Source organism: Leifsonia sp. 10N434, assembly GCF_056394405.1.
Genome location: NZ_JBFTHV010000003.1, coordinates 171,474 through 282,974, shown reverse-complemented (window position 1 = coordinate 282,974; position 111,501 = coordinate 171,474). Strand labels below are relative to the sequence as shown.

Genomic DNA, 111,501 nt, shown 5'->3' with positions numbered 1-111,501 from the left:
CTGAACGTCTCCGGACTCCCGGCGATCGTGCTGCCCGTCTCGCAGACCGCGGACGGTCTGCCGATGGGCGTGCAGCTCATCGGGCGTCCTGGCGGTGAGCGCACGTTGCTGTCGCTGGCGGCCCAGCTCGAGCGCCGCGTCCGCTGGCAGCTGCGCTACCCGCCCACCTGGTGACGGAGGGATGCGGGGGCACGCGTGAGCCACGCATCCGTCACGAGTTCGCGCATCAGCTCGGGGTCGATGGTGCCGAAGTCGACGAGCGCGGAGCTGAGCCGGCCGGCGAACCAGCGCTCCGAGCAGTGCTCGGGCCACGCGGCGACGGCCTCTCGGATGCCGAGTTCGCCGAGCATCAGGTGCACGGTCGATCCCTGCAGCATCGTGGCGAAGCGCTTGCCGCGCACGCGGAACGCGGGCAGCCCGCCGTGCTCGTACTCCTCCGTCTCGGGGAGGGCGAGGGCCAGGGCACGCACGGCGTCGGCGTCCATGCGCCCAGGGTAGTCCGCGCCGGGTCGGTGCGGCGACGTCGGCCGATGCGTTGACCGACGGATGCGTTGACCGACGGATGCGTTGACCGACGAATGCGTTGACCGGTGGATGGCGCGGGAGGAGAATCCACCGGGTGAGCGGTGATCAGCACGATCCTCGCGCCGACACCTTCGAGGAGGTGCTCGGGGAGGCGTCAGCGCTCGCCGGCCGCTGGCTCGACGGCGTGCGTGAGGGCAGCATCCCGCCCCGCGCCGGTATCGACGAGGTGAAGGATGCGCTCGGCAGATCCCTTCCGGCGCGCGGCGACGATGCGATCGCTGTTCTCCGACGGCTCGCGGATGCGGTCGAACCCGGACTCATGCGGATGGACTCGCCGCGATTCTACGGCTGGGTGATCGGCGGCACGCAGCCGGTGTCGCTCGGCGCGGACTGGCTCGTCTCGTCCTGGGATCAGAACGCCGCCATGCGCGCCGTCACGCCGGGGGTGGTCGCCGCCGAGGAGCTCGCGGGCGGCTGGCTCGTCGACCTGCTCGGCCTGCCGCCGTCGGCGGAGGTCGGATTCGTCACCGGCGCGACCACGGCGAACGCGGTCGGGATGATTGCCGGGCGCGACGAGGTGCTGCGGCGCGCGGGCTGGGATGCGCGTACCGATGGTCTGGCGGGCGGGCCCCGGGTGCGGTTCATCGCGGGGCAGGAACGGCACATCTCGGTGGACGACGCCGGACGCTACGCGGGGCTCGGCGTGCCGGCCGTTGTGGCCTCGGACGCTCAGGGGCGCATCCGGGTGGATGCGTTGAGGGACGCGCTGGCGGAAGGCAGCGGACCGGCGCTCGTGTGCCTACAGGCGGGGAACGTGCACTCTGGTGCGTTCGACGACTTCGCCGCGGCGATCGCGGTGGCGCACGATGCCGGTGCGTGGGTGCACGTCGACGGGGCGTTCGGGCTCTGGGCCGCGGTGACGCCCGGGCTCTCGCACCTCACGGCGGGGATGGAGCGCGCGGACTCCTGGGCGACGGACGCGCACAAGACGCTGAACGTCCCCTACGACTCGGGGATCGCGATCGTCGCCGACCCGACAGCGCTCTACTCGGCCTTCACTCAGCAGGCCGCCTATCTGGCGGCGAGTGCCGACGTCGGCGACCCCAGCCAGCGGGTGCTCGAGCTCTCGCGGCGGGCGCGCGGCGTACCGGTCTGGGCGGCGCTCGCGCGGCTCGGGCGTGATGGCGTCGCCGACCTCGTGCAGACGCTCGCCGACGGGGCTGCCGCGCTCGCCGCTGGACTGCGGACGGTGCCCGGTGTGAGCATCCTGAACGACGTGGTCTACACGCAGGTGTGCGTCGCGTTCGGCGACGACGAGACGACGCGGGCGGTCGCTGCCGCTGTCGACGCGTCGGGAACGGCGTACGGCTCGCCCTCCCAGTGGCAGGGGCGTGCGGTGCTGCGCTTCTCGGTGAGCAACTGGCTCACGTCGCCCGACGACGTCGAGCGCACGGTCGAGGTCGTGCGGGAGGCGGTCGGCCGCCGGTCGTAGGCGACGGTTCAGCGCCCGGCCGCGTATCCCTGCGCGCTCCGGGGGTTCGCCGCCGCAGTCAGCACGCCGCGCTCGCGATCGCGCCCGACTGACGAGAGCCGCCCGAGCGACCAGTCTCCCGCGCGGGTGATCACGTGTCCGCGCGCCTGCAGGCCGTCGATCACCGCGTCACCGAGCCGGTCTTCGACGACGGCGCCGGCCGGCTCCCAGGTGCGGGGCCAGAACGATCCCGCGAGCGAGGTCGTGTGCAGCGCCGGGGCGTCGATCGCCGCCTGCGGCGAGTATCCGCCGACGATCGTGCGGAGCAGGTAGAGCAGCTGCCACTGGTCCTGCTGGTCGCCGCCCGGCGATCCCAGTGCCGTCACCGGAAGTCCGTCACGGAGCACGAGCGTCGGCGTCAGCGTCGTGCGCGGTCGCCGCCCGGGAACCAGCGTGGAGGTCGAGCCCTCCTCGAGCCAGGTCATCTGCAAGCGGGTGCCGAGGCAGAAGCCGAGCGACGGGATCGTCGGCGAGGACTGCAGCCATCCGCCCGAGGGCGTGGCCGAGACGATGTTGCCCCAGCGGTCGACGACGTCGATGTGGCAGGTGTCGCCGCGCGTCTCTCCCGTCACGGCGACGGTCGGTTCGCCCACGCCGGCGATGGCCGAGCGGGCGCTGCCGTCGGTGGGGGTGCCGTACTCGGTGCGCAGCGGGGGTACGAACGGCTCGACGCCCGCGACGGATCCGGGACGGAACTCAGCAGACGCCGTGTCGCCGATGAGCGCTCGGCGCTCGGCCGCGTACGTGGGGGAGAGCAGCGCGTCGAGCGGCACGTCGCCGTCGCCGTAGTACGCCTCGCGATCCGCGTAGGCGAGCTTCTGCGCCTCGAGGATCGTGTGCGCGCCGAGCTCGCTCGACGGATCGAGGCGCTCGTCGTCGTCGAACCCGTCGAGGATGGCCAAGGTCTGCAGCAGCGCCGGCCCCTGGCCCCACGCGCCGGTCTTCGCGATCGTGTGCCCGCGGAACTCGAGCGTGACGGGCTCCTCGTAGGACGCGTCGTAGGCGGCGAAGTCGTCGACGGTGATCACCCCGGCGTGGTCGGTGCCGGAGGAGTGGCGGTGCGGCTGTGCGAGGAAGGCCGCCGCCTCGCGGGCGACGTGGCCGGTCTTCCACTCCGTGCGTGCGGCGTCGATGCGCCCGACGCGATCGGCCGCGGCGGCGCCGGCGTCGATCAGGCGGTCGAGCACGTCGGCGTAGGCCGGATTGACGATGATCTCACCGGGCTGCGGCGGGCGGCCGTCCGGCATCCAGTGTGCGGCGGAGGTGGTCCAGTGCTCGGCGAACAGGCGCTGCACGGTGGCGATCGTCCGCGCCACCCGCTCGAGCACCGGATGGCCGTCCCTGGCGTACCCGATGGCGAACGCGAGCACGTCCGCGAGCTCCCAGGTGCCGTGATCGCGCAGCAGGAGCAGCCAGGCGTCGACCGCGCCCGGCACGGCGGCCGCGAGGGCACCGGATCCGGGAACGAGGTCGAGGCCCTCGGCGAGGTAGTGCTCGCGGGTGGCGCCGGCTGGAGCGGGCCCCTGCCCAGAGAGCACGGTGGGCGGGGCGTCGTCACCGGCCTGGAAGATCGCGACGAGATCGCCGCCGGGCCCGTTGAGGTGCGGCTCGACGACGTGGAGCACGAAGGCGCCGGCGACTGCGGCGTCGAAGGCGTTGCCGCCGCGCTCCAGCACGGCCTGCGCGCTGGCCGTTGCGAGCCAGTGCGTCGAGGCGGACATCCCGAAGGTGCCCTCGAGTGTCGGGCGGGTGGTGAACGACGGCGGCGGCGTGAATCCCATCACGCCAGGCTATACATTCATTCGCCGCGGGCCGGCGCCGCGGACGCTCGGCTAGCTGACCGGTCCGGTGTACTTCTCGCCCGGGCCCTTGCCGATCGGGTCGGGGATGGGCGACGCCTCGCGGAACGCGAGCTGCAGCGACCGCAGGCCGTCGCGCAGGCTGCGCGCGTGCTGGTCGCCCAGGTGCGCCGCGCTGGCCGTGACGAGCCCGGCGAGGGCGTCGATGAGCTTGCGCGCCTCGTCGAGGTCGGTCTGAGCATCCGGATCGTCGGCGAGCCCGCACTTGACCGCTGCCGCGCTCATGAGGTGGACTGCCGTGGTGGTGATGACCTCGACCGCCGGCACCTCGGCGATGTCGCGCAGAGCCTCGTCGTAGGTCTCCTCGTACGTGTCGCCGATGACGTCGACGGGCTCGCTGCCGGCGGGCTCGACGGGGGGTGTGTCGCTCACTGCGTTCCTCTGCTAGAATTGCTCGGGCTTCGAGACATCTGTCTCGGACGAAAGTGGAGATTCCTCCCACCCGCGCTTGACCGCTTACAAGGTTACCGGGTTGTTGCACTCCGCCAACGCGCGCAAGCGCGGGGGTAGTCAGGGTGTGGTACCAAGCCTGCGAGAGATTCGCAGGAGTGTGTTGGTGCGTGGAAAATCCTCTTTCGCCGCTTTCGTCATCCGACGGGAGCGTGGCAGCAAGCATCGCTTGATCAGAGGAGAAAAGCATCAGCGATCCCCGTACCAATGACCGTATCCGCGTCCCCGAAGTTCGACTCGTCGGCCCCAGCGGTGAGCAGGTCGGCGTCGTCAAAATCGAGGTCGCCCTCCGACTCGCGCAGGAAGCAGACCTGGATCTGGTTGAGGTTGCTCCCAACTCCAAGCCGCCTGTCGCGAAGATCATGGACTACGGCAAGTTCAAGTACGAGGCTGCGCAGAAGGCCAAGGAGGCCCGGCGCAACCAGGCGAACACCATCCTCAAAGAGGTCCGGTTCCGCCTCAAGATCGACAAGCACGACTACGAGACGAAGCGCAAGCGCGCCGAAGGCTTCCTGAAGGCCGGCGACAAGGTGAAGGCGATGATCCTGTTCCGCGGTCGCGAGCAGTCGCGCCCCGACCAGGGTGTGCGCCTCCTCCAGCGCTTCGCAGAAGATGTCGCCGAGTTCGGCTCGGTGGAATCGACCCCGACCATCGACGGTCGAAACATGGTCATGGTCATCGGCCCTCTGAAGAACAAGTCAGAGGCCAAGGCCGAGGCCAACGCACAACGTGCCGCCTCCAAGGCTCGGGCTCACGCCCCTGCTGAGGAGCCGGTTGCTGCCGCAGACGACTCTGCGCAGTCCGACGAGAGTTCGCCGACCCAGGCGACGAACGAGGAGAAGTAATGCCCAAGCAGAAGACTCATTCCGGGGCCAAGAAGCGCTTCAAGATCACCGGCAGCGGCAAGGTCATGAAGCAGCAGGCCGGCATGCGCCACCACCTGGAGGTCAAGTCCAGCGACCGCAAGCGCCGGCTCAACCAGGATCAGGTCGTGCCCGAGGTGGATGCCAAGGTCATCCGCCGGATGCTCGGCAAGTAGAACCCCCGACGTAAGAGGAAGTAAAGACAAATGGCAAGAGTAAAGAGGGCGGTCAACGCCCACAAGAAGCGTCGGGTCATCCTTGAGCGTGCAGAGGGCTACCGCGGTCAGCGGTCGCGCCTGTACCGCAAGGCCAAGGAGCAGGTCACTCACTCCCTGGTCTACAGCTACCGTGACCGCCGTGCCCGGAAGGGCGACTTCCGTCGCCTGTGGATCCAGCGCATCAACGCTGCGAGCCGCGCGAACGGCCTCACCTACAACCGTCTGATCCAGGGTCTGGGTCTGGCCGGTGTCGAGGTCGACCGTCGCATCCTCGCCGACCTGGCCGTCAACGAGCCCGCCACGTTCGCGGCCCTCGTCAAGACCGCCAAGAACGCCCTTCCCGCCGACACGTCGGCACCGAAGGCCGGCGCCGCGGCATAGTCGCACCCTTTCACGATCGAGCCCGACGTCGTTCGGCCGGAACCCTTGTGTTTCGCCCGCAACGAGGTCGGGCTCGATTGCTTTTGCGCCCACTAGGCTGGTGCCATGCTTGACAACCCGCGCTCACCGCGCGTTCGGGCCGTGGCCAAACTGGCGAAGCGAGGAGCGCGGTCGGAGACCGGGCTCTTCTTGCTGGAGGGGCCGCAGGCGGTCGCCGAGGCGCTGACGTTCCGACCCGAGCTGGTCGTCGAGCTCTACGCGACGCCGACAGCGCTGGAGCGCTACAGCGACATCGCGCAGACGGCCGTCGAGGCCGGCGTCGATGTCGAGTTCGTGACGGAGCACGTGCTCGAGGCGATGGCCGACACGGTCACGCCGCAGGGTTTCGTCGCGGTCTGCCGGCAGTTCCCCACGTCGATCCGCGACATCTTCTCGGGCGAGCCCCGCCTCGTGGCGGTGCTCGAGGAGGTGCGCGATCCCGGCAACGCGGGAACGATCATCCGGGCCGCCGACTCGGCCGGTGCCGACGCGGTCGTGCTCACGGGCCGCACGGTCGACCTCTACAACCCCAAGGTCGTCCGCTCGACGACCGGATCGCTCTTCCACGTGCCGGTCGCCGTCGGCGCGAGCCTCGACGACGTGATCGAGCGCGCGCACGCCGCCGGTCTGCAGGTGCTCGCGGCGGACGTGAAGGGGGAGGACCTCCTCGCGGCCCGCACCGACGGTCAGCTCGCCCGCCCGACGACCTGGGTCTTCGGCAACGAGGCCCGCGGGCTCCCCGACGAGCTGCTCACGCTTGTCGACCGGGTCGTGACCGTGCCGATCTACGGCCGCGCCGAGTCGATGAACCTCGCGACGGCGGCCAGTGTCTGCCTCTACGAGTCGGCGTTCGCGCAGCGCTCCTCCGAGCTCTTCGACTGACGCCCCACTTCGTTTCGTTGAGGGGCGGCAAACGCAGGTTCCCTCGGCGTGTTTAGATGCTTTTGCCGCCCCTCAACGACGAGGGAGACGGGCAGAGGGGCAGAGGGGCAGTTGGGGTCCGCAGGGATCGGCGGTCAGCATCCGGATCGAGCCCCGTGGTGCGTCGACGATGCTGGTGCTCGATCAGGACGGCGTCCCGGATGTCTTCGGCGGCGGCAGGATGCGTTCGGCGCCCGACTTCGCGGCGGGCCGGCATTCGCTGGTCGACGGTCTCTCGCTGCTCCTCGCCGGAACGAGCGTCGCCCGACCGGAGGGTCTCTGGGACGCCGCATACGAGGTGTACTCGGAGGCCGACGCGCGCTGAGCGCCACTAAACTTGGGTACCGTGTCTGAACCCACCGAAATCACCGAAGCAGCGGTCGAAGCAGCCGTCGCCGCTGCACTCGCCGCGATCGACGCCGCGGCCGACTCCGCCGCGCTCAAGGTCGTTCGCAGCGAGCACACCGCAGAGGGGTCGCCGCTCGCCCGCCTGAACGCGAGCCTGCGCAACGTCCCGAACGATCAGAAGGCCGCAGCGGGCAAGCTCGTCGGCCAGGCCAGGGGCCGTGTCAACCAGGCGTTCGCCGCCAAGGAGGAGCAGATCCAAGCGGCCGAGGACGCCGCCAGGCTCGCCGCCGAGGCCGTGGATGTCACCGCTCTCCCCACGCGCTGGACGCCCGGTGCGCGTCACCCGCTGTCGCTGCTGCAGGAGCGCATCGCCGACGTGTTCGTCGGCATGGGCTGGGAGCTCGCAGAGGGTCCCGAGTTGGAGAGCGAGTGGTACAACTTCGACGCGCTCAACTTCGATGAGGACCACCCGGCGCGCGCCATGCAGGACACGTTCTTCGTCGAGCCGACCAACGCCCACATGGTGATGCGCACGCACACCTCGCCGGTACAGCTGCGCGCTCTGCTCGGTAACGAGCTGCCGGTCTACCGCATCGCGCCCGGGCGGGTGTTCCGCACCGACGAGTTCGACGCCACCCACCTTCCGGTCTTCCACCAGACCGAGGGCATCGCCGTCGACAAGGGCCTCACGATGGCCCACCTGCGCGGGACGCTCGACCACTTCGTCAAGACGCTGTTCGGCGACGACGCGAAGGTGCGACTGCGCCCCAACTACTTCCCCTTCACCGAGCCGAGCGCCGAACTCGACCTGTGGCACCCGACCTTCAAGGGCGGCGCGCGCTGGATCGAGTGGGGCGGCTGCGGCATGGTGAACCCGAACGTGCTGCGGTCGGCGGGCATCGATCCGGATGTCTACTCCGGCTTCGCGTTCGGTATGGGCGTCGAGCGGGCGCTGATGTTCCGCAACGACGTCAAAGACATGCGCGACATGGCCGAAGGCGATGTCCGCTTCTCCCAGCAGTTCGGAATGGTGGTCTGATGCGCGTCCCCCTGAGTTGGCTCGGCGAATACGTCGACCTCGAGCCCGGCACGACGGCCGAAGACGTCCACGCGGCGCTGGTGTCGGTGGGCCTCGAAGAAGAAGACGTCCACACGTTCGAGATCACGGGCCCCGTCGTCGTCGGTGAGGTGCTCGACTTCGTCGAGGAGCCGCAGACGAACGGAAAGACCATCCGGTGGTGCCAGGTGCGGGTCGCCCCGGACGGCGAGACGGCGGCCGACGGCGGCGACGCCGTGCACGGCATCGTCTGCGGTGCGGGCAACTTCTTCCCCGGCGACAAGGTCGTCGTGACCCTTCCGGGCTCGGTGCTGCCCGGACCGTTCCCGATCGCCGCGCGCAAGACGTACGGGCATGTCTCCGACGGCATGATCGCGTCTGCGCGCGAGCTGGGGCTCGGCGACGAGCACGACGGCATCCTGCGCCTGGCGACCCTGGGGCTCGACCCCGAGGTCGGCAGCGACGCCATCTCCCTGCTGGGGCTCGACGACACCGCCGTCGAGGTCAACGTGACCCCGGACCGCGGCTACGCCTTCTCGATCCGCGGCATCGCCCGCGAGTACTCCCACGCGACCGGCGCGGCCTTCCGCGACCCCGCGTCCGCGCCGGGGCTCGCCATCAGCGGCGACCATGCGGCCGGCTTCAGCGTGACCATCGACGACCGCTCCGGCATCCGGGGCCGTTCGGGCGCGAGCGTGTTCGTCACGCGCGTGGTGCGCGACGTCGACGGCAGCCGACCGACACCGGCCTGGATGATCGCCCGGCTCAAGCTCGCCGGCATCCGGTCGATCTCGCTGATCGTCGACATCACCAACTACGTGATGCTCGAACTCGGTCAGCCGATCCACGGGTACGACCTCGACAAACTGCACGGCGGCATCGTCGTTCGCCGGGCGCACCCGGGGGAGACCCTGGTCACACTCGACGGACAGACGCGCACGCTGAACGAGGAAGACCTGCTCATCACCGACGACTCCGGCCCCATCGGGCTGGCTGGCGTGATGGGCGGCGCCTCCACCGAGATCGGCGCCGGCACCACCAGCGTGCTCGTCGAGGCGGCGAACTTCGACCCGGTGTCGATCGCGCGCACGGCACGCCGCCACAAGCTCCCCAGCGAGGCGTCCAAGCGTTTCGAGCGCGGGGTCGACCCACGCGTCGCCGTCGCGGCGGCCGCGCGCGTCGTGCAGCTGCTCGAGCAGCTCGCCGGCGGGCATCCGGATGCGCTGGGCTCGCTCTTCGACGCGGCCGACGCCCCGTCCGCCATCCGCCTGCCGAAGGACTACATCGGCTCGCTCGTCGGCGCCGACTTCACCGACGACGAGGTCCGCGGCGCGCTCGCCGAGATCGGCGGAGCCGTCTCCGACCGCGGCGACGTGCTCGAGGTCGTTCCGCCGTCGTGGCGCCCGGATCTTCGCGACAAGTCGGATCTCGCCGAAGAGGTGGCCCGCATCGTGGGCTACGACCGCATCCCATCGGTGCTGCCGGTCGCGCCTCCCGGACGCGGGCTCAGCCGCGAGCAGAAGCTGCGCCGCGCCGTCGCCGAGGTGCTCGCCGCCAACGGCGCCACCGAGGTGCTCGCCTTCCCGTTCGTGAGCGAGCAGGCGAACGACACGTTCGGCTCGGCCGAGACGGGCGGCGTTCCCGCCGTCAAGATCGCCAACGCGCTCGATGCCACGGCGCCGTACCTGCGCACAGCGCTGCTGCCCGGACTGCTCGACGTCGCCAAGCGGAACCTCGCCCGCGGTCTGGTCGACCTGTCGATCTACGAGATCGGCACGGTCTTCCGCCCGATCGCCGGCGCCCGCTTCGGCAGCGAGACCCTGCCGGTCGGCGCGGCCCTGCCGAGCGACGAGGTGCTCGCCGGCCTGAACGCGGGCATTCCGCCGCAGCCGCGTCACCTCGCCGGACTCGTGGTGGGGCACACGATCGTCAAGCAGCCCGGTCAGGATGCGATCGCCGCCGGCGTCGCGGACGCGCTCACGATGGCCGCCCAGACCGGTGCCGCGCTCGGACTGACGATCGAGCCGGTGCAGAGTACGCACCAGGCGCTGCACCCCGGACGGACCGCTGAGCTCGTGGTGCGCGACCGCGACGGTTCAACGGTGTCGGTCGGCTACGCGGGCGAACTGCTGCCCGCGCTCGCCGAGGAGCTCGACCTGCCGCGCGTGGTCGCGGTGTTCGAGCTCGACCTGGACGCGCTCGTGAGCGTGGCGCCCGCGGACATCGTGGCCGGCACGATCGCCGGCTTCCCGGCCGCGACGCAGGATCTGTCGCTCGTCGTGGCGGTGAGCACGCCCGCCGCCGAGGTTGAGCGCGCAGTGCGCGAGGGCGCCGGGCCGCTGCTGGAGAACATCCGCCTGGTCGACGACTACCGCGGAACGGGGCTCCCCGACGGCACGAAGTCGCTGACCTTCGCGCTGCGCTTCCGTGCCGACGACCGCACGCTGACGGCCGCCGAGGCGTCGGAGGCGAAGCTCGCCGGTGCGGCGCGCGCGGAGGAGCGCTTCGGCGCGCACATCCGGGACTGACCCCGTTCACAACTCCGGAACTCGCGGCCCATCGGGCTCGGGGGTTCCGGAGTTGTTCCGTTCTGCGCGGGGTGTCGGGTCGGAGTTCCGGAGTTGCGGGGGCGCGCGTCGGCCGGAGACGCGCAGCGACCCGGATTCGCGCCCGGCCGGGGAGGCGCGCTAGGGTGGCGACATGCTTTTCGCTCGGTGCTTCATGGACACGCGCTCGGCTGATGCCGCCCGCGCCCTGCGCCGACGCCTGCGCGACCGCCGAATCTAGGCGGCGCTGGCGCGACCCTTGACGAGGGCCGACGTGGGTGCCGCCGTCTCGAGGCCCCCTGTCGTCCACTCAATAAGGTAGAAGCATGACTTTCTCGGTAGCCGTCGCCGGTGCATCCGGCTACGCGGGCGGAGAACTCCTCAGGATCCTGGCAAGCCACCCCGACTTCGAGGTGCGCACGGTCACGGCGCATCAGAACGCCGGCCAGCCCCTGATCGCCCACCAGCCGCACCTGCGTTCGCTCGCCCACCTCACCCTCGTCGAAACCAGCGCGTCGAATCTCGCGGGCCACGACGTCGTCTTCCTCGCCCTGCCGCACGGCAAGTCCGGTGAGATCGCCGCCCAGCTGCCCGATGAGACGCTCGTCGTCGACTGCGGCGCAGACCACCGCCTCGAGAGCGAGGAGTCGTGGGCGGCGTTCTACGGCGGCGACTACTTCGGCGCCTGGGCGTACGGCGTCCCCGAGCTGCCCGTCGTCAGCGCGAACAGCACAGCGACCGGCACCGCGAACAGCACCGGCGGAAAGCAGCGCGACGCCCTCGTCGGAGCGACCCGCATCGCCGCCCCCGGCTGCAACGCCAGCGCCGTCTCCCTCGCGCTCGCGCCGGGTATCGCGGCCGGCCTGATCGACGATGAGGACATCGTCGCCGTGCTCGCCGTCGGCCCGTCCGGTGCGGGCAAGAGCCTCAAGACCATGTACCTCGCGAGTGAGATCCTCGGATCCGCCAATCCGTACGCGGTCGGCGGCACGCACCGGCACATCCCGGAGATCCAGCAGAACCTGCGCAAGGCGGGCGCCGCCCATCCGACCGTGTCGTTCACGCCGGTGCTGGTGCCGATGTCGCGGGGGATCCTCGCCACCTCGACCGCACGCCTCAAGCCGGGCGTCACGCCCGAGCAGGTGCGGCAGACGTGGGAGCGGGCGTACGCCGACGAGCCCTTCGTGCACGTGCTCCCGCACGGGAGCGTTCCCCGCACCGCCGACGTGCTCGGCGCGAACACCGCTCTGATCGGGGTGGCCGTCGACCAGGCGGCCGGACGCGTCGTCACGGTGCTCGCGCTCGACAATCTGTACAAAGGGACGGCGGGCGCCGCCATCCAGTCCGCCAACATCGCCCTCGGCCTCGATGAGACCGCCGGCCTGAACGTGAACGGAGTGGCGCCATGAGCGTGACCGCAGCATCCGGATTCGCCGCGGCGGGGGTCGCTGCCGGCCTCAAGTCGAGCGGCAAGCGCGACCTGGCGATCGTGCAGAACCTCGGTCCGCTCGACGCGGCTGCTGCGGTGTTCACCACGAACCGCTGCAAGGCCAACCCCGTGCTGTGGAGCGAGCAGGTCATCTCCGACGGCGTCGTGAAGGCCATCGTGCTCAACTCCGGCGGCGCCAACTGCTACACCGGCGCGCGCGGCTTCCAGACGACCCACGCCACCGCGGAGGCTGTCGCCGACCGCCTTGAGATCTCGGCCGGCGACGTGCTGGTCTGCTCGACCGGTCTCATCGGCGAGCAGCTCGACCTCGATCAGCTGCAGGCCGGCGTGTGGGATGCGACCCTCGCGTTGGCCGGCGACGACGCGGAATCCGCCGCTGCCGCGCTCGCCGCCGCTGAAGCGATCATGACGACGGACACCAAGCCCAAGGAGGCCGTGCACGTGTCGGCCGAGGGCTGGACCATCGGCGGCATGGCCAAGGGTGCCGGGATGCTCGCGCCGGGACTCGCCACCATGCTCGTCGTCATCACGACGGATGCCGTGCTCGACTCCGGCCAGCTCGACACGGCCCTGCGGCTCGCGACGAAGGTGACGTTCGACCGCCTCGATTCGGACGGCTGCATGTCCACGAACGACACCGTCGCGCTGCTGGCGTCGGGAGCCTGCGGCATCGAGCCCGGCATCGCCGAGTTCGCCGCCGCGCTCACGGAGGTCTGCCAGAGTCTCGCGGAGCAGCTGCAGGCCGACGCCGAGGGCGCCTCGCACGACATCGCCATCGAGGTCGTCAACGCGGCCACGGAGGACGACGCCGTGACGGTCGGCCGCGCCGTGTCGCGCAGCAACCTGTTCAAGGCCGCGATCTTCGGCAACGATCCCAACTGGGGCCGGGTGCTGGCGGCGGTCGGAACCACGGACGCCGCCTTCGACCCGTATGGCATCGATGTCGCGATCAACGGCGTGCAGGTCTGCACCGCCGGTGAGCCCGATCAGCCGCGCGATCTCGTCGACCTCACGCCGCGCTCCGTGCACGTGCACATCGACCTGAACGCGGGCGAGGCGGCCGCGACCATCCTCACCAACGACCTCACCCACGACTACGTCCATGAGAACAGCGCTTACGCGAGCTGAGATGACTTCGACGACAGACACTGAACCCGGCACCGACTCCGATCCCGCCGAGGCGGCCGAGCAGGCGAGCGCGGCCGCCAAGGCCGCCACCCTGATCGAGTCGCTTCCCTGGCTCAAGCGCTTCCACGAGCAGATCATCGTGGTGAAGTTCGGCGGCAACGCCATGGTCAGCGAGGAGCTGCAGCGCGCCTTCGCCGAAGACATGGTCTACCTGCGCTACGCCGGCATCCACCCCGTCGTCGTGCACGGCGGCGGCCCCCAGATCTCGGCCATGCTCGACCGGCTCGGCATCGCGTCGGAGTTCCGCGGCGGCTACCGCGTCACCACGCCCGAGGCGATGGACGTGGTGCGCATGGTGCTCACCGGCCAGATCAACCGCGACCTGGTGAGCAACATCAACCGGCACGGGCCCCTCTCGGCCGGCCTCTCCGGTGAGGACGCCGGACTGTTCCAGGGCCGCAAGCGCGGCGTCGTCATCGACGGCGACGAGGTCGACCTCGGCCTGGTCGGTGATGTGATCGGCGTCGACCCGGCGGCGGTGCACGCGCAGATCGCCGCCGACCGCATCCCGGTCGTCTCCTCGATCGCGCCCGACATCGACGATCCCGGTCAGTCCCTCAACGTCAACGCGGATGCGGCGGCCGCCGCCCTCGCCGTGGCACTCGGCGCCGCCAAGCTCGTCATCCTCACCGACGTCGCCGGCCTCTACAGCGACTGGCCCAACCGCGACTCGCTGGTCTCCGAGATCACCGCCCGCGAGCTGCGCGAGCTGCTCCCGTCGCTCGAGTCCGGGATGATCCCCAAGATGTCCGCCTGTCTGGCGGCGGTCGACGGGGGAGTGGCGAAGGCAGCGATCATCGACGGCCGCGTCCCGCACTCGATTCTGCTCGAAGTGTTCACGCAATCCGGCATCGGAACGGAGGTGGTGCCCTCGTGAGCACCGACAGTACCGACGGCAGCACCGGCACCGACGACAACGTCAGCACTGACGGCAACGTCAGCACCGACGGCAATGTCAGCACCGACATCACGGCCGACTGGAATGCGCGCTTCGGCCACACGATGATGCGCACCCTTGCGACGCCGAAGGTCATGCTCGCCCGCGGCGAGGGCTGCCGCGTCTGGGACGTCGACGGCAAGGAGTATCTCGACTTCCTCGGCGGCATCGCGGTGAACTCGCTTGGCCACGCGCATCCGGTGCTGGTGGATGCGGTGAGCCGGCAGATCGCGACGCTGGCGCACGTCTCCAACTACTTCGCCACCCCGCCGCAGCTCGAGCTGGCCGAGCGACTCACCCGCGTCACGGGCGCGGGCGCGGAGGGCCGGGTCTACTTCGGCAATTCCGGCGCCGAGGCCAACGAGGCCGCCTTCAAGCTGGCCCGCCTGAACAAGGGGAACGGCCACCGTACCCGGGTGCTCGCACTGAACAACGCGTTCCACGGTCGCACGATGGGCTCGCTCGCCCTCACCGGCAAGCCGCCGATGCGCGCGCCCTTCGAGCCGCTGCCCGGCGGTGTCGAGCACATCGAATCGACGATCGCCGCGCTCGAAGCCGCCATCGACGACCATGTCGCCGCTCTGTTCATCGAACCGATCAAGGGCGAGGCCGGCGTGCTCGACCTGCCGGAAGGCTTCCTCCGCCGAGCGCGCGAGCTCACCGAGCAGCACGGCGCGCTGCTCATCATCGACGAGATCCAGACCGGCGTCGGGCGCACGGGCCGGTGGTTCGCGTACGAGCACGCGGGCATCACCCCCGACGCCGTCACGATCGCCAAGGGCATCGCCGGTGGCGTGCCGATCGGCGCGCTGGTGACGTTCGGATGGGCGTCCGAGCTGTTCTCGCGCGGGCAGCACGGCTCCACGTTCGGCGGCAACCCGCTGGCCACGGCCGCGGGCAACGCCGTGCTGAAGGAGATCGAGGACGCGGGGCTGGTCGAGAATGCCGCCCGCCGCGGCGAGGAGCTGCGGGCGATCATCCGGAGCTTCGATTCGCCGCTGATCGGAGAACTGCGGGGCCAGGGCCTCCTGGTGGGCATCGGGCTCACCGACGGCGAGGCGCACCGCCTCTCGGATGCGGCGCTCGCCAACGGCCTCATCATCAACGCCCCCAACGAGTCGAGCATCCGGCTCGCCCCGCCGCTCATCGTGGGAGACGACGAGCTCAGCGGATTCCGCGAACGATTCGGCCGCGCTCTCGCGTCCCTCTAGACCCCTCGAACGAAAGAAAGACATGACCAGGCATTTTCTGCGCGACGACGACATCAGCCCCGCCGAGCAGGCGGAGATCCTCGAGCTGGCCGAGCAGCTCAAGGCCGACCGCTTCGGCACCAAGCCGCTCGAAGGCCCCCAGACGGTCGCCGTGATCTTCGACAAGTCCTCCACCCGCACCCGCGTCTCGTTCGCGGTCGGGATCGCCGACCTCGGCGGAAGCCCGCTGATCATCTCGACCGCCAACAGCCAGCTGGGCGGCAAAGAAACCCCGTCGGACACGGCACGCGTCCTCGAGCGGATGGTGTCGGCGATCGTCTGGCGCACGTACGCGCAGTCGGGCCTGGAGGAGATGGCAGCCGGCACCACCGTGCCGGTCGTCAACGCGCTCTCGGACGATTTCCACCCGTGCCAGCTCCTGGCCGACCTGCTCACCATCAAGGAGAAGCGCGGCGAACTCGCCGGTCTCACCTTGACCTTCCTGGGCGACGGCGCGAGCAACATGGGCCAGTCCTACGTGCTCGCCGGTGTCACCGCCGGGATGCACGTGCGCATCGCGTCTCCCGCGGACTATGCGCCCTCCGCCGCGGTGATCGCCGACGCCGAACGCATCGCCGCGGAGACCGGGGGATCGGTCGCGCTGTTCACCGATCCGAACGCGGCGGCCGCGGGCTCCGACGTGATCGTCACCGACACCTGGGTGTCGATGGGCAAGGAGGACGAGAAGGCGCAGCGCATCGCCGTGTTCGGCGGCTACAAGGTCGACGCGGCCGTGATGGCGCTCGCGAAGCCGGATGCGCTGTTCATGCACTGCCTCCCGGCCGACCGCGGCTACGAGGTGACCGCCGAGGTCATCGACGGACCGCAGAGCGTCATCTGGGATGAGGCGGAGAACCGCCTGCACGCCCAGAAGGCACTGCTCGTCTGGCTCCTGCGCCAGGCCTGAACCCCCGGGTCCCGCCGGGGCCCGGAACCTACACTCGAAGAGAAACAAGAAGCTGAAGGAGAATCATGGCGGAACGTGTTGTTCTCGCGTACTCGGGCGGACTCGACACCTCGGTCGGGATCGGCTGGCTGAAGGACGCCACCGGTAAAGAGGTCGTGGCGCTGGCCGTCGACGTCGGCCAGGGCGGCGAGGACATGGAGGCGATCCGCCAGCGCGCGCTCGACTGCGGCGCGGTCGAGTCGGTCGTCGTCGACGCGAAGGACGAGTTCGCGAACGACTACATCATGCCGGCGCTCAAGGCCAACGCCCTGTACCAGAAGCGCTACCCGCTGGTCTCGGCGCTCAGCCGTCCGGTGATCGCCAAGCACCTCGCCGCGACCGCCAAGGAGCTCGGCGCCGACAGCGTCGCCCACGGCTGCACCGGCAAGGGCAACGACCAGGTGCGCTTCGAGGCCGCGGTCGCCGCGCTCGCGCCCGACCTCACCTCGCTCGCCCCGGTGCGCGACTTCGCCCTCACCCGCGACAAGGCCATCGTCTACGCGGCCGAGCACAACCTGCCGATCGAGCAGTCGAAGAAGTCGCCGTATTCGATCGACCAGAACGTCTGGGGTCGCGCCGTCGAGACCGGCTTCCTCGAGGACCCGTGGAACGCCCCGATCGAAGACCTCTACACCTACACCGAGGACCCGGCCGTCACCCGCGAGCCGGTCGAGGTCGTCATCGCGTTCAGCGAGGGCGTGCCGGTAGCCATCGACGGAAAGTCGATCACTCCGCTCGAGGCCGTTCAGATCATGAACCGGATCGCCGGCGGCCAGGGTGTCGGCCGCATCGACATCGTCGAGGACCGCCTCGTCGGCATCAAGAGCCGCGAGGTCTACGAGTCGCCTGCCGGCATCGCACTGATCGCCGCGCACGAAGAGCTCGAGAACATGACGGTCGAGCGCGACGTCGCACGCTACAAGCGCACGGTCGAGTCCAAGTGGGCGGAGCTCGTCTACGACGGCCTCTGGTTCTCCGGCCTCAAGCGCGCCCTCGACGTGTTCATCGACGAGACCCAGAAGCACGTGACCGGCGAGATCCGCCTCAAGCTGCACGCCGGCAGCGCGGTGGTCACCGGTCGTCGCAGCGCCGAGAGCCTGTACGACTTCAACCTCGCCACCTACGACACCGGCGACACGTTCGACCAGTCGCTGGCCAAGGGCTTCATCGAGCTCTGGTCGCTGCCGAGCAAGATCTCGGCACGCCGCGACCTGGCCGCCGAGTAGCGGGCGCTGCGGTGACCGACAACGATCAGACCGGCAACCGGGCCGGCGAGGCGGGTGCCCTGTGGGGCGGCCGTTTCGCCGGCGGTCCGTCGCCGGAGCTCGCCGCACTCAGCAAGTCGACGCAGTTCGACTGGCAGCTGGCGGCGTACGACATCGCCGGTTCGCGGGCGCACGCGAAGGCGCTCGCCGCCGCGGGCTATCTCGCGCCGGATGAGCTCGACGGGATGCTCGCCGCTCTCGACGCGCTCGACGCGGATGTCGCATCCGGGGCCTTCGAGGCCGCCGAGAGCGACGAGGACGTGCACTCCGCGCTGGAGCGGGGCCTGATCGAGCGCGCCGGCACCGAGCTCGGCGGCAAGCTGCGCGCCGGGCGCAGCCGCAACGACCAGATCGCAACACTGGTGCGCCTGTACCTGCGCGATCACGCCGGTGCGATCGCCGAACGCATCATCGCGCTCATCGACGCGATCGCGGCACAGGCGGATGCGCATCCCGCCGCCATCCTGCCGGGGCGCACGCACCTGCAGCACGCGCAGCCGGTGCTGCTCGCCCACCACCTGCTGGCGCACTGCTGGCCCCTGGTGCGCGACCTCGAGCGCCTGGCCGACTGGGATGCGCGGGCGAACGTCTCGCCGTACGGGTCCGGCGCCCTGGCCGGCTCGACGCTCGGCCTCGACCCGATGCTGGTCGCCCGGGAACTGGGTTTCGCGCGGAGCTCCGAGAACTCCATCGACGGAACCGCCGCCCGCGATGTCGTGGCGGAGTTCGCGTACGTCGCCGCGCAGGTCGGCGTCGATCTCTCCCGGTTCGCCGAGGAGATCATCCTCTGGAACACGCGCGAGTTCGGGTTCGTCACCCTCGACGACTCGTACTCCACCGGGTCCTCGATCATGCCGCAGAAGAAGAACCCCGACATCGCCGAGCTCACGCGCGGCAAGGCCGGGCGCCTGATCGGCAACCTCACCGGGCTCCTCAGCACGCTCAAGGGCCTGCCGCTGGCGTACAACCGCGACCTGCAGGAGGACAAGGAGCCGGTGTTCGACGCCGTCACCACCCTCGAGGTCGTGCTGCCCGCCTTCACCGGCATGGTCGCCACGATGCGCTTCCACACCGACCGGATGGCGGAGCTCGCCCCGCAGGGCTTCTCGCTCGCGACCGACGTGGCGGAGTGGCTCGTGAAGCAGCGGGTGCCCTTCCGCGACGCGCACGAGATCACGGGGAACCTGGTCAAGTACGCCGAGGAGCGGGGCATCGAGCTGAGCGAGGTGGACGACGCGGGGCTGGCCTCCGTCTCGCCCCACCTGACGCCGGAGGTGCGCTCCGTGTTGACCATCGAGGGCTCCGTCGCGAGCCGCGACAACGTCGGCGGCACGGCGCCTCAGCGCGTCGCGGAGCAGCTCGCCGCACTCACCGAGCGGGTGCGCGCTGTCGCTGCCTCCGTTCCGTCGGTCAGAAGGGACCTGGTCTGATGCCTGGACTGTCGAACCGCAAGCCGCCGCGCCAGAAGTGGATCATCCCGGCGATCGTGGTCGTCGCGGTGGTCGTGGTGGTCGGCGGGCTGATCGCCACGGTGGTCGCCGGCGGCCGGATCTTCTGACGCAGGCGAACGCATCCGGATGCTCGGGGAGTCTCTGACGTGACGACGGACGGCGGCGGGCTGTACCAGCCGGAACGGAGCTTCTTCGAGGCGTCGTCGCTGGAGATCGCCCCGCTGCTCCTCGGGGCGGTGCTCCGTCACGACACCCCGGAGGGCGAGGTCGGCCTGCGCATCACGGAGGTCGAGGCGTATGTGGGCGACGGCGTCGACCCGGGGTCGCACGCCTTCCGGGGGCGCACGAAGCGCAACGCCGTGATGTACGGGCCGCCGGGGTTCATGTACGCCTACTTCACGTACGGGATGCACGTCTGCGCCAACGTCGTCTGCTCTCCGGAGGGCGAGGCGACGGCGGTGCTGCTGCGGGCGGCGGAAGTGGTCGAGGGGCGCGAGCTGGCGCGGGCGCGGCGGTCGCGCGCGTCATCCTCCGGCGGGGCCGAGAACGGTCCGGCGCGCGTGGTCAGCGACCGCGATCTCGCCAGGGGGCCTGCCCGGCTCGTGGTGGCCGCCGGCATCCGGCTGGAGGAGAACGGCGCGGATCTGTACGCGCCGCCGTTCTCGCTCGAGCTGCCGCGGGTGGCACTGCCGTTCGTCTCGGGACCGCGCACCGGGGTCTCCGGCGCCGGCGGAGGCGACGCGTTCCCCTGGCGCTTCTGGCTCGACGGCGATCCGACGGTCTCGCCCTACAAGCGCCACCCCAAGTCCCACACCTGACCCGCACGCAATCGAGTCCGAACTTGTTGCACCCGAGAGCGGCGTGTCGAGCGCAACAAGTTCGGACTCGATTGCGGGTGCTCGCTCAGGCGAAGGTGAGGCGGAAGACGCCGGCGCAGACGCAGGCCCAGATGAGGCTCGTGAGTGTGCCGATGATGAACCGCTCGCGCGCCTCCGGAGCTTCGAGCTCGGTGAAACGGCCGACGCCCTTGATCGCGATCAGCACAGCCAGCGCTTCGGGGAAACCGGCCATGATCGCGCCCGTCGCAGCGAAGCGCTCGAGATACCCGATCGTCGTTCCGCCGCGCAGCACCTCCTGGGTGGGCTGCACGCCCGCGGCCTGCTGCTGGGGAGTGGCCGCCTCGGCGATCACGATGCCGCCGTGCACCCCGGGGACGGCGCCGCGCGAGGCCAGGGCCAGCACCAATTGCGATGCCGGGCCGCCGCCGGTCACGCTGAGGGCCAGCACAACCAGGCCGATCAGCACGCGGAACAGCACGGGGGCGTCCGGCGTCGGCAGCGCCACGATGATCAGCGCGAGCCCGAGCAGTCCGGTCGCCACATAGACGAGGGGACGCCGCGGGGAGCGCATCGTGAACAGGATGCAGCAGAGGGAGGCGATCACGAGGATCAGCACCGCGCACCAGGCCAGCACAGGGCCGACCGTGGCGAAGAGTGGTTGGAGATTCGGGATCATGCAGGGTCCGTTCGCAGCTGGGCGTCGTCGAGGCTCGTCAACAGCCTAGTCAGCGGTCCGATCGCCGCCAGCTCGACACGGAGGCCGGCCGCACGCGCTCGATCGCTCGCCGACTGCGGGGTGATGCCGAGCCGGGCGCCGGCCTCCGCCTGCGTGAGGCCGGCCGTCACGAGGTCGTAGAGCTCCCAGCCGGCCGGGGAGCGGCTCTCGCGCAGGCTGAGCAGGAGGTTGACGATCGCTTCGGCGTCTTCGGCGGCCTGCGGTTCGACGATCGCGTCCACGGCGAAACGGGTGGGCATCCGCTTGGCTCGCGTCACCGCCGACCGTGCGGCGATGAAGGCATCGCCCGTCGCCTCGCGGGTCTCGGCCGGCAGCGGTGTGCGGACGTCGCCGCTGCCGAGTCCGACGCTCCAGGCGCCGCGACGCGTCAGGGCGAGGATGAGATCGAGGGCCGTTGCGGCGTCGGCGGTGAGGGCCTGGATCTCGTCTCCGGCGTTGCGGTCGACGGGTAACGCGAGCCGGTCTCCGTAGCTCTCGTTGAGCTGGCCGAGGGTCTCTCCGACGATGTCGGGCTCCGACCTGCTGTCGACCTGGTCGGCGGTGATGACGAACACGATGATCTCCTCTCGTCGATCAGGCTTTCACACCTGATCCGGAGTCTATCAGGTCTCTGATCCTGATGCACCGATAATCAGGCCTGTAAACCTGATCACTGCGAGATCAGGCCTGCAGTCCTCCGCTGATAGCCTGATCCCGTGTCCGACTCAGAGATCCTCCACGCACAGACCAACGACCCGTCTTTCGACGACGTCTGGGATGAGCTGAAGTGGCGCGGGCTCATCCACGTCTCGACGGATGAAGCAGCGCTGAAACAGCTCCTCGCGGGCGAGTCGGTCACCTATTACTGCGGTTTCGACCCGACCGCACCCAGTCTGCACCTCGGCAACCTCGTGCAGCTGCTCACCATGCGCCGACTCCAGCTCGCCGGGCACAAGCCCCTCGGCCTGGTCGGCGGCTCCACCGGTCTCATCGGCGACCCGCGTCCCACCGCCGAGCGCACCCTGAACACGCGCGAGACGGTGGCCGAGTGGGTCGGCTACCTGCAGAACCAGGTGTCGCGGTTCCTCAGCTCCGAGGGCGACAACGCCGTCCGGCTGGTCAACAACCTCGACTGGACCCAGCCGCTGTCGGCCATCGACTTCCTCCGCGACATCGGCAAGCACTTCCGCGTGGGCACCATGCTCAAGAAGGATGCGGTGGCCGCGCGCCTCAACTCCGACGAGGGCATCAGCTACACCGAGTTCAGCTACCAGATCCTGCAGGGGATGGACTTCCTGGAGCTCTACCGCCAGTACGGCTGCGTGCTGCAGACCGGCGGCAGCGACCAGTGGGGCAACCTCACGAGCGGAACCGACCTCATCCGTCGCGTCGAGCACGTCGCCGCGCACGCGATCGGCACCCCGCTGATCACGAACAGCGACGGCACCAAGTTCGGCAAGAGCGAGGGCAACGCCATCTGGCTCGATCCCACGCTCACGAGCCCCTACGCGATCTACCAGTTCTGGCTGAACACCGACGACGCCGACGTGATCGCGCGCCTCAAGGTGTTCACGTTCCTCACGCGCGCCGAGATCGAGCGGTTGGAACAGGCCGTGGCCGACGAGCCGTACAAGCGCGAGGCGCAGCGACGGCTGGCCTACGAGGTCACGAGCCTGGTGCACGGTGTGGGGGCGACCGATGCCGCGATCGCCGCATCGCAGGCGCTGTTCGGTCAGGGGGAGCTCGAGGCCCTCGACGCCGATACCCTCGAGGCCGCGCTGCGCGAGCTGCCCAACACGACGACGGCTCCGACGGCGACCGTCGCCCAATCGCTCGTCGACACGGGACTCACGGCGAGCCTCAGCGAGGCGCGGCGGGCGATCGCCCAGGGCGGGGTCTACCTCAACAACGTGAAGATCGACGACGGCGAGGTCTCGCTGGCCGATTCGCTGCTGGCGGGCCGGATGGCGGTGCTGCGCCGCGGGAAGAAGACGTTGGCCGGCCTGTTCGTCGAGTAGCGGAGCCCGGAAACGCGTACCGTTGAGGGATGAACGGTGACGACAAGCAGGATGTGGACGACGCGCTGGTTCCGCGGCTGAAGCTGATCGAGGATCAGCCGCTCGCCACGCGCGCCGAGGCGTACGCCCAGATGCACGACGAGCTGCGCGACGTGCTCGAGGGCGGCGACGTCCATCGCAATGCCTGACGCGCCGATGTCTGACGAAACGGTTGGGCGCGGGGAGGTGCGGCTCGATGTCGCGCTCGCCGCACGCGGACTCGCCCGCTCCCGCTCGCACGCCGCCACGCTGATCGCCGAAGGGATCGTCAGCGTCGACGGAGCCGCCGTCGTGCGGGCGTCGGCCAAGGTGCGCGACGAGCAGACCATCGAGGTCGCCGGCGCCGACCGCTACGTCAGCCGCGGCGCCCACAAGCTGATCGGCGCGCTGGACGCGTTCGAGGTGCCCGTCGCCGAGCGCGTCGCGCTCGACGTCGGCGCCTCCACCGGCGGGTTCAGCCAGGTGCTGCTCGAGCGGGGTGTGACGGAGGTGATCGCGATCGACGTCGGGCACGGCCAGCTCGCGGCGGCCCTCGCGATCGAGCCGCGCCTCACCTCGTACGAAGGCGTCAACGCCAGGGCGCTCACCGCGGAGTCGTTCGCCGGACTCGTCGGCCGGCCGCTGCGCCCGCAGCTCGTCGTCGGCGACCTGTCGTTCATCTCGCTCGCACAGGTTCTGCCGGCGCTCGTCGCCACGGCGGCCGACGGCGCCGACTTCGTGCTGCTCGTCAAGCCGCAGTTCGAGGTGGGCCGCACCGGCATCAAAGAGGGGATCGTGCGCGATCCGGTGCTTCGGGCCGAGGCCGTGATGAACGTGCTCTGGGCGGCGTTCGATCTCGGCGTCGGGACGGCCGGGGTCATCCCGTCGCCGATCGCGGGGAGCCAGGGGAACCGGGAGTATCTGGTCTGGCTGAGTGCCGTCGTCGGCACGAACCCGACGGAATGGCTCCAGACGGTGACGCAGATCACCCTCTGAAGCGTCAGGTGACGGCGTCCGTCCGTCGCAAACCCGGCCGCAGAGCCACGTCCACAGGCATGAGTTGTGAACAGGCTCAGCTCCGGTTCACCAACGGGGCCCGATGATCCGACAGAATGGATGAACCGGATCTCATCACCGAAATGGAGCGTGACGCGTATGGATGCACCCGCACGGTACATCCTCGTCGTCGCGCACACCGGTCGCCAAGATTCACTCACTGCGGGAGTCGCCGTCTGCTCCCAGCTCATCGACGCGGGCGTCATCCCCGCGCTCAGCGAAGACGAGCGCCGCGATGTCCTCGCCGCTGAGCCGAGCTTCGATCAGGTCGCCGTGCTGGGCGTCGACGTGCAGCCGAGCGAGCTCGAGCTCGTCATCGTGCTGGGCGGCGACGGCACCATCCTGCGTGCGGCCGAGCTGGTACGCGGATGCTCGGCGCCCCTCCTCGGCGTCAACCTCGGTCACGTCGGCTTCCTGGCCGAGAGCGAGCGCGACGACCTCGAACTCGCGGTCGCGCGAGGGCTCGAGAAGGACTACGAGGTCGAAGAGCGCATGACCCTCTCCGCCAGGGTCAAGGTGGGCAAAGAGGTCGTCTACGAGAGCTGGGCGCTCAACGAGGCGACAGTCGAGAAGGCCAGCCGTGAGCGGATGCTCGAGGTGGTCATCGAGGTCGACGGCCGCCCCATGTCGAGCTTCGGCTGCGACGGAGTCGTGATGTCGACCCCGACCGGATCGACGGCGTACTCGTTCTCCGCGGGCGGCCCGGTCGTCTGGCCCGGCGTCGCCGCCCTGCTGCTGGTGCCGCTGAGCGCGCACGCCCTGTTCTCGCGACCGCTGGTCGTCAACGCCGACTCCTCACTGGCGGTCGAACTGCTCGAGCGCGCCGAGGGGGAGGGCATCCTCTGGTGCGACGGCCGTCGCGCATACGATCTTCCGCCGGGGGCCAGGGTCGTCGTGCGTCGCTCGCCGATCCCGGTGCGGCTCGCGCGGCTGCACCCCGGCCCGTTCACCGACCGGCTGGTGCACAAGTTCAACCTTCCGGTCACGGGGTGGAGGGGGCCGGCCGGGCGTGACTGAGCAGCGAGCAGGCATCGAAGAGATCTCGATCAAAGACTTGGGCGTCATCGCCGACGCGTCACTGCCACTCGGGCCGGGGTTCACGGCGCTGACGGGTGAGACCGGTGCGGGCAAGACGATGGTCGTGTCCGCGCTCGGGCTGCTGCTCGGCGAGCGGGCGGACACGGGCGCGGTGCGGCTCGGCAGCCCGCAGGCGTGGGTCGAAGGCCGCTGGCGGGTGGCCGACGCCGGCGAGGTCGTCGAGCGGGTGCGCGATGCCGGCGGCGACGTCGACCCCGTCGGGTCCGGCTCCGCCGAACTTGTGCTCTCCCGGTCCGTGTCGGCCGAGGGGCGGTCGCGCGCGGTCGTCGGCGGTCGGAGCGCACCGGTCAGCGTGCTCACCGAGCTCGGCGAGCAGCTCGTGGTCGTGCACGGGCAGTCGGACCAGATCCGGCTGCGCTCCGCCGTCGCCCAGCGCGAGGCGCTCGACCGCTACGCAGGAGCTCCGCTCGCCGACGCCATCGAGAACTACGTGCACGTCTTCCACCGGTGGCGCGACAACCGGGCCGAACTCGACGAACTCGTCGCCGATCAGGATCGACGTGCCCGCGAAGCCCAGGATCTTCGCCTGGCCATGGCCGAGATCGAGACCGTCGCGCCGCAGCCCGGCGAAGACGACGAACTCGCCGAACGCGCCGAGCGGCTCTCCAACCTCGAAGAACTGCGCCTCGGCGCCGCCAGCGCCCGCGAGCTGCTGTCGGCCGAAGAGTCCGAGGGAGCGGACGCCCTCTCGCTGCTCGACAACGCGCGGCGCAGCCTGGAGCGCGTCGCCCCGCACGACGCCGCGCTCGGCGACGTGGCGGAGGCGGTCGCGAACGCCAACTACCTGGTGTCCGACATCGCGGCCCAGCTGTCGACCTATCTCGCGGCGCTCGACACCGACGGGGCTCGTGAACTCGAGATCGTGCAGGAGCGTCGTGCGGAGCTCGCCACCCTGGTGCGCAAGTACGGTCCGACCCTCGACGACGTCATCCGGGCGCTCGAGACCGGCAGCTCGCGGCTGTTCGAGCTCGACGGCGACTCCGATCGCATCGACCAGCTGCGTGCCGATGTGGAGTCCGACGAGGTGCTGGTGGCAGAGCTGGCCGACGGACTCAGCGCGCTGCGTCGTGACGCCGCCGAGCGGCTGGGCGCGGCCGTCTCCGACGAGCTCACCGCCCTCGCCATGGCCGACGCGCGCATCGTCGTCGAGGTGACGGAGCGCGAAGAGTTCACGGCGAGCGGGCGCGACCAGGTCGCCATCCTGCTGCAGCCGCACTCGGGAGCAGAGCCGCGCGCCCTCGGCAAGGGGGCGTCGGGCGGTGAGCTCTCCCGTGTGATGCTGGCGATCGAGGTCGTCATCGCGGGCACCGATCCGGTGCCGACCTTCATCTTCGACGAGATCGACGCGGGCGTCGGCGGTGCCTCGGCCATCGAGATCGGCCGCCGCCTCGCGCGACTGGCCGAATCGTCGCAGGTGATCGTCGTCACGCACCTCGCGCAGGTCGCCGCGTTCGCGAACAATCACCTCACGGTGGTCAAAGGCAGCGATGGCTCCGTCACCGAGTCGAGCGTCCGCCAGCTCACCGGCGACGAGCGCATCGCCGAGATGGCGCGGCTGCTGTCGGGCCTGCCCGACTCCGAGAGCGGCCTGGCTCACGCCAGAGAGCTCGTCGAGATGGCCACCGCGGGCCGCTGAGCCCTGCCCGAGCATCCGCGCCCGGTCCGGCGCATCCACCCCGATACCGGTGATAGGATAAAAGCCCGTGGTGGATAAATCAGACGCGGGCATTTCAAACGGCATTACCAAGCACATCTTCGTGACGGGTGGTGTCGTTTCTTCGTTGGGCAAGGGCCTTACAGCGGCCAGCCTCGGCAACCTTCTCACAGCTCGCGGGCTGCGGGTCGTTATGCAGAAACTCGATCCGTACCTCAACGTGGATCCCGGAACGATGAACCCGTTCCAGCACGGCGAGGTGTTCGTGACCGATGACGGCGCGGAGACCGACCTCGACATCGGGCACTACGAGCGCTTCCTCGACATCAACCTCGGCCAGTCGGCCAACGTGACCACCGGGCAGATCTACTCGAACGTGATCGCCAAGGAGCGACGCGGCGAGTACCTCGGCGACACGGTGCAGGTCATCCCGCACATCACCGACGAGATCAAGCGCCGCATGCGCCTGCAGGCGCAGGCCGGCCCCGACGGCGAGCCCGCCCCCGACGTGATCATCACCGAGATCGGCGGAACCGTCGGCGACATCGAGTCGCAGCCGTTCATCGAGTCGGCCCGTCAGGTGCGCCACGAGCTCGGCCGCAAGAACTGCTTCTTCGTGCACGTCTCGCTCGTGCCGTACATGAACGCGTCCGGCGAGCAGAAGACCAAGCCCACCCAGCACTCCGTCGCGGCCCTGCGCTCGATCGGTATCCAACCGGATGCCCTGGTGCTGCGCAGCGACCGTCCCGTCTCCGAGTCCAACAAGCGCAAGATCGCGCTGATGTGCGACGTCGACGAGGGCGCCGTCGTCAACGCCGTCGACGTGCCGAGCATCTACGACATCCCCACGATGCTGCATGACCAGGGGCTCGACGCCTACATCATCGACCAGCTCGGCCTCGACGCCGGCGACGTCAACTGGGACGGCTGGAGCGACCTGCTCGAGGCGGTCCACGACCCGAAGCACGATGTCACCATCGGCCTCGTCGGCAAGTACATCGACCTGCCCGACGCCTACCTCTCGGTCACCGAGGCCCTGCGCGCCGGCGGATTCGCCCACAACGCCAAGGTGCGCCTCAAGTGGATCGCCTCTGACGAGTGCGGCACGCCGGAAGGCGCGGCCCACATGCTCTCCGACGTCGACGCGATCTGCGTGCCGGGCGGGTTCGGCGTGCGCGGCATCGAGGGGAAGCTCGGCGCCCTCCGCTTTGCGCGTGAGAACGGCATCCCCGCCCTCGGCCTCTGTCTCGGGCTGCAGTGCATGGTCATCGAGTACGCGCGTCACGAGGCCGGCCTCGCGGGAGCCTCGTCGTCGGAGTTCGACCCGGACACCGAGTTCCCCGTGATCGCCACCATGGCCGAGCAGGTCGAGATCATCGCCGGCGGCGACCTCGGCGGCACGATGCGTCTCGGCCTCTACCCGGCGGCGCTCGCCGAGGGGTCGATCGTCTCCGAGCTGTACGGAGCGCCGGAGGCATCCGAGCGTCACCGCCACCGCTACGAGGTGAACAACAACTACCGCGAGCAGATCGCGGACGCCGGCCTCTGGTTCTCGGGCACCTCGCCCGACGGCCACCTGGTCGAGTACGTCGAGCTGCCGCGCGACGTGCACCCGTTCTACGTGGGAACGCAGGCCCACCCCGAGCTCCGGTCGCGCCCGAACCGTGCGCACCCGCTGTTCCGCGGTCTCGTCGGCGCTGCACTCGACCGCCAGAAGGCGAGCCGTCTGTTCGAAGTCGCCGCGGAAGCCTGATGAGCGACGCTCCCGTCGTGGCCGAGGAGGCCCTGACCGACGACGCGTTCTTGCCGCAGATCACCTCGAGCGAGATCGCGTTCGAGGGCAAGATCTGGAACGTGCGGCGCGACACGTTCCGTTACAACGACGACGAGATCACGCGGGAGTACATCGACCACACGGGCGCCGTCGCCATCCTCGCGATGGACGACGACGGCCGGGTGCTGCTGATCAAGCAATACCGGCACCCGGTCCGGCACCGCGAGTGGGAGATCCCGGCCGGGCTGCTCGATGTGCGCGGCGAGGAGCCGCTCGCGGCCGCCAAGCGCGAGTTGTCGGAAGAGGCCGACCTGCAGGCCGACGAGTGGAACGTGCTCGGCGAGTTCTACACGAGCCCCGGAGGAAGCGACGAGGCGATCCGCATCTACCTCGCCCGCGGCGTCACGCCGACCGGAACGGTATTCACCCGTGCCGAGGAAGAGGCCGACATCGAGGTGCGCTGGGTGCCGCTCGACGACGTGGTGGATGCCGTGCTGAACCGCCGGGTGCAGAACCCGTCGCTCATCGTCGGCGCGCTGTCGGCACGGGTCGCCCGGGAGTCCGGATGGGCGCAGCTCGGGGCGGCCGACCTGCCCTGGCCGCGGCATCCCAAACTCGGCGGGGAATGAACATCGAGCGAGCGGTCGACACGTATCTTCGGCACGTCTCGATCGAGCGCGGGCTCTCGGCCAACACTGTCGCGGCGTACCGGCGCGACCTCGTGGTCTACGGGTCGTGGCTCGCCGAGCAGGGCATCGACGATCCCGCCGCGGTGACGACCACCGCCATCTCCGACTTCGCCCTGCACCTCGGATCCCGCGAGGAGTCACCGCTCACCGCGTCGTCACTGGCCCGGATGCTCTCCACGGTGCGCGGATTCCACCGCTTCCTGCTGGAGGAGGGAGTCGTCGACTCCGACGTGGCCCATGAGGTGCGGCCACCGAAGCTGCCGAGCCGTCTGCCGAAGGCGATCACGGTCGACCAGGTCGGCGCGCTGCTGGCGGCGACGGACGGCGACGACATCCAGTCGCTCCGGGACAAGGCGCTGCTCGAACTGCTGTACGCCACCGGCGCGCGGGTGAGCGAGGCCGTCTCGCTCAATGTCGACGACGTGATCGACGACGACATCGTGCGCCTGACCGGCAAGGGCAACAAGCAGCGGATCGTCCCCCTCGGCAGCTACGCGCGCACGGCGATCGACAACTACCTCGTGCGGGCGCGTCCGGCTCTCTCTCTGCGCGGCCGGGCGACGCCCGCGCTGTTCCTCGGGATGCGCGGGGCCCGGGTGTCGCGCCAGAACGCCTGGCTGATCATCCGGGCCGCGGCAGAGCGGGCGCACCTCGACGTGGAGATCTCGCCCCACACGCTGCGCCATTCGTTCGCGACGCATCTGCTGGCCGGGGGAGCCGACGTGCGTGTGGTGCAGGAGCTGCTCGGCCACTCCTCGGTGGCGACGACGCAGATCTACACCCTGGTCACGGCCGACACGCTCCGCGACGTCTACACCTCGGCGCACCCCCGCGCGCGCTGAGCGAACCGGGCGGCGGTGCGGCCCGCGAACCGGGGGTTGCGCCGTTAGACTTGGCCACTGAAGAGCCACGCGACAGAGGGACGAGGAACACGCAGGTGACGCGCAACGACGAGGTACGGACCGAGCTCCCGGGCATGGATGACACATCCCTCGCCGTCCGGCTCGGACCCACCGGTCGTCCCCTCCGCAGCTTCCCGGTGCCCGCCCCGCTGAAGGGCCACGGACCGGCGCGCATCATCGCGCTCTGCAACCAGAAGGGCGGCGTCGGCAAGACGACGACCAGCATCAGCCTGGGCGCCTCCCTCGCCGAGTACGGTCGCCGCGTGCTCGCCATCGACTTCGACCCGCAGGGCGCGCTCTCGGCGGGTCTCGGGGCGCAGACGCACGACGTCACGACGATCTACGACCTGCTGCTGTCGCGCACGAAGGAGCCGGCCGAGGCGATCCAGCACACCGGCACTCCCGGGCTCGACATCATCCCGGCCAACATCGACCTCTCGGCCGCCGAGGTGCACCTCGTGAACGAGGTCGCGCGCGAGCAGATCCTCGCGAGCGTGCTGCGCAAGGTGAGCGCCGACTACGACGTCATCCTGATCGACTGCCAGCCCTCGCTCGGCATCCTGACCGTCAACGCCCTGACGGCGGCTCACGGCGTGCTGATCCCGCTGGAGTGCGAGTACTTCGCGCTGCGCGGCGTCGCACTGCTCATCGAGACGATCGACAAGGTGCGCGAGCGCCTGAACCCGGCGATCAAGCTCGACGGCATCCTGGCCACCATGTACGACTCGCGCACGCTGCACTCCCGCGAGGTGCTGGAGCGGGTCGTCGACGCGTTCGGCGACAGCGTGCTCGAGACGGTGATCTCGCGCACGGTCAAGTTCCCCGATGCCTCCGTCGCCGGCACCCCGATCACGCAGTTCGCGCCCGAGCACGCCGCCGCCGAGGCGTACCGCCAGCTGGCGAGGGAACTGATCTCGCGTGGCGCCGTCGCCTAGCCCGGCCGACAGCGACCAGGTCGAACCGGCGCCGTCCGTTCCCGAGCCCACCAGCTTCCGGGTCGCCCTCGGCGACTTCGAGGGCCCGTTCGACCTGCTGCTCTCGCTGATCACCAAGCACGAGCTCGACATCACCGAGATCTCGCTGAGCCGGGTCACCGACGAGTTCATCAGCTACTTGCGCGCGCTCGACTCCGACGACAGCCTCGACGAGGCGAGCGAGTTCCTGCTCGTGGCCGCCACCCTGCTCGACCTCAAGGTCGCCGGGCTCCTCCCGCAGGGTGAGCTCGTGGACGCGGAAGACGTGGCGCTGCTCGAGGCGCGTGACCTGCTCTTCGCCCGCCTGCTGCAGTACCGCGCCTTCAAGGAGGCGTCGGCGTGGTTCCAGGCGGGTCTCGAGACCGAGTCGACGCGGCATGCCCGTTCGGTGCGCCTCGAGGACAAGTACCGGCAGCGCACGCCGGAGCTCGTGTGGACCTTGACCGCCGAGGACTTCGCCGCGCTCGCCACGCTGGCGCTCACGCCGCGCGAGATCCCGGTGGTCGGCCTCGACCACCTGCACGCGCCGCTGGTGAGCATCCGGGAGCAGGCGGCCCACGTGGTCGGAATGCTGCGCTCCGGCGAGACCCTCACCTTTCGGCAGCTGGTTGCCGGCGCCGACCAGAAGGGCGTCGTGATCGCGCGCTTCCTGGCGGTGCTCGAGCTGTACCGGCACGCCGCCATCGCCTTCGAGCAGCTGGAACCGCTCGGCGAGCTGACGCTGCGCTGGACGGCGGAGCACTGGTCGCAAGAGAATCTGTCCAATCTGGGAGCTGACTATGACGGTTGAGAACGCGGAGGCCGTGGAGGCCGGCGTCGCCGACGGCGCGGTGAACGCGCCTGCGGACGCGACGGACGCGGCGGACGCGCCTGCGGGCGCGGCGGAGGCGCCCGCGCTGCCGGAGGGCGTCGCCCTCGAGCGCGCACTGGAGGCCATCCTGATGGTCGCCGACGAGCCGATGAGCATCGTCACCCTCGCGACAGCGGTCGGCGCGCCGGTCTCGCGCGTGCGCGCCGCGGTGGACGCTCTGGTCGCGGACTTCGACGGAGTGGGGCCCGACGGCTCCGCGGGCACGGGCGTACGACGCGGCTTCGAGCTGCGCGAGGTCGGCGGCGGCTGGCGCATCTACGTGCGCGCGGAGTTCGACGCCGTCGTCGCGGGCTATGTGCTCGCCCAGAACCCCACCAGGCTGTCGCAGGCGGCGCTGGAGACCCTCGCGGTCATCGCCTACAAGCAGCCCATCAGCCGTGGTGCGATCGCCTCCATCCGGGCCGTGAACGTCGACTCGGTGGTGCGCACGCTGCTCGGCCGCGGTCTGATCACGGAGATGTTCACCGACAGCGAGACCGGCGCCATCAACTACGGCACGACCGACCTGCTGCTCACCCAGCTCGGCATCAACTCGATCGACGAGCTCCCGAAGATCTCGCCGCTGCTCGCGGACGGCGTGGACGGGTTCGACGGCGATGTCCGCTAAGCATCAGGGGCGCGAGCCGGAGCGCGGTCGCGAGCCGGAGCGCGGCGGCAGCGACTCCGGTTCCACCGACGCCCCGCACTGGTCGGACGCTCCGCAGGGGGAACGGCTGCAGAAGGTGATGGCGGCCGCCGGCGTCGCCTCCCGGCGCGTCTCCGAGGACCTGATCGCGGCGGGACGCGTCACCGTCAACGGCGACGTCGTCACCGAGCCCGGGCGCCGCATCGACCCGGTCAACGACCTCGTCGCCGTCGACGGCTCGGCCGTTCAGCTCGACACCAGCCGGCGCTACGTGATGCTCAACAAGCCCGTCGGCGTCGTCAGCTCCATGCGCGACGAGCAGGGGCGCCCGGATCTGTCGCGCTTCACCGCCGACTACGCAGAGCGGCTCTTCAACGTCGGGCGGCTCGACGCCGAGACGTCCGGGCTGCTGATCCTCACGAACGACGGCGAACTCGCCCACGTGCTCGCCCATCCGAGTTTCGGCGTCACGAAGACCTACATCGCCCGGGTGCGCGGCGTCGTCACGCCGCAGACCATCGCCACCCTCACCCGCGGCGTCGAACTCGAGGACGGACCGATCGCCGCCGACCGCGCGCGCCTGCTCGAGCGCAGCTCGGCGAGCAGGGACAGTCTGGTCGAGATCACGCTGCACTCGGGACGCAACCGCATCGTGCGCCGGATGATGGCCGAAGTCGGGCATCCGGTGATCGAGCTGGTGCGCCGGCAGTTCGGCCCGCTGCACCTGGGGACGCTGCGGGTGGGCATGATGCGCGACCTGACTAAGGTGGAACTCGGCCAGCTGCTGACGATCTCGCGGCAGAAGGACGACGCGAAGAAGGACGACGCGAAGCCCGTCACGAAACCCACCGAGAGAGACGCCAGGTGAACGACACGACCTCCCGGCTCAGCGGCCCCGTCCGCGTCGTCGGAACCGGGCTGCTCGGCGCCTCCGTCGGCCTCGCGCTGCGCGCCCGCGGAGTGGACGTGCTGCTCGCCGACGCCTCGCCCGCCCACCTCAGCCTCGCCGCCGACTACGGCGCCGGTCGGGCCGACGACGGTTCGGCAGAGCCCGCGCTGATCGTCGTCGCGGTGCCGCCCGACCTCGTCGGCACCGTCGTGCGCGCCGAGCTCGCCGCGCATCCGGATGCCGTGGTCACCGACGTCGCGAGCGTCAAGGTCGCGCCGCTGGCGGAGCTCGAGGCGGCAGGCGTCGACCTCTCGCGCTACGTCGGCTCGCACCCGCTGGCCGGACGCGAGCGCGGCGGTCCCAGCGCCGGACGCGCCGACCTGTTCCTCGGCCGCCCGTGGGTGGTCTGCGCGCGGCCGGAGAACGACCGCTCGTCCGTCTCGCTCGTCGAGGCGTTGATCCTCGACCTCGGTGCGACGCCCATCGAGATGCAGACCGCGGAGCACGACGCCGCGGTCGCGCTCGTCTCGCACACGCCGCAGATCGTCTCGAGCCTGATGGCCAAGCGCCTCGCCGGTTCGACGGATGCCGCGCTCGCGCTGGCCGGTCAGGGCGTGCGCGACGTCACGCGGATCGCCGGCAGCGAGCCCGAGCTCTGGGTGCAGATCCTCGGTGCGAACGCGCCGGCGGTCGTCGACATCCTGCGTGCCTACCGCGACGACCTCGACCGCATGCTGATCGCGCTCGGAGACATCGACGTCGCCGGATCGCGCCGGACCATCGCGGAAGAGCTCGCCGGCGGAAACCTCGGCGTCTCGCGTCTGCCCGGCAAGCATGGGCAGGACAAGCGCTATGCCTCGATCGTGGTGATGGTCGACGACGAGCCCGGCGAGCTCGCGCGCCTGCTCGCGGAGCTGGGCGAGATCGCTGTGAACCTAGAAGACCTGCGGCTCGAGCACTCGCCCGGCGCGCAGGTCGGACTGGCCGAGATCGCTGTGCTGCCCGAAGTGCTGCAGCGCACGATCGACGACCTGACCGCACGAGGATGGAGGATCGCCGGATGACCGACGCCACGACCGACGCCACGACTGGTGCCACCGCGCACGCCGACGACCTGAGCGACACGATCGTCGTCGCCGTCGACGGCCCCGCCGGCAGCGGCAAGTCGAGCGTCAGCAAGGCCTCTGCGCGCAAGCTGGGATTCGCGTACCTCGACACCGGCGCCGCGTATCGCGCACTCAGCTGGTTCGTCGTGCAGCGAAGGCTCGACCCGACGGACTCCGCCGCCGTCATCGACGCGATCGCCGACTTCGACTACCGCATCGGCACGGATCCGAGTGGTGGCGACCCCGCCGACACCGGCGTCTTCGTCGGCGATCACGACGTGACCGAGGCCATCCGCGAGCCGGATGTGACCGCGGTCGTGAGCGCGATCGCCCGGGTTCCCGAGGTGCGCTCGTACCTCACCGGACTGTTCCGCACGATCATCCGGCGCACCGAGCGGCCGGGCATCGTGGTGGAGGGGCGGGACATCACGACGGTCGTCGCGCCGGACGCTCAGGTCCGCATCCTGCTCACTGCCAGCGAAGAGGCTAGAATAGCCAGGCGTTCCGCAGAGCTCGTCGGCCAGTCCGCCGCCCATGTCGGCGAGCAGCTCCACCGGCGCGACCGGGCCGATTCCCGCGTCGTGGACTTCATGAACGCCGCCGACGGTGTGACCACCGTCGATTCAACCGATCTCGACTTCGACCAGACCGTGGATGCGGTCATCGAGGTCGTGCACTCCGTGACAGAACGCGACAGTGCACAGCGAAACCCCGAAAGCACGTGAAGCCATGACTGACAAAGCCGAACTGGCCGAGCCGGAAGGCGACGACGACCTCGTCGAGCGCCTCACCGATCTCGACGAAGAACTGGCCGCGCAGCGCGCCGCCGCGCTCCGCTCCGGCCTCGACGACTACGAGCTCGACGAGAGCGACCTCGACATCCTCGAGACCGTCAGCGACGATCCGGATGCCATCACCTACCTGCCCGCGCTGCCCGTGCTGGCGATCGTCGGCCGGCCGAACGTGGGCAAGTCCGCGCTCGTCAACCGCATCCTGGGCCGCCGCGAGGCCGTCGTCGAAGACACCCCCGGTGTGACGCGCGACCGCGTCTCGTACCAGGCGGAGTGGAACGGCCGGCGCTTCACGCTCGTCGACACCGGCGGCTGGGAGCCCGACGCCAAGGGCATCGACGCGTCCGTCGCGGCCCAGGCCGAGATCGCGATCGACCTCGCCGACGCCGTGCTGTTCGTCGTCGACGCGAACGTGGGCGCCACCTCGACCGACGAGCAGGTCGTCCGGATGCTCCGCAAGGCGAACCGCCCGGTGTTCCTCGCGGCCAACAAGGTCGACGACGTGCGGCAGGAGCCCAACGCGACCGAGCTGTGGTCGCTCGGACTCGGCGAGCCGCGTCCCGTCTCGGCCCTGCACGGCCGTGGTGTCGCAGACCTTCTCGACGAGATCCTCAAGGTGCTGCCGCAGGTCTCCCGGGTCGCCAAGCAGGAGGTCGGGGGGCCGCGTCGTGTCGCGATCGTCGGTCGGCCGAACGTCGGCAAGTCCTCGCTGCTGAACAAGGCAGCCGGGGAGGAGCGCGTCGTCGTCAACGAGCTCGCGGGCACGACCCGTGACCCGGTGGACGAGCAGGTCGAGATCGCCGGCAAGGTGTGGCGCTTCGTCGACACCGCCGGCATCCGGCGTCGCGTCCACCTGCAGCAGGGCGCCGACTTCTACGCGTCGCTGCGCACCTCCACCGCGCTCGACAAGGCCGAGGTGGCCGTCGTGGTGCTCGACGTGACCGAGCCGATCAGCGAGCAGGATGTGCGCATCATCGACCTCGTGCTCGAATCGGGCCGTGCGCTCGTGCTGGCGTTCAACAAGTGGGATCTGCTCGACGACGACCGCCGCCGGTACCTGGAGCGCGAGATCGAGCAGGACCTCGCGCACGTGTCGTGGGCGCCGCGCGTCAACATCTCCGCGCGCACCGGGCGCCACCTGGAGAAGTTGGTGCCGGCTCTCGAACTCGCGCTCGAGTCGTGGGACACCCGCATCCCCACCGGCAAGTTCAACGCCTTCCTGGCGGAGCTCACGGCCGCGCATCCGCACCCCGTGCGCGGTGGCAAGCAGCCGCGCGTGCTGTTCGGCACCCAGGCGACAAGCCGTCCGCCGACATTCGTGGTGTTCACGACCGGGTTCCTCGACCCCGGCTACCGCCGCTACATCATCCGGCGCCTGCGCGAGATCTACGGATTCGAGGGGACGCCGATCCAGCTCAACATGCGCGTGCGCGAGAAGCGCAAGCGCTAGCGCGCCGGTCGCTCCGGCGCCGGTCGTGCAGTATCGCGAACCGAGAGCCGTCGGTCGTGCGGTATCGCACGATCGGGCGGCGGGCGGCGGGCGCCGGGCGCGCGGGCCGCGCTCAGAGCGGCGCGGCCTCGTAGCGGCCGCTGACCACGGCGGCCCGCAGCGTCTCGTAGTCGGCGTGCGACTGGTCGGCGTAGGAGAGCGCCCATGTCGTCACCGCCTCGGGCAGCACGTCGCCATGCCCGATGTACCCGGCGATGAACGCAGCGTTCGCGCTGCGCGAGTGCGCCCGCGCCAGGAGCTGCGCGCAGGCGAAGGCGTAGTCGTCGAACGTCTGCTCCGCCATCCGGTCGATGTCGAACGACACATTGCGGTCGCGGAACTGGCGCACGTAGAACCCGAAGCCCTCGAATGTCACGTAGCCCAGGAACGGATCGGACACCGCCTGCAGGATGCGCTGCTTGGCAGTGACGCGGTAGCCGTGGTGCTCGCCGAGACGTTCCCTGTCGATGCCGGCGACCTCTTCGCGTTCCACGCCGCCGAACTCCTGCACCACCGAATCGGTCGCCTCCTTGATCTGCAGGATGAGCGCTTCGCCACGGGGCCCGGTGAGCACCACGATGAAGCAGCGCGTGCCCACGCTGCCCACACCGACGACCCGTCGCGCGACATCCGTCACGGTGTGCTGGGAGAGCAGCAGCGCGATGTCGGGGGAGACGGTGCGGCTGTAGCGGGCGAGCACCTCGCCGACGACCGACTCCATCTCCGGTGGCACGTGCGTCAGGCGGGGAGGCGCTTCGATGAGGTGCAATGACCCGTCGGCGGCGCGTTCCGTGATGCGTGCGATCACGCGCTCCGATGTGCGCTTCTCGGACGCCGCCACCAGGTCGCGCACGACGCGCTGCGTCTTCTTGCCGAACTGACGCCCGCCCTGAACGACGGCCGGGAGGAAGAAGCGCTCGGTGACCGGCACGCCAAGTGACTGGTGGAGCGCGTCGCGGTAGGTGCGGGCCGCGTGCAGAGCCGCCTCCCGGGCACGGGCGTCGCTCGCCCCGCGACCCCGCGCCGCGATCACCACGCTGGTGACCATGCGCTTGAGGTCCCACTCCCAGGGGCCGGTGGTGGCCTCGTCGAAGTCGTTGAGGTCGAACACCATCGAGCGCTCGGGGGAGGCGAACAGCCCGAAGTTGGCGATGTGGGCGTCGCCGCAGATGACGATGTCGGCGCCGCTGGTGGGGAGCCCCGCCAGGTCGGCGGCCTGGATGGCGGCGGTGCCGCGGTAGAACGCGAAGGGATCCTGCAGCATCCTGGCGATGCGCAGGGGCACCAGGTCGGGGAGACGGCGCGCGTGCTGCTGGTCGAGCACGCCGAGCGGATCGCGGGCGGCGTCGGGTACGTAGTGCGCCTGCGAGGATCGCGGGATACGTGAGCGGGCGGCCCGGCCCGACTCGTACCGCTCCTCGTGGGTGACGACGTGGTCGTGGTCGAAGCGGAGCCGGCCGGGTGCACGATTCATGTGCTCACGATAGCGGCGTCGATCCGCGCGCCACGCCCGCGGGAGAGGGGCGTAAATTGCCGATGCAAACGCATAGGATATTCTCAGGTAGGAAGAACGGTCGGTATACCCAGCGTGAACGCGCGGGTTCACGGGCCTCGAATCGCTTCGGAACGAGTCGCCAAAATGCCAGCTGACCGCGTATTTCGTAGCCGCGTGCCGAATTCGTAGCGCAAAACCGCTCTGAAGTGGGTAGACACGCCCGCCCACAAAGGGGGGTTTTGTACCCCGGTATGTCCTCACTAATGTGGACACTACGAGAGCTACCCGACCGCGCCACCCGAAGGCGCGGGCTCTCCTATTTCAAGGACGCATACCCGATCATGAGTTCTACAAGTTCATACAACCCTGCCCGCAAACGGCAACTCGGCGCTGAGAAGCGAACCGAACCGCTGCCGACCGTGCACCCGAAGCCCTCCGACCGCAAGATCACCTTCAGCCGTGTCGCCATCGTGCTCACCGTGCTGTTCTGGGTGATCTATGTGGTCACCACGATCATCCGTCAGTTCCTGGTGCTCGGCACGCAGGACTTCCGCTTCACGATGGAGGCGATCGGCTACCTCGTGGTCGTCACCTTCCTGACGTTCTCGGCGCTGATGTACCTGGTCGCCCGCCAGGGTGCGCTGGTGCGGTTCAAGAAGCACGTGCGTGTTCCCCGCGCCGAGCTCGACCGCCATTTCGCCGCCAACCAGCCGTCGATCACCGTGCTCGTGCCCTCCTACGCGGAGGAGCCCGAGGTCGTGAAGATGACCCTGCTGTCGGCCGCGCTGCAGGAGTTCCCGTCGATGCGCGTCGTGCTGCTTCTCGACGACAACCCCCACCCGACCGACCCGGCCGTGGCGGACCGGCTGAACGCCACCCGCGCCCTCGCCGACGACATCAGCCGGATGCTCGCCGAGCCCCGCTCGCGGTTCACGGATGCCCTGCTGCGGTTCGAGCTGAACGACACCGACACCTTCGTCGCGCCGCACACCGCGGTGGAGCTGGCCGGAGAGTACGCCTGGGCCGCCGAGTGGCTCTACGCCCAGGCGGACGCCCACACGATCGACGACCACGTCGACCTGTTCTTCGCCGACCAGGTGCTGCGCGGCCTCGCCGACGAGCTCGCCCTCGTCGGGCAGGCTGTCGAGGCCGCCCTCGAGGACGGCGCCGCCCTGACCTCCGAGCGCGTCGCGCAGCTCTACCGCCGCCTCGCCTGGACTTTCGACGCCGACCTCGCCGTGTTCGAGCGCAAGCAGTGGGCATCCCTCTCGCACGAGGCCAACAAGGCGATGAACCTGAACGCCTACATCGGCCTGATGGGCGGTACCTATCGCGTCGAGGAGACGCCGGATGGTCCCATCCTGACCCCGGTGAGCTCGCGTCGTCCCGGTGACATCGAGATCCCCGACAGCGACTTCCTGCTGACCCTCGACGCCGACTCGATCCTGCTGCGCGAGTACTGCCTGCGCCTCACGTACTTCTTGCAGCAGCCGGACAACGCCCGCGTCGCCGTGACCCAGACCCCGTACTCGTCGTTCCGCGGCGCCGGCACCCGCATCGAGCGCCTGGCCGGTGCGACCACCGACATCCAGCACATCCTGCACCAGGGCATGAGCTACTACGGCGCCACTTTCTGGGTGGGCGCGAACGCCGTCATCCGCAAGCGCGCCCTCGAAGACATCGTCGAGACCGAGTTCGTCGGCGGCTTCGAGGTGCGCCGGTACATCCAGGACCGCACGGTCATCGAGGACACCGAGTCGAGCGTCGACCTCGGCACCCACGGCTGGACCCTCGTGAACTACCCGGAACGCCTGAGCTACTCCGCCACCCCGCCCGACTTCGGCTCGCTGATCGTTCAGCGCCGCCGCTGGGCGAACGGCGGGCTGCTGATCCTCCCGAAGCTGTGGCGCCAGGTGCGCGAGCGCAAGCGTCGCGGCGACCTGGTGTCGCGCACCGAGCTCATGCTGCGGGTGAACTACATGGCGTCGATCGCCTGGGCGAGCTTCGGCCTGATCTTCCTGCTGGCGTACCCGTACGACGGCCGCCTGCTCAGCCCGGTCGTGCTCCTTGCGGCGCTGCCGTACTTCATCGCGATGGCCAGCGACCTGCGCTACGCCGGCTACAAGGCCACCGACGTGCTGCGCATCTACGGCTTCAACCTGATCCTGCTCCCGGTGAACCTGGCCGGCGTGCTCAAGTCGATCCAGCAGTCGCTCACCGGCAAGAAGATCCCGTTCGTGCGCACCCCGAAGGTCAAGAACCGCACCGCATCCCCGCTGCTCTACGTGATCACGCCGTTCCTGATCGTCGCGTTCTCGGTCTTCACGCTGTGGCGTGACGTCAACGCGCAGAACTGGGGCAACGCCGCGTTCGCGCTCTTCAACGCGACCCTCGCCGTGTGGGCGATCATCTCGTACATCGGCATCGGCAACTCGATCGTCGACATCTGGCTCGGCCTCACCCGCCCGCTCTACGTCGAGAAGAACCGCACCCGTGCCGCGGACACCCAGGCTCCGGCGGCCGACGTGCTCGACTGGCGCTCGGTGCTCTACCACGGCCACGCCGGCGGCGACCTGCCGCGCGTCGAGGCCACCCACCGCATCGCCGAGTCGGTCGAGACCGATGTCACCTCCGACACTCTCTCCGACACCGAGAGGCAGGCCGCCTGATGGCCCGCGTGAAGAAGCAGCAGCAGCAGGCTGCCGAGAACCGCGACGCCCAGGCGCCGACCGGAGGCAACTCCGACGGTGGCCGTCGCCTGTCGCCGCTGCGCGTGATCGGAGCGACCCTGGTGGCTGCGATCGTCATCTCGGCGGGTGTCGTCGGGTTCCAGTGGTGGAGCGCCAAGGCGTCCGTCGAAGCCAAGCCGTGGTTCGCCGCGTACGTCGACGTGACCGCGACCCCGCGGTTCGCATTCGAGAACCTCGGTGCGACGAAGACCAAGGATGCCGTGCTGTCGTTCGTCGTCGCCTCGTCGTCCGACGGCTGCACGCCGACCTGGGGCGCCGCGTACACCCTCGACCAGGCCCGCGCATCGCTCGACCTCGACCGCCGCATCGCCCGTCTGCAGCAGCAGGGCGGCACCGTCGCGGTGTCGTTCGGCGGCCAGCGCAACGACGAGCTCGCGGTGTCGTGCACCGACGAGACGGAGCTGAAGAAGGCGTACTCCACGGTCGTCGACCGCTACGAGGTCGGCACGATCGACCTCGACCTCGAGGGCGCCGGACTCAGCGACGCCGCAGCGAGTACGCGCCGGGCATCCGCCATCGCGGACCTGCAGCAGGAGCGGCGGGCGGCGGGCAAGAGCCTCGCCGTCTGGCTGACCCTCCCGGTCGCTCCGAGCGGGATGACCTCCGACGCCACCGACGCGATCGCGGCCATGCTCGCCGCCAAGGTCGACATCGCCGGCGTCAATCTGATGACGATGGACTACGGGACGTCGAAGGATGCGAAGCAGTCGATGGTCGCCGCCTCCGAGCAGGCCGTCTCGGCCGCCCAGCACCAGCTCGGTGTGCTCTACGACCGCAACAAGACGCACCTCAGCGACCCCAGCCTCTGGGCCAAGATCGGTGCCACTCCGATGATCGGCCAGAACGACATCGAGAAGGAGGTGTTCTCCCTCGCTGACGCCAAGACGTTCAACACGTGGGCGACCTCCAAGGGCCTCGGACGCATGTCGATGTGGTCGGCGAACCGCGACAAGACCTGCGGATCGAACTATGTCGACACCACGGTCGTCTCCGACGCCTGCAGCGGCGTGAGCCAGGGCAAGACCACCTTCGCCTCGCTCCTCAGCGCACACTTCGACGGACGCATCTCGCTCGGCGAATCCGCGGTGACCACCGCGGAGCCCACCTCGACCGCGGCCGTCGCCGACGATCCCGCCCACTCGCCGTACGCGGTCTGGGCGACCGACGATTCGTACCTCAAGGGAACGAAGGTGGTCTGGCACCACAACGTCTACGTGGCCAAGTGGTGGACCAAGGGCGACGTTCCCGACAACCCCGTGCTGAACGCGTGGGAGACGCCGTGGACCCTCGTCGGCCCCGTGCTGCCAGGCGAGACGCCCATCCCGCAGCCCACTCTGAAGGCCGGGACCTTCCCCGACTGGAGCGGCACCACCGCTTACGACAAGGGCACCCGCGTGCTCTTCGAGGGTGTGCCGTTCGAAGCAAAGTGGTGGACGCAGGGCGACAGCCCGGAAGCCGCGTCCTCCAACCCCGACTCGTCCCCCTGGACCCCGTTGACCCAGGACGAGATCGACAAGCTGCTGGGCGGTGATAGCACCACCCAGTAAGGGTTCGGCGGCGGGATGCCTGCGACGTGCGCCCCCCAGTGCGTCTCGCATCCCGTCGTCGTTCGACCGGACTCCGCTGCGGGGTGGAGTCCTGGGCGGTCGTCCGCCTCTCGGTGTGCTCTGCGCGTCTCGACGCCCATTGCGCAGCGGCCGGACGGACGAACGCCCGGTGTCGGCGGGGAAGCTCTCTGCGCTTTCGGGTAGCGCATGTTCCGCCCCCGCCGACACGCTGCCTTGACGCGCCGTCCACCGCCACTTCGGCGGGCACTGGCTACTGTTGACCCAGCGCCGTTGTTGTCGTGGCGCCGCCATTCGTGCGCCGATGACCAGGCGCGACATCCCAGCGGGAAGGAGTGCCGAGACGTGAACCGCGTGACGATCGCTGGTCTCGCTGAACAGCTTCAGCTGTCGAAGGCCTCGGTCTCGTACGCCCTCAACGGGCAGCCGGGGGTGAGTGATGAGACCCGGCGACGCGTGCTCGAGCTCGCGCGGGAGCTGGGCTGGCACCCGAGTTCGAGCGCCCGCGCACTGTCGCGTTCGCGCACCGACGCGATCGGCATCGTGCTGCGGCGCGATCCAAGCCTGCTCGGCACCGAACCGTTCTACATGAGCCTGCTGGCCGGCGTGGAGAGCGTTCTCGCCGAGAGCGATCAGGCGCTGCTGCTGCGGATGGTCGGCACGCATCCCGGGCAGGACCTCGAGACCTACCGCCGGTGGAGCGGCGAGGGCCGGGTCGACGGCGTGCTGCTGTTCGACATCGCCCTCGACGACCCGCGTCCGGCACTGCTCGACAGCCTCGGCCTCGCGTTCGTGCTGCACGGCGCCCGCCCCCAGATCGCGCCCGGCCGTGTGCTCGTCTACAACGTGCGCGGTGACGCGGAGCTGATCGTCGATCACCTCGTCGCGCTCGGCCACAGCCGCCTGCTGCATGTGACGGGCCCGCTCGAGTTCGAACACGAGCACGACCGCCGCGACGCGGTCGCCGCCCGGGCCGCCCACCACGGAGCGCGCGCCTCGTTCGTCGGCTCGGACTACAGCTCGGAGGAGGGTGAGCGGATCGTGACGCAGCAGTTGCGCGCGCATCCGGAGATCACGGCGGTGGCCACGTCGAACGATCTGCTGGCGCTGGGAGCGTCGAACGCACTGGAACGCCTAGGGCGGGATGACGTGGCGCTGGTCAGCTGGGACGACTCCCTGCTCTGCCGCCTCGGCGCCCGCCCGATCACGGCGCTGGCACGATTCCCCGAGGAACAGGGGCGTCGCAGCACGCAGCTCCTACTCGACAATCTGCGTGGTTTGCCCCCGGAGCATACGCGCGCCCGGCCGAGCGAATTGGTTGTGCGCACCACGAGCATCCCGGCGAGCGTACGGTTGTAAGGGGCACGACCGGTCTCGCGTAGACACCCGAGTCTCGTCTGGATATCGTTTTCGCGGGCCCTCTTGACAACTGAACCGGTTAAGTTAGCATCGGTCCCGTGGCGTTCCGCGCCACCCACCAAGAGACAAGGGAGTCACTATGAGAAAACGCGTCATTCTCGCGGGCGCGATCGCGGCCGCGATCGGCCTCGTCGCAGCCGGGTGCAGCGGATCGGGCGGGTCGACCGGCAACGCCAGCGGATCCACGATCACGTACTGGGCCAGCAACCAGGGCACGAGCCTCGACAACGACAAGCAGGTCCTCACCCCTGTGCTCGACGACTTCACGAAGAAGACCGGCATCAAGGTCAAGCTCGAGGTCATCGGCTGGAACGACCTGCAGACGCGCATCCAGACGGCGGTCACCAGTGGTCAGGGTCCCGACGTGCTGAACATCGGCAACACCTGGGCGGCTTCGCTGCAGGCGACCGGCGCGTTCCTGCCGTTCGACGACGCGAACATGAAGGCCATCGGCGGCGCGGACAAGTTCGTCAAGACGGCCCTCGACACGGGTGGCGCGCCCGGCAAGACCAAGACGAGCGTTCCGCTCTACGGTCTCGCCTACGGCCTGTACTACAACAAGGCGATGTTCACCGCCGCCGGCGTCACGCCGCCGACGACCTGGGAAGAGCTCGTCACCGACGCCAAGAAGCTGACCACCGGCGGCAAGTACGGCTTCGCGCTCGCGGCAGGCAGCTACACCGAGAACGCGCACTTCGCGTTCATCAACGCGGCTCAGGACAACGCCGAGCTCTTCGACTCGAAGGGCAACCCGACGTTCACCTCCGACGGCGTCGTCTCCGGCATCAAGCGCTATGTCGACCTGATGCAGAGCGACAAGGTCGTCAACACGTCGAACGCGCAGTACGACAACGGTGTGCAGGCGGTCAACGACTTCGCCAAGGGGAAGGTCGCGATGATCCTCAACCAGAACAACGCCGACTCGTCGATCGCCGCCAACGGCATGAAGTCCGACGCCTATGGTGTGGTTCCGTTCCCGGCGCCCGAGGGCGGCCAGCCGGTCGCCAGCCACGTCGCCGGCATCAACCTGTCGATCATGAAGAACACCAAGAACAAGGATGCGGCGCTGCAGTTCGTGAAGTTCATGACCAGCGAGTCCACCCAGACCACGCTGGGCAAGCCGTACGCCTCCCTCCCGGTGCTCAACGGGGCGAAGGCCAACTTCACCGACAACGCTGAAGAGGCTGCGACCTTCCAGAAGATCTACAACACGATGTCGAAGCCGCTGCCGCTGGTTCCGGCTGAGGACCAGTTCGAGAACACCGTCGGCAAGGCGATGAACGACATGTTCGCCAAGGTCGCCACCGGTGGAACGGTCAGCGAGGCGGACATCAAGGCCGCTCTGAAGACCGCGCAGGACCAGGTCGAGCAGTCGATCGGATAGCGTAACCGCGCATCCGCCCGCCGTGGGCGGCTCACGACGCAACACCGTCGTGAGCCGCCCCGGCAGCACCAGACAATCCCCGAGGTTTAGGATCCACATGTCGACGACGACATCAGCCGGAGGCTCCCTCAGCGCTCCCATCGCCACCGAACGTGCGGTGGCAACGCCCCCGCCCAAACAGCGCAAGCGCAAGAAGGGGTGGTGGATTCCGCTGGTGCTCCTGGCGCCGGCCATCATCTTCGAGATCTTCATCCACGTCATCCCGATGCTGACGGGCATCTGGATCAGCTTCCTCCAGCTGACGAAGTTCTTCATCGCCAACTGGAGCGAGGCCCCGTTCGTCGGGTTCAAGAACTACGCCGTCGCCCTCGACTTCAACAGCTCCATCGGCGCAGGTCTCCTGCAGTCGTTCACCGTGACCGTCGGCTTCACGATCCTGGTCGTCGGCATCTCGTGGGGGCTCGGGATGGCCGCCGGCGTCGCGCTGCAGCGCAAGTTCGCCGGCCGCGGCTTCTTCCGCACGCTGTTCCTCGTGCCCTACGCGCTGCCGATGTACGCCGGCATCATCGCGTGGAAGTTCATGCTCCAGAAGGACACGGGAGCGGTCAACCACTTCCTGTTCGACAACCTGAACCTTCCCGGTGACAAGCCGTTCTGGCTGATCGGCGGCAACGCATTCTGGTCGATCGTCATCGTCGCCATCTGGCGGCTCTGGCCCTTCGCGTTCCTGATGCTCATGGCCGGACTACAGAGCATCCCGGAGGAGGTGTACGAGGCCTCGGCCGTCGACGGCGCGAAGCCGTTCCGCACCTGGCGCGCGATCACCCTGCCGATGCTGCGCCCGGTCAACACGGTGCTGCTGCTGGTGATGTTCTTATGGACGTTCAACGACTTCAACACACCATTCGTGTTGTTCGGCAACGCTCAACCGGCGGCCGGCGACCTCATCTCGTTCCACATCTACAACGCCTCCTTCCTCACCTGGAACTTCGGCTCCGGCGCCGCCATGAGCGTGCTGCTGCTGATCTTCCTGCTCATCGTCACCGGCATCTACCTGCTGGTCATCAACCGGAGGTCGCGTCGTGCGTGAAACTGCCTCGTCCAAGACCTTCCGCTGGGTCGTCCTGTTCGTACTGACGATCTTCACGGCCGTTCCGGTCTACGTGATGATCACGTCGTCGGTGAAATCGCTTCCGGATGTTCAGGGAGCCTTCACCTGGTGGCCGGAGCACATCACGTTCCAGCCGTACATCGACATGTGGTCGACCGTTCCGCTCGCGTCGTACTTCGTGAACTCGCTGATCGTCGCCGGATCCGCCACGATCGTGTCGCTGATCATCGCGATCTTCGCGGCCTACGCGATCTCGCGCTACCGGTTCAAGGGGCGCACCGTCTTCAGCACCACGGTGCTCTCGACGCAGATGTTCCCCGGTGTGCTGTTCCTGCTGCCGCTGTTCCTGATCTTCGTGAACATCAACCAGGCCGTCGGCATCCAGCTCGTCGGCACGCGGTTCGGGCTGGTGATCACGTACCTGACCTTCGCGCTGCCGTTCTCGATCTGGATGCTCGCCGGCTACTTCGACGGCATCCCGCGCGATCTCGACGAGGCGGCGATGGTCGACGGGAGCGGTCCGATGGGCGCGCTCTGGCACGTCGTCCTCCCCGCCGCGAAGCCCGGGCTGATCGCCGTCGCCATCTACTCCTTCATGACCAGTTGGGGTGAGGTGCTGTTCGCCTCGGTGATGACGACGGATGAGAACAGGACGTTGGCCGTCGGATTGCAGCTCTATTCGACCCAGACGAACGTCTACTGGAACCAGATCATGGCGGCCTCGCTCGTGGTGAGCATCCCGGTGGTCGTGGCGTTCCTGCTGCTGCAGCGCTCGTTCGTGGCCGGCCTGACGGCGGGCGCCGTGAAGTAGCTCCTGCCGCCGGCCGTCGCCTCCCTGTTTTACCGATCGTTCTCTGGAAAGGCATCATGGAACGCCCTTCACCCCTGCTCTCCGTCGAGGGAGCCCCGGCCATCTGGCTGGGGGCCAACTTCTGGTCGCGCACCGGCGGCCCGCTCATGTGGACCCGCTACGACCCGGCGGTCGTGCGGGAAGAACTGCGGGTCCTCGCCGAGCACGGCCTCAACATGACCCGCTCGTTCTTCTACTGGCCCGACTTCCACCCCACCCCCGACACGCTCGACGAGCAGTGCATCGAGAACTTCCACGACTTCCTCGACGCCCACAGCGAGGTCGGGATGACCACCGTGCCGACCTTCCTCGTGGGTCACATGTCGGGGGAGAACTGGGACCCGGCGTGGCGTGACGGCCGCGACCTGTACAGCGACGTCTGGTTCGTCGGGCGACAGGCCTGGTACGTGCGCGAGCTGACCGCGCGGTTCGCCGCGCATCCGGCTGTCGCGGGCTGGCTGCTCACCAACGAGGTGCCGATCTACGGGGGTGAGGCGCCGCGCCCGATCGTCAACGCGTGGGCGTCGCTTCTCGTCAACGCCGTGCGCGCGGGCGGCGGAACGCAGCCGGTCGCCGTCGGCGACGGCGCCTGGGGCATCGAGACGACGGGGCATGACAACGGCTTCTCGTCCGTCGACATCGCCGCCTTTACGGACTTCGTCGGGCCGCACGTGTACCGCATGGAGTCGGACCAGACCCGTCAGCACCTCAAGGCCGCGTACATCGCCGAACTGTGCCAGGTCGCCGGCCTGCCGGTGATCATGGAGGAGTTCGGGCTGACGAGCGACTTCGTGTCGCCATCCGGGGCTGCGTCGTACTACCGGCAGCTGCTCTACAACACGCTGCTCGCCGGCGCGACCGGCTGGATCGCCTGGAACAATACGGACTACGACGACCTCGTCGGCCAGCGCCCGTACTCGCATCACCCGTTCGAGCTGCACTTCGGGATCACGGACTCCTCCGGCGCACCGAAGCCGCCGCTGCTCGAGCTCGCCCGGTTCGCCGGTGACCTCGCGGCGATCGACGTCGCCTCGGTCACGCGCTCGTCGGTCGACGCCGCGCTGGTCGTGCCGTCGCACCTCGCCGCGGACTACCCGTTCACGCAGGAGGCGGAGCGCGCGCTGATCGTCGCCGCCGGGGAGCAGGCGTACGTCGCCGCCCACGAGGCACACGTGCCCGTCGCCGTGGTGCGCGAGGAGGAGGACGGGGGAGTCCCGTCCGGGTACGGGCTGTACGTCCTGCCGTCGGTCAAGCAGTTGTGCGGTCCGACGTGGCTGCAGCTTCGAGACCTTGCCTCGGCTGGAGCGACCGTCTATGCGTCGTACTGCGCCGGTGACATCGGCGTGCAGCGCGGGCCCTGGTGGGCGTACACCGAGGAGCTGTTCGGTGTGCAGCGCGAGTCGGCATACGGGCTCGTCGAGCCGGTGCTGGACGACGTGGTCACCGTGCGGTTCCTGGCGTCGTTCGGGTCGATCGCCGAAGGGACCTCGCTCTCTTTCGCCGTCGCGGGCAACGAGCATTCGCGCTCGTTCCTCCCGGTGTCGGCGACGACGGGGACCGTCATCGCGGTCGACCAGCACGAGAACCCGGTGATCGTGTCGCAGTCGCACGGGTCGGGGCGGGCCGTGCTGTCGACCTACCCGTTCGAGTACTTCGCCTCGGCGCTGCCGCGCGTGAACCCGGAGGAGACGTGGCGGCTGTACGACGCGCTGGCGGTCGTCGCCGACCTCGAACGGGATGTCGTGCTGGACGACCCGCTCGTGTTCGTGGACTCGCTGGTGCATGTGGACGGGCGGCGGTTCGTGTTCTTCGTGTCGCAGCATCCGGCGTCGGTGACGGTGTCGCCGGTCGTGTCGGGTGGTGCGCTGCAGACGCTGGCGGGGGATGCGGTGTCGTCGGTGACGCTGGAGGGGTACGGGGTCGAGGTGCGGGAGTTGGTTTGGGAGTAGCGGGTGGGCAGTGCTGGTCGGGCTGGCGTGGTGCCGGTCGGGCTGGCGCTGGCGTAACTCCGGAAGTCTCATGCGACACGCGGGCGCTGCGCGTCTAACTCCGGAACTTGCGCTTCACCCCGGCTCGAACTTCCGGAGTTATGCGAGGTCCCGCTCCCGCCGCACGCGCTCGGGCCGCTCACGCTCGGGCCGCTCGCGCTCGTGGCACGACCTCCCTCGCGGACACGCTAGTATGGTCAAGTTGCTTTGGGGCTCCACCCTCGAAGCAGCATCGGGCTGTGGCGCAGCTTGGTAGCGCACTTGACTGGGGGTCAAGGGGTCGCAGGTTCAAATCCTGTCAGCCCGACGTAACGACAAAAAGAAGAGGGTGACCGCTCGCATGGCGAGCGGTCACCCTCTTCTTTTTGTCGTCACTCGCTGCTGACTATCGGGGTCCCCGCCGCGAGGGACCCCGGGCGCCGCCCCGAGCGCAGCGAGGCGCGGTGGCTGGGGGAGCGCGCGGGGCGCAGCCCGACGCAAACGATCAGTGACGAACTACCACGCTGATTGTGGACGCGGAACCAGGCACGTACGTCCTGTGGCGCACTGGGTCATTCGTGATCCACGCGTTTCCGGCCAAGTGAACGGCGTTGCTCACCGTCGCAGGCACGAACGCCAGCGAGGCCATCGTCGCGGTGCTGTAGACGCCGATTCCCTTCACGTCGTTGCGCGTCTCGTAGACGTACAAAGAGCGGGCCGGAGCATCGAGAGCCAGACCCGCGCCGGCAACGGGTTGGATCGTATGCGTAATCGTGTTCTTAGCCCCATTGACGACGTAGATGGTTCCGCACCAGCTCACATAGACCGTATTCGTCGACGGCGAGGCGACCGTGGCGGTCGGCCCCGTACCGGGCAGGACGTCGCATCCGGGAAGCCCTGGCAACGGCAACGTGGTCACCACTCGAAGAGTTCGGTCGATCCCGAAGAGGGTTCCTGCAACGCTCACGTACCCACGGCCGGTGGCCTTGTCGAAAGCGATGGTGGGCACGGCGTCGATGGGCGCATCGTTCGAAACGATCGGAAGAGCGGCCCTGGTGCGCGCGCCGGTCGTGAGATCCAGCCGGTCGACTGCGTTGTAGAAGTTCGGTTCGTACCCTTCGACCCCCCACAGCACGTTCCTGGTCACGTCGAGCGCGAATCCGGTCCACATCGTGTGCGGGTCATGCCAGAGTTCCGGCCCCGGTCCGGACTCTGGCGCCCGCGCCGCGACGGTGTACCGCTTCACGACAGTGTTCGTCCTCATGTTCACGGCCACGACGTAGGAACCGTTGAGGTGTGAGTAGTTGGGGCTCATGATGGTCAAGGCGTCGGTGACCAACGCGAGCAGGATGTGCGTTCTCGGGTTGATCGTGAGCGCGATCACCTTCGACGGAATGTGCGGCGCGGGTCGCTCACCGTCGGGTGGCAGATTCGTGGCCGCGTCATAACTCTCGCCGACGCGGATGTATTTGCGGAGCTTTCCCGTTGGGCTGAGGGCCGCGATCTTGGCGCCGGCCGCTCCGTCCTGCTGACCCACGTAGATGTTGCCGGTCCCTGAGTCCACCGCGATCGCTTGCGGGTTCGCTTGCGCGTTCGACAAAGTGATCACGCCGACCGTGTAGCGGGTAGCAGCATTCGCCGGAACGGTCGTCGCGATGATGAACGCGGCCGTCACGAGGACGGTGATGGGAAGTGCAAATCGCTTCTTCACGGACTGACTCCCGTCAGGTTGTGCCGATATGCACGAACTGTCCTCCAAATAGTGAGGATCTGTCAAGTAACTCTCGCCGACGCAGCACAGAATTCACCGGCCGACTGACCGTGTCGATCGACGCAGCCGGCCCGGCGCATCCGGTGGTGGGGTAGCTTGTGGACTGTGTCGATGCGGAAGCGTGTCAATGGTGTCCTGTCCCGGCTGACCGGGTACGAACTGCGGCGCGCGCGGCCCCGTGCCGACGGCCCGACGCCGGCGGGAACACCGACGGCGCCCACGCCGTCGGCCCGCACGCCCTCGTCGCGCACACCGACGGCCGGCGCGTCCGCACCCGAGGCTCCACCGGCCGTGAAGATCCCCACGGACATCGACGAGGAGGCCGCCGCGATCATCCGGGCGGTGCAGCCGTACACGATGACGAACATCGAGAAGCTGTACGCCGTCATCATGGCCGCGCGCTACGTCACCCGGTACGACATCCCCGGCGCGGTGGTCGAGTGCGGCGTGTGGCGCGGCGGGAGCGTGCATGCGATGGCCCGGGCGCTCGATGCCGTCGGCTCGCACGATCGCGACGTGTACCTGTTCGACACGTTCGAAGGGATGACCGAGCCCGGTCCGCGGGACAAGCGCGGCGACGGCCGGCCGGCCGCCGAACTGCTGGCGTCCTACGACAAGACGTCCCGGGTGTGGGCGTACGCCTCCCTCGAGGATGTGCGGGAGGGCTTCCATGAGGTCCCCTACCCAGCGGAGAAGCTCCATTTCATCAAAGGGCCGGTCGAGGAGACCGTCCCGGACCAGGCGCCCGAGCGAATCGCCGTACTGCGGCTGGACACGGACTGGTACGAATCGACAGCGCACGAGCTGAAACACCTGTACGAACGGCTGTCGCCGGGTGGAGTTCTGCTACTCGACGACTACGGATGGTGGCAGGGGTCCCGCGAGGCCGTCGACGAGTTCATCGCACGCACCGGCGCCCGCCTCTACCTCGCCCGCACCGGCAGCGGGCGCGTCGCGATCAAACCCGAGTGATACGAGACGACCGGGGCCACACGCCCCGGTCGTCTCGTCGATCGCTGTCGGCAGACGAACCGTCATCGGCCGGTCCGGCTCCCGTTGTCACCCCCGAGGAAGTCGACGAGCAGTTCGTTGACGCGCCCGGCCTCGTCGTGGTGCACCCAGTGCGACGCGTTGGGCAAGCGCTCGACCGAGACCAGGTTGGGCACGTCTTCCGCGTGCGGTTCGGCGAGGTCGGCGCCGAGGTACCGGTCCTCCTGTCCCCAGATGACGAGGGTGGGTGCGGTGATGGTCAGAACCTTCTGCTTCGACCCGAGGCGGACCGCCGCGCGGTAGTAGTCGATCATGCCTGTGGCCGCTCCCGGCTGCGACCAGGCCGCACGGTATTGATCCAGCTCCTGCTGCGTGTACGCCGGTTGCGCGTCGCGGAGGAAGCCCGTGAAGAACTTCCAGTTGTCGCGGGCGGCGCGACGCTCCGGTGAACCCGTGAGCTGGAAGTAGAAGAAGTACCAGCTCCTCAGCAGCTGCCGCGGGTTCTTCAGCCCCTCGTTCAGCTTTCGCGGGTGCGCCGCGTTCAGGATGACGAGACGGTCCACGACCTCCGGGTTGTTCATCGCCAGTGTCCAGGCGATCGATCCGCCCCAGTCGTGTCCGACCACCGTCGCCGTCTCGCTCCCGAGCGCCCGGATGAGGCCCCGGATGTCCGCGGCGGGCTTGTCGGCCGTGTAGTCGGTGAACGCCCCGGGCTTCGACGACAGGTTGTAGCCGCGCAGGTCCGGTGCGACCACGTGGTAGCCCGCGTTCACGAGCGGCGCGATCTGCTCCCGCCAGGTGTACCAGAAGGCCGGGAAACCGTGCAGGAGGACGACGAGGGGTCCCTCGCCGGCTTCGACGTAGTGCAGTGTCACCTCGCCGACGTCCGCGTAGCCCTCGGTGAGTGCGGTGCGCACGTCGACCGCTGCGCTGGTGAGTGTGCTTGTGGTGTTCATGATCAATCCCCTTTCAAGAGATCTCGTTGCTGATGTCATCGATGCTGTTCCTGTCGCTTTCCCTTCGCGCCCGGGAGATGCCCGGGTCCGCACCCCGGCGCCCGCGCCCGCGGGTCCGCGCCGAGCGCCTCTTGCCAGGGATCACCGCGATCCCTAATGTCGGAACTGGCGGTGGGTTGCCATGACGAGTCAAAAAGAGAGCCGCGCACTGCACGGCAGGCGCGGCGAGTGCGAGCAGCTGGATGCGGTGCTGGCGAACGCGCTATCAGGCCGCAGCCAGGTGCTGGTGCTGCGAGGCGAGGCGGGCGTCGGCAAGACGGCGCTGCTCGATTACGTCGTGCAGCGCGCGGACGGCTTCGTGATCGCCCGGGCGACGGGTGTCGAGTCGGAGGTCGAACTCGCGTACTCCGTTCTCCAGCAGCTGTGCGCTCCGTTCCTCGACCGCGTCACCCATCTCCCCGAGCCTCAGCGCCAGGCGCTGGGTGTCGCGTTCGGCTCGCAGAGCGGCGAGCCGCCGGATCGGTTTCTCGTCGGTCTTGCCGTGCTCGGCCTCTTCGCGGAGGTGGCCGAAACCGCACCGCTGCTCTGCGTTCTCGACGACGCCCAGTGGATCGATACCGCGTCGGCTCTGACGTTGACGTTCGTGGCCCGCCGCCTCGTCGCGGAGCGGGTCGGGATGGTCTTCGCGGTGCGGGATGCGACGGATGCCGGCGAGAGAAGCGATGGGAGCGATGCGTTGGCGGCCCTCCCCACCCTCGTCGTTCGCGGTCTCGCCGACGCCGATGCCGCGGCCCTGCTCGATTCGGTGATCGTGGGGCCGTTGGATGAGCGGGTGCGCAGCCGAATCATCGCCGAGGCGCGCGGCAACCCGCTCGCGCTCCTCGAACTGCCGCGCGACCTGGACGCGGCGGAGCTGGCCTTCGGCAACGGTGCGGCCGACCGGTCGGCGCTCACCGGCCGGATCGAACAGGGCTTCATCCGGCGACTGGAGCAACTTCCCGAGCCGACCCGGCAGCTGATGCTGATCGCGGCCGCCGACCCGTCCGGGGATGTCACCTTGCTGTGGAGGGCCGCCGCCCGGCTCGGTATTCCGGCCGATGCGGCGACACCGGCACAGGAGGCCGGCCTGCTGGATCTCGGCGCTCAGGTCCGGTTCCGGCATCCCCTGATGCGGTCCGCGGTCTACCGCGCCGCCTCCGAACGGGATCGTCGCAGCGCGCACGAGGTGCTCGCGGAGGCCATCATCGGCGACAGCGACTCGGACTACCTCGCTTGGCATCGGGCCGTCGCGGCCGGCGGTCTGGACGAGGGCGTCGCCGCCGAACTCGAGGCCTCGGCCGTCCGTGCGCGGGCGCGCGGTGGCTGGGCGGCGGCCGCCGCATTTCTGACCCGCTCCATGGAACTGACTCCTGAGCCCGCAGAGCGCGCCCGGCGGGCTCTCGCCGCCGCGGACGCCCGGCTGCAGGCCGGTGCGACCGACGCGGCGCACACCATGCTCGCAATCGCCTCGGCCGGGCCCCTCGGCGAACTCGACGACGCTCGGGCGCAACTGCTCGGAGCGGAGATCTCGTTCGCGTCCACGCGAGGACGGGAGGCCCCATCGCTGCTGCTTCGCGCCGCGAAGCGGTTCGAGGCGCTGGACGCCACGGTGGCGCGTGAGACGTATCTCGACGCGTTCACCGCGGCGCTCTTCGCGGGACGCCTCGCGGGTGGCGGTGGTGCGCTCGACGACGTGGCGGACTCCATCATCGACGCGCGCTGGGGCGACGCGGGAAGGAGGATTCCGACGGCCTGTGAGCTGTTGCTGAACGGCCTCGCCGTGCTCGTCAGGAGCGGCTACGCCGCAGGCGTCCCGATGCTTCGCCGCGCCCTCGATGCGCTGAGGAGAGAGGGGATCGGCGACGCGGACGCCCTGCGCTGGCTCTGGCCGGCCTCACGTGCAGCCCGTGCGATCGGCGATGACCTCGGTTGGCTCGGCCTCACGGAGCAACTCGTCGCCGTCGCGCGGCGGACCGGCGCTCTCGCCATGCTGCCCATCGCCCTCACCGAGCGTTTCACCGTCGAGCTCTTCACGGGGGATCTCGCGGCCGCGCTCGCGCTCGCCGTCGAGGCGGACGCGGTGACCGGGGCCACCGGCAACGCCCTGTCTCCGCACATCGCGTTCCTGCGCGCAGCGTGGAGCGGCAGCGAGACCGAGGCGCGTGCGCTGATCGACGTCAGCCGCAGCGACGTCTCCGCGCGCGGTGAGGGTCTCTGGCTCATGGGAACGGAGCTGACGAGTGCCGTCTTCCTGAACAGTTTCGGACGGTACGACGAGGCGCTGGCGACGGCCGAGCACGCCGCCGAGCATCCGTTCGAGCTGGGGCTCTCGACCTGGGTCTACCCGGAACTGGTCGAAGCCGCGGTGCGCAGCGACCAGGCGGAGCGCGGGGCGGCCGCGTTCGGCCGGCTGGAGGAGATCGCCCGCGCGAGCGGCACCGACTGGTCGCTCGGTGTTCTGGCGCGCTGCCGTGCCCTGCTCGGCGGCGACGACGTCGCCGAGGCGTCGTACCAGGAGTCGGCCGAACTCCTGAGCCGAACGCGCATCCGGATGGCGCTGGCGCGCACGAACCTGCTGTACGGCGAGTGGCTGCGCCGCAGCGGCCGGCGCATGGATGCGCGGGTGCAGCTGCGTCGGGCCCACGAGTTCTTCCGCGAGGCCGGGCTGGAAGGCTTCGCGGAACGAACGCGGCGCGAACTGGCAGCGACCGGTGAGACTGTGCGCGCCCGCTCGGTCGACACCGCGAACGAGCTGACTGCACAGGAGGCCCTCATCGCACGCCTCGCCGCGGAGGGCAGGAGCAATCCGGAGATCGGGGCGCAGCTCTTCATCAGCCCGCGAACCGTCGAGTGGCATCTCGGCAAGGTGTTCACCAAGCTCGGTGTCACATCGCGCAGGGGACTGCGCGCGACAGCCGTGGCGCCGGCCGGGCCGGGGCTGGGCTCGCCCGCGGCCGCACGCTACCAGGGCAGGATGCCGTAGCCGCGGTCTCCCTCGGCCAGGGCCGCCGGCTTCGCCATCACGCCGGTGGGGAGACCAGGGACTGGTACTCCGGGTGCTTCTCGACGAACGCCTTGACGACGGGGCATTCGATGACGATCGTGCGACCGCCGGACCGGATCTGGTCGAGCGCTCTGCGGACCAGCTCGGAGGCGACACCCTGACCTTGGAACTCCGGGTAGACGTAGGTGTGGATCAACGTCACGACGTCGTCCTGCACGCGGTAGGTGATCCCGCCGATGAGGGTGTCGCCGCTGACGGCTTCGAACGTCTTGTCGGCTTCATTGTCCACGATGAAGAAGTCGATTCCTGCGCTCGGGGCAGCGCCGGCCTTCACCTCGTCGACCAGCTCGGGCTGGGTCTCGCTCAGGAACCCTGCGCCGTCCGGGTAGCCGGCTTCGTCGGGGTACTCGTCTCGATTGTTCTCGGTCATTCGGAGGTTCCTCTTTCTGTTCGGGCGCGGCGGATCGGGCGGGCGGATCGAGTGGTGCGGGTCGTCAGCGGCGGCCGCCTCGGCGTGAGAGCAGCAGTGTGAAGGCGGCGGCCGTGCCCAGTCCGTAGACGAGGTGGGCGGCGAGATCCTTGCCGAGTGTCTTGGCGTCGTACTCGGTGATGGGCTTGTAGAGATGCATCGGAGGCAGGATGACATAGCTGAACGCCCACATCCCGGCCCCGAAGATCAGCCCGTAGCCGGTTCGCGGCTTGCGGAGCGATGCGGCGACCATCGCGTAGACCACGGCGCCCGAGAGGGAGTACCCCCAATGCATGACGTTGTTGGTGAGGCGAGCGCGCGCGTCGGGAAGCGTCCGCTCGAACAGTCCGTCGATGATCCGTCGCCCGACCTGGGCGGGAGCCGGGGCCTTGTCCCAGTCCGTGACGTCGGACGAGAACTCCCACTCGGCGAACGGTTCGTCACCGTGCTCCCGCCGGTACTGGGCGTACAGCCACAGGTCCATGGCGAGCGTGCCGACCACGCCGGCGGCGGCACCTCGCGCGACGGCGCCCACCGGGGTGACCTGGGGTCGTCGTGACTCCGTCGAGGTACGCGCACACGATTGCATCCCGTTGCGCGGTGCAGCACTCATGATTTCGCTCCTCACCACTGGGAGACCGCCCTGTCCCGAATGTCCTCCTGGTCGTGATCCCGTGTCAAGAGCGCTCGCCGCAGCCTGCTCGTGCCCCTATCGCCGAGCCGGTTAACGATATATCGTTGAGTATCGTTGACGTTCACTGAGGAGGACATCATGAGTGGTTCGTTCCCGGCCGGCGGCTTCGGCGCCGGCAACGCCGAGGGCATGTGGCAGGCGTTCGAGCAGTTGCGCTCGACGTTCGAGAAGCGCGTCGGAACGCGCATGGGCAAGGGCGACGTGCGTGCAGCCGTTCTCGCGCTGCTCGCCGAGAAGCCCATGCACGGCTACCAGATCATCCGCGAGATCGAGGAGCGCAGCGGCGGCAGCTGGAAGCCGAGCGCTGGGTCCGTCTATCCCACGCTGCAGTTGCTCTCCGATGAGGGCCTGATCAGCGCCGAGGAGTCGAACGGGCGCAAGACCTACGCGCTGACCGAGGAGGGCCGGGCTGAGGCCGAGACGGCCGGCGCGGCGCCGTGGGAGTCGGCGGGCGCGGGCGGTGACGCGGGGTTCGGCGCTCTGCCGAAGGCCGGTTTCGAGCTCGCACAGGCGGCGGCGCAGGTGCGTCGCACCGGTACCCCGGAGCAGGTCCAGCAGGCCGCGGTCGTGCTCGACGAGGCGCGCCGCCGGCTCTACTCGATCCTCGCTCAGGACTGACGCGAGTGCCGTCGGGTCGTCGGAGTCGGCAGGGACCGACCGATGCGGGCGCCACGCGCGCCCGCTACCGTCGCATCCTGCGTTTCGCCGGCTGGAACCTCGCCGTCACCTGGTGGTACGAGCTGTTCCTGCCGCGCATCGGACTCGCGAAGGTCGCTGAGCGCACCCGGTCGAAGCGGATGCGGCGCTTCGCCCAGCGCTTCCATGTGCTCGCGGTCGACCTCGGCGGGCTGATGATCAAGGTCGGGCAGTTCATGTCGTCCCGGCTCGACGTCCTTCCGCCCGAGATCACGGCCGAGCTCGAGGGTCTGCAAGACGAGGTGCCTCCCGTCCCCTTCCCTCAGATCCGCGCGCTCGCCGAGGCGGAACTGGGTGTGCCGCTCGAGCGGGCCTTTGCGTGGGTCGATGGGACCCCGGTCGCCGCGGCCTCCCTCGGGCAGGCCCACCGTGCGCGTCTCACGCCGACGGATGCCGCCGACAGCGGTCTCGACGGCGTCGTGATCAAGGTGCAGCGGCCGGGGATCGACGCGATCGTCGATGTCGATCTCGCGGCCCTGCGCAAGGTCGGCGGATGGCTCAGCCGCGTGCGCCTGGTGTCCGACCGCGTCGACGCGCCCGAACTCGTCGAGGAGTTCGCGCAGACGAGTCTCGAAGAGATCGATTACCTGCACGAGGCGGCGAACGCCGAGCGTTTCGCGGCGGACTTCGCGGACGACGAGCGTGTCGCCGTGCCCGCCATCGCCTGGGAGCGCACGACGTGGCGGGTGCTCACCCTCGAAGATGTCACGGCGATCAAGATCACCGACGCCGAGGCGCTGCGCGCGGCGGGCATCGACCCGGCAGACGTCGCCCCGGTGTTCGCAGCGGTGATGTTCGATCAGCTGTTCACCAACGGCTTCTTCCACGCCGATCCGCACCCGGGCAACATCTTCGTCACGCCGACGCCGGAGGTTCCGGGCGAGCGCCCCTGGAAGCTGACGTTCATCGACTTCGGGATGATGGGCGAGGTGCCGACCAGCACGCGCAGCGGACTGAGGAAGCTGCTGATCGCGGCCGCATCGCGGGACGGCAAGGGCCTGGTGGACGCGATGCAGGATGTCGGCGTGCTGCTGCCCTCGGCCGAGACCACCCAGCTCGAGAGGGCGATGACACAGCTCTTCGCCCGGTTCGGCGGGATGGGGTTTGCCGAGCTGCGCGAGGTCGACCCCCGCGAGTTCCGCCAGTTCGCGGTGCAGTTCGGCGATGTGATCCGTTCGCTGCCGTTCCAGCTGCCGGAGAACTTCCTGCTGATCATCCGGGCGATGTCGCTCACCTCGGGAGTGTGCAGCGCGCTGGATCCCGAGTTCAACCTGTGGGACTCGGTCGAGCCGTACGCGGCGCAGCTCCTACGCGACGAGGGCGGCAACGTCGTTCAGGACTTTGCGAAGCAGGCCGTCGAGATCGCGGGCATCGCGTTGCGACTGCCCAAGCGGCTGGATGCGCTCATCGACCGCTTCGAAGACGGCACGGTGGAGGTCGCGACGCCCCGGCTCGAGCAGCGGGTGGCCCGGCTCGAGCGCACGGCGCGGCGACTCGTCTCAGCGCTCGTGTTCGGCGCTCTGCTCATCGCCGGTGCCGTGGTGCGCGCAGACGATGCCGTGCTCGGCACTGTGCTCATGGTCGCGTCGGCACTCCCGCTGCTGTACACACTGTTCGCGGGCCGTCGCGGCCGCTGAGCGACCGCGACGACCCGCAGGGTCCGTCGATCAGGCGACGGCGATCAGGCTCGGAGCAACACCTTGCCCACGCGCCCCGGCTGGTCGCTCGCCGTCACGGCGGCGCTGATCTCGTCGAAGTCGTAGGTCGCCGCGACCGGGAGGGTCAGCGATCCATCGAGAACGCGGGTGATCAGTTCGCCGAACAGCTTCCCCTTGAGGTCGGCCGGCATCTCGCGGCTGACGACGCTGCCCCAGAAGCCCTTGATGGTGCCCTGCTTGAAGATGACGTCACCGGAGGAGATCTCGAGCGTCGGCGACGCCATCGCCCCGAAGACCACGAGCGTGCCGTTGACCGCGAGCGTGGACATGACGTCGCCGGCGGAGCGGCCGCCGACCGAGTCGATCCCGACGTGGATGTCGGCTCCGCCGGTGATCTCGGCGAGGCGGTCGCGCCAGTCGTCGGAGTCGGTGGCGATGACGCGATCGATGCCCTGCGCACGGAGTTCGTCGACACCCGCCGCGCGGCGTACGAGCCCCACGACGTTGATGCCGCGCGCGGCGCCTAGCTGGGCGACCATCCGGCCCACTGCGCCGTTGGCGGCGTTCTGGATCAGCCAGTCGCCCTCCTTCAGGTCGAGGGAGTGCAGCAGGCTCAATGCGCTGAACGGCATCGAAACGAGCTGGGCGGCGGCCTCATCCGGCAGGGCATCCGGAACCGGGATGAGCCCTGCAGCATCGGCCACGAAGTACTCGGCCCACACGCCGAAGGTGCCGCCGGTGGTGACACGCTGACCGACAGCGAGCTGATCCACGTCGGGGCCGAGGGCATCGACGACGCCGACCGCCTCCGTGCCCGCCTGGGCGGGGAGCTCGGGCTTGAAGCCGTAGGTGCCGCGCACCGTCCACAGGTCATGGTTGTGGATGGCGGAGAGCAGCGTGCGAACGCGGACCTGGCCGGGTCCGGGCTGGGGGAGCGGTCGCTGCTCGACGGTGAGGAGGGCGGCGGGGTCGCCGAACTCGTGGTGGACGAGGGCGCGCATGGTGTCGTCGGTCATGTGCTCAGTCCTCCGAGACGGTGATCGTGACGTCGATGTTGCCACGGGTCGCGTTGGAGTAGGGGCACACGAGGTGGGCGGCATCCGCGAGCGCCTGAGCCTGGGTGGGCTCGACGCCGGGAAGCACGACCTCCAGGAGCACCGAGAGCTGGTAGCCGCCCTCGCCGTTCGAGCCGATCTGCACGCGGCTGCCGACCGACGAGTCGGTCAGCTTCACCTTCTGGCCGCGGGCGACCGCCTGAAGGGCGGAGTGGAAGCAGGCCGCGTAACCGGCGGCGAAGAGCTGCTCGGGGTTGGTGCCGGCACCCGAACCGCCCATCTCCTTGGGGATGGCGAGGTCGAGCTGGAACGAGTCGTCGCTCGTGGCGACGCGGCCGTCGCGGCCGGCTCCCGTCGAGAGTGCTTCTGCGGTGTAGAGGGCGTTCATGTGTGCCTTTCGTGGTTCGGTGGTGCGAAGTTCAGTGCTGGGCGGCGGGCTGGGCCGCCGTCTGCTGCGCGCTCGCGGCGTGCATGGTCTCGGTGAGGCGGTGGAGGGTGTCGATGAGTTGCGCGGCGGCCTGCTCGTCGGGCAGGCCCGTGCCTGCGGCGATTCTGGCCGGGATGTGCGCCAGCTGAGGATGGAGCTCTCGGCCGCGCTCGCCGATCGTCACGGTGACGACACGCTCATCGGGGGAGCGCCGCTCGCGCTGGACGAGGCCGGCCTGCTCCATGCGGCGAAGCAGGGGGGAGAGCGTTCCCGAATCCAGCTGCAGGTGCTCGCCCAGCGAGCTCACGGTCTGATCGCCCTCGATCCACAGGGTCACCAGCACGAGGTACTGCGGGTAGGTGAGCCCCCACGGCTCGAGAAGCGATCGGTACGCCTGGGTCGTCGCGCGGGTGGCGGCGTAGAGGGAGAAGCACACCATCTCATCGGTCACGGACATGACTCAATGATTGCACGCAATTAGGTTGTGCACAATTCAAGGTTGGCTACCGCGATCGCGACAGGGGCACTCCGGTTGCGTCTTCGAGACGTGCCAGCAGGTCATCCTGGAACGAGCGGTCATTCACCGCAGGGTGCGCCTGCTGACGACGACGGTGGTACCAATAGCCGCCGCTCGTGAGGGCTTCCGCATCGTTGCTCACTGCGAGCCATTCCTGGGTCTCGTGGCCGAGGTCGAAGTCGTCGGGCGCGCCGGTGCCGCCCATCCTGGTCGGCACCCAGCCAGGATCGACGGAGTTGCTGAGGACATCCGGGATGATCCGGGCGACGGCGGCCATCAGCGTGGTGACGAACAGTTTGCTGTCGGAGTACGTGCGCGAAGCGTGCGCTCCCGCCCAATCGACTCCGTCCAGCGAGGCGTGTCCTCCCCTGTGCATCCCGCTGCTGAGGTAGACGTGGCGGCGCGGTCCGGCCAGCAGAGCGGTGACGAGATACGGCGCCACCACGTTCACGGGCATCAGAGCAGCGCCGGAGATCACGCCGGCGTTGTGGATCACCGCATCGATCGGCGCGAGACCGTTCAGGTCGGCGATCGCGCCGAGCACCGCTTCTCGATCGGAGAAGTCGGCGACGATGAGGCCGGCGCCCTGCTCGCCCAGCGGCCGGACGGCATCCACCCGCCTCTCATTACGGGCATGCACGACGACGTCGTGCCCCTGAGCGAGCAGCGCCTGCGCGGTGGCGAAGCCGAGTCCATCGGCCGATCCGGTGACCAGTATGCGAGACATGGTGTCTTCATTCTCGCGCGCAAAGCACGGGATCGACATCGCTGCTTCTTAAGAGATGGCGACGCGTAGCGATCGTCAGACCTGGCATGCTGGCTGTCGTGGCTGATCCCGACATCGACGGACTTCGACGCGAGGCCTCCGAACGGGCGTCCGGACGGCCCCGGTTGCCGTTCGCCGGCACCGTCGGCGACGAGACGATCGGCACGGTCCCGATTCGCCGCTACGTTCCGCGTGACGTCGCGCAGACCGACGCGCGTTCCGCAGTCGGCGTCGTGTTCCTCCACGGCGGCTACGGAGTGCTCGGCGACCTCGAACTTCAGGACGCCTACTGCCGCCGCATCGCGGGCATCCTGCGAGTCACGGTGCTCTCGGTCGGCTACCGGCTCGCACCGGAGTTCAGTTTGGCGGCATCCGGCGATGACGCGCTCGCCGTGGTCGGCGCCCTGCGGGACTCGGGCACAGGAGGCATCGTGCTCTGGGGAGATTCCGCCGGGGGCGCCCTCGCACTCGCCGCCGCGCGGCGTGCGGGCGCGACAGCGCTCGTGCTGACCAACCCGAACGTCGACCTCACACTGCGCGGGTTCGACGACACGGCCACCGGAGGGCCGGGCCGGGAATTGTCCGAATGGGCCTTCGCGCGCTGGGCCGGTGGCGGCCGGCTCCACGACGCCCCTGACTTCGCCGCCGACGTGCGCGGGCTGCCGCCCGTCTTCGTCGCGGTCGGCTCGACCGACTCGTTGCTGCCCGACGCGCGCCGGCTGGTGCAGCGCTGCCGGGATATGGGTGGGCGCTCCGAACTGCACGTCGTGCCGGGCGCGGTGCACGGCTTCATGGGCGGCCCCGACGTCGCGATCGTCGAGGACACCATCCGGAAGGCGGGCGCGTTCCTGTCGTCCGTCACCGATCCCCGCCGCGCCGCGCCGCTGCCGGGCGACGATCCCACGCCCTAGGGTTGGCGCAGGGGAGGAGCGCCATGGCGAGTGAGACCATCGTGGGCACGACGGACGCGGTGCGCGGACTGACCGCGGCCGACGTCGCCGAGCGTGTGGCCGACGGACGCACCAACGCGTTCCGGCAGGATGCGAGTCGCAGCGTCGGCAGCATCATCCGCGCCAACGTGCTCACGCTCTTCAACGGCATCATCGCCGCGTGCTTCCTCGTGCTGTTTCTTCTCGGCCGCTGGCAGGACGCGCTGTTCGGGTTGAGCGCGATCGCCAACACCGTCATCGGCTCGGTTCAAGAGTTCCGCGCCAAGGCCGCACTCGACCGGCTCGCGGTGCTGCACGCGCCGAACGCGCGGGTTCTGCGTGACGGCAGCGAGACATCGATCGCGGTCGCCGACGTGGTGATGGACGACCTGCTCGTTCTGCGCGCCGGCGACCAGGTCCCCGCCGACGCCCGGGTGCTCGTGGCTGGTCACCTCCAGCTCGACGAATCGCTCCTCACCGGTGAGGCGGACGCGATCGACAAGGCTCCTGGCGACGAGGTGCTCTCCGGCTCGGTCGTGGTCGCAGGCGAGGGGACGGCTCAGGTCGACCGTGTGGGCGCCGACTCGTTCGCCAACAAGCTGTCGGCGCAGGCCAAGAAGTTCTCGCTGGTCGCCAGCGAACTGCGCTCGTCGATCGACCGGGTGCTCCGGTGGGTCACCTGGGTGGTCGGCCCGATCGCTGTGCTCGTCTTCAATGCACAGGTGATCGCGTTGGGCGGCTGGGCCGACACGTTCAGTTCTGGGGCATGGCGCCAGGCCGCGGTCAACACCATCGCGGCGGTCGTCGCGATGATCCCGCTGGGGCTCGTGCTCATGACGAGCATCGCGTTCGCCGTCGGCGCGGTGAAGCTGGCGCGGCAGCAGGTACTGGTGCAGGAGCTGGCCGCCGTCGAGGGACTCGCCCGCGTCGACCTCATCTGTCTCGACAAGACGGGAACGCTGACCGAGGGCGATATCGAGTTCGATGCCGAGCATCTGCTCTCGGACCAGCAGCCGGCGGGATGGCGGTCGGTGCTCGCCTGGTACGGCGCCGAGCCGGATGCGAATGCCACCGCTCGCTGCCTCGTGACCGACTACGCGAATCCGGTCACGATGGCGCCCACGGGGCGCATCCCGTTCTCGTCCGCGCGGAAATGGAGTGCCGTCTCGTTCGGAGACGTGGCGACCGGTGCTGAGGCGCCCGGAAGCTGGGTGCTCGGCGGCCCGGAGATGGTGTTCCCCGACGACCGGCTCTCGGCGCGCTCGGCCGAGCTCGCCGCGTCGGGTCGGCGCACGCTGGTGCTCGCGCGCAGCGCCGAACCGCTCTCACACGACGAGGTGCTCCCCGCCGACCTGGAGCCGGTCGCGCTGCTCACGTTCCGCGAGCGCATCCGGTCGGATGCCGCGGAGACGCTGCGCTACTTCGCCGAGCAGGGGGTCGGTGTGCGGGTGATCTCGGGCGACAACCCGCAGACGGTCGCGGCGATCGCGCGGCAGGTCGGGCTGGATGCTCCGGATGGATTCGACGCGCGTTCCCTGCCGGACGATCCGGACGAGCTCGCTCGGGTGCTCGAGCAACACGTCGTGTTCGGGCGCGTGACGCCCGATCAGAAGAAGGCGATCGTGGTGGCGCTGAAGCGGGCCGGGCACACGGTCGCGATGACGGGGGACGGGGTCAACGACGCCCTCGCCATCAAGGAGGCCGACATGGGCATCGCGATGGAGTCCGGGGCCGCCGCGACGAAGGCCGTGGCGCGCATCGTGCTGCTCGATGGCCGCTTCTCGCATCTGCCGAGCGTGGTGGCCGAGGGCCGCCAGGTGATCGCGAACATCGAGCGCGTCTCGATGCTCTTCCTCACGAAGACCGCCTACGCGACCGCGCTGGCGGTGCTGTTCGGGGCGTTCCTGCTGGAGTTCCCGTTCCTGCCGCGCCAGCTGTCGATCATCGACGGACTGACGATCGGGCTGCCCAGCTTCTTCCTCGCCCTGATGCCGAACAAGCGGCGCTACATCCCGGGATTCCTCGCGCGGTCGCTCTCGTTCGCGGCACCTGCAGGCGCCGTGATCGCGCTGATGCTGCTCGCCTACTCGTGGTCTGCCACGCAGGCGGGCATTCCGGAAGCCGAGCTGCGCACCGGGTCGACGCTCATCCTGACCATCGTCGGCCTGTGGGTACTGATCGTGCTCTCTCGGCCGATCGACGGCTGGAAGATCCTCATCATCGGCTCGATGATGGTCGGGCTCATCCTCGTCTACTCCGTGCCGATCGCCCGCACGTTCCTGGTGCTGGTCGACCCGTCGATCGTGACGGCGGCGCTGGTGCTCTTCTACTCGGTAGTGACCATCGGTTTGATCGAGATCATCCGGTTCGTCCATCGTCGCTTCGTGCGAAGGAGCGAGCAACGCGCCCTGTCCACAAGACGATGATCACGGCGGCCGAGATCGCCAGGTCGATGAGGCGGAACGCCGTCACCTCGCCGTCGGCGATCAGCACGAGAACGCCGAGTGCGATCGAGATCGAGATCAGCACCGTCAGCAGCACCCGCGCGTCCCGTCTGGACCGCGTGAGGCCGGAGGCGAGTGCGACGACCAGGAGTCCGATGAGGATGGTGATCGAGCCCGCGATGGTGACGACCGTGCGATCGGTCGCCGTGAGACCGTCCGCGTAGCGAACGAAGATCAGGGCGATGCCCGCGAGGATCTGCACGATCCCGACGACGTAACTGGCGATCACGCTCAGCAGCAGCTCGACCGGAATGCGAGACCGTGGCATCGCCCCTCCTCTCGATGGATCGGCCGGGTCAGGCGAGCTTAGCGGCAGGTTCGACGAGGCCGTAGGCATCGGCACGGTCGACGCGACCGCGCACGAAGATGATCGGGATGATCGCGAAGATCATCACCGCGTAGTTCGCCAGTCCGGCGATGCCGGCGAGCGGTCCGGGATGCAGTGTCCCGCTGCTCGCATCCACACCGCCGGTCAGCAGGATGAGGCTGGGGTCGGTGGAGGCGTGGAGCAGGATCGGCCAGATCAGGTTGCCCGTCACGCGCAGCGTCACGTACATGACGATGCCGAACGCGAAGGTGTAGACGACCGTGAACGCGACCGCGATCGGGTTCTGGCCGGAGAGAACGTTTCCGGAGTGCATCGCCGCGAAGATGAGCGACGAGAGGAGCATCACGGAACGCTCGCCGTAGCCGCCGCGTCGGAGCAGGTTGACGGCGAAACCGCGGGTGAGGACCTCCTCGGCGAACCCGACGCACAGGCCTGTGAACAGCACGGCGACGACGGCGCCCGCGTCCCAGCCCGCGTAGTCCACACTGGCGAACCGCAGGATGTTGAACACCACCACGATGGCGACGCCGATCCACATCCACCACGATCCGCGGATCGGCTGCCGGGCGAAGAGCTCCTTGAGCCAGCCGATCGAGAGAGCGAAGAGCACGAGCAGGATGCTCCCCACCAGGATCGACGCGGCGATCGCGATGAAGACGCTCAGCCCGTTGGCGAGGACATCATGCTTGTCGACCGCGTCGCCGAAGGCCAGCCCGATGAGGAAGCCGGCGAGCTGATAGAGGCCGTAGTAGACCGCTGCGACCAGCAGGGCCTTCCACCAGCCGCCGCGGTCCCAGAACTGGCGCCACTTCGACTGCTGCTCCTGCTGAACCGACGATTCCACTGCCTGCACCCCTTGTTTCGTGGTCCCGCTCCGGGACAGTCACGCAACACTATCGGGCACGCGTTAACGAGACCGAGTCCGGCTCCTGGCGACGGCGAGTCTGCACATCTGTGCGCCAGATGCGAGCCCCTCGGATGTCAACCCCTGCACGCCACCCGCGACGACGAGTTCAATGGGCGGTATGGAAAGGCACATGGCGGTGATCCACCCGGCTCTCGGAGTCGAGGTGATCCAGTTGTCGCCGTCCGAATGGCGGGTCAGCGACATGCGCCATGCCGATCAGCACGACGGTCTCTCGCTTCTCGGCTTCATCGAGCAGCGCGGCCAGGGCTTCGAGATCACCGTCATCGGCGCACCAGGGAAACGCACGCATTTCCGCGACTTCACCGAGGCGCTCGAATGGCTGGCGACCCGACGCGATCGCTCGCCTCAGGCTGTCGGCCCCGTCCTGCCCCCACGGCTGCGTCCGCGCCGCCGCACGCCGCGCTGACGCGGGAGAACCGCGCCGTGACCCGGCACGAGACCTTCGTCTACACCGACCTCGGCGTGGTGGTGGTCGAGCTCTCGCAGACCGAGTGGGGTGTGAGCGGGATCGGCGACCGTGACGGCGGCGGCCGCGACGCCGGCGGCGCGTCGCTGATCGGCGTCATCCGGCAGACGGAGGCGGGGTTCGAGGTGACCGAGGTCGGGGCGCCGGGTCGGCGCTCCCGCTTCCGCACCTTTCCGGAGGCGCTCACGATGCTGAGCCGACGAACAGCACGGTGACGGGCGCGGACGTCAGATCTCGACGTCGCTGCCCATCGTGACCGTGCGGAGCGCCGGCAGCCCGAAACGGGCGGCGGGGTCAGCCGCATTGTGGGCGAGAGCGACGAACAACGAACGCCGCCACCGGACCATGCCCTTGTTCTTCGTCGTACGGATCGCTCCGCGCGAGATGAAGTACGAGGCGTTCTTGAAGTCGCCGGCGTGGAGGGGGAGGGCTCCGGCATGGCAGGCGGCGCGGAGCGCCCGCGGGATGTCCGGCTTGTCCGAGAAGCCGAAACGGATCGCCAGGTGCTCGATGCCGTCGTCGGCGTAGCCGAGATCGTCGTAGGTGAACGCCTCGGACGGCGGCACATGCGGCACCGGTGCCGTGGACACCGACACGATGATGACGTGCTCGTGCAGGACGTGGTTGTGCTTCACGTTCGCGCGCAGAGCGAGCGGAGTGCTGTCTTTGTTCGGATGCGGGAAGATGGCGACCCCGGGCACCCGTGGCAGGTTCTGCACGCGCACGTCCTCGATGAACTGGGCGAGCGAGCCCTCCTTCTTCTTCCGATCGTTCTGAACGAGCTGCCGGCCCCGGCGCCACGTGGTCATGATGGTGATGACCGCCGCGGCGATGAGCAGTGGCACCCAGCCGCCGTTCACGATCTTCGAGAGGTTGCCGGCGAGGAATGCCAGCTCGAGGCCGCCGAACACGACGGCGGCGGCCCCGATCTTCCATGGTCCCCAGCTCCAGAGCGGGCGGGCGACCAGCACGAGCAGCAGCGTGTCCACCACGAGGGCGCCGGTGACGGAGATGCCGTAGGCCGTCGACAACCGTTCGGAGGAGCCGAACGCGAGCATCACGGTCATGACGCCGATGAACAGCAGCGCGTTGATGGCGGGCATGTAGATCTGACCGCCCTCGCGCTTCGACGTCTGCCGGATGGTGAGCGGAGGCAGCACGCCGAGCTGCACGGCTTGCCGGGACAGCGAGAAGGCTCCGGAGATGACAGCCTGGCTGGCGATCACCGTGGCGACCGTCGCCAGGATGACCACGGGGAGTCGACCCCACTCCGGGATCAGCAGGAAGAACGGATTGGCCTTGGCGGCGGGATGATGCAGCACCAGCGCAGCCTGGCCGAGGTAGTTGATCGTGAGCGCGGGGAAGACGAGGAAGAACCACGCCCGGCGGATCGGCGAGCGCCCGAAGTGCCCCATGTCGGCGTAGAGAGCTTCCGCTCCCGTGATGACGAGCACCACCGCGCCGAGCGCGATGAACGAGATCGACGGATGCGAGAAGATGAAGACGACCGCGTAGGTGGGGGACAGTCCGAGCAGGACCGACGGATACTGGATCACCATGGCGAGGCCCGCGGCGGCCAGCACCACGAACCACAGCACCATGACCGGGCCGAAGAGACCGCCCACCTTGCCCGTCCCGAAGCGCTGGACGACGAACAGGCCGATCAGGATCACCGCGGAGATCGGGATGATCAGGTGCGCGATCGAAGGGACGGTGACCTGCAGGCCCTCGACGGCCGAGAGGACACTGATCGCCGGCGTGATGATCGAGTCGCCGTAGAACAGGGAGACCCCCACGATGCCGATCACGAGCAGGATGCCAGCCTTGCCCGCGCGTTTGGAGTACAGCCGCTGCGCGAGCGCGGCCAATGCCATCACGCCGCCCTCGCCGTCGTTGTCGGCGCGCATCAGGATGCCCAGGTACTTGATCGACACGATGATCGTGATGCTCCAGAACATCAGCGAGATGACGCCGAACACGTCGCTCTCGTTCGCGCGCACAGCGCCGCCGTCGAGGAGGAAGACCGTCTTCAACGCGTACAGCGGGCTCGTTCCGATGTCGCCGAAGACCACCCCGAGCGCAGCGATCGCGACCGCCACGAGCGGCCCTCGAGCGTGCCCGGTGACCGGAGGGATACCCGGCTGATTCCTGTGTCCCGAACCGGCGCTATCCGGCCGGGTCGAAACCGACCGGGTCATGTGACCCTGCTGCGCCACGGGCGGCGAAACCAGCTACCTTGCATTTTCGCAACGTTACGCCTGTCTGGCGTGCATTCGGTCCGCATCGCTCGAGTACACGGCGAGTTGGCATAAGCCGTGTCGACGAGGGGGTGCCCGTTGCGCCCGTCAGGTGGCCGGGACCTTGATCGCGAGCCCGAGGTGGTCCACCGTCAGCCGCAGGGCGGTGACGAGGCCGAAGCTGTCGCCGTCGAGCTCGACCTCCTGCGGAGACTCGAACCGGGCCGTCATCGTCTCCGACTGCGCGTACTGAAGGGCTTCGTGTTTCGGTGCGCCGGCCAGGATGATCCGTCCCGTCTTGGTGCGGTGGAGGAAGCGGTTGAAGGCGAGACGAGAGCCGATGCGCGCCCAGCCGGCGAGGCGCCGCGGTCGCATCACGATCACGTCGAGCAGTCCGTCATCGACCACGGCGTCCGGGAGGAGCAGGACGTTCGCGGTAAGGGTGCCGCAGTTGCCGACGATGACGGTGTGCACCTGGGCGGAGCGGCGCCGGCTGTCGCCGAGGCGGTAGTCCATCGGGAAGCGGGTGTTGGTGAGGACGGAGCGCGCGATGGGGTCGGCGTAGGCGAGCCATCCGACCCGTCGCTTGAGTTCGGGGCTTGTCGCCGTCGCCATCCGGGCGTCCAGGCCGATGCCGGCCATCACCAGGAACGCGGCCTTCGAGACTGCGCCGTCCTCACGCCGGAGTTCGGCGAGAGCGATGTCGATCATCCGGTCGTGGCCGGTGAAGGCCGTGTGAACGGCGTGCGGGAGGTTGTTGAGCGTCAGCCGCAGGTTGCGCGCCAGGAGGTTGCCGGTTCCGGCGGGTGCGAGCGCCAGCGGCACTCCGCTCCCGCGCATGGTCTCGGCGACCGCCCGCACGGTACCGTCGCCGCCCGCCACGATGACGACGGACGCGCCGGCCTCGAGGGCCACGCGGGCGACATCCGTGCCGGGGTCCTCGATCGACGTCTCGAACCACAGGGTCGGCGCCCAGCCGGCGGCCGTCTCCTCCTGCGCGACCGCAGCGCGGAGGGCGCGCTCGTTCGTCTTGACAGGATTGAAGATCACCGCGGCGCGCGGGCGCCCTGGATCAGACATATCAAAATCCTAGGGGCGTTGTGTGACCGTTCCGTTTCGGAGAAGGGCGACCACCCCTCGACGGAGTCAGGGGGAGCGGAGGAGCGTCTGCGTCGCGGCCGGGTCGGGGAACGCCTCGCGCTCGCGTACGGCGCTCTCGAGCAGGGCGTCGAGGTGTCCGGCGGCGAGGCTGATGCCGCCCATCGCGACGGCCTCGGAGCCGAGCGTCGATGCCGTGACGCTCGGGGGGAGCGGGACGATCTCGCGCAACGTCCGCTCGAAGCGCGGGAGGAACACGTCGGCCGCGGGCGAGCTGCCGCCACCGATCACGACCAGGTCGGGGTCCAGCGTCAGCACCATGGCCGCCGCCCCGGTGGCGAGGTCGTCGGCGAACTCGTCGACCGCGGCCAGGGCGGCCGGGTCTCCGGCGCGGGCGGACTCGAAGATCTCCTCGCGGGACGGGCGCGGCGAGGTCAGCACCGAGCTGCCGTAGAGCTCGTTGAGTTCGGCCCAGCGCAGCTCGGGCATCTCGCCGACGATGCCGGCCGCGCCGTGCACCCCACGGTGCACCTTGCCGTCCACGATCGCGGCCCCACTGGTCCGGATGCCGCAGAGGACGTACACGACGTCGGAGAAGTGCTGCGCGGCGCCGATCGTGAGTTCCGCGTGCGCGCCCAGGGCGACATCGCCTTCGACGAGCACCACGGCGTCGAACTCCCGGCCGAACCGCTCGCGCAGGTCGAGCCCCACCCAGCCGGGCATGCCCGTTCCACCGAAGTGCGAGACGACGCCGTCGCTGCTGATCGCGCCGGGGGAGCCGACGGCGACCGCCCACAGGGAGCCGCGATCGAGGCCGAGCGAGTCGAGCAGCCGGTCGCTCACCTCCAGGGCCGTCGACACGCGCACGGAGGCGTCGGCGTCTTCATCGATCGACGCGGTCAGGTGCCCGCGCACCTCGCTCGTGAGATCGGTGACGACGGCGTAGATGTGGTTGGCGCCGACGTCGATCGAGAGGAAATGCCCCAGCGCAGCCGCGACGCGGTATGACGCGGCCGGACGGCCCAGGCGTCCTTCAGCCGCTCCCTCGAACGCCTCGAGCCAGCCCATCTCGACGAGATCGTTGACCACGGCATCCACGGCGGTGCGGGAGAGGCCCGAGCTGCGGGCGAGGTCGCGCATCGTCGCGGGGCGGGCCATGACCTCACGCAGGATGCCGAGCGAATTCATCCGGCGCAGGAGGGATCGACTCCCGGTGGGCCCGAAGGCCGACTGAACTACAGCCTCTCGTGACATGTTCCCTTTCCTGCTTGCGCTTTATAACGGCAACTTGCATAATTAACGCGATCACCAGAACTTTACCGCGAGCGAAGCCCGCTGTGGAGCTCAAACCCCGGTGTCTTCCAGCATTCAACGAACGTGCGCCAACGACGGTTCCTTCACTCGTGGCGCTGGAGGTCCTATGTCAGCCCTTCTGTCCAGAGCGCCGGCTCGCAGCGTTGCGCCCGGCCTTCCGCGACGCCGTCGGCGCGACGACCGCAAGGTCGCCTGGCTGTTCATCGCGCCGGTGCTCGTCGGCTTCGTCGTCTTCTATCTCTACCCGACGGTGCGCGGGGTGTGGTGGTCGTTCACCGACTACTCGCTGCTCGGCGACCCGAAATTCGTGGGCATCGCGAACTACGCGGCGGTGCTCCAAGACGGCGAGTTCTGGAACTCGATGGGCGTCACGCTCTACTACGTCGTGTTCAACGTCACGACGCAGACCGTGCTCGCCCTGCTGCTCGCAGCGCTCATGCACCGCCTGACCCGCTCGGTGGTGCTGCGGACGACGCTGCTGCTGCCGTGGCTGGTGCCGAACGTGACGGTCGGCCTGATCTGGCTGTGGCTGCTCGACACCAACCTCGGCTTCGTCAATCACGTGATCACGTCGATGGGGCTGCCGGCTGTCGGCTTCTTCACCAACCCGGCGTTGAGCATCCCGACGATCTCGATCGTGAACACGTGGGCGTTCACCGGCTACACGGCCCTGCTGTTCTACGCGGGCATGCTGCAGATCCCGAGCGACCTGTACGAGAGCGCGTCGCTCGACGGCGCAGGGGAGTGGCGGCTCTTCACCCGCATCACCCTGCCGCTGCTGCGGCCCATCCTGGCGCTCGTGCTGGTGGTCTCGCTGATCGGGTCGTTCCAGATCTTCGACACGGTCGCGGTGACGACGAAGGGCGGCCCGGTGAACGCGACGAGGGTCATCTACTACTACATCTATCAACAGGCGTTCAACTACTTCCATATGGGCTACGCCGCGACGATGGCCATCGTCCTCGTCCTCGTCCTCGGCATCCTCACCGCGGTGCAGCTGCGCCTGCTCCGTGCCTCCGAATCCCAGCTCGCCTAGGACCCGCTCATGACAACGACAAAGCCCTCCGTTCCCCTCGTCACCGCCCCGGCGGCCGCCGGCGCGATCGCGAAGACCGCGACGACATCCACGTCATCCACATCATCGAAGAAGACGGCCGGGCGCGTGCGCCGCCCCTTCTCCCTCGGACGCACCCTCGGATGGATCGTGCTGATCGTCTCGCTGGTGCTGACGATCTTCCCCTTCTACTGGATGCTCAAGACCGCGCTGACGCCGGCCGCCGACGTCATCAGGGACTCGGGCTCGCTGTTCCCCGGCAGCCCGACGATCATCAACTTCGCACGCGTGCTCGGCTTCCTCACCCCGGCGCAGGATCAGGCCGCCGGCGGATCCGGTGCATCGATCAACTTCCTGCTCTACCTGTGGAACTCGATCATCTACTGCGCGCTGATCGGCTTCTTCCAGACGCTGTTCTGCGCGATGGGCGGATACGCGTTCGCGCGGCTGCGTTTCCCCGGCCGCAACATCCTGTTCGCCATCCTGATCGCTGCCCTCATGGTGCCCGGCATCTTCACACTGCTGCCGAACTTCGTGCTGGTGCGCGACCTCGGGCTACTCAACAACGTGTTCGGGATGGTCGCCCCGAGCCTGCTCATGACGCCGTTCGCCCTCTTCTTCCTCCGTCAGTTCTTCCTCAACATCCCGGTCGACGTCGAAGAGGCGGCCCTGCTCGACGGCGCCGGCAAGGCGCGCGTGTTCTGGCGGATCGCGCTCCCGATGAGCAAGGGGCCGCTCATCACGATCGGCCTCATCACGGTGGTCTGGGCGTGGAAGGACTACCTGTGGCCCCTACTGATCGGCCGCGACGAGAGCGTGCGCACGATGACCGTCGCCCTCGGCGTGTACCTGCAGCAGTCCCCGAACACGCAACCCGACTGGACCGGACTGATGGCGGGCTCGACCCTCTCGGTCATCCCGGTGCTGGTGCTCCTGATCTTCCTCGGCCGCCGCATCGTGGAGTCCCTCAACTTCACCGGCATCAAGTGATCCACCCAACCCCCAACGCACCATCAATCACACAGAGAGAGAAACAGATGAACAAGGTACGTCGCGTCGCCGCCATTGCTGCCGCCGCCGCACTCCTCGCCGGTGTTTCGGCCTGCTCGTCCTCCGGGTCGGGCTCTGACGCCAAAGTCACCCTCCAGTACTGGATGTGGGACGACACCCAGGTGCCGGCCTATCAGCAGTGCGTCGACCAGTTCGAGAAGGAGAACCCGAACATCACCGTCAAGATCAGCCAGTCGGCGTGGGGTCAGTACTGGACCAACCTGACGACGCAGATCGCCGCAGGGAGCGCCCCCGACGTGTGGGTCGACCAGGTGTCGTACTACCCGCAGTTCGTGCAGGACAAGCAGATCGTCGACATCGAGCCGTACGTCAAGAAGGACAACATCGACCTGAGCCAGTACGTCGAGGGGCTGCCCGAGCTGTGGAAGGTGGGCGACGCCCGTTACGGGCTGCCGAAGGACTGGGACACGATGGGCCTGGTCTACAACAAGGCCGATCTGAAGGCGGCGGGCATCGATGAGGCCTCGCTCGCGAACCTCACCTGGAACCCGACCGACGGCGGAACGTTCGAGCAGACGATCGCCAAGCTCACGGTCGACAAGAACGGCCACAACGGGCTCGACCCCGCCTTCGACAAGAACAAGGTCAAAACGTACGGCTTCCTGCCGGAGTGGGCGGACGGATCGCAGGGCCAGAACGGCTGGGGCAACCTCGCCGTCTCGAACGGCTGGACGTACGCGGACAAGAACCCGTTCGGCACGAAGTTCAACTACGACGACAGCAAGCTGACCGACACGGTCGCGTGGCTGGCCGGGCTCTCGGGCAAGGGCTACGCGCCCAAGCTCGACACGCAGTCGACGCTCGCGCGCTCCGAGGTGCTCGAGAACGGCGGCGGAGCGCTCACCACGCTCGGCTCGTTCAACCTCGCGGCGTACAAGGGCAAGACCGACCAGTACGGCTTCGCCCCGCTGCCGATCGGGCCCGAGGGTCGCAAGTCCGCGATCAACGGCCTGTCCGACGCGATCTACGCCGGATCGAAGCACAAGGACGAGGCCTGGAAGTGGGTCTCGTACCTCGCGTCCTCCGACTGCCAGAACACCGTGGCCGCCACCGGTGTCGTCTTCCCCGCCATCAAGGAGGCCTCGGAGAAGTCGGCCGCCGTGCGTGAGAAGGTGGGCCTGAACGCCAAGGTCTTCCTCGACGAGCAGCAGGCGAAGGACGGCACGTTCATCCTGCCGATCAGCTACCACGGCACCGAGCTGAGCCAGATCGTTCAGGACGCCATCCAGAGCGTCGCCCTGGGGTCGGCGAAGGCGGCGCCCGCGCTGACCAAGGCCAACGACCAGGTCAACGCCCTCTTCAAGTAGTCCGTTCGTTCGATCGCGGGGGCGGTGCTGAGCCGCCCCCGCGACCCGCGTAGAAAGATCGTCCATGCTGCACACCTTCGACTTCGGAACCGTCCGGATCCCCGCGAACGTCTCCGGTCACCCCACGAGCACCCCCTCGGGCTACATCGTCCCCGCCGGTCCGCTCGCCCTCCTGCACCCCTTCGGCGACACCGAGTTCTACCGCCACGGCTGGAACTCGTGGAGCCCCAGTGGCTGGGCGCGCACCGACGGCGCGACCATCGGGATCAAGAACAGTCCGCGGCGACTCCTGACGGCCGATGACGCGGTGAACGAGACGCCGCACGCCCACTCCGGCAGCGCGGTCGGCGCGGTCGCCGGTCCGGACGGGAACGTGCTGCTCGTCGGCGCCCTCGGGCTGGGGACCCCACGGGTCGGCGCGGACGCGAACGTGCTGTGGGCTCGAGGTGAGGAGGATGCCTCCGACTGGTTCGTCGCCTACGGACCCGAGCGCACGGTGTTCGCCGACTACGCCGATGCCGTGTCGGAACGCCTGGGACGCCGATCGCAGCGCGCCGGCACCGTCTGGAGCAGCTGGTACTCGTTCTTCGAGGACATCGACGAAGACCTCGTGGCGCGCACGGTGTCGGACCTCGCCGGCTATCCGTTCGACGTCTTCCAGCTCGACGACGGCTGGGAGCCCATCGTCGGTGACTGGACCGCCGGTGCGAAGTTCCCGTCGGGGATGGCGGCGACCGCGTCGCGCATCGCCGACGCCGGCTTCCGCCCCGGGCTCTGGCTTGCGCCGATGATCGCTCTGCCGGACTCAGACATCGCGCGCACCCGCCCGGATCTGCTCGTGCAGGACGACGACGGGCGGCCGCTGGTCAGCGGCTACAACTGGAACTCGCACTACTACTCCCTCGACACCACGCAGAGCGAAGTGAAGGACCACCTGCGCGAGGTGTTCGAGCGCGTCGTCGGCTGGGGGTTCGGGTACCTCAAGCTCGACTTCATGTACGCGGGGGCGATCACCGGCAACCGCCGGGAGAACGTGCACCGGGAGACGGCGTACCGGGACGCCATCCGGCACATTCGGGAGGTCGTCGGCGACTCGATGTACCTGCTGGGGTGCGGGGTGCCGATGCTCCCGTCGGTGGGTGTGTTCGACGGCACCCGGGTCGGCCCGGATGTCGGCGCGTTCTGGGACAACGCCGAGCGGGCCGACGATCCGTCGGGTGTCGGCGCACGCAACTCGCTGGTGGCGTCGATCAACCGTGTGTGGATGAAACGGCTCTACGAGGTGGACCCCGACGCGATCTACTTCCGCTCGGCGCGCAGTCTGCTCTCCGAGGGGGAGCGGGAGGTGCTGCGCGACACGGCGGCGATCCTCGAGTTCCGCTCGACGTCCGACCCGGTCGAGTGGCTCACGACGGAGGAGCGCGCGCAGCTGATCGACTACATGGAGGAGACCGCGGTGATCGAGCAGACGGGCCGCTACGCGTTCCGCATCAACGGTCGCGAGGTCGATCTGACGCCGATCGTGACGGGCACGTCGGCGACCGAGGCCGCCTCCGTCGTCGTCTGAGTTTGGTCGAGGGGTGGCCCGCTCTCGTTGAGGGGTGGCCCGCTCTCGTTGAGGGGTGGCAAATCCGGGCTCGCCCGGCGTGTTCAGGCGCATTTGCCACCCCTCAACGAAAGGCGGCGGGGGATAGGGTCGGAGGATGCGCTACGTGAACCTCGGCGGTACAGGACTGAAGATCTCGGAGGTCGTGCTCGGTTGCATGAGCTTCGGCGAGCCGAACCGGGGCGCGCATCCGTGGTCGATGGGGGCTGAGGAGAGCGAGCCGTTCATCCGGGCGGCCCTCGAAGCCGGAATCACGACGTTCGACACCGCCGACGTGTACTCCGACGGCACGAGCGAAGAAATCGTCGGCGCGGCCCTCGGCGCCCACGCGTCGCGCGACGACGTCGTGATCGCGACCAAGGTGCACGGGCGGATGGGGCCGGGGCCGAACAGCGCGGGACTGTCGCGAGCGCACATCCTGTCGGCGATCGATGCGAGCCTCCGCCGTCTCGGGACCGACTACGTCGACCTCTACCAGATCCACCGGTGGGATCCGGAGACGCCGATCGAGGAGACGATGGAGGCGCTGAACGACGTCGTGCGTGCCGGCAAGGCGCGCTACATCGGGGCGTCGTCGATGTGGGCGTGGCAGTTCTCGAAGGCGCAGCACGTGGCGCGAGCACAGGGATGGACGCCGTTCGTCTCGATGCAGGATCAGTACAACCTGGTGCAGCGCGAGGAGGAGCGGGAGATGCATCCGCTCTGCGAGGACCAGCGCGTCGGTGTGCTGCCGTGGTCGCCGCTCGCGCGCGGACTGCTGACGCGCGACTGGGGAACGACGACCGACCGCTCGGAGACGGACCGGTTCGGGCAGACGCTGTACCGCAGCACGGAGGAGTCCAACCGGCGGATCGTCGAGGCGGTGGCCGCCGTCGCGGCGGCGCGCGGGATCTCGCGGGCGCAGGTGGCGCTGGCGTGGGTGCGGCAGCAGAGCGCGGTCACGGCTCCGATCGTCGGCGCCACGAAGATGCGGCACCTCGAGGATGCGGTGGCATCGGTCGACGTGACGCTCACCGAGGACGAGCTCGCGCAACTCGAAGCGCCGTACACCCCGCGGGACCCGGAAGGCTTCTGAGCCCGGCCCGGGCGGGGCATCCGGCGGCGTGAACAGCTAGGCGAGCGTCAGGGCCACTCGGTGCCGGGTTCTTCCCTCTCCTCGTCCGTCTCGTCTTCGTCGTCTTCGTCGTCGCTCGTCACGATGTGGGACGGCTCCACGAAGCCGTCGGCGTCGTACGGCGTTCGACCGCCCGCCACCAGCTCATCCACGTCGAGGGCATCGTCATCGTCATCGAATCGGTCGGTCATCTGCGGTCCTCCATCCACTGGCTCTCTCGGCTCCGTGCGTTCTGGTGCCTGTTCTACGCCCCCGCCGACGCAAGCGCCAGCACGCCGACGGAGGCGTTTCCGTTGAGGGGTGGCAAATCCAGCCCCTGCCGGCGTGTTTACCCCGATTTGCCACCCTTCAACGGGAAGCTTGGGGAGCGCGACATTCGAACGTATGTTCTAATGGTGTCGTGGACCGCCCGAAGCCCATCCGTTACGACCGCGACACCTGGCTGGTGATGCGGAACGACGACGTGCTGCCCAAGGCGGTCGTCAAACGGTTCACCGATCGCAGGGGCGTTGACCAGTACCTGCTCGTCAAGTGGGATCTCGACCCGGCGAAGAGGACCTTGATGGCCGTGTGTGATTCGCTCGAGAAGGCGGACGGGCTCGTGCTCTACAACAACCACAATCCGCTGGGATTCTGGAACGGTCCGCCTAATCGCCACCCGGCCGGCTGACCTCGTTGGCGATCCGGATGATGACCCGCGCGCGCACGGCTGCCCAGTAGACGGCGGCGACGTAGTCCCCGGCCTCCTCCGCGTTCAGCATGCGGTCGGTGACGACGACCAGGGCCTCGCTCGAGTTGCCCGTCGAGTCCATCCTCATCCCTCCCGCTCGGCCTCGAAGATCATTGTCCACATAATGAGTTCTACTCACTATTTACGAGAGTACGCGTATCGCTGACGCTGCAATGACCCCACAACGGGTGTCGCGCGGAGAGCGGGCGGGATGGCGCATCCGGCGTGTCAGGGCAAGGGCAAGGGCACGGGCACAGGCGCCAGCCAGAGCTGTTCGGCCCGTTTGAAGTGCCGGAGGATCAGCCAGAGGGTGATGATGCCCGCGGCCGAGATGATCGCCAGTCCCACGATGTAGAGCACGGTGGCGAGCGCGGCGATCGAGTTCTGGGTGGCCGTGGTCAGGAAGCCGTTCTGCAACTCCTGCATCGCCTCGCCGTTCAGCAGCAGGGCGATGAACGAGGCGACCTCGGATGACGAGTCCCACAGCGCGTGCAGCAGGGCGCTGACGGCGTAGGTCAGGAGGATCCACGCCGACCACCGGAAGCGCGGCCGCAGGTGCGCGCAGCCGAAGAGGACCGCTCCGAAGATGGCGGTCCAGAGAACATGCCCCACGGGCGCCAGCGTCGCACGCACGACCTCCGTCTCGAGCAGTGAGAAGAGGTCGATGCCCTGCGTGGTGATCGCGGCGTTGAAGGCATAGCCCGCCGACTCGAAGGCGGCGAACCCGGCCCCGATCGTCGCGCCGAGCAGCGCGCCCTGCTTCGCCGTCTTCGGCACGACCCGCCAGCCGATGATGATGAGCAGCACGCCCTTCACGAACTCCTCGATCAGCCCGACGAGCCCGTAGACCCAGAACGTCTGCTGCAGGGGGAATTCGAGGAGGGATGCGCCGAGCACACCGAAGATGCCGCCGACGAAGAACGCGAGGATCAGCTGAAGCGTGCTGATCGATCCGGTCACCCGTTCGATGACGAACAGCACGACGCAGAACGGCACGAGGAAGCTGCCGAGCAGAATGAGCGTCGGCACGAGGTTGGTGTTGCCGGTGATCGCGGTGACGACGATGGTCACGATCCACAGCGCGAGGCCGGCGAGCAGTGTCTTCCACCACCAGCCGTGGTGATGGTGCGGGTGATGCCGGGTCTGCGTGGGGAGCGGGATGCCGGAGACGTCGACGGTTGCGGCAGAGGTGGCGTGAGGGCTCATCGGAATGCTCCTGTCTGCGCGCGCTGGATGGCGGCGGAACGATGGGACCATCGTCCTCCTGTCGTGCCCGGCGGGGGAAGGGTCCCGGCGCAGAGGCCGGGGGCGACACGCCCTGTGTGCGCTACGGGCGGTGACCGGGATCCAGCACCCGCCCGTTCGCAGCCGAGTGATCGATCTGAACCGGGTAGCCGCTCCCGATCACCGCGACGCTCGACGGCGGCGTGATCACGGTCGCGTCGCCTCTCCGCGGCCGGTCGGTGTGCCGCTCGTAGCCGGACGTCGTCCACTCGACGAGCTCGTCGGCGAGCACCAACCACGGGGCATCGCCGACGGAGACGAAGGTGCCGGCGGGCAGGTCTGCCCACGGCATCCGGTGCAGTCGGCGGCGGTGCGTGCCGCGCACGATCCGCTCGGCGTGCAGTTGCCGGTTCATCTCCTTCGCCGGCGGCAGGGCGACGCCGAGGCCCTCCGCCCACGCCGCGCGATACGCGTTGTAGCTCTCGCGGCGGCACTCGGCGCAGGGCCGGTGGCCGGCGGCGAGCGACACGGCCTCGTCGAAGAAATACAGGTACGTGTACCGTCCCGGCTGCCATTGCTCGTGCCACCGGCCCCGGAACTGCAGCTCGCACGTGATCCAGAGATCGCCGGCATGGTTCCGGACGATCTCGTGGCCGCGGTGCAACTGCCCGCGGTTGCCGGTCCACGCGCCCCGCGTCGGCGTAGCGATGATGTCGCCGAACGGGGTGACGCGGTTGCGCTCGGGCACGTCAGGCCGCGCCTTCGAACCGAAGCAGAATCTGCTTCGCTTCGGGGCCGCCGGCGTAGTTGCCGAGGGTGCCGTCCGAGCGCACGACGCGATGGCAGGGGAGCACGACGGGGAGGGGATTGGTCGCGCAGGCCGTTCCGACCGCTCGCACGGCGCGCGGGTTGCCGACGAGCGAGGCGACCTGTCCGTAGCTGCGTGTCTGGCCGTACGAGATGTCGGGCAGCTGCTGCTGCACGAGTCGACGGAAGCCACGCGAGAGGCTGAAGTCCAGCGGAAGGTCGAAGGTGTGGCGGGTGCCGGCGAAGTACTCGTCGAGTTCGCGCGCCGCAGCATCCAATCGATTGCCACTGCGCAGGATGCGCGGACTGATCCGGCTGGCGATCGTCTCCAGCACATGGTCGTGCCCCTCGATCGCGTAGGCGACGCGGACCAGGCCGCGCGGGGTGGCCGCGAGCAGCAGGGGCCCGACGGGAGTGTCGACGGTGCGGTAGCTGACGTCGAGCAGGTCGTCGGCGGCTGCGGCATCCTCGAGCCGTCGGTGCAGTCGCTCCAAGACAGCAGGATCGATCGCCGAGCTCAAGGACTCTTCGATCAGGGGCTGCGGAGTGGGGGTGGGGTTCATGAGCGGATGTCCTCCCGCTGGGTCTCGAACTGCGTGCGGAGTGCGGCGATGCCGTCGGAGGCGGCGCGGCGTGCGGCGGCCGCCGTCCCGCCGATCAGGTCGGCGATCTCGGCGTAGGGGAGACCTGCGCCGTAGTGGTACGCGATGGTCTCGCGCTGCTTGTCGGGGAGGCGGGCCACCGCATCCCAGAGCTCGTCGCCGTCATCCGGCACACCGAGCGTCGATGCGCGTTCCGGTGGGTCGGCCATCGGGATGGCGTGCCGTGCGCCGGCGCGGAGGATGTCGATGCACTTGCGATGCGCGATGGTGACGAGCCAGGCCTCGGTGTTGGCGGTCTCGGGCAGCTCCGGATAGACGCGGAGCGCGGCCAGAAAGGTGTCGGACCAGGCATCGTCGGCATCGTGCATCCCGACCATGCTGCGGCAGACGCGGAGGACCGCCGCGCCGTGGTCGGCGACCAGCTGCTCGAACGGTCTCTTCATCGCTCCCGTGCTCCCGGTGCCTTTCGCCCGGCCACCGTCAGAACAGTCTGCCTGCGGTGACGACCGGCGCATCCTCGAGTTCGAGGAGACGCTGCTTGCGCTCCAGGCCGCCAGCGTAACCCGTGAGCTTGCCGCTGGTGCCGATCACCCGGTGGCAGGGGACGATGATCGACAGCGGGTTGGAGCCGACGGCTCTGCCGACCATCCGGGCAAGCGAGCGGTCGCCGAGTCGTTCCGCGATCTCGCCGTAGGTGAGGGTCTCGCCGAACGGGATCTCGTTCAGGATGGCCCACACGCGCTGCTGGAACGGGTCGCCCTCGGTCGCGGTCTTCAGGGTGAATTCGGTGCGTTCGCCGGTGAGGTACGCGTCGAGCTGTGCGGCGGCCTCGGAGAGCACCGGATCGGCGGCGGCGTCGACCTCGATACCGCGGGCCGCGCGCTCGATGCTGACCCAGTGGTGCGGGAAGTAGATGCCGATCAGTGCGTCGTCGGAGGCGACGAGCGTGAGCTCGCCGATGGTCGTGGTGATGGTGGCGTGACGGTCATACATGAGAGGTCGTGTGCTCCTCGGTTCGCGGTTGCCTTCACTTGGTAGACGCGCCAGCGGCGGGGAATGTGAGGTCGTGAGGCTCGTTCGTTCGTTCCACTCTCCATCAGGCGCGTGTCGGTGGCTCGCGGAAATGCGACATGCTCCTGCGCGGACCCCTTTAGGGGATGGCGCGCGAGATCAGAGCTGGTGCGGTCGAGCAATCGGCGACTCAGTCCGCGTTCCTCCGGTGGTCCGTCCACTGCGTTCCGTCCCACCAGCGCTGGATGCCGCGGAGTTCGACATCCGGATACCAGCCGGCCGGCGCAATGACGGGCGGAGGCGGGGGAGGAGTGGGTGCGGGCGGCTGCTCGGTGCCAGGTACCGACGCCGGATGCGCGGCCGCGGGCATCGCGATCGGGGCCTCCGCAGCCGGCTGAGCAGGTGTCGCGAACCCGACGGTCGCGGCGGTCGCCGGTGTCACGCCTTGCGCCCGGATCCGCGCCTCGACCTCTGCGGCCTTCCGCTTCAGGAACTCGTTGTAGTGGCGACGCCCGAAGCGCGTCCCGAGGAGTGCGGCCAGCAAATAGAGAAGATGGCCGATCACCACGCCGAGGTAGAGGTAGCCGATCATGTCTGCGCCGAACACCTGGATGACGAACGAGAGCGAGATGCCGACGATGAGAGTACGCACCGCGAACGTCGCGACCACGATCACGGTCATCCATAGGTAGGGACGCGGACCCAGGTAGTTCGACAGCCAGGCGGCCGCGAAGAACACTCCAACAGTTCCTACCAGGGTTACGAGCAATGTTCCGGTCGTATCGAGACCGAGCAGCGCGATCAGAATCCCGGCGATCGTGTCGTACACGAGTAGTGCGGCCGTGGCGAGGACCACAATGAGGCCGACGGGGCGGTCCAGGTTGCCCGCCCTGATCTGCGTGACATCCCTCTGGAGATTCCGGCGCTTGCGGTTGGCGATCAGGGCGATCGTCGCCGGAACCGCGCCGGCCACGGCTGTCGCGGTGCTCGCGACGCCCTGATCGATGCGCAGAATGCCGCAGATCGCTGCCGTCAGCAACAGCGCGGCCACGCCGACCAGCACCCCGACCGGTGACTGCTCGGAGAACCGCGGCTTCGCTTCGGCAACGTTGCTCATGGGCGCCTCGTTCGCATGGTTCGCGGTTCCAGCGGGAGTGCACGTTCCCTTAGGACGCGGCTTGCACACCCCTGCGCGCACCTCGCCGTACGACGCTCTCGCTGGAACACTACAAATCTCCTCGGGTTATGAGGAATTGTCAACAAGTCCGCTCCCGCCGGGAAGGAGGACGCGTTGAGGGGCGGCTAACTCAGCCAAAACCGTGGTTTTGGGTGAGTTAGCCGCCCCTCAACGAAAAGCGACCCCCGACGGGCCGCCGCCTAGGCCGCCGAGGCGGTCGTGGGCGCCGACGCCGCGAGCAGCTCGCGCACCTGGGGCACGACCTCCTCGCCGTAGAGCCGGATGTTCGTCAGCAGTGCGTCGTCGGAGAGGCCGCCCATCGCGTACTTGAGGTCGAAGCGGTTGGCGTTGACCGTCGTCATGCTGCGTGCGATCTTGGTCGCGACCGTCTCGGGCGAGCCGACATACAGGGAGCCATCCGGGCCGATCTCGTGCAGGAACGACGCCTCGGTCGGAACCGCGAAACCGCGGGTCTTGCTCACGCGCCGGATGACCTCGAGGTAGCGCGGCCAGAACTCTTCACGGGCCTGCTCGTCGGTCGCGGCGACGTGTCCGGGGGAGTGCAGTCCGATCGGCTTCGGGGTGTGACCGAACTGTTCGAGCGCCTGCAGGAACAGCTGCGAATACGGCGCGAAGCGGCCGACGGGGCCGCCGATCACGGCCAGCATGAGCGAGAACCCGTAGCGTGCGGCACGGACGACCGACTCGGGGCTGCCGCCGACGCCGATCCAGGTCGGCAGGGGTGTCTCGAGGTGCGGGACGACATCCTGATCTTTCAGGGCGGCGCGGGTGCGGCCCTCCCAGGTGACCGGACCACCCTGCAGCAGCTGCGCGAAGAGGTTGGTCTTCTCCTCGAAGAGGTCCTGGTAATCGGCGAGGTCGAAGCCGAACAGGGGGAACGAGTCGATGCTCGATCCGCGGCCGAGGATCACCTCGGCGCGACCATCCGAGATCGCGTTCAGCGTCGAGTAGCGCTGGAATACGCGCACCGGGTCGTCGGAGCTGAGCACGGTGACGGCGGAGCCGAGGTGGATCTTGTCGGTGCGGGCGGCGATCGCAGCCAGCACCGTGTCGGCGGCCGACAACGGCATGTCGTCGGTGTGGTGTTCGCCGATGCCGAAGAAGTCGAGGCCGGCCTGCTCGGCGGCGACGCCGTGTTCGACGAGGTTCCGGATCGTCTGGGCGTGAGAGAGGGGATGCCCGGCAGCGTCGAAGGTGACGTCGCCGAAGGTGTCGAGGCCGAATTGCAGAGGAAAGGCGGGAGTGGGGGTTTCGGTGTTCATTTGTGGTTCTTTCTGGTGATGGTGATGCGCCGCGGCGTCAGGCAGCGGCCCGAACCGACACGGCCTGGTCGAACTCGTCGGCGGTGAGCCGCGCGCCGAATACGGGACCACCGGGCTCGAAGGCGACGCCGTCGCGCAGGTTGTCGAGGGCGATCACGTCGTAGCCGATCGCGTCGACGAGTGTTCCGACGAGCGCGGCCGCCTCGGGGTCGTCCGAGGCGACGCCGAGCGCACGGCGCTCCGCGGAGCCGGCCGGACGACGTTCCTCTTCCATCTCGTGGTAGCCGATGTGGTTGAAGGTCTTGACCACGGTCGCGTCGGGCAGCAGGTTCTGCACGACCTCGCTGCTGGTCAGCGGGGTGTCCTCGAAGAGGGGCTGCACCCCGTCGGTGGGCGCCCAGTAGTTCATCGTGTCGATGACGATCTTGCCGTCGAGCATCCGGTGGTCGAGTGACGGGAACCGGTGCAGCGGGATGGCGAGCACGACGATGTCGGCCTCCGCGACCGCCTCTGCGGCCCAGGTAGCGTGTGCGCCGGGCATCAGAACGGTTGCGATCAGGGCGATCTTGGCCGGATCGCCGGATGCCGCGACCGAGACCTCGTAGCCGGCGTCGAGCATCACGCGCGCGAGCGCAGAACCGACGTGGCCGACCCCGAGGATGGCGACGCGGGGACGTCCCAGAGTGATCCCGGTCATGATTCGTGTCCTCCCACGGTCTCGAGATGTGTGCGGACCGTGCCGAGGGCGTCGGCGAGGTGCGCGACCTGCTCGGCGCTCAGGGCGTCCGCGAAGTAGTGCTTGACGGCGCGCAGGTGCGGTCCGGATGCGCGCCGCAGCGCGTCGATCCCGTCGTCGGTGAGCACGACGAAGGCGCCGCGGTTGTCGCCGGGGCATTCCTCGCGGCGCAGCAGCCCGCGCCGTTCCATCCGGCCGAGATGGTGCGAGAGGCGACTGCGCTCCCAGTCGATGGCGTCGGCGAGTTCCGAGGAGCGCAGTGTGCGATCGGCGGCCTCGGTGAGCGCGAGCAGCACGGCGTAATCGCCGGGGGAGAGGGCGACCTCCTGCAGTTGCGCGGCGAGGAGCCGGCGCAGGTCCGTCGTCGTGTCCATCAGCGAGCGCCACACCGCGAGCTCGTCGTCTGTCAGACGCTCGGGGTTGACCATGATGACCTCAGTTCATTGACGTGTCAGCAAAGTAGTTGACATGTCAGTAAACGGTGGGTCGGCCGGAATTGTTCCCGCGCCTGGCGTGCGGTCTTCTACCCTGTGCGGACCAGCCGATAGCCGGCCGCGCGCAGGGTCTCCACCATGTGCGCGGCATACCATTCGGGCCACTGCTCGTCGTAGACGCCGTTGAGCTCGGTCTTCTCGTGCACGCCGTGCGCGTCCGCCGCCTGCTTCAGGTGGTCGAGGATGACCGGGGTCATCTCCTCATCGCTGAGGGCCTCGTTCGTGTCGCTCATCGTCCCGGGAGCCTCGTCTTGATCTCCTGCAGAAGCCAGCCGTTGCCATCCGGATCATCGAACGAGGCGAACGAGCCGTACGACTTGCCTTCGGGCGCCGGGCCGGTCACGCGGTCCTTCAGACCGGCGTGATGGAAGACGCCCGTGACATCGTGGAAGATCTCCGACACCGCGACGCCCGCCTTCACCAACGCATCCCGGGCCTCCTCGATGTCGAACACGGTCAGCTGCAGTCCCTGAACCGAGCCGGGAGGGGTGTCGACCAGGCCGGTGCCGAAGATGATGGACGCCTCCGACTCCGGCGGGGTGAGCTGGACGATGCGGTAGCTGTCGTCGACGGCGAAGTCGGCGTCCAAGCGCCAGCCGAGTTTCGTCGCATAGAACTCTTTCGCCCTGTCCACGTCGGAGACGGGGAGGAGGACGACTTCAAGCTTCATGTACATACGGTCACGACTCCTTATCGGTTGGCTTGCGCGTTATCGGTCGGCTTGCGCGGCTTTCCTCTTGTTCAGCCGGTACGTCTCCAGCAGCCGCAGCCAGATCTCGCTCACCGTCGGATACGACGGCACGGCGTGCCACAGCCGGTCGATGGGGACCTGCCCGACGATGGCGGTGGTCGCGGCGTGCAGCAGGTCGCCGACATCCGGGCCGACCAGCGTCACGCCCAGCACCACGCGCCGGTCGTCGTCGACGACCATCCGGGCCTGTCCCTTGTAGCCATCGGCCCGCACCACGGCGCCGGCCACCCAGCCGATGTCGTAGTCGGCGACGCTGACCGTGTAGCCGGCCGCGCGCGCTGCCGCCTCGGTCAACCCGACGGATGCGACCTCCGGCTCGGTGAACGTCACCTGCGGCACCGCCTCGTGGTCGGCCGTGGCGACGTGTGCGCCCCACGGTTCGTCGAAGACCTCGTCGCCGTTCGCGCGGGCGACGATCACCTCGCCGACGATGCGCGCCTGGTACTTGCCCTGGTGCGTGAGCAGCGCGCGGTGGGTCACATCTCCGACGGCGTAGAGCCAATCGAAGCCGGGCAAACGCATCGTGTCGTCGGTCGGCAGCCAGTCTCCGGGTTTCAGGCCGACCGTCTCGAGGCCGACGGCTTCGGTTCGCGGCTTGCGGCCGGTTGCGACCAGGATCTCGTCGGCGACGATCGGGTCGCCGCCCTCGATGTCGAGGTGCACCCCGTCGGCGGCGCGCTCCACCTTGGTGACGTTCGTGTTCAGCAGCACCGTCGCGCCTTGCTCCCGCAGTGCGTCGGTGACCAGCTCGCCGGCGAACGGCTCCACGGCGGTCAGCAGGCCGTGCCGGGCGATGAGTGTGACCTCGCAGCCGAAACCCGCGTAGGCCGTCGCCATCTCGGTCGCGACCACTCCGCCGCCGAGGATGGCCAGGCGCTTGGGGACTTTTTTGACACTGGTGGCGTCGCGGCTGGTCCACGGGGCGCTGCCGGCGAGGCCGGGTGTGTCGGGGATGACCGGATCGGAGCCGGTCGATACCACTACCGCCGCGCGGGCCGTCAGCAGTGTCGTCGAGCCGTCCGCTGCGGTGACGTTCACCTGCTTCTCGCCCGCGAGCTCGCCGTGCCCGCGGATCAGGTCGATTCCGGTGCTGTCGACCCAGTCGACCTGGCTCTGGTCGTTCCAGTCGTAGACGAGTCGATCGCGGCGCCGCAGCACGGCCTCCACATCGAGCGCGCCCGTCACCGCCTCCGCCGCGCCCTCGACCGCCTGCGCCTCGCGGATGCTCTGAGCCGGCCGCAGCAATGCCTTCGATGGGATGCACGCCCAGAACGAGCACTCCCCGCCGACGAGCTCGTGCTCGATCAGCGCCGCCGACAATCCGCCCTGCACCGCTCGCTCCGCGACGTTCTCGGCAACTGCGCCCCCGCCGATGATGATGACGTCGTATTCGCTGCGCTGCATACTGTTTCCCCTGTCCTGTCGTGTCGTGTCGTGTCGTGTCGTGTTGCTGTGTCAGGCGTTCATGCGGCGGCGGCGGCGGCGGCGGCGGCGGCGGTGGCGGGACTAGTAGTCGAAACTGTCGTCCGCATCCTCCGACCAGAGTCCGGTGCCGGCCCCGTAGTCGTAGGGGAAGAGAGCAGCGGCGAGGGGGGAAGCGACGATCAGCCCGGCGATCGTCGCGAGCAGCACGTTGTCTCCGCTTCCCTCCGCACCTTGGGGTCCGAGGATGCGGAGCAGGCTGCCCGGTCGCCGTGTCTCGGCGTCGGTGGCCACCCGGGCGAGCGTGGCCGGCGTGGCGTCGATCGGCCGGTCTTCCGGTGTCGCCGCATGGTCGACGAACCGCTGGAAGACGACATCGCGCTGCTCGTCGGAGAGCTTCGCGAACGCCTCGAGGTGCATCTTGGTGATCATGTCGGGCTGGGCCGTCGCGAGCAGATACTCGTACCGCTCGACGGCGACGTCGTCGTCGCGTGAGTGGCCGTCATCATGCTTCGGATGTCTCTTGAACAGTGACATCGGCTGTCCTCTCATGGAGCGACCGGGGACCGTGATGGTGCCCGAGTATAGCCCCGACCTCCGCCACGGCGTCAGGGCCCGGAAGCGTCCCCGTCGCGCCTGCCGCGACCTGACCTGCCTGCGATCGAGTCGGGGATTAATCGCACCTTTCGAGGTCCACGCGTGAATATCCCCCGACTCGATCGCAGGTCGACTCGATTACGGGTGGACTCGATCGCAGGTCAGGCGACCACCGGGTAGGGGTCGATGCCGGCGGCGACCGCCACCTCGCGGTACGCGGCAGCGAGGTCGGCCAGCGACGCGTGCGCGTTCAGCCCGCTCGGGTTCGGCACGACCCAGACCTGCGACGAACCCCAGTCGAGCGGCTGACGGCCGACCAGCGCCTTCGGCTCGTCGAAGGCGATGCGATAGGCGCTGATGCCGAGGAACGCGACGACCGAGGGCCGGATGTCCGCGACGCGCTCACGGAGCGCCGCCCCGCCCTCGCGCAACTGCGCCGGGGCCAGCTCGGCGGCGCGCGCCGTCGCTCCCGGAACGATGCAGGTGATGCCGATCCCGCGATCCTCCAGCTGCCGCACGTCGGCCGGGTCGAAGCCGGAGGACGCGTCGATGACGTGGTCCGTGATGCCGGCCCGGAACAGCGCGGGATAGAAGCGGTTGCCGCGCCGGGCGAAGTGGGCCTGCACGGCGACGGTGAGCAGCCCCGGATTGATCCCGACGATCAGCAGTCGTGTCGGCCGCGGGATGAGGTCGGGCAGAGTCTTGCCGGTGAAGGCCTGCAGTTCGGCCTGGCTGAATCGCATCGTTCCGCTTGCTCCCATCCGTTCCGTCTGCCGTGCTCGCGCCCTTCGACCCGAGAACGTCAGTCACCTCACGATCTTGGCCGATCGAGCGCCTGTTCGGTTCTCGGCGACCGTGCCATCATCGGGTATGGCCACGCCGGACCCGATGCACTTCGACGCGCTCGCCGAGCTCTACGAGCGGGCCCGACCCGCCTATCCGGATGCTCTGTGGAGCCGCCTGCGTGAGCTGGGCGCGCTGCGCACCGGTGATCGCGCCGTCGATCTCGGCGCCGGCACCGGGCAAGCGACGGGTCCGTTGCTGCGAGCGGGGCTCGAGGTGACGGCGGTCGAACCGGGCGAGCGGCTGGCCGCACGGCTCCGCGAGCGCTATCCGGCCGCGACGGTGCAGGTGGCGCGTGCCGAAGACGCGGTGCTCGCTCCGGGATCGTTCGAGCTCGCCGTTGCCGCCACGTCCATCCACTGGATGAAACGGGAGGTCGTGCTCCCGAAAGTCCACCACGCTCTGACCGCAGGCGGCCGGTTCGCCGTGTGGCGGAACGCCTACGGTGATACGTCGGTAGCAGTGACACCGTTCCGCGAGCGGATCGAGGCGATCGTCGCCCGGCGTGACGCTCTCGAACGACCGGGCCCCAGCGAGCTGGAGACCGATCGGTGGGCGCGCGAGCTCACGGCCGGCGGCCACTTCGCGATCGAGTTGATCGAGGAGCTCCGCTGGAGCACAGACCTCGACGAGCAGCAGGTCCGCGGGTTCTTCACCACGTTCAGCGATTGGTCCCCGGCAGAGGCCGACGAGGCGGCCATCGCGGTGCGGGAGCTCGGCGGCCTGGTCACCGAGCACTACGTCACGCCCCTGATCGTGCTCGCGAAGCGCTAGCGAGACGATTCTCGAGCCGTGTTTCGCACCTGAGCGATGCGCTCGCTCAGAAACGTCCGCTCAGTCTCGTTGGCGGTCAGTTCGCGCGCCCGCTCGAGCGCGACCACGGCTTCGTCGTCGCGGCCCAGTCGCAGCAGCAGCTCGGCCACGATCGCCGGCAGGTAGGGATAGCCGGCGAGCCGCGCATCCTGTTGGAGTTCCTCCAGCTCGGCCAGCGCCTGCTCGGGGCCGCGCACCATCGACAGCGGCACCGCGCGATTCACGGCGACGACCGGCGATGGCCACGTGACGAGCAACGCGTCGTAGAGCTCGACGAGCTGCGGCCAGTCGGTCCGCTCGTAGGTGGGCGCTTCGGCGTACAGCGAGGCGATCGCGGCCTGCAGTACGTAGCGCCCGGCGCCGCCGACGCGCAGGCCGTCCACGATCAGGTCGTGCGCTTCGGCCAGCGCGCTCCGATCCCACTGCGAGCGGTCCTGATGTTCGAGCCGAACGAGCCGGCCATCCGGGTCGACCCGCGTCGAGCGGCGGGCGTCCGTGACCAGGATGAGCGCGAGCAGCCCGCGCACCTCCGGCTCGTCGGGCATCAGTTCGCGGAGCATCCGGGCGAGAGCCAGCGCCTGATCGGCGAGTTCGGTGCGCATCAAAGACGCGCCAGACGGAGACGTGTGACCGGTGGTGAACAACAGGTGGATGACGCCCAGTACGCCGCGCAGGCGGTCGGGCAGCTCGGCGGCGGCCGGCACGCGATACGGGATCCGGGCCGTCACGATCTTCTTCTTGGCGCGCGTCATCCGGGCGGCCATCGTCGGCTCCGGCACCAGGAACAGCCGCGCGATGTCGGCGGTCGGAACGCCGCACACCAGGCGGAGCGTCAGGGCCAGCTGGGCGTCCTGGGCGAGGGCCGGGTGGCAGCAGAGGAAGATCAGGCGCAGCCGCTCATCCGGGATGTCGGCGGCGCGATCGTCGGCGACGGGTGCGAGCTCGGCCACGAACGCGTCCGGCCCGTCCGTGGCCTCCGGCTCGAGCAGCAGCGGCAGTTTCGTCCGCAGCGCGCTCTCTCGCCGGATCGCGTCGACGGCGCGACGGCGGGCGGCCGTGGTGAGCCACCCCTCCGGATTCTCGGGGATTCCGTCGCGCTGCCAGGCCGCCACGGCCGAGACGTACGCCTCCTGCACGGCCTCCTCCGCGAGGTCGAGGTCGCGCGTGACGCGCACCGTCGTCGCCAGGACACGGCCCCAGCTGCGACGGTGCGCATCCGCGATCGCCGCGCGCACGGCGGCGGCGGCGTCCGTCATCCGTCGACGGCGGCTCTGTCGACGATGAAGCCGCCTTCGACGGGCCGCACCTCGACGCCGCCGCCCTGCTGGGTGATCGGGTTGCGTCCGGCGATCTCCAGCGCGGCATCCAGGTCGGGTGCCTCGATCACATAGAAGCCGGCTACGACTTCTTTGGCATCGATGAAGGGACCGTCGGTGACCGCGTCACTTCGGATCGAGGTCGCCGTGGTGGCGGCCGGGTGCAGCGCGAAGGCCGCGACCATCGCGCCCGACCCGACGAGTTCGTCGGCGTAGCGGCTGTGCGCGTCGCGATCGTCGGTGGTCAGGTTCTCGTCGGCGGGGTTCTTCGTGTAGATCAGGACCGCGTACTGGGCCATGGGGTTCTCCAATTCCGGTGGGGACTATCTTTCCTTACACCTGTCTGTCGAACAGCAATGCAGAAATCGACAGCACCGCGCCGAATACGATGCAACGCATGGATCGAACGGAATTCATCGGATATGTGCGGGGGCATGGTGACGCAGTCGTGTCCACGATCGGTCCGGATGGCGCACCGCAAGCGGCGTACCTGTCCGTCGCCGCGACGGATCGAGGCGAACTGGTCTTCGATGCCCGGCCGACGTCGCGCAAGGTGTCGAACATCCGGCGCGATTCGCGCGTGGCCGTGGTGATCGGCGGCGCCGACGGCACGACTCTTCAGTGCGAGGGCGAGGCAGACCTGCCGGAGGGGGAGGAACTCGAGCGTTGTGCAGCGGCATACGTATCGGCGTTCCCGCAGTTCGCGGATTCCCTCGCGTCGGGCGTGGTGGTCATCCGGGTGCGGTTGGTGTGGGCCCGTTACGGCGATTTTCGCGGTCGGGGTGCCGAGATGAGCGACGTGGACCTCGGGACCTGAGCGACGACTCCCGCGACGAGGAGGAGTAGTGCGACGACCGCGTACGGTGTGGGGTCGAACCCGCTGTTCGCCAGTTCGGTCGTTCCTCCCGTGCCGCCGGTCGACGATGGTGGTGCCGGTGCCGGTGCCGTCGCCGTCGGGGTCGGCGTGGGGGTCGGCGTCGTCGACAGTGTCGCGACGGTGATAGTCGCGTCAGCAGGCGGTGAGACGACCGCGCCATCGTTTCCGGATGCGGTAGCCACGTTCGTCACGGCACCCGCAGCTGCATCGGCGGCGGTCACGACGTAGGTGCCCCGACAGACGGTGCTGTCGCCGGGTTCATCGGCGGCGGCGAGGGCGGTCGTGCCGCACACGATTCCGGTGAGACGGTCGTCCGTGACAGTGACGTCCGTGACAGGAGCCGTCCCGACGTTCGTCACGACATATTCGTAGACCACGCTCTGGCCGACCCGGTAGGTGACCGCGTCGTCGACGGTCTTGGTCAGTGCCAGCCCGGTGCGGCCGCCGAGCGGCGTCGTCGTCGAGGAGGGCGGCGACTCGATCGGCCCACCGGGCGCGGTGCCGGATGCGGTGGCTGTGTTCTCCACGTAGCCACGGGTCACGTCGGCAGTGGTGACCGTGTAGGAGCCGGTGCACGTGGTCGAGGCGCCGACGGCGAGGGTGGTGACCGGGCAGGAGATCGCCGTGACCAGGGGATCGCTGACCGAGAGAGCGTCGATGGTGGCTCCGCCGCTGTTGGTGACGACGAACTCGTAGGGGATCGTGTCGCCCGCAGCGTAGACCAGCGGCGGTCCGGTCTGCTCAGCGACCTGCTTGACCAGGCTCAGCGCGGGAAGCGGATCGAGGGCCTGCACCCGGACGGTCCGGATTAGATGCACATCGGTGAACCCGCCCGTCGACGCTGCGAAGCCGAACTTGTAGGTCGCGGGCACGGGCTGAGGCGCGTCGAACGACAGGACCGGTTGCGGTCCGGCGCCGAAGTCGATCGAGACCGTGACCTGCGGGTCGGGTGCTGGTGTGATCACGATCGTCACGGTGCGCTTCGACGGTTCGAGCAGCGTTGCCGCATCGGCGGCGGAAGTGCCGTTCGGGATGGTCCGGAGTGGCCCGTGGAGCTGGCCGGGGAGCGTCGACGGCCACGGTCCGGTCGTCGTGAAGTTCGACGTCGTCGCGGCGAGGAAGCAATACCCGTCGGCGCCGTCGCCCGGCCCGCGCACGGTGACCATGTTCGTTCCGGGGGCGGGTGCCCTGAACACGGTTCCCGCGGGCGAACGGGAGCCGGCCGGGCAGTTCTGCCCGCGATGCTCCCAGTCGCCGAAGAAGTTGCCGAGCACGTCCATCCCGATGCCCAGGTAGCCGTTGTCGACGCCGGGGATCAGCGTGTTCGCCGCGTTGTCATCCGGGAGTTTCTGGGCGTATCCGAGGCTTCCCCCGAACGCGCCGGGCACGTCGAGCGTGGTGGCGCCATCGACCAGGAAGAAGGAGATGCCGTCGGCCGGTGCCGGCGTCTGAGTGCCGCCGTACTGCCACTGGTCGAACGAGATCTCCACGCCGCTCGTCGACGGGATCGGCTGCGTGTACAAGACCGCGCCGGCCTGGTCGTTCGATGCATCGGTCAACCGCAGGTAGCCGTCCGGTGCGCCGTTCTGCGGTGGAACGGGACCCGTCGCGGTGACGCCGCAGCCGGTGAGAACGTGATCGCCTGGCGCGGGCGCCGGGCCCGCGGGCGCCCCCGTCAAGCAGGCGGAGCCGTAGCCCTCGAACTGCGGGATCGCCGTCGCACCGCGGAAATCCTCGTCGACCAGGGTCGGCCCGGTCGCCTGCGCGGCCGCCGGCCCGGTCGCCGTGGCGATGGCGAGAAGAAGCAGGCCGGCCACGGCGCTCGCACGCCCAGCCCACCGGATCCCCACCTGACCGCTCCCCGAGGTCATGCGCACAGGCTACCGCGGCGTGGTGAGTGTGGCGAGATGCACAGTACGCGGTCATCGTGCGCTGGCCCGCGCGCGAGCGGCGGGGTTACAGTGGCCGGCATGACGGATGAGACCACTATCGCCTACACCGCGCTCGCCAAGGGCACGCCGATCCTGACAGCCGAAGGCACCGAGCTCGGCACGGTCGAGCACGTGCTGCAGGACCCCTCGATCGACCTCTTCGACGGCATCGCCGTGAAGACGAGCGCCGGCTTGCGCTTCGTCGACGCCGACCTCGTGGGGCGGATCACGACCGCGGCCGTGCACACCACGCTGACCGTCGACGACGCCGCCGCGCTGCCGGAGCCCCAGGGAACCGAGGTGCTCGACGCCGATCCGAACGAGTACGAGGGCAACGGCCTCAGCGCGTGGTTCGGCCGGGTCTTCCTGCGCGAGCACTGGATGCGTCGCAAGAACGAATGACGAATCCTCAATTAAGCTTTACCGCGACTGAGCTGCGGGACTAGTATCCAGCCATCAGGCGGCACCCGAGGCCGTCTCGAGGAGGCGCAGATGCCTGAAGATGGTGGGAAGCCGGCCACGCGACCGGACGCCGACGATGACGGCAACGGCGACAACGACTTCACGATCAACCGCTGAACAGCAACGACTCGACGGGCGAGGGTCTCGCCGCCTGCCGTCGTATGTCGTGAGCGGGTGAGCCGTGACCGAGACATCCGTCGGGCGCCGTCGGCGCTGGTGGATCGTGGGCGCGATCGTCGCGGCCGTGGTGCTCGTCGGGGCCGCGGGCGCGGTGTACTTCGCCGTGTCGAGCAACGCTGCCGTGTCGGTGGCTCTCGTGCCGTCGTCCAAGCCGGGAGCGAATCCGTTCACCGCGACCGTCGCGAGTGCGACGCCCGACGCCGCCGACACCGTCGTGCAGAAGAGCGCCCAGCTGCGCAAGACGCTCCCCGTCGCCAAAGCCACGCACACGCCGGTGGCGACCGGAACGACGCCAGGACTCTACGGCGGCAGCGGGGACGCCCAGGTCTGCGATCCGCAGAAGCTGGTGTCGTTCCTCACCGCCAACCCGGCGAAAGCTGGGGCCTGGGCCCGCGTGCTGGGGATCCGGGCGAAGAACATCGGCGCGTACGTGGCGTCGCTGACCCCGGTCATCCTGAACAGCGACACCCTCGTGATCAACCACGGCTACCGCAACGGGGCGGCGACAACGCTCGTCTCCGTTCTGCAGGCGGGCACGGCGGTGATGGTGGATGCGACCGGCACGCCACGGGTGAAGTGCAATTGCGGCAATCCGCTGACCGCGCCCCAGCCCCTGTCTCTCACCGCGGCGCATGTGGTCGGGAAGCGGTGGGCCGGTTACGCCCCGAAGAACGTGATCGCGGTGAAGCCCGGGGCCAGCGGTGGTGACCTGCAACTCGTCGATCTCGGTACTGGCACGGTCTATCAGCAGGCGGTCGGACCGGTGACCGCGCTGTGGGCCGCGGCATCCTGGAGCGCATCGACCGGCACCAGCATCGTCGACCAGACGGAGGTCTGGACGAGCGCGGACGGAAGATCCTGGGCGCACGTCGCCACCGTTCCGCATGAACTGATCTCCGGGCTCGGCTACGCGAACGGGCACTGGGTCGCGGTCACGCTGCCCCCGGTCTTCGACGTGCCGCAGTCGGACATCCTGACCAGTGCGGATCTGCGCACGTGGAAGAAGGCGGCGAGTGTTCCCGGCCAGCTCAACGGGGTCGCCTTCGGGGGAGGCCGTTGGGAGGCTGTGGGGGATGCACCCGCCGGCTCGCTCGGCTATCAATCGCAGGCGGGCGGAGCGGGGATCGTCTACTCCAGCTCGAACGGATCCGACTGGCGACCGGTCGCAACAGTCGCCGACACGAGCAAGTACGGCCTCACCGGGCTGTCGTCTGTCGCCTTCGGCGACGGACGATGGACTGCTGTCGCGGGCATCGCCCTCTCGCCGCCGGTGAAGGTCTATGGCAGCACGGACGGCGAGCACTGGACGCCGCAGGCGGCGGATGCGCTGGAGAACCAGACCGGAGGCGCGGTGACCTACGGATCGGGGACCTGGCTGATCAATGCGAACACCCACGCGCTCCCGGATCCGCTGACGTTCACCCCATCGCCGACCGACGGCCTCGCCGACACGAGCACGGACGGCGCGTCGTGGCGGACAGCTCCTGCCGCGGGTCTCGAGGGGACCAGGGTCGAAGCCGCCGGCTATGGCTCCGGCCGCTGGCTCGTCGCGACGGAGGAGTCCGACCTGCCGAATCCCATGCACGCGCTCGTCGGTTCGAGGGTCGCGTCGAGCTCCGATGGAAGGACGTGGGCGATGATCGGCCAGATCGCCGGTCCGATGGGGGCCATCGGATACGGGGCGGTGCCGTCGCGCGGTGGGGCGACGGCACCGCCGACCACGCCCTCGGCGACACCCTCCGCCGCCCCTTCACCGACACCGACACCGACGGCGGCGGCCGGATCTCCGCAGTGCAGTGCCGACCTGCTGAAGGCGGCCCGCACGCGCGCCGGGCTCGACGGCACGATCGATCATCCGCAGTGCAGCGGCACGTGGGCCATCGCCGCCGTCATCCTGCAGCAGTCGGAGATCACGGCGGTGTTCGAGTGGGTCGACGGCGCATGGACGGTTCGGTCGAGGAACAACGTCTGCGCCGAGAATCTGCTGCCCGCCGACCTCGTGCAACTCGGCTGCCACAGCAACTGACGTTCGCGGCAGGGCCGCTGGCGATGCGACCCGGCCGCCCGGGTCGCATTGCACCGAGCGCTACGCCTCGCGTGTTGCCGGCGAGCGCGTCGCCGTGTGGGACGCGTCGCGTTCCACCACGTCGCCGAGCACGTCGTCGATCCGTGAGAGGAATTCCGCCGGGATCGTGACCCCGGACGCCGCGGCGTTCTCGGCGACCTGCTCCGGGCGGGAGGCCCCGATGATCGCTGCAGCCACGTTGTCGTTCTGCAGTACCCACGCGACGGCGAGCTGCGCCGACGTCAGGTCGAGCTCCCGGGCGATCGGTTCGAGCTGCTGCACCCGCGTCAGGATGTCGTCGCCGAGGAAGCGCTTGACGGTGTCCTTGCCGCCGCGCTCATCGGTCGCCCTGCTGCCCTCGGGCAGCGGAGCGCCCGGCTTGTACTTGCCGGTGAGCACGCCCTGCGCGATCGGCGACCACACGATCTGCGAGATGCCGAGCTCCTTCGACGTCGGAACGACCTCCTCCTCGATCACGCGCCAGAGGGCCGAATACTCGGGCTGGTTCGAGATCAGCTGGATGTTGAGCTCCTTCGCAAGGGCGGCACCGGCGCGCAACTGCTCGGCCGTCCACTCGCTCACACCGATGTAGAGGGCCTTGCCCTGGCGCACGACGTCCGCGAAGGCCTGCATGGTCTCTTCGAGCGGGGTCTCGAAGTCGAAGCGGTGCGCCTGGTAGAGGTCGACGTAGTCGGTCTGGAGGCGCTCGAGCGACCCGTTGATCGACTCCAGGATGTGCTTGCGCGAGAGCCCGACGTCGTTGTGGCCCTTCGGCCCCGTCGGCCCGAACACCTTGGTGAAGATCTCGATCGAGGCGCGGCGCTCACCCTTCAGGGCCTCGCCGAGCACCGACTCGGCCACCGTATTGGCGTAGACGTCGGCCGTGTCGAAGGTGGTGATCCCGGCATCCAGAGCTGCTCGCACGCATGCGGTGGCCGTGTCGTTCTCGATCTGCGACCCGTGGGTGAGCCAGTTGCCGTAGGTGATCTCCGAGATCTTGAAACCCGAGTTGCCGAGGTACCTGAACTGCATGCGATTTCTCCTTCGATGGCGACGCCACCATGGCGACTCCGTGAGCGATGATGTCCTCGAACGACCGGATGCGCAACCGCCTGGACACAGCACCGCCGGCACATCATCCGGTCCGGGTGATGCCCTCGATCACCGTGCGGCGCTACCGTGCGACACCACCGGAACTTCGGCACTGCGGGGCCGGACGAGGAAAGGTGTGGTGGTCGCGTGGAGGTGTGGCTCGGCGGAGGGGGTCTCGCGACCCAGCTTCTGCTGCTCCTGCTCGCGTTCGTGCTGTCGGGCGTGATCGGGTTCGAGCGCGAGCGCCGGTTCAAGAGCGCGGGGCTCGGGACGCACATCCTGGTCGGGGTGGGCGCCGCCCTGTTCACGCTGGTCTCCGCCTACGGCTTCACGAGCCTCGGACTGCATCCGATCGACCCGACCCGGATCGCCGCCCAGGTGGTCACGGGGATCGGATTCGTGGGCGCGGGCGTGATCTTCGTCAATCGCGGGAACGTGGTTGGCCTGACGACCGCTGCGTCCATCTGGGTGACGGCCGCGGTCGGGATGGCGTGCGCCGCCGGCCTGCCGATCCTCGCGGTGGCGGGCACGGCGCTCCACCTGGTGACGGTGGGGTCGATGCCGATCGCCGGGCGGCTGATCCGGCGCACGACCGGGGCGACCGTCGTCGTGCTCGCGGCGCATGACGGCGACGCCATCCAGGCGGTGATCGACCTGTGCGCGGCCAACGGCGCGAAAACGCGCATCGACGAGATGAGTCAGGCCGAGAACGGCGCAGCGATGGAGTTCAGCATCCACGTGAAGGGTCGCAGGTCCGACGTCGAGGCGCTGATCTCCGCGATCGCGCAGCTCGACGGCGTGAAGCGGGTCTCCGCGGACACGACGGGGCTCTCCTGAGGCGAGACGCCGGAATGAGGGGTCGCAACACGCCGCTTCGGGGTCGACCACACGGCGTGTTGCGACCCCTCATTGCACGAGGACCCGTGCCGGGGCCCCCGGCCGGTACCACTCCTCGTCGATCGAGGCGAGACGCGACGGGCTGACCTCGCCGCCCATGCCGAAGAACCGCTGGAATGACATCAGCAGGGGATGCCAGCGCAGCGGGTCCACGCGATTCGGATGTCCGGCCATCCGGAGTTCCTGGTGCACATGCACCCGTGTCACCGCAACCTCGGCGAGCACGATGCCGCCTGCTCGGGCCGGATCATCGCTTTCCAGCTCGTGCAGGCGCATGACCGGCCCCTCCATCGTCACGGGGCACTCGGCGACCCTCGCGGGCGCAACGGTGTCCGACGGCAGGGGAGTGAGGCCGGCATGTGCGAACTTGTCGCGCACGTGTCGGTAGCCCACGCCCGACTTGCGTTCGGAGACCGGATGCCGCCCCGTCGTCAGCGCGAGCCGATCGACGGCGTCGACGAGAGAGGCATCGGGGAGATTGATGACGCATTCGCGCGTGCCCGTCAGGTTGAGGCCGGTCTGCGACCGCGCGGCGACGCCGAGCACGGCACGGTGCCCGAGCCAGAAGATCGACGAGATCGGGGCAAGGTTCTGCACGCCATCCTCGTCCTGTGTGCTGATGAGGGCGACGGGGGTGCCGAAGTACAGAATGGCCGGGTCGATGGCGACGTGGGTGCTGGTCACTGAGGATCCTTCGCTGGTCGGCGGCGCGCTCACATCCGCGCCTCGAGTCCATCCTTCGACGCGTCGCTCCTCAACGCTGGCGGGTTTCGGACGCCGCGTCCCGATCCGTCAATCGACCTGAGGTCAATGGGTGGTGGTCGCCCGTTATCTGAGGACCGTCAACAGGGAGTCGGCCATCCCGCGCCGGCACAAGACCTGGAGGTCTCATGTTCTTTCACGTCCAGAATCTGATCAACGACATCGAGCAGGATGAGCCCGATCCCGGCGCCGCCAACGCGCTCCAGGAAGGGCTCGGCGGCCAGTTCGGCGAGATGCGCACGATGATGCAGTACCTCTTCCAGGCGATGAACTTCCGCGGTCCCGCGGCCAAGCCGTACCGTGACCTCATCCAGGGCATCGGCACCGAGGAGATCAGCCACGTCGAGCTGATCGGAACCACGATCTCCCGCCTGCTCGACGGCTCGCCGCAGTACCAGGGCAAGAAGACCGACCCGCTCGACAAGCCGGGTGCGGGCGGTGCGATCCCGCTCAACATCGCGCTCTCCGAGGGCAACATCCACCACTATCTGGTGGGCGCACAGGGTGCGCTCCCGGTGGACGCGGTGGGCAACCCGTGGTCGGGCAGCTACGTCTACAACTCGGGCAACGTCGTGCTCGACCTGCTGTACAACCTGATGCTCGAATCCACGGGCCGGCTGCAGAAGTGCCGCATCTACGAGATGACCGAGAACAAGACGGCGCGCTCCACGATCTCGTACCTGATCGTTCGCGACCAGGCTCACGAGAACGGCTATGCGAAGGCGCTCGAGACCCTCGGAGTCGACTGGAACAAGCTGCTCCCGATCCCGAAGACCAACGCCGAGAAGTTCCCCGAGGTGAAGAAGCTGACCGACCTCGGCCTGCAGAGCAAGCAGTACACGTTCGACCTCGCCGGCCAGTCCGAGGCCGGCAAGATCTTCCGGGGGCTGTCGCCGTCGAAGGACGGCACCGAGCTCGATGCGTCCGAGCAGGCACCGGAGGGCGTCCCGTCCGTCATCGCGACGGAGCGCTTCGAAGAGTACGCACCCGGACTCGATCCGGAACTGCTGAAGCTGATCCAGGCGACGGCGGATCTCGAATTGGCCGATGTCGACGCAATGTATGGCCGCATCGGCAAGTAGCCCGGCGGTGACCCCTCGATCGGCCGATCGAGGGGTCATCCGGGACTACTCGGCGGGGCCGCCTGACGCGGTGTCGCGGTCGGTGTCGTCGGAACCTTCCGACGACGACCCGTCGGGGATGTCGTCCGTCCGCTTCTTCTCGGCGTCGCTCGGGTCGGCCGAGCCCGTCGTGTCCGTGCCGGTGGTCTTGTCCGTGTCGCTCATCAGCGGTCTCCGATCGTTTGGGTGCCGCCGAGGTCCTGGCAACTCACCCGAATGAACCACTGCATCGGGTCCGCGTCAATGGTCGCGTCCGAGATACCGGCGACACGCGAAAGCCGTCGCCTCGCAGTCTTCCGCCCCCGCGTGTACCCGCCACCCGTGCACTCCACAATCCCTTGTCGGTGCCGCATCGTGCACGAACACTGAGACCACCAACAGCGGTCCATCCGACATCGACCGCCAGATCGACCCGAAGGAAACAACATCATGACAGACACCTATTCCGGCGCTGCACCGAACGCATTCCCGCGCGACGACGCCGCCGACCAGTCCACCAAGCAGGTCGTCGCCGATCAGGCGGGCGCGATGAAGGACGAGGTCGTCGACGGCGGCACCCGTGTCCTCGACACCGCGAAAGACCAGGCCGCCGACGTCGTCGGAGAGGCCAAGTCGCAGGCGACCGACCTGCTGCACCAGACGCAGAGCGAGCTCCGCGAGCAGGCGGCCCTGCAGCAGCAGCGCGTCGCAGACGGTCTGCAGTCGGTCAGCGACGAACTCGCCGATATGGCTCGCAACTCGTCCGGAGGACTCGCCTCCGACCTCGTCTCGCGCGCTGCGGCTCGCGCCGGAAGCGCCGCGTCGTACCTCGACTCCCGTGACCCCGGATCGCTGCTCACCGAGCTCAAGTCGTACGCCGCCCGCCGGCCGGGCGCGTTCATCGCGCTCGCCGTCGCCGCCGGTGCGGTTGCCGGGCGCCTGACGCGCTCGCTCGCCTCGGGCGCCTCCGACGCTCCGGATGCCTCCGGTACCTCCGGCGCAGGGAGCTCCGACGCGCCCGCATCCGCTGCTGCGCCGCACGCCGACGCGCAGCCCGAGCCCCAGATGCCGTGGGGCCAGTCGCCGGTCCCCGCTCCCGAGGTCCGCGAGCCGGGCATCCAGAACGCGTCGTACGCGACCCCGGAGGCGCCCGCCGAGCCCACGACCCCGCTTTACGCCGAACTCCTCACCGATCGCAGCGACGATGTCGCAAGCGACGACGAGGGCCAGGATCCGGACATCACCCGATGACCGACATCCCCACCCCGTCGGAGCAGAAGGCCGCGAACACCTCGCTCGGCGACCTCCTCGGCGAGGTCACGCGCGACGTCTCCACCCTGATGCGTCAGGAGCTCGAGCTGGCGAAGGCCGAGGTGAAGGAGTCCGCCACCCGCGCGGGCAAAGGCGCCGGACTGCTCGGCGGGGCCGGCTACGCCGCCGTCATGGGCGTGCTGTTCATCTCGATCGCTGTCTGGTGGGCCCTCGGCTACCTGGTCGGGAACGCCTGGTCGGCCGTGATCGTCGCCGTCATCTGGCTGGTCGTCGCCCTGGTGCTGTACCTGCAGGGACGCAAGGCCCTCAAGTCCGTCGCGGGAGCGCCTCAGACCGTCGACACCATCAAAGAGATTCCCGAAACACTGAAACGAAATGAAGAGAACCGATGAGCAACAATCCGGATGAGATCCGCTCCAACATCGAAGAGACACGTCGCGAACTCGGCACGAACGTCGACGCGCTGGCCGACAAGGTGAGCCCGTCGAAGATCGCCGAACGTCAGGCGGACAAGGTCAAGGGCGCGTTCCGCTCGGCTCGCGAACACGTGATGGGCTCCACCTCGGACGCCCGCGACTCGGCCTCGAGCACGGTGTCCGACACGGCGGACAAGGCGCAGTCCGCGGTCAAGGGCAACCCGCTCGCCGTCGGCCTCATCGCCGTGGGGATCGGCTGGCTGGCCGCGTCCCTCATCCCCGCGAGCGACGCCGAGAAGAAGCTGGCATCGCAGGTCAAGGATGCCGCGCAACCGCTGATGGACGACCTCGCCAGCACGGCCAAGGGCGTCGCGAGCGACCTGAAACAACCCGCGCAGGACGCGTTCGACGCCGTGAAGTCGACGGCGACGGACGCAGTCGACTCGGTGAAGGCCGAGGCATCCGACGCGGCCGACGGCGTCAAGGAGCAGGCGCAGTCAAGCAAGGACGCCGTACAGCATCAGAGCTCGTCGACCGACTAGGAAGTCGCATCCGTCGTTTGCCACTTGCGGTTGTCTCACGGCCGGGATAACCACCACAAGTGGCAAACGACGCGGTCGGGCGGATGGAATATCCCCGGTCGGAGGTTGTTATTAACCGCATGGCAACCACAGAAATCACTAGCCAGAACCATGACCAGTCGGTCGCCGACGGCATTGTTCTCCTCGACTTCTGGGCCGACTGGTGCGGCCCGTGTCACATGTTCGCTCCCGTGTTCGAGGGCGCGTCGGAGAATCACTCCGACATCACCTTCGGCAAGGTCGACACTGAAGCCGAGCAGGACCTCGCTGCGTCGTATGGCGTCCAGTCCATTCCGACCCTCGTCGCCTACCGCGACGGCATTCCGCTCTTCTCGCAGGCCGGTGCTCTTCCCGCTGAGGCGGTCGAAGACCTGATCGGTCAGTTGCGCGCTCTCGATATGACCGAGATCCGCGCCGAGTACGAGAAGCAGAAGGCTGCGGCCGAGGGGCGCTGAGCAACAGCCCCACGCACGGCCTGACGAACCGCCCTCCGAGGATCACAATCCTCGGAGGGCGGTTTTTGCGTCCCGGTGGTGCGATCGCTGACCGAGGGTGACAATCGGTCGATAGTCGAAGGGGACATCCGGTCGATCGTTCACACGGAGAGGACCGAGGTTCCTCATGAAAAGTCTCATCGCCGCACTCGTCGTCGTGATGCTCGGTGCCCTCGCGCCCGTCGGCGCCGCACAGGCACCTGCGCAGGGCCCGACCCGACCGCCGACGCAATCATCCGCGATCGCGGCCGCCGATGCCCGGGTCTTTCCTGGTCGCCTTTACGTCGACCCGTACAGCGACGCCCGCATCGTCGCCGACTGGCTGGCGGTGCGCGGCCACACCACGAGCGCCGCGCTCATCGACACGATCGCCGATCAGCCGACGGCCGTCTGGCTGGGGGACTGGTATGCGTCTCCCACCCTGCTGCGCAGCGTGCTGCAACGGCACCTGCGCGCCGCCGAGGCGCAGCACGCGACGCCCGTCTTCGTCACGTACGCCATCCCGAACCGCGACTGCGGTGGGTACTCCGCCGGCGGACTCGCACCGGACCAGTACCTCGCATGGAATCGCGTCATCGCCTCCGAACTCGCGGGCCGGCACGCCGTGGTGCTCGTCGAGCCGGACTCGCTGGCCATGCTCGCGAGTGCGAAGTGCGCGAGTGTCGCCGCATCCCGTCCGAGCGTGATCCATTCGGCGGTGAAGATCCTCTCCTCGGCGGGAGTCGCCGCGTACCTCGACGGCGGAAACGCCCGCTGGCTCTCTCCCGCCGCGCAGGCCGACCGGCTGAAGGCCGCGGGAATCGCCGACGCGCGCGGCTTCTTCACGAACGTCTCGAACTTCGACCGCACCCAGTCCGAGCGCGACTATGCCGGCAAGGTGTCGTCACGCGTCGGCTGGAAGCATTTCATCATCGACGTCTCGCGCAACGGCAACGGGTGGACGGGCACCTGGTGCAATCCGCCGGGCGCGGCTCTCGGGCAGGATCCGCAGATCACCGAGGGCCCCGACTCGAAACTGGATGCTCTGCTGTGGGTCAAGCATCCGGGCGCGAGCGACGGCACCTGCAACGGCGGCCCGGATGCCGGAGCGTGGTTCCAGAGCGCGGCGGAGTCCCTGGTGCGGTCGCGCTGACGAGCGGACGCTGCCGACAACTACTGCAGCGCTGAGGTCAGCCGCGCGACGCCGTCGAGGAAGGTCGCCGAGGCCGGCTCCTTCTCCCACTCTTCGAGGGTGAGCCGGCGGCCGGCATCCCGATAGCCCTGCTCGACCGCACGCATCTGCTCCACGAACGACGCGCCGCGCACGAGCAGGGTGGCCTCGGCGTTGAGGGCGAACGAGCGGATGTCCATGTTGCTCGAGCCGATCACCGCCACGTCGTCGTCGATCGACAGGTGCTTCGCGTGCAGGATGAACGGGCCGGGATAGAGCCAGATCTGCACGCCGGCCTTCAGCAGGGGAGCGTAGTAGGAGCGCTGGGCGTGCCAGACGGATCCCTGGTCGCCGACCTCCGAGACGAACAACTGCACGTCGAGTCCGCGGTCGCACGCTGAGGTGATCGCGTACATCATCGCCTCGTCGGGCACGAAGTAGGGGCTTGTGATGATCACCTTCTGCTGTGCCGACGTCACCAGCGTGAGGAACTGGCGCAGATTGTTCTCGCCCTCGTACCCGGGCCCGCTCGGCACGACCTGGCAGACGAGGGCGTCCGGGGACGCATCCGGAGCGATGTCGACCGCGCGCACATTCGCCTCGTCGCCGAGCAGTTCGTCGGTCTCCAGGTACCAGTCGGAGAGGAAGACGGCATTGATCGCCGCCACGACCGGTCCCGTCGTCCTGGCCATCAGCTCCTGCCACTGGAGCCCGCGCTTGATGTTCTTGGGGGCGTTGTAGCTGCGATCGATGAGGTTCTGCGACCCCATGTACCCGACGAGGCCGTCGACCACCACCAGCTTGCGGTGATTGCGCAGGTCGGGCCGCTGGTATTCGCCTTTGAACGGGCGCACCGGCAGCATGTAGCTCCACTTCACGCCGATCCGATCGAGCTCGGCGAAGGTCTCGTCGTGGTGCGCTGCCCGCCTGGATGCGACGAAGTCGGCGAGCAGCCGCACGGCCACACCGCGCTGCACGGCACGTTCCATCGCCGAGAAGAACCCCTTCGTGGTCGCGTCGAACGAGACGATGAAGAACTCGATGTTCACGAATCGGGTGGCGGTGTCGATCTCGGCGGCCATCGCGTCGATGGACGCGTTGTAGTCGCCGAGCAGTGTCGCCCTGTTCCCCTCGACGGCCGGCAGGGCACCGAGCTTGCGGTTCTGGCGCACGAGCGCGCTGAACCAGTCGGGCCACGCCGCCCGACCGGACGGCGGCTCCAACGCCTCCGAACGCTCGTGGATCATCCGGTCCAATTCCTTCTGCTTGTCCCGGCGCTTCTTGGGCAGTTTGACGTTGCCGATGATGAGGAACAGCAGGATGCCGACGAACGGGATGAGGAAGATCGCGAGAAGCCAGGCCATGGCGGCGGTGGGCTTGCGGTCTCGCGGCACGATGATGAGCGCGGTGATCCGGATCGCCAGATCGATCAGGATGAGGATGCCGCCGATGAGCGGAAGCTGGTCGTTCACACCTCATCGCACCGCATAACCCTGCAGCTGCGCATCACCTAGTTCGGATGAGACCGGCCCGAATGCGGTCGGCGACCTAGCCGTTCGGCCGGTGACCGCAGTACGGTGGGCGTGTCGTCGCGAACCCGTCGACGACGGTGAGCGGTCCGGGCATCCGGATCCACGTTGCGCCTCTGTTCGGGCGGAGACGAGACGCACGTCACCGAGTGCCGGAGTGCGCATGACGCCCGGCGCCCGTGACACCCGGCCCGGCGAAGGCGCCGCGGCCCGACACCACACCAGCGCTCGCGACTCGACGCGAGCGCATCCGGCGGAGCGTTCCGCCTGCGCCTGCCGGCATCGCGCGTTCCGGGGGATCCGGGATGTGCACCGCTACTCCCGAAGGAGAAAGCACTATGCGCAAGATCATCACCGTCGTGGCTGCGGCCGTCGTCGCCCTCGGCGCGCTGCTCGGAACGGCCGCGCCCGCATCCGCCTCAGGGCACGAGCATCAACCGAAGGTGACGTCTGTGAACGTCATCGGACCGATCTGGAAGACGTCGGCGACGACCGCGCTGCTGTTCGCGGTCTATTCGTGCACCGGCACCGCCGAGCAGACGCACGTGTGGATCTCGGTCAAGCAGAACGCGACCCGCACGGCCGATCCGGCGTTGAAGGACGAGGGATCCGGCGGCGGCCACATCGCGACTGCGTGGAGCCAGACGCACGCGGCGTCGCTCACCTGCGACGGCCGCAAGCACCTTGGAGCGTTCACCGTCGACCAGAAGGAGCAGGGCTACGGAACGCTCGGCCGCGGCTGGGCCTACATGCAGTTCTGCCTCTTCGACGCGAACTATCCGCAGGAGCCGCTCAGTGTGATGCAGTTCCGCCGCCTCCTCTAGCCAAGTCACGATCCGTTGAGGGGCGGCAAACGCAGCCAAAACCGCCGTTTTGGCTGCCTTTGCCGCCCCTCAACGGATAGGGCCGTCAGGAGCGGCAGAGGTGGGTGCGGATCCAGTCGCCTGAGGCGGTCGGCTGCAGCTCACCGCTCCGGACGAGGCGCGCGAAGTCGAGCGCCTTGTCGGTGAGGCGCCCATCGGCCGTGTCCGGGGCATCGCGGCCGACGTGGATCGAGAGCCAGCGGGTGAGCGGCGCGCCGATTCGCGCCGCGACCGCCACGGTTCCGGCGAAGTGCCGTGCCTGGCCATCCGTTCCGTCGTCGAGCTCCCGCCGGAAGTTGCGTCCCGAGATGCGGTTGCGGCCGCCGGATGCGGCGTCGAGCATCCACAGCGGTCCTCGGCGCACTCCGCCGGCGTGCACGCCGAGGTCGATCAGAAAGCGGCGCGGTGTGGCAGACGCCGACGCGAGTCGATTCGCGACGTCGACGAGTTCGGAACAGGCGTCCATGCAGGGGCGGCTCAGCGGTGGCGCGGCTTGCGCGCCGGCCGGTCGTCCCGGTCGTCACGAGCAGGTCGGTCGTCACGGTCGGCGCGGTCGGGACGGTCACCGCGGTCACCGCGGTCGGTGCGCCGGCTCGGGCCGCCGCGATCCGGACGCAGCTCGATGAGCTTGCCGCCGATCCGGGTGCCGCGGAGTTTGTCGAACACCTCGTTCGAGAGGTCGGCGGGCAGCTCGACCAGCGAGAACGCCGGAAGGATCTGGATCGCGCCGAAGTCCTCGCGGCTCAGGCCGCCCTCGTTGGCGAGCGCGCCGACGATCTGGCGCGGCTCCACCTTCTGGCGCTTGCCGACCTCGATGCGGTACTGCGACATCGGTCCGCTCGTGGGGCGGGAGCGGCGTTCCGGCCGCTCGCCCCGCGTGCCGCGCGTGCCGCGCGTGTCGCGGCCACCGCGGTCGGGGCGGCTGTCGCGCTCGTCGCGCGCGCGGGCATCCCGTTCGACGCGGCGCGCCAGTTCGTCCTCGGGGGAGAGCAGCAGCGGCTCGTCTCCCTGGGCGACGACGGCGAGTGCGGCGGCCACGTCGGCCTCCGGCACGTCGTGGTGCTCCACGAAGTGACCGATGATGTCGCGGAAACGCGAGATGCGGTCCTCCTGCGCCAGTGCCGCAGTGATCGCGTCGTCGAAGCGTGCGAGCCGGGTGACGTTGATGTCTTCGACGCTCGGCAGCTGCATCTGGGTGAGGGGCTGCCGGGTCGCCTTCTCGATGGCCGTGAGCAGGCGGCGCTCGCGCGGCGTGACGAAGCTGATCGCGGCACCGCTGCGGCCGGCTCGTCCGGTGCGGCCGATGCGGTGCACGTACGACTCGGTGTCGATCGGGATGTCGAAGTTGACCACGTGGCTGATGCGTTCGACATCGAGACCGCGGGCGGCGACATCCGTGGCCACCAGGATGTCGAGCTTGCCCGACTTGAGCTGCTCGACGGTGCGCTCGCGCTGAGCCTGGGCGACGTCGCCGTTGATGGCGGCAGCGGAGTACCCGCGTGCTCGCAGCTTCTCGGCGAGCGTCTCCGTCTCGTTCTTGGTGCGGACGAAGATGATCATCCCCTCGAAGTTCTCCACCTCGAGGATGCGCGTGAGCGCGTCGACCTTCTGCGGGTACGACACCATCAGGTAGCGCTGCGTCGTGTTCGCCGAGGTCGTGGTCTTGTTCTTGACCGTGATCTCTTCGGGGTCGTGCAGGTACTTCTTCGAGATCCGGCGGATCTGCGCGGGCATCGTCGCGGAGAAGAGGGCGACCTGCTTGTCGTCGGGGGTGTCGGCGAGGATCGTCTCGACGTCTTCTGCGAAGCCCATCTTGAGCATCTCGTCGGCCTCGTCGAGCACCAGATACTTGAGCTCGGAGAGATCGAGGGTGCCCTTGTCGAGGTGGTCCATGATGCGGCCGGGCGTGCCGACGACGATGTGCACGCCGCGCCGCAGGGCCGACAGCTGCACGCCGTAGCCCTGGCCGCCGTACACCGGGAGCAGATGCACGCCGCGCATGTGGGCGGCATAGCTCTCGAACGCCTCGGCGACCTGCAGGGCGAGTTCGCGGGTCGGCGCGAGCACCAGCGCCTGCGGGTTCTTCTGCGAGATGTCGAGCCGCGACAGGATGGGCAGCGCGAACGCCGCCGTCTTGCCCGTACCCGTCTGCGCGAGGCCGACCACGTCGCGGCCCTCGAGCAGTAGGGGGATGGTCGCGGCCTGGATGGCGGACGGGGTCTCGTAGCCGACATCCTTCAGTGCCTTCAGGACTGCGCCGTCGAGTCCGAGGTCGGAGAAGGTCTTCGCGTCGCCGGCAGTCTCTGCCTCGCTCTGCGGCGTATCGGATTCGGTCATCCCTCAACGGTAGTCCTTCGCGGGTCGCGCGCCGGGCCGGGATGGAGGAAGCTGGCCCCGGGAGCGAGTCGTTCTCGATCGGGCAGGAGGGAAACAGCATGGCGAATCCGGGGCAACCGACCATCCGGCAGGGTGACACGGGAGACGTGGTCAGGCGCGCTCAGCGGGCGCTGCGCCGAACACCCGACCTCGACGTGGTCGTCGACGGGGTCTTCGGGCCGCACACGAAGGCGGCTGTCGTCTCCTTCCAGCAGGCGAACGGCCTCACCGCTGACGGCATCGTCGGCCCGCACACCTGGGCCGCGCTGCCGAACGGGGGACCGATGCCCGTGCTGCAGGTCGGATCGCACGGCGCGGTCGTCTCGAGCCTGCAGACGGTGCTGACCAACGGCGCCGCCCAGTGGGGCGGGGTCACACCGCAGGGCATCGACGGCGTCTTCGGGCCGCACACCAAGGCGTCCGTCGAGGCGTTCCAGCGCTGGGCGCATGTCGCGGACGACGGGATCGTCGGCGACCAGACGTGGAGCGTACCGCTGCACGCCGCCGGCCAGACGCTCGAATCGGCGGTCGGGCTGAAGTACGTCGTGTAGTCCGCCGGACCGGTTCGGCTGACGCTCAGGCGCGCGTGGTAAGCACCGCTGCCGGGTCGTCTGCGCCCTCGAGTTCGGGGATGACGATCCCGAACTGCCGTAGGAGGAACAGGAACTCGTCGAACATGTCGAAGTCGGGCTCGTGGAGCCAGCGGATCTGCATGCCCTCGCTCGCGGCCAGCAGCATGCGGGCGATCCGCTCCGGTTCCGCGTCCGCCGGCAGGGTGCCGTTGCGCTGCTGCACCAGCAGCTCGCCGACGATCTTGCGGGTGAGCGTGGCGTAGCGCTCCTTGTAGAACGGGCGACCGGGATGATCGGGGTCGGTCGCCTCGATCACGCACGTCATGTAGAGGTGCACGATTCCCGGCACAACGGCGTTGTGCCGTATTGCCGAGAGCCAGTCCGCGAAATGGGTCATGCCCGTTCCGCGCTGGGCGTTCGTGACGTCCCACTGGTGGATCACCTCGAGCAGGAGCTCCTCCCGGCTCGAGAAGTAGTACTGCAGCAGCGCAGGGCTGATGCCGACGTCGTCGGCGATCGCGCGCATCGACGCTCTGCGCGAGCCGAGCTGCGAGAACACGGTCAACGTGCTCTCGAGGATCGCCTCGCGTCGTTCTCTGCCCTTGGAGTACGGGCCTCGTTCCGCCATGGCAGTCAGGCTAACAGCACTCTCGAAAGTTTGATACCTCATAACCTTCGTTTCGGTATGTTGTTCCTATTCGCCTGATAATGCGGAAACAAAAGCTTTGACAGCATTGCCAAAATTGGTTTACGTTAAATTTCTAACGGGCGGGATGACCCGTCAAGCGCGTTCTGAGATCACAC

Annotated in this window: 112 protein-coding genes and 1 tRNA gene (1 of these 113 cut by a window edge); 68 read left to right on the top strand and 45 right to left on the bottom strand. The window is 68.9% G+C overall.

From position 1 onward, the window contains the following. Positions 1 to 174, top strand: the end of a protein-coding gene (locus AC1DB1_RS10625; RefSeq protein ID WP_477200745.1) for an amidase. 1,254 nt of this gene lie to the left of the window's left edge; the window shows 174 of its 1,428 coding nt (coding positions 1,255-1,428); the start codon falls outside the window, past its left edge; the stop codon is at positions 172 to 174. Here the strand turns inward: AC1DB1_RS10625 and AC1DB1_RS10620 are convergent. Then, the gene (locus AC1DB1_RS10620) at positions 156 to 485 is read right to left on the bottom strand and encodes an MmcQ/YjbR family DNA-binding protein (RefSeq protein ID WP_477200744.1); all 330 of its coding nucleotides are present in this window, start codon (positions 483 to 485) and stop codon (positions 156 to 158) included. The genes AC1DB1_RS10625 and AC1DB1_RS10620 overlap by 19 nt on opposite strands. A gap of 134 nt (positions 486 to 619) precedes the next feature. Here AC1DB1_RS10620 and AC1DB1_RS10615 point away from each other — a divergent pair, with 134 nt between their 5' ends. Beyond that, positions 620 to 2,017: a pyridoxal phosphate-dependent decarboxylase family protein gene (locus AC1DB1_RS10615; RefSeq protein WP_477200743.1), complete on the top strand. Its 1,398-nt coding sequence runs from the start codon at positions 620 to 622 to the stop codon at positions 2,015 to 2,017. A gap of 8 nt (positions 2,018 to 2,025) precedes the next feature. Here AC1DB1_RS10615 and AC1DB1_RS10610 read toward each other — a convergent pair whose 3' ends face one another. Both AC1DB1_RS10610 and AC1DB1_RS10605 read right to left on the bottom strand, forming a co-directional pair. Beyond that, on the bottom strand, positions 2,026 to 3,837 hold the full coding sequence (locus AC1DB1_RS10610; RefSeq protein ID WP_477200742.1) for a gamma-glutamyltransferase family protein: 1,812 nt from the start codon (positions 3,835 to 3,837) through the stop codon (positions 2,026 to 2,028). A 51-nt stretch (positions 3,838 to 3,888) separates the two neighbouring features. Further along, positions 3,889 to 4,236, bottom strand: a complete 348-nt coding sequence (locus AC1DB1_RS10605; protein ID WP_271177936.1) for a DUF1844 domain-containing protein — start codon at positions 4,234 to 4,236, stop codon at positions 3,889 to 3,891. 317 nt (positions 4,237 to 4,553) lie between these two features. Between AC1DB1_RS10605 and infC the strand changes: the two genes are divergently transcribed. The 16 genes from infC to AC1DB1_RS10525 all read left to right on the top strand — a co-directional run bounded on the left by infC (position 4,554) and on the right by AC1DB1_RS10525 (position 20,043). After that, on the top strand, positions 4,554 to 5,210 hold the full coding sequence (gene infC / locus AC1DB1_RS10600; RefSeq protein WP_271177937.1) for a translation initiation factor IF-3: 657 nt from the start codon (positions 4,554 to 4,556) through the stop codon (positions 5,208 to 5,210). Continuing rightward, complete coding sequence (gene rpmI / locus AC1DB1_RS10595) at positions 5,210 to 5,404, top strand: 50S ribosomal protein L35 (protein ID WP_271177688.1); 195 nt, start codon at positions 5,210 to 5,212, stop codon at positions 5,402 to 5,404. The genes infC and rpmI overlap by 1 nt, the downstream gene beginning before the upstream one ends. A gap of 30 nt (positions 5,405 to 5,434) precedes the next feature. Then, the gene (gene rplT, locus AC1DB1_RS10590) at positions 5,435 to 5,827 is read left to right on the top strand and encodes a 50S ribosomal protein L20 (protein WP_271177689.1); all 393 of its coding nucleotides are present in this window, start codon (positions 5,435 to 5,437) and stop codon (positions 5,825 to 5,827) included. Positions 5,828 to 5,932: 105 nt separating this feature from the next. After that, positions 5,933 to 6,748: a TrmH family RNA methyltransferase gene (locus AC1DB1_RS10585; RefSeq protein ID WP_477200741.1), complete on the top strand. Its 816-nt coding sequence runs from the start codon at positions 5,933 to 5,935 to the stop codon at positions 6,746 to 6,748. 175 nt (positions 6,749 to 6,923) lie between these two features. Beyond that, positions 6,924 to 7,112, top strand: coding sequence for a hypothetical protein (locus AC1DB1_RS10580; RefSeq protein WP_477200740.1), 189 nt, complete (start codon positions 6,924 to 6,926; stop codon positions 7,110 to 7,112). Between the two features lie 21 nt (positions 7,113 to 7,133). After that, positions 7,134 to 8,174: a phenylalanine--tRNA ligase subunit alpha gene (gene pheS / locus AC1DB1_RS10575; RefSeq protein WP_271177691.1), complete on the top strand. Its 1,041-nt coding sequence runs from the start codon at positions 7,134 to 7,136 to the stop codon at positions 8,172 to 8,174. Continuing rightward, positions 8,174 to 10,720, top strand: coding sequence for a phenylalanine--tRNA ligase subunit beta (gene pheT / locus AC1DB1_RS10570; RefSeq protein ID WP_477200739.1), 2,547 nt, complete (start codon positions 8,174 to 8,176; stop codon positions 10,718 to 10,720). The genes pheS and pheT overlap by 1 nt, the downstream gene beginning before the upstream one ends. Positions 10,721 to 11,064: 344 nt before the next feature. Then, positions 11,065 to 12,147 (top strand): N-acetyl-gamma-glutamyl-phosphate reductase, encoded by a 1,083-nt coding sequence (gene argC, locus AC1DB1_RS10565; RefSeq protein WP_477200738.1) that lies wholly within the window; start codon positions 11,065 to 11,067, stop codon positions 12,145 to 12,147. Continuing rightward, entirely contained in the window at positions 12,144 to 13,316 is a 1,173-nt protein-coding gene (argJ, locus tag AC1DB1_RS10560) for a bifunctional glutamate N-acetyltransferase/amino-acid acetyltransferase ArgJ (RefSeq protein WP_477200737.1), read from the top strand. Before argC ends, argJ begins: the two co-directional genes overlap by 4 nt. Position 13,317: 1 nt before the next feature. Continuing rightward, complete coding sequence (argB, locus tag AC1DB1_RS10555; protein ID WP_477200736.1) at positions 13,318 to 14,253, top strand: acetylglutamate kinase; 936 nt, start codon at positions 13,318 to 13,320, stop codon at positions 14,251 to 14,253. Positions 14,254 to 14,342: 89 nt separating this feature from the next. After that, the gene (locus AC1DB1_RS10550) at positions 14,343 to 15,524 is read left to right on the top strand and encodes an acetylornithine transaminase (protein ID WP_477200850.1); all 1,182 of its coding nucleotides are present in this window, start codon (positions 14,343 to 14,345) and stop codon (positions 15,522 to 15,524) included. A gap of 22 nt (positions 15,525 to 15,546) precedes the next feature. Next, positions 15,547 to 16,470: an ornithine carbamoyltransferase gene (argF, locus tag AC1DB1_RS10545; RefSeq protein WP_477200735.1), complete on the top strand. Its 924-nt coding sequence runs from the start codon at positions 15,547 to 15,549 to the stop codon at positions 16,468 to 16,470. A gap of 65 nt (positions 16,471 to 16,535) precedes the next feature. Next, positions 16,536 to 17,735, top strand: coding sequence for an argininosuccinate synthase (locus tag AC1DB1_RS10540; protein ID WP_271177697.1), 1,200 nt, complete (start codon positions 16,536 to 16,538; stop codon positions 17,733 to 17,735). Positions 17,736 to 17,746: 11 nt separating this feature from the next. Next, positions 17,747 to 19,204 (top strand): argininosuccinate lyase, encoded by a 1,458-nt coding sequence (gene argH / locus AC1DB1_RS10535; RefSeq protein ID WP_271177698.1) that lies wholly within the window; start codon positions 17,747 to 17,749, stop codon positions 19,202 to 19,204. Then, a complete protein-coding gene (locus AC1DB1_RS10530; RefSeq protein WP_271177699.1) occupies positions 19,204 to 19,332 on the top strand; it encodes a hypothetical protein in 129 nt (42 codons plus the stop codon). The genes argH and AC1DB1_RS10530 overlap by 1 nt, the downstream gene beginning before the upstream one ends. A gap of 39 nt (positions 19,333 to 19,371) precedes the next feature. Further along, positions 19,372 to 20,043, top strand: coding sequence for a DNA-3-methyladenine glycosylase (locus tag AC1DB1_RS10525; protein WP_477200734.1), 672 nt, complete (start codon positions 19,372 to 19,374; stop codon positions 20,041 to 20,043). 85 nt (positions 20,044 to 20,128) lie between these two features. Here AC1DB1_RS10525 and AC1DB1_RS10520 read toward each other — a convergent pair whose 3' ends face one another. Together AC1DB1_RS10520 and AC1DB1_RS10515 are read right to left on the bottom strand one after the other, a co-directional pair. Next, on the bottom strand, positions 20,129 to 20,740 hold the full coding sequence (locus AC1DB1_RS10520) for a hypothetical protein (protein ID WP_477200733.1): 612 nt from the start codon (positions 20,738 to 20,740) through the stop codon (positions 20,129 to 20,131). Continuing rightward, entirely contained in the window at positions 20,737 to 21,354 is a 618-nt protein-coding gene (locus AC1DB1_RS10515) for a DNA-binding protein (RefSeq protein ID WP_477200732.1), read from the bottom strand. Before AC1DB1_RS10515 ends, AC1DB1_RS10520 begins: the two co-directional genes overlap by 4 nt. A gap of 141 nt (positions 21,355 to 21,495) precedes the next feature. On the opposite strand from AC1DB1_RS10515, the gene tyrS reads away from it, so the two are divergent. From tyrS to der, 15 genes are all read left to right on the top strand, one after another. Continuing rightward, positions 21,496 to 22,797, top strand: coding sequence for a tyrosine--tRNA ligase (gene tyrS / locus AC1DB1_RS10510; RefSeq protein ID WP_477200731.1), 1,302 nt, complete (start codon positions 21,496 to 21,498; stop codon positions 22,795 to 22,797). 29 nt (positions 22,798 to 22,826) lie between these two features. Next, positions 22,827 to 22,985, top strand: a complete 159-nt coding sequence (locus tag AC1DB1_RS10505; RefSeq protein WP_271177704.1) for a hypothetical protein — start codon at positions 22,827 to 22,829, stop codon at positions 22,983 to 22,985. 7 nt (positions 22,986 to 22,992) lie between these two features. Then, entirely contained in the window at positions 22,993 to 23,811 is an 819-nt protein-coding gene (locus tag AC1DB1_RS10500) for a TlyA family RNA methyltransferase (RefSeq protein ID WP_477200730.1), read from the top strand. A gap of 159 nt (positions 23,812 to 23,970) precedes the next feature. Further along, complete coding sequence (locus AC1DB1_RS10495) at positions 23,971 to 24,888, top strand: NAD kinase (RefSeq protein WP_477200729.1); 918 nt, start codon at positions 23,971 to 23,973, stop codon at positions 24,886 to 24,888. Then, on the top strand, positions 24,881 to 26,605 hold the full coding sequence (gene recN / locus AC1DB1_RS10490; RefSeq protein WP_477200728.1) for a DNA repair protein RecN: 1,725 nt from the start codon (positions 24,881 to 24,883) through the stop codon (positions 26,603 to 26,605). The genes AC1DB1_RS10495 and recN overlap by 8 nt, the downstream gene beginning before the upstream one ends. A gap of 70 nt (positions 26,606 to 26,675) precedes the next feature. Next, positions 26,676 to 28,376 (top strand): CTP synthase, encoded by a 1,701-nt coding sequence (locus tag AC1DB1_RS10485; protein WP_271177939.1) that lies wholly within the window; start codon positions 26,676 to 26,678, stop codon positions 28,374 to 28,376. Continuing rightward, on the top strand, positions 28,376 to 29,026 hold the full coding sequence (locus tag AC1DB1_RS10480) for an NUDIX domain-containing protein (RefSeq protein ID WP_477200727.1): 651 nt from the start codon (positions 28,376 to 28,378) through the stop codon (positions 29,024 to 29,026). Before AC1DB1_RS10485 ends, AC1DB1_RS10480 begins: the two co-directional genes overlap by 1 nt. Then, on the top strand, positions 29,023 to 29,928 hold the full coding sequence (xerD, locus tag AC1DB1_RS10475) for a site-specific tyrosine recombinase XerD (protein ID WP_477200726.1): 906 nt from the start codon (positions 29,023 to 29,025) through the stop codon (positions 29,926 to 29,928). The genes AC1DB1_RS10480 and xerD overlap by 4 nt, the downstream gene beginning before the upstream one ends. Positions 29,929 to 30,062: 134 nt before the next feature. Next, on the top strand, positions 30,063 to 30,923 hold the full coding sequence (locus AC1DB1_RS10470; protein WP_271177710.1) for a ParA family protein: 861 nt from the start codon (positions 30,063 to 30,065) through the stop codon (positions 30,921 to 30,923). After that, on the top strand, positions 30,907 to 31,752 hold the full coding sequence (locus tag AC1DB1_RS10465; protein WP_477200725.1) for a segregation and condensation protein A: 846 nt from the start codon (positions 30,907 to 30,909) through the stop codon (positions 31,750 to 31,752). Before AC1DB1_RS10470 ends, AC1DB1_RS10465 begins: the two co-directional genes overlap by 17 nt. Continuing rightward, complete coding sequence (gene scpB, locus AC1DB1_RS10460; RefSeq protein ID WP_477200724.1) at positions 31,742 to 32,440, top strand: SMC-Scp complex subunit ScpB; 699 nt, start codon at positions 31,742 to 31,744, stop codon at positions 32,438 to 32,440. The genes AC1DB1_RS10465 and scpB overlap by 11 nt, the downstream gene beginning before the upstream one ends. 118 nt (positions 32,441 to 32,558) lie before the next feature. After that, positions 32,559 to 33,326 (top strand): pseudouridine synthase, encoded by a 768-nt coding sequence (locus tag AC1DB1_RS10455; protein WP_477200849.1) that lies wholly within the window; start codon positions 32,559 to 32,561, stop codon positions 33,324 to 33,326. Then, the gene (locus AC1DB1_RS10450; protein ID WP_477200723.1) at positions 33,323 to 34,411 is read left to right on the top strand and encodes a prephenate dehydrogenase; all 1,089 of its coding nucleotides are present in this window, start codon (positions 33,323 to 33,325) and stop codon (positions 34,409 to 34,411) included. The genes AC1DB1_RS10455 and AC1DB1_RS10450 overlap by 4 nt, the downstream gene beginning before the upstream one ends. Next, entirely contained in the window at positions 34,408 to 35,178 is a 771-nt protein-coding gene (gene cmk, locus AC1DB1_RS10445; protein ID WP_477200722.1) for a (d)CMP kinase, read from the top strand. The genes AC1DB1_RS10450 and cmk overlap by 4 nt, the downstream gene beginning before the upstream one ends. A 4-nt stretch (positions 35,179 to 35,182) precedes the next feature. Continuing rightward, the gene (der, locus tag AC1DB1_RS10440; protein ID WP_271177716.1) at positions 35,183 to 36,694 is read left to right on the top strand and encodes a ribosome biogenesis GTPase Der; all 1,512 of its coding nucleotides are present in this window, start codon (positions 35,183 to 35,185) and stop codon (positions 36,692 to 36,694) included. 112 nt (positions 36,695 to 36,806) lie between these two features. Here the strand turns inward: der and AC1DB1_RS10435 are convergent, their stop codons facing one another. Continuing rightward, positions 36,807 to 38,207, bottom strand: a complete 1,401-nt coding sequence (locus AC1DB1_RS10435) for a DUF2252 domain-containing protein (RefSeq protein WP_477200721.1) — start codon at positions 38,205 to 38,207, stop codon at positions 36,807 to 36,809. A 362-nt stretch (positions 38,208 to 38,569) separates the two neighbouring features. Here AC1DB1_RS10435 and AC1DB1_RS10430 point away from each other — a divergent pair, with 362 nt between their 5' ends. The 8 genes from AC1DB1_RS10430 (at position 38,570) to AC1DB1_RS10395 (ending at position 49,602) form a co-directional block, all read left to right on the top strand. Next, positions 38,570 to 40,897 (top strand): glycosyltransferase family 2 protein, encoded by a 2,328-nt coding sequence (locus AC1DB1_RS10430; protein ID WP_477200720.1) that lies wholly within the window; start codon positions 38,570 to 38,572, stop codon positions 40,895 to 40,897. Continuing rightward, positions 40,897 to 42,525 carry a chitinase gene (locus AC1DB1_RS10425; protein ID WP_477200719.1) on the top strand — a complete coding sequence of 543 codons (1,629 nt, stop codon included), beginning with the start codon at positions 40,897 to 40,899 and terminating at the stop codon, positions 42,523 to 42,525. Before AC1DB1_RS10430 ends, AC1DB1_RS10425 begins: the two co-directional genes overlap by 1 nt. Before the next feature lie 363 nt (positions 42,526 to 42,888). Further along, positions 42,889 to 43,902, top strand: coding sequence for a LacI family DNA-binding transcriptional regulator (locus AC1DB1_RS10420; RefSeq protein WP_271177720.1), 1,014 nt, complete (start codon positions 42,889 to 42,891; stop codon positions 43,900 to 43,902). A gap of 139 nt (positions 43,903 to 44,041) precedes the next feature. Continuing rightward, complete coding sequence (locus AC1DB1_RS10415) at positions 44,042 to 45,346, top strand: ABC transporter substrate-binding protein (RefSeq protein ID WP_271177721.1); 1,305 nt, start codon at positions 44,042 to 44,044, stop codon at positions 45,344 to 45,346. A 97-nt stretch (positions 45,347 to 45,443) separates the two neighbouring features. After that, positions 45,444 to 46,436, top strand: a complete 993-nt coding sequence (locus AC1DB1_RS10410; RefSeq protein ID WP_271177722.1) for a carbohydrate ABC transporter permease — start codon at positions 45,444 to 45,446, stop codon at positions 46,434 to 46,436. Beyond that, entirely contained in the window at positions 46,429 to 47,268 is an 840-nt protein-coding gene (locus AC1DB1_RS10405; RefSeq protein ID WP_271177723.1) for a carbohydrate ABC transporter permease, read from the top strand. Before AC1DB1_RS10410 ends, AC1DB1_RS10405 begins: the two co-directional genes overlap by 8 nt. Positions 47,269 to 47,324: 56 nt before the next feature. Further along, positions 47,325 to 49,256, top strand: coding sequence for a glycoside hydrolase 5 family protein (locus tag AC1DB1_RS10400; RefSeq protein WP_477200718.1), 1,932 nt, complete (start codon positions 47,325 to 47,327; stop codon positions 49,254 to 49,256). A 272-nt stretch (positions 49,257 to 49,528) separates the two neighbouring features. After that, positions 49,529 to 49,602 (top strand) — tRNA-Pro (locus AC1DB1_RS10395). A 177-nt stretch (positions 49,603 to 49,779) separates the two neighbouring features. On the opposite strand, the gene AC1DB1_RS10390 is transcribed toward AC1DB1_RS10395, so the two are convergent. Then, entirely contained in the window at positions 49,780 to 50,985 is a 1,206-nt protein-coding gene (locus AC1DB1_RS10390; RefSeq protein ID WP_477200717.1) for a YncE family protein, read from the bottom strand. Positions 50,986 to 51,156: 171 nt separating this feature from the next. Here AC1DB1_RS10390 and AC1DB1_RS10385 point away from each other — a divergent pair, with 171 nt between their 5' ends. After that, positions 51,157 to 52,017: a TylF/MycF/NovP-related O-methyltransferase gene (locus AC1DB1_RS10385; protein WP_477200716.1), complete on the top strand. Its 861-nt coding sequence runs from the start codon at positions 51,157 to 51,159 to the stop codon at positions 52,015 to 52,017. 62 nt (positions 52,018 to 52,079) lie between these two features. Here AC1DB1_RS10385 and AC1DB1_RS10380 read toward each other — a convergent pair whose 3' ends face one another. Next, positions 52,080 to 52,991, bottom strand: a complete 912-nt coding sequence (locus AC1DB1_RS10380) for an alpha/beta fold hydrolase (protein ID WP_477200715.1) — start codon at positions 52,989 to 52,991, stop codon at positions 52,080 to 52,082. 181 nt (positions 52,992 to 53,172) lie between these two features. Between AC1DB1_RS10380 and AC1DB1_RS10375 the strand changes: the two genes are divergently transcribed. After that, complete coding sequence (locus AC1DB1_RS10375) at positions 53,173 to 56,013, top strand: helix-turn-helix transcriptional regulator (RefSeq protein ID WP_477200714.1); 2,841 nt, start codon at positions 53,173 to 53,175, stop codon at positions 56,011 to 56,013. 37 nt (positions 56,014 to 56,050) lie between these two features. On the opposite strand, the gene AC1DB1_RS10370 is transcribed toward AC1DB1_RS10375, so the two are convergent. Both AC1DB1_RS10370 and AC1DB1_RS10365 read right to left on the bottom strand, forming a co-directional pair. Beyond that, positions 56,051 to 56,464, bottom strand: coding sequence for a GNAT family N-acetyltransferase (locus tag AC1DB1_RS10370; protein WP_477200713.1), 414 nt, complete (start codon positions 56,462 to 56,464; stop codon positions 56,051 to 56,053). Positions 56,465 to 56,528: 64 nt separating this feature from the next. Further along, complete coding sequence (locus AC1DB1_RS10365) at positions 56,529 to 57,116, bottom strand: DUF1440 domain-containing protein (protein WP_477200712.1); 588 nt, start codon at positions 57,114 to 57,116, stop codon at positions 56,529 to 56,531. A gap of 159 nt (positions 57,117 to 57,275) precedes the next feature. On the opposite strand from AC1DB1_RS10365, the gene AC1DB1_RS10360 reads away from it, so the two are divergent. Next, positions 57,276 to 57,815, top strand: a complete 540-nt coding sequence (locus AC1DB1_RS10360; RefSeq protein WP_477200711.1) for a PadR family transcriptional regulator — start codon at positions 57,276 to 57,278, stop codon at positions 57,813 to 57,815. Positions 57,816 to 57,820: 5 nt separating this feature from the next. Further along, on the top strand, positions 57,821 to 59,530 hold the full coding sequence (locus AC1DB1_RS10355; RefSeq protein ID WP_477200710.1) for an ABC1 kinase family protein: 1,710 nt from the start codon (positions 57,821 to 57,823) through the stop codon (positions 59,528 to 59,530). Between the two features lie 44 nt (positions 59,531 to 59,574). Here AC1DB1_RS10355 and AC1DB1_RS10350 read toward each other — a convergent pair whose 3' ends face one another. From AC1DB1_RS10350 to AC1DB1_RS10335, 4 genes are read right to left on the bottom strand one after another with little or no spacing between them, the layout of a single operon-like run. Beyond that, positions 59,575 to 60,552, bottom strand: a complete 978-nt coding sequence (locus tag AC1DB1_RS10350) for a zinc-binding dehydrogenase (protein WP_477200848.1) — start codon at positions 60,550 to 60,552, stop codon at positions 59,575 to 59,577. Positions 60,553 to 60,571: 19 nt separating this feature from the next. After that, the gene (locus AC1DB1_RS10345) at positions 60,572 to 60,994 is read right to left on the bottom strand and encodes an organic hydroperoxide resistance protein (RefSeq protein ID WP_477200709.1); all 423 of its coding nucleotides are present in this window, start codon (positions 60,992 to 60,994) and stop codon (positions 60,572 to 60,574) included. Between the two features lie 31 nt (positions 60,995 to 61,025). After that, a complete protein-coding gene (locus tag AC1DB1_RS10340; protein WP_477200708.1) occupies positions 61,026 to 61,490 on the bottom strand; it encodes a MarR family winged helix-turn-helix transcriptional regulator in 465 nt (154 codons plus the stop codon). Between the two features lie 46 nt (positions 61,491 to 61,536). After that, a complete protein-coding gene (locus AC1DB1_RS10335; protein ID WP_477200707.1) occupies positions 61,537 to 62,277 on the bottom strand; it encodes an SDR family NAD(P)-dependent oxidoreductase in 741 nt (246 codons plus the stop codon). Between the two features lie 98 nt (positions 62,278 to 62,375). On the opposite strand from AC1DB1_RS10335, the gene AC1DB1_RS10330 reads away from it, so the two are divergent. Together AC1DB1_RS10330 and AC1DB1_RS10325 are read left to right on the top strand one after the other, a co-directional pair. After that, positions 62,376 to 63,227 carry an alpha/beta hydrolase fold domain-containing protein gene (locus AC1DB1_RS10330; RefSeq protein ID WP_477200706.1) on the top strand — a complete coding sequence of 284 codons (852 nt, stop codon included), beginning with the start codon at positions 62,376 to 62,378 and terminating at the stop codon, positions 63,225 to 63,227. A 23-nt stretch (positions 63,228 to 63,250) separates the two neighbouring features. Continuing rightward, positions 63,251 to 65,671: an HAD-IC family P-type ATPase gene (locus AC1DB1_RS10325; protein WP_477200705.1), complete on the top strand. Its 2,421-nt coding sequence runs from the start codon at positions 63,251 to 63,253 to the stop codon at positions 65,669 to 65,671. Here the strand turns inward: AC1DB1_RS10325 and AC1DB1_RS10320 are convergent. After that, on the bottom strand, positions 65,604 to 66,017 hold the full coding sequence (locus tag AC1DB1_RS10320; RefSeq protein WP_271177737.1) for a hypothetical protein: 414 nt from the start codon (positions 66,015 to 66,017) through the stop codon (positions 65,604 to 65,606). The two genes, AC1DB1_RS10325 and AC1DB1_RS10320, sit on opposite strands and share 68 nt — an antisense overlap. Before the next feature lie 28 nt (positions 66,018 to 66,045). Next, positions 66,046 to 66,921 carry a lysostaphin resistance A-like protein gene (locus tag AC1DB1_RS10315; protein ID WP_477200704.1) on the bottom strand — a complete coding sequence of 292 codons (876 nt, stop codon included), beginning with the start codon at positions 66,919 to 66,921 and terminating at the stop codon, positions 66,046 to 66,048. 193 nt (positions 66,922 to 67,114) lie between these two features. Between AC1DB1_RS10315 and AC1DB1_RS10310 the strand changes: the two genes are divergently transcribed. Together AC1DB1_RS10310 and AC1DB1_RS10305 are read left to right on the top strand one after the other, a co-directional pair. After that, the gene (locus AC1DB1_RS10310) at positions 67,115 to 67,411 is read left to right on the top strand and encodes a hypothetical protein (RefSeq protein WP_477200703.1); all 297 of its coding nucleotides are present in this window, start codon (positions 67,115 to 67,117) and stop codon (positions 67,409 to 67,411) included. 17 nt (positions 67,412 to 67,428) lie between these two features. Then, positions 67,429 to 67,686: a hypothetical protein gene (locus AC1DB1_RS10305; protein WP_477200702.1), complete on the top strand. Its 258-nt coding sequence runs from the start codon at positions 67,429 to 67,431 to the stop codon at positions 67,684 to 67,686. A gap of 12 nt (positions 67,687 to 67,698) precedes the next feature. Here AC1DB1_RS10305 and AC1DB1_RS10300 read toward each other — a convergent pair whose 3' ends face one another. From AC1DB1_RS10300 to AC1DB1_RS10290, 3 genes are all read right to left on the bottom strand, one after another. Beyond that, positions 67,699 to 69,570, bottom strand: coding sequence for a potassium transporter Kup (locus AC1DB1_RS10300; RefSeq protein ID WP_271177744.1), 1,872 nt, complete (start codon positions 69,568 to 69,570; stop codon positions 67,699 to 67,701). Between the two features lie 246 nt (positions 69,571 to 69,816). After that, positions 69,817 to 70,788, bottom strand: coding sequence for a diacylglycerol/lipid kinase family protein (locus AC1DB1_RS10295; RefSeq protein WP_477200701.1), 972 nt, complete (start codon positions 70,786 to 70,788; stop codon positions 69,817 to 69,819). Positions 70,789 to 70,854: 66 nt separating this feature from the next. Next, positions 70,855 to 71,994, bottom strand: coding sequence for an ROK family transcriptional regulator (locus AC1DB1_RS10290; protein ID WP_271177746.1), 1,140 nt, complete (start codon positions 71,992 to 71,994; stop codon positions 70,855 to 70,857). 232 nt (positions 71,995 to 72,226) lie between these two features. Between AC1DB1_RS10290 and AC1DB1_RS10285 the strand changes: the two genes are divergently transcribed. The 5 genes from AC1DB1_RS10285 to AC1DB1_RS10265 all read left to right on the top strand — a co-directional run bounded on the left by AC1DB1_RS10285 (position 72,227) and on the right by AC1DB1_RS10265 (position 78,233). After that, positions 72,227 to 73,156, top strand: a complete 930-nt coding sequence (locus AC1DB1_RS10285) for a carbohydrate ABC transporter permease (protein ID WP_271177747.1) — start codon at positions 72,227 to 72,229, stop codon at positions 73,154 to 73,156. A gap of 9 nt (positions 73,157 to 73,165) precedes the next feature. After that, complete coding sequence (locus tag AC1DB1_RS10280) at positions 73,166 to 74,164, top strand: carbohydrate ABC transporter permease (RefSeq protein WP_271177748.1); 999 nt, start codon at positions 73,166 to 73,168, stop codon at positions 74,162 to 74,164. Between the two features lie 47 nt (positions 74,165 to 74,211). Continuing rightward, complete coding sequence (locus AC1DB1_RS10275; RefSeq protein ID WP_477200700.1) at positions 74,212 to 75,552, top strand: ABC transporter substrate-binding protein; 1,341 nt, start codon at positions 74,212 to 74,214, stop codon at positions 75,550 to 75,552. Between the two features lie 64 nt (positions 75,553 to 75,616). After that, positions 75,617 to 77,119, top strand: a complete 1,503-nt coding sequence (locus AC1DB1_RS10270) for a glycoside hydrolase family 36 protein (protein ID WP_477200699.1) — start codon at positions 75,617 to 75,619, stop codon at positions 77,117 to 77,119. 136 nt (positions 77,120 to 77,255) lie between these two features. Then, positions 77,256 to 78,233, top strand: a complete 978-nt coding sequence (locus AC1DB1_RS10265) for an aldo/keto reductase (protein ID WP_477200698.1) — start codon at positions 77,256 to 77,258, stop codon at positions 78,231 to 78,233. A gap of 47 nt (positions 78,234 to 78,280) precedes the next feature. Here AC1DB1_RS10265 and AC1DB1_RS10260 read toward each other — a convergent pair whose 3' ends face one another. Then, positions 78,281 to 78,463 (bottom strand): hypothetical protein, encoded by a 183-nt coding sequence (locus tag AC1DB1_RS10260; RefSeq protein WP_477200697.1) that lies wholly within the window; start codon positions 78,461 to 78,463, stop codon positions 78,281 to 78,283. Between the two features lie 209 nt (positions 78,464 to 78,672). Here AC1DB1_RS10260 and AC1DB1_RS10255 point away from each other — a divergent pair, with 209 nt between their 5' ends. Continuing rightward, on the top strand, positions 78,673 to 78,942 hold the full coding sequence (locus tag AC1DB1_RS10255) for a hypothetical protein (protein ID WP_271177753.1): 270 nt from the start codon (positions 78,673 to 78,675) through the stop codon (positions 78,940 to 78,942). Here AC1DB1_RS10255 and AC1DB1_RS10250 read toward each other — a convergent pair. The 15 genes from AC1DB1_RS10250 to AC1DB1_RS10180 all read right to left on the bottom strand — a co-directional run bounded on the left by AC1DB1_RS10250 (position 78,920) and on the right by AC1DB1_RS10180 (position 89,849). Continuing rightward, positions 78,920 to 79,084, bottom strand: a complete 165-nt coding sequence (locus tag AC1DB1_RS10250) for a hypothetical protein (protein ID WP_271177754.1) — start codon at positions 79,082 to 79,084, stop codon at positions 78,920 to 78,922. The genes AC1DB1_RS10255 and AC1DB1_RS10250 overlap by 23 nt on opposite strands. A 146-nt stretch (positions 79,085 to 79,230) precedes the next feature. Continuing rightward, entirely contained in the window at positions 79,231 to 80,208 is a 978-nt protein-coding gene (locus AC1DB1_RS10245; RefSeq protein ID WP_477200696.1) for a PrsW family intramembrane metalloprotease, read from the bottom strand. A 121-nt stretch (positions 80,209 to 80,329) separates the two neighbouring features. After that, positions 80,330 to 80,974, bottom strand: coding sequence for a hypothetical protein (locus AC1DB1_RS10240; protein ID WP_477200695.1), 645 nt, complete (start codon positions 80,972 to 80,974; stop codon positions 80,330 to 80,332). Between the two features lies 1 nt (position 80,975). Next, a complete protein-coding gene (locus tag AC1DB1_RS10235; protein WP_477200694.1) occupies positions 80,976 to 81,596 on the bottom strand; it encodes a methylated-DNA--[protein]-cysteine S-methyltransferase in 621 nt (206 codons plus the stop codon). Further along, entirely contained in the window at positions 81,593 to 82,078 is a 486-nt protein-coding gene (locus tag AC1DB1_RS10230; protein ID WP_477200693.1) for an RNA polymerase sigma factor, read from the bottom strand. The genes AC1DB1_RS10235 and AC1DB1_RS10230 overlap by 4 nt, the downstream gene beginning before the upstream one ends. A gap of 37 nt (positions 82,079 to 82,115) precedes the next feature. Next, on the bottom strand, positions 82,116 to 82,628 hold the full coding sequence (locus tag AC1DB1_RS10225) for a methylated-DNA--[protein]-cysteine S-methyltransferase (RefSeq protein ID WP_477200692.1): 513 nt from the start codon (positions 82,626 to 82,628) through the stop codon (positions 82,116 to 82,118). 208 nt (positions 82,629 to 82,836) lie between these two features. Then, positions 82,837 to 83,763: a DUF2510 domain-containing protein gene (locus AC1DB1_RS10220; protein WP_477200691.1), complete on the bottom strand. Its 927-nt coding sequence runs from the start codon at positions 83,761 to 83,763 to the stop codon at positions 82,837 to 82,839. 260 nt (positions 83,764 to 84,023) lie between these two features. Then, positions 84,024 to 85,106, bottom strand: a complete 1,083-nt coding sequence (locus AC1DB1_RS10215; RefSeq protein ID WP_477200690.1) for an LLM class flavin-dependent oxidoreductase — start codon at positions 85,104 to 85,106, stop codon at positions 84,024 to 84,026. 37 nt (positions 85,107 to 85,143) lie between these two features. After that, positions 85,144 to 85,803, bottom strand: a complete 660-nt coding sequence (locus AC1DB1_RS10210) for an NADPH-dependent F420 reductase (RefSeq protein WP_477200689.1) — start codon at positions 85,801 to 85,803, stop codon at positions 85,144 to 85,146. Next, a complete protein-coding gene (locus AC1DB1_RS10205; RefSeq protein WP_271177763.1) occupies positions 85,800 to 86,270 on the bottom strand; it encodes a MarR family winged helix-turn-helix transcriptional regulator in 471 nt (156 codons plus the stop codon). The genes AC1DB1_RS10210 and AC1DB1_RS10205 overlap by 4 nt, the downstream gene beginning before the upstream one ends. Positions 86,271 to 86,365: 95 nt before the next feature. Further along, positions 86,366 to 86,569: a hypothetical protein gene (locus AC1DB1_RS10200; RefSeq protein ID WP_477200688.1), complete on the bottom strand. Its 204-nt coding sequence runs from the start codon at positions 86,567 to 86,569 to the stop codon at positions 86,366 to 86,368. After that, positions 86,566 to 87,006 (bottom strand): VOC family protein, encoded by a 441-nt coding sequence (locus tag AC1DB1_RS10195; protein WP_477200687.1) that lies wholly within the window; start codon positions 87,004 to 87,006, stop codon positions 86,566 to 86,568. Before AC1DB1_RS10195 ends, AC1DB1_RS10200 begins: the two co-directional genes overlap by 4 nt. 39 nt (positions 87,007 to 87,045) lie before the next feature. Beyond that, positions 87,046 to 88,491 carry a dihydrolipoyl dehydrogenase family protein gene (locus AC1DB1_RS10190; RefSeq protein WP_477200686.1) on the bottom strand — a complete coding sequence of 482 codons (1,446 nt, stop codon included), beginning with the start codon at positions 88,489 to 88,491 and terminating at the stop codon, positions 87,046 to 87,048. A 102-nt stretch (positions 88,492 to 88,593) separates the two neighbouring features. Continuing rightward, positions 88,594 to 89,046: a hypothetical protein gene (locus tag AC1DB1_RS10185; RefSeq protein ID WP_477200685.1), complete on the bottom strand. Its 453-nt coding sequence runs from the start codon at positions 89,044 to 89,046 to the stop codon at positions 88,594 to 88,596. 221 nt (positions 89,047 to 89,267) lie between these two features. Further along, on the bottom strand, positions 89,268 to 89,849 hold the full coding sequence (locus AC1DB1_RS10180) for a mismatch-specific DNA-glycosylase (protein WP_477200684.1): 582 nt from the start codon (positions 89,847 to 89,849) through the stop codon (positions 89,268 to 89,270). Between the two features lie 127 nt (positions 89,850 to 89,976). On the opposite strand from AC1DB1_RS10180, the gene AC1DB1_RS10175 reads away from it, so the two are divergent. Further along, positions 89,977 to 90,723, top strand: coding sequence for a class I SAM-dependent methyltransferase (locus tag AC1DB1_RS10175; protein WP_477200683.1), 747 nt, complete (start codon positions 89,977 to 89,979; stop codon positions 90,721 to 90,723). On the opposite strand, the gene AC1DB1_RS10170 is transcribed toward AC1DB1_RS10175, so the two are convergent. Together AC1DB1_RS10170 and AC1DB1_RS10165 are read right to left on the bottom strand one after the other, a co-directional pair. After that, positions 90,720 to 92,018, bottom strand: a complete 1,299-nt coding sequence (locus AC1DB1_RS10170) for an RNA polymerase sigma factor (protein ID WP_477200682.1) — start codon at positions 92,016 to 92,018, stop codon at positions 90,720 to 90,722. The genes AC1DB1_RS10175 and AC1DB1_RS10170 overlap by 4 nt on opposite strands. Then, positions 92,015 to 92,377, bottom strand: a complete 363-nt coding sequence (locus AC1DB1_RS10165) for a YciI family protein (protein ID WP_271177771.1) — start codon at positions 92,375 to 92,377, stop codon at positions 92,015 to 92,017. The genes AC1DB1_RS10170 and AC1DB1_RS10165 overlap by 4 nt, the downstream gene beginning before the upstream one ends. 17 nt (positions 92,378 to 92,394) lie before the next feature. Between AC1DB1_RS10165 and AC1DB1_RS10160 the strand changes: the two genes are divergently transcribed. Continuing rightward, complete coding sequence (locus AC1DB1_RS10160) at positions 92,395 to 92,895, top strand: pyridoxamine 5'-phosphate oxidase family protein (RefSeq protein ID WP_477200681.1); 501 nt, start codon at positions 92,395 to 92,397, stop codon at positions 92,893 to 92,895. Here the strand turns inward: AC1DB1_RS10160 and AC1DB1_RS10155 are convergent. Then, positions 92,838 to 94,826 (bottom strand): DUF7507 domain-containing protein, encoded by a 1,989-nt coding sequence (locus AC1DB1_RS10155; protein WP_477200680.1) that lies wholly within the window; start codon positions 94,824 to 94,826, stop codon positions 92,838 to 92,840. The genes AC1DB1_RS10160 and AC1DB1_RS10155 overlap by 58 nt on opposite strands. 99 nt (positions 94,827 to 94,925) lie before the next feature. Between AC1DB1_RS10155 and AC1DB1_RS10150 the strand changes: the two genes are divergently transcribed. Both AC1DB1_RS10150 and AC1DB1_RS10145 read left to right on the top strand, forming a co-directional pair. After that, positions 94,926 to 95,288, top strand: coding sequence for a hypothetical protein (locus tag AC1DB1_RS10150; RefSeq protein ID WP_271177773.1), 363 nt, complete (start codon positions 94,926 to 94,928; stop codon positions 95,286 to 95,288). 241 nt (positions 95,289 to 95,529) lie between these two features. Further along, positions 95,530 to 97,554: a DUF6777 domain-containing protein gene (locus AC1DB1_RS10145; protein ID WP_477200679.1), complete on the top strand. Its 2,025-nt coding sequence runs from the start codon at positions 95,530 to 95,532 to the stop codon at positions 97,552 to 97,554. Positions 97,555 to 97,614: 60 nt separating this feature from the next. On the opposite strand, the gene AC1DB1_RS10140 is transcribed toward AC1DB1_RS10145, so the two are convergent. Next, the gene (locus AC1DB1_RS10140; RefSeq protein ID WP_477200678.1) at positions 97,615 to 98,625 is read right to left on the bottom strand and encodes an aldo/keto reductase family protein; all 1,011 of its coding nucleotides are present in this window, start codon (positions 98,623 to 98,625) and stop codon (positions 97,615 to 97,617) included. 207 nt (positions 98,626 to 98,832) lie between these two features. Here AC1DB1_RS10140 and AC1DB1_RS10135 point away from each other — a divergent pair, with 207 nt between their 5' ends. Then, positions 98,833 to 99,522 carry an MgtC/SapB family protein gene (locus AC1DB1_RS10135; protein ID WP_271177776.1) on the top strand — a complete coding sequence of 230 codons (690 nt, stop codon included), beginning with the start codon at positions 98,833 to 98,835 and terminating at the stop codon, positions 99,520 to 99,522. Positions 99,523 to 99,591: 69 nt separating this feature from the next. Here AC1DB1_RS10135 and AC1DB1_RS10130 read toward each other — a convergent pair whose 3' ends face one another. Next, complete coding sequence (locus AC1DB1_RS10130) at positions 99,592 to 100,266, bottom strand: flavin reductase family protein (RefSeq protein ID WP_271177777.1); 675 nt, start codon at positions 100,264 to 100,266, stop codon at positions 99,592 to 99,594. A 206-nt stretch (positions 100,267 to 100,472) separates the two neighbouring features. Between AC1DB1_RS10130 and AC1DB1_RS10125 the strand changes: the two genes are divergently transcribed. Further along, positions 100,473 to 101,426, top strand: coding sequence for a manganese catalase family protein (locus AC1DB1_RS10125; RefSeq protein ID WP_477200677.1), 954 nt, complete (start codon positions 100,473 to 100,475; stop codon positions 101,424 to 101,426). Positions 101,427 to 101,471: 45 nt separating this feature from the next. Here the strand turns inward: AC1DB1_RS10125 and AC1DB1_RS10120 are convergent, their stop codons facing one another. Next, entirely contained in the window at positions 101,472 to 101,630 is a 159-nt protein-coding gene (locus tag AC1DB1_RS10120) for a hypothetical protein (RefSeq protein ID WP_271177779.1), read from the bottom strand. 264 nt (positions 101,631 to 101,894) lie between these two features. Between AC1DB1_RS10120 and AC1DB1_RS10115 the strand changes: the two genes are divergently transcribed. The 5 genes from AC1DB1_RS10115 to AC1DB1_RS10095 all read left to right on the top strand — a co-directional run bounded on the left by AC1DB1_RS10115 (position 101,895) and on the right by AC1DB1_RS10095 (position 105,339). Then, positions 101,895 to 102,695, top strand: coding sequence for a hypothetical protein (locus tag AC1DB1_RS10115; protein WP_477200676.1), 801 nt, complete (start codon positions 101,895 to 101,897; stop codon positions 102,693 to 102,695). After that, on the top strand, positions 102,692 to 103,108 hold the full coding sequence (locus AC1DB1_RS10110) for a phage holin family protein (RefSeq protein ID WP_477200675.1): 417 nt from the start codon (positions 102,692 to 102,694) through the stop codon (positions 103,106 to 103,108). The genes AC1DB1_RS10115 and AC1DB1_RS10110 overlap by 4 nt, the downstream gene beginning before the upstream one ends. Next, a complete protein-coding gene (locus tag AC1DB1_RS10105) occupies positions 103,105 to 103,674 on the top strand; it encodes a DUF3618 domain-containing protein (RefSeq protein WP_477200674.1) in 570 nt (189 codons plus the stop codon). Before AC1DB1_RS10110 ends, AC1DB1_RS10105 begins: the two co-directional genes overlap by 4 nt. Positions 103,675 to 103,793: 119 nt before the next feature. Further along, complete coding sequence (gene trxA, locus AC1DB1_RS10100) at positions 103,794 to 104,168, top strand: thioredoxin (RefSeq protein WP_477200847.1); 375 nt, start codon at positions 103,794 to 103,796, stop codon at positions 104,166 to 104,168. Between the two features lie 166 nt (positions 104,169 to 104,334). Continuing rightward, positions 104,335 to 105,339 carry a glycoside hydrolase family 6 protein gene (locus tag AC1DB1_RS10095; protein ID WP_477200673.1) on the top strand — a complete coding sequence of 335 codons (1,005 nt, stop codon included), beginning with the start codon at positions 104,335 to 104,337 and terminating at the stop codon, positions 105,337 to 105,339. Positions 105,340 to 105,359: 20 nt separating this feature from the next. On the opposite strand, the gene cls is transcribed toward AC1DB1_RS10095, so the two are convergent. Then, on the bottom strand, positions 105,360 to 106,829 hold the full coding sequence (gene cls / locus AC1DB1_RS10090) for a cardiolipin synthase (RefSeq protein ID WP_477200672.1): 1,470 nt from the start codon (positions 106,827 to 106,829) through the stop codon (positions 105,360 to 105,362). A gap of 395 nt (positions 106,830 to 107,224) precedes the next feature. On the opposite strand from cls, the gene AC1DB1_RS10085 reads away from it, so the two are divergent. Next, on the top strand, positions 107,225 to 107,710 hold the full coding sequence (locus AC1DB1_RS10085) for a hypothetical protein (RefSeq protein ID WP_271177787.1): 486 nt from the start codon (positions 107,225 to 107,227) through the stop codon (positions 107,708 to 107,710). A gap of 85 nt (positions 107,711 to 107,795) precedes the next feature. Here the strand turns inward: AC1DB1_RS10085 and AC1DB1_RS10080 are convergent, their stop codons facing one another. Beyond that, positions 107,796 to 108,215 (bottom strand): hypothetical protein, encoded by a 420-nt coding sequence (locus AC1DB1_RS10080; RefSeq protein WP_477200671.1) that lies wholly within the window; start codon positions 108,213 to 108,215, stop codon positions 107,796 to 107,798. 11 nt (positions 108,216 to 108,226) lie between these two features. Next, the gene (locus tag AC1DB1_RS10075; RefSeq protein WP_477200670.1) at positions 108,227 to 110,086 is read right to left on the bottom strand and encodes a DEAD/DEAH box helicase; all 1,860 of its coding nucleotides are present in this window, start codon (positions 110,084 to 110,086) and stop codon (positions 108,227 to 108,229) included. Between the two features lie 98 nt (positions 110,087 to 110,184). On the opposite strand from AC1DB1_RS10075, the gene AC1DB1_RS10070 reads away from it, so the two are divergent. Continuing rightward, positions 110,185 to 110,676, top strand: a complete 492-nt coding sequence (locus AC1DB1_RS10070; protein WP_477200669.1) for a peptidoglycan-binding domain-containing protein — start codon at positions 110,185 to 110,187, stop codon at positions 110,674 to 110,676. A 25-nt stretch (positions 110,677 to 110,701) separates the two neighbouring features. Here AC1DB1_RS10070 and AC1DB1_RS10065 read toward each other — a convergent pair whose 3' ends face one another. Next, positions 110,702 to 111,325, bottom strand: coding sequence for a TetR/AcrR family transcriptional regulator (locus AC1DB1_RS10065; protein ID WP_477200668.1), 624 nt, complete (start codon positions 111,323 to 111,325; stop codon positions 110,702 to 110,704). Positions 111,326 to 111,501: the final 176 nt, after the last annotated feature.

Excerpts from the sequence above, each read along its gene's own strand:
- AC1DB1_RS10620 (WP_477200744.1), bottom strand. The coding sequence starts at position 485 with ATGGACGCCGACGCCGTGCGTGCCCTGGCCCTCGCCCTCCCCGAGACG.
- AC1DB1_RS10610 (WP_477200742.1), bottom strand. The coding sequence starts at position 3,837 with ATGGGATTCACGCCGCCGCCGTCGTTCACCACCCGCCCGACACTCGAG.
- rpmI (WP_271177688.1), top strand. The coding sequence starts at position 5,210 with ATGCCCAAGCAGAAGACTCATTCCGGGGCCAAGAAGCGCTTCAAGATC.
- rplT (WP_271177689.1), top strand. The coding sequence starts at position 5,435 with ATGGCAAGAGTAAAGAGGGCGGTCAACGCCCACAAGAAGCGTCGGGTC.
- AC1DB1_RS10585 (WP_477200741.1), top strand. The coding sequence starts at position 5,933 with ATGCTTGACAACCCGCGCTCACCGCGCGTTCGGGCCGTGGCCAAACTG.
- pheT (WP_477200739.1), top strand. The coding sequence starts at position 8,174 with ATGCGCGTCCCCCTGAGTTGGCTCGGCGAATACGTCGACCTCGAGCCC.
- argC (WP_477200738.1), top strand. The coding sequence starts at position 11,065 with ATGACTTTCTCGGTAGCCGTCGCCGGTGCATCCGGCTACGCGGGCGGA.
- argJ (WP_477200737.1), top strand. The coding sequence starts at position 12,144 with ATGAGCGTGACCGCAGCATCCGGATTCGCCGCGGCGGGGGTCGCTGCC.
- argB (WP_477200736.1), top strand. The coding sequence starts at position 13,318 with ATGACTTCGACGACAGACACTGAACCCGGCACCGACTCCGATCCCGCC.
- argF (WP_477200735.1), top strand. The coding sequence starts at position 15,547 with ATGACCAGGCATTTTCTGCGCGACGACGACATCAGCCCCGCCGAGCAG.
- AC1DB1_RS10540 (WP_271177697.1), top strand. The coding sequence starts at position 16,536 with ATGGCGGAACGTGTTGTTCTCGCGTACTCGGGCGGACTCGACACCTCG.
- AC1DB1_RS10530 (WP_271177699.1), top strand. The coding sequence starts at position 19,204 with ATGCCTGGACTGTCGAACCGCAAGCCGCCGCGCCAGAAGTGGATCATC.
- AC1DB1_RS10520 (WP_477200733.1), bottom strand. The coding sequence starts at position 20,740 with ATGATCCCGAATCTCCAACCACTCTTCGCCACGGTCGGCCCTGTGCTG.
- AC1DB1_RS10505 (WP_271177704.1), top strand. The coding sequence starts at position 22,827 with ATGAACGGTGACGACAAGCAGGATGTGGACGACGCGCTGGTTCCGCGG.
- AC1DB1_RS10500 (WP_477200730.1), top strand. The coding sequence starts at position 22,993 with ATGTCTGACGAAACGGTTGGGCGCGGGGAGGTGCGGCTCGATGTCGCG.
- AC1DB1_RS10495 (WP_477200729.1), top strand. The coding sequence starts at position 23,971 with ATGGATGCACCCGCACGGTACATCCTCGTCGTCGCGCACACCGGTCGC.
- AC1DB1_RS10480 (WP_477200727.1), top strand. The coding sequence starts at position 28,376 with ATGAGCGACGCTCCCGTCGTGGCCGAGGAGGCCCTGACCGACGACGCG.
- xerD (WP_477200726.1), top strand. The coding sequence starts at position 29,023 with ATGAACATCGAGCGAGCGGTCGACACGTATCTTCGGCACGTCTCGATC.
- AC1DB1_RS10470 (WP_271177710.1), top strand. The coding sequence starts at position 30,063 with ATGGATGACACATCCCTCGCCGTCCGGCTCGGACCCACCGGTCGTCCC.
- scpB (WP_477200724.1), top strand. The coding sequence starts at position 31,742 with ATGACGGTTGAGAACGCGGAGGCCGTGGAGGCCGGCGTCGCCGACGGC.
- AC1DB1_RS10455 (WP_477200849.1), top strand. The coding sequence starts at position 32,559 with ATGGCGGCCGCCGGCGTCGCCTCCCGGCGCGTCTCCGAGGACCTGATC.
- cmk (WP_477200722.1), top strand. The coding sequence starts at position 34,408 with ATGACCGACGCCACGACCGACGCCACGACTGGTGCCACCGCGCACGCC.
- der (WP_271177716.1), top strand. The coding sequence starts at position 35,183 with ATGACTGACAAAGCCGAACTGGCCGAGCCGGAAGGCGACGACGACCTC.
- AC1DB1_RS10435 (WP_477200721.1), bottom strand. The coding sequence starts at position 38,207 with ATGAATCGTGCACCCGGCCGGCTCCGCTTCGACCACGACCACGTCGTC.
- AC1DB1_RS10430 (WP_477200720.1), top strand. The coding sequence starts at position 38,570 with ATGAGTTCTACAAGTTCATACAACCCTGCCCGCAAACGGCAACTCGGC.
- AC1DB1_RS10425 (WP_477200719.1), top strand. The coding sequence starts at position 40,897 with ATGGCCCGCGTGAAGAAGCAGCAGCAGCAGGCTGCCGAGAACCGCGAC.
- AC1DB1_RS10415 (WP_271177721.1), top strand. The coding sequence starts at position 44,042 with ATGAGAAAACGCGTCATTCTCGCGGGCGCGATCGCGGCCGCGATCGGC.
- AC1DB1_RS10410 (WP_271177722.1), top strand. The coding sequence starts at position 45,444 with ATGTCGACGACGACATCAGCCGGAGGCTCCCTCAGCGCTCCCATCGCC.
- AC1DB1_RS10400 (WP_477200718.1), top strand. The coding sequence starts at position 47,325 with ATGGAACGCCCTTCACCCCTGCTCTCCGTCGAGGGAGCCCCGGCCATC.
- AC1DB1_RS10385 (WP_477200716.1), top strand. The coding sequence starts at position 51,157 with ATGCGGAAGCGTGTCAATGGTGTCCTGTCCCGGCTGACCGGGTACGAA.
- AC1DB1_RS10380 (WP_477200715.1), bottom strand. The coding sequence starts at position 52,991 with ATGAACACCACAAGCACACTCACCAGCGCAGCGGTCGACGTGCGCACC.
- AC1DB1_RS10375 (WP_477200714.1), top strand. The coding sequence starts at position 53,173 with ATGACGAGTCAAAAAGAGAGCCGCGCACTGCACGGCAGGCGCGGCGAG.
- AC1DB1_RS10370 (WP_477200713.1), bottom strand. The coding sequence starts at position 56,464 with ATGACCGAGAACAATCGAGACGAGTACCCCGACGAAGCCGGCTACCCG.
- AC1DB1_RS10365 (WP_477200712.1), bottom strand. The coding sequence starts at position 57,116 with ATGAGTGCTGCACCGCGCAACGGGATGCAATCGTGTGCGCGTACCTCG.
- AC1DB1_RS10360 (WP_477200711.1), top strand. The coding sequence starts at position 57,276 with ATGAGTGGTTCGTTCCCGGCCGGCGGCTTCGGCGCCGGCAACGCCGAG.
- AC1DB1_RS10350 (WP_477200848.1), bottom strand. The coding sequence starts at position 60,552 with ATGCGCGCCCTCGTCCACCACGAGTTCGGCGACCCCGCCGCCCTCCTC.
- AC1DB1_RS10345 (WP_477200709.1), bottom strand. The coding sequence starts at position 60,994 with ATGAACGCCCTCTACACCGCAGAAGCACTCTCGACGGGAGCCGGCCGC.
- AC1DB1_RS10340 (WP_477200708.1), bottom strand. The coding sequence starts at position 61,490 with ATGTCCGTGACCGATGAGATGGTGTGCTTCTCCCTCTACGCCGCCACC.
- AC1DB1_RS10335 (WP_477200707.1), bottom strand. The coding sequence starts at position 62,277 with ATGTCTCGCATACTGGTCACCGGATCGGCCGATGGACTCGGCTTCGCC.
- AC1DB1_RS10325 (WP_477200705.1), top strand. The coding sequence starts at position 63,251 with ATGGCGAGTGAGACCATCGTGGGCACGACGGACGCGGTGCGCGGACTG.
- AC1DB1_RS10320 (WP_271177737.1), bottom strand. The coding sequence starts at position 66,017 with ATGCCACGGTCTCGCATTCCGGTCGAGCTGCTGCTGAGCGTGATCGCC.
- AC1DB1_RS10310 (WP_477200703.1), top strand. The coding sequence starts at position 67,115 with ATGGCGGTGATCCACCCGGCTCTCGGAGTCGAGGTGATCCAGTTGTCG.
- AC1DB1_RS10295 (WP_477200701.1), bottom strand. The coding sequence starts at position 70,788 with ATGTCTGATCCAGGGCGCCCGCGCGCCGCGGTGATCTTCAATCCTGTC.
- AC1DB1_RS10290 (WP_271177746.1), bottom strand. The coding sequence starts at position 71,994 with ATGAATTCGCTCGGCATCCTGCGTGAGGTCATGGCCCGCCCCGCGACG.
- AC1DB1_RS10285 (WP_271177747.1), top strand. The coding sequence starts at position 72,227 with ATGTCAGCCCTTCTGTCCAGAGCGCCGGCTCGCAGCGTTGCGCCCGGC.
- AC1DB1_RS10280 (WP_271177748.1), top strand. The coding sequence starts at position 73,166 with ATGACAACGACAAAGCCCTCCGTTCCCCTCGTCACCGCCCCGGCGGCC.
- AC1DB1_RS10275 (WP_477200700.1), top strand. The coding sequence starts at position 74,212 with ATGAACAAGGTACGTCGCGTCGCCGCCATTGCTGCCGCCGCCGCACTC.
- AC1DB1_RS10270 (WP_477200699.1), top strand. The coding sequence starts at position 75,617 with ATGCTGCACACCTTCGACTTCGGAACCGTCCGGATCCCCGCGAACGTC.
- AC1DB1_RS10265 (WP_477200698.1), top strand. The coding sequence starts at position 77,256 with ATGCGCTACGTGAACCTCGGCGGTACAGGACTGAAGATCTCGGAGGTC.
- AC1DB1_RS10260 (WP_477200697.1), bottom strand. The coding sequence starts at position 78,463 with ATGACCGACCGATTCGATGACGATGACGATGCCCTCGACGTGGATGAG.
- AC1DB1_RS10250 (WP_271177754.1), bottom strand. The coding sequence starts at position 79,084 with ATGGACTCGACGGGCAACTCGAGCGAGGCCCTGGTCGTCGTCACCGAC.
- AC1DB1_RS10245 (WP_477200696.1), bottom strand. The coding sequence starts at position 80,208 with ATGAGCCCTCACGCCACCTCTGCCGCAACCGTCGACGTCTCCGGCATC.
- AC1DB1_RS10235 (WP_477200694.1), bottom strand. The coding sequence starts at position 81,596 with ATGAACCCCACCCCCACTCCGCAGCCCCTGATCGAAGAGTCCTTGAGC.
- AC1DB1_RS10230 (WP_477200693.1), bottom strand. The coding sequence starts at position 82,078 with ATGAAGAGACCGTTCGAGCAGCTGGTCGCCGACCACGGCGCGGCGGTC.
- AC1DB1_RS10225 (WP_477200692.1), bottom strand. The coding sequence starts at position 82,628 with ATGTATGACCGTCACGCCACCATCACCACGACCATCGGCGAGCTCACG.
- AC1DB1_RS10220 (WP_477200691.1), bottom strand. The coding sequence starts at position 83,763 with ATGAGCAACGTTGCCGAAGCGAAGCCGCGGTTCTCCGAGCAGTCACCG.
- AC1DB1_RS10215 (WP_477200690.1), bottom strand. The coding sequence starts at position 85,106 with ATGAACACCGAAACCCCCACTCCCGCCTTTCCTCTGCAATTCGGCCTC.
- AC1DB1_RS10210 (WP_477200689.1), bottom strand. The coding sequence starts at position 85,803 with ATGACCGGGATCACTCTGGGACGTCCCCGCGTCGCCATCCTCGGGGTC.
- AC1DB1_RS10205 (WP_271177763.1), bottom strand. The coding sequence starts at position 86,270 with ATGGTCAACCCCGAGCGTCTGACAGACGACGAGCTCGCGGTGTGGCGC.
- AC1DB1_RS10200 (WP_477200688.1), bottom strand. The coding sequence starts at position 86,569 with ATGAGCGACACGAACGAGGCCCTCAGCGATGAGGAGATGACCCCGGTC.
- AC1DB1_RS10195 (WP_477200687.1), bottom strand. The coding sequence starts at position 87,006 with ATGAAGCTTGAAGTCGTCCTCCTCCCCGTCTCCGACGTGGACAGGGCG.
- AC1DB1_RS10190 (WP_477200686.1), bottom strand. The coding sequence starts at position 88,491 with ATGCAGCGCAGCGAATACGACGTCATCATCATCGGCGGGGGCGCAGTT.
- AC1DB1_RS10185 (WP_477200685.1), bottom strand. The coding sequence starts at position 89,046 with ATGTCACTGTTCAAGAGACATCCGAAGCATGATGACGGCCACTCACGC.
- AC1DB1_RS10180 (WP_477200684.1), bottom strand. The coding sequence starts at position 89,849 with ATGCGATTCAGCCAGGCCGAACTGCAGGCCTTCACCGGCAAGACTCTG.
- AC1DB1_RS10175 (WP_477200683.1), top strand. The coding sequence starts at position 89,977 with ATGGCCACGCCGGACCCGATGCACTTCGACGCGCTCGCCGAGCTCTAC.
- AC1DB1_RS10170 (WP_477200682.1), bottom strand. The coding sequence starts at position 92,018 with ATGACGGACGCCGCCGCCGCCGTGCGCGCGGCGATCGCGGATGCGCAC.
- AC1DB1_RS10165 (WP_271177771.1), bottom strand. The coding sequence starts at position 92,377 with ATGGCCCAGTACGCGGTCCTGATCTACACGAAGAACCCCGCCGACGAG.
- AC1DB1_RS10155 (WP_477200680.1), bottom strand. The coding sequence starts at position 94,826 with ATGACCTCGGGGAGCGGTCAGGTGGGGATCCGGTGGGCTGGGCGTGCG.
- AC1DB1_RS10150 (WP_271177773.1), top strand. The coding sequence starts at position 94,926 with ATGACGGATGAGACCACTATCGCCTACACCGCGCTCGCCAAGGGCACG.
- AC1DB1_RS10140 (WP_477200678.1), bottom strand. The coding sequence starts at position 98,625 with ATGCAGTTCAGGTACCTCGGCAACTCGGGTTTCAAGATCTCGGAGATC.
- AC1DB1_RS10125 (WP_477200677.1), top strand. The coding sequence starts at position 100,473 with ATGTTCTTTCACGTCCAGAATCTGATCAACGACATCGAGCAGGATGAG.
- AC1DB1_RS10120 (WP_271177779.1), bottom strand. The coding sequence starts at position 101,630 with ATGAGCGACACGGACAAGACCACCGGCACGGACACGACGGGCTCGGCC.
- AC1DB1_RS10115 (WP_477200676.1), top strand. The coding sequence starts at position 101,895 with ATGACAGACACCTATTCCGGCGCTGCACCGAACGCATTCCCGCGCGAC.
- AC1DB1_RS10110 (WP_477200675.1), top strand. The coding sequence starts at position 102,692 with ATGACCGACATCCCCACCCCGTCGGAGCAGAAGGCCGCGAACACCTCG.
- AC1DB1_RS10105 (WP_477200674.1), top strand. The coding sequence starts at position 103,105 with ATGAGCAACAATCCGGATGAGATCCGCTCCAACATCGAAGAGACACGT.
- trxA (WP_477200847.1), top strand. The coding sequence starts at position 103,794 with ATGGCAACCACAGAAATCACTAGCCAGAACCATGACCAGTCGGTCGCC.
- AC1DB1_RS10095 (WP_477200673.1), top strand. The coding sequence starts at position 104,335 with ATGAAAAGTCTCATCGCCGCACTCGTCGTCGTGATGCTCGGTGCCCTC.
- AC1DB1_RS10085 (WP_271177787.1), top strand. The coding sequence starts at position 107,225 with ATGCGCAAGATCATCACCGTCGTGGCTGCGGCCGTCGTCGCCCTCGGC.
- AC1DB1_RS10080 (WP_477200671.1), bottom strand. The coding sequence starts at position 108,215 with ATGGACGCCTGTTCCGAACTCGTCGACGTCGCGAATCGACTCGCGTCG.
- AC1DB1_RS10075 (WP_477200670.1), bottom strand. The coding sequence starts at position 110,086 with ATGACCGAATCCGATACGCCGCAGAGCGAGGCAGAGACTGCCGGCGAC.
- AC1DB1_RS10070 (WP_477200669.1), top strand. The coding sequence starts at position 110,185 with ATGGCGAATCCGGGGCAACCGACCATCCGGCAGGGTGACACGGGAGAC.
- AC1DB1_RS10065 (WP_477200668.1), bottom strand. The coding sequence starts at position 111,325 with ATGGCGGAACGAGGCCCGTACTCCAAGGGCAGAGAACGACGCGAGGCG.